The 115,343-nt window shown below is 68.9% G+C and carries 98 protein-coding genes and 5 pseudogenes (1 of these 103 running past the window's edge); 47 read left to right on the top strand and 56 right to left on the bottom strand.

Annotated features, from left to right (window positions below; all coding sequences use genetic code 11):
* The 4 genes and pseudogenes from ACFYYB_RS26485 to ACFYYB_RS26470 form a co-directional block, all read right to left on the bottom strand.
* Positions 1-1,531 carry the 5' portion of a phytoene desaturase family protein gene (locus ACFYYB_RS26485; RefSeq protein ID WP_389438051.1) on the bottom strand. Its footprint begins 59 nt before the window's first position, so only the first 1,531 of its 1,590 coding nucleotides appear in the window; the start codon lies at positions 1,529-1,531; its stop codon lies off the left edge, out of view.
* Positions 1,524-1,976, bottom strand: a complete 453-nt coding sequence (locus tag ACFYYB_RS26480) for an SRPBCC family protein (RefSeq protein WP_389438049.1) — start codon at positions 1,974-1,976, stop codon at positions 1,524-1,526. Before ACFYYB_RS26480 ends, ACFYYB_RS26485 begins: the two co-directional genes overlap by 8 nt.
* Before the next feature lie 48 nt (positions 1,977-2,024).
* On the bottom strand, positions 2,025-2,354 hold the full coding sequence (locus tag ACFYYB_RS26475) for a plasmid stabilization protein (RefSeq protein WP_389438047.1): 330 nt from the start codon (positions 2,352-2,354) through the stop codon (positions 2,025-2,027).
* Between the two features lie 106 nt (positions 2,355-2,460).
* Positions 2,461-3,473, bottom strand: a pseudogene (locus tag ACFYYB_RS26470) (DNA topoisomerase IB).
* 427 nt (positions 3,474-3,900) lie between these two features.
* On the opposite strand from ACFYYB_RS26470, the gene ACFYYB_RS26465 reads away from it, so the two are divergent.
* The 3 genes from ACFYYB_RS26465 (at position 3,901) to ACFYYB_RS26455 (ending at position 9,145) form a co-directional block, all read left to right on the top strand.
* Positions 3,901-5,094, top strand: a complete 1,194-nt coding sequence (locus ACFYYB_RS26465; RefSeq protein ID WP_389438046.1) for a spore photoproduct lyase family protein — start codon at positions 3,901-3,903, stop codon at positions 5,092-5,094.
* Between the two features lie 251 nt (positions 5,095-5,345).
* Positions 5,346-7,127 carry an N-acetylglutaminylglutamine amidotransferase gene (locus tag ACFYYB_RS26460; protein ID WP_389438044.1) on the top strand — a complete coding sequence of 594 codons (1,782 nt, stop codon included), beginning with the start codon at positions 5,346-5,348 and terminating at the stop codon, positions 7,125-7,127.
* A 38-nt stretch (positions 7,128-7,165) separates the two neighbouring features.
* A complete protein-coding gene (locus ACFYYB_RS26455) occupies positions 7,166-9,145 on the top strand; it encodes a S9 family peptidase (RefSeq protein ID WP_389438042.1) in 1,980 nt (659 codons plus the stop codon).
* A 44-nt stretch (positions 9,146-9,189) separates the two neighbouring features.
* Here ACFYYB_RS26455 and ACFYYB_RS26450 read toward each other — a convergent pair whose 3' ends face one another.
* Positions 9,190-10,734, bottom strand: coding sequence for an FAD-dependent oxidoreductase (locus ACFYYB_RS26450; protein ID WP_389438041.1), 1,545 nt, complete (start codon positions 10,732-10,734; stop codon positions 9,190-9,192).
* A gap of 198 nt (positions 10,735-10,932) precedes the next feature.
* Between ACFYYB_RS26450 and ACFYYB_RS26445 the strand changes: the two genes are divergently transcribed.
* Positions 10,933-12,117, top strand: a complete 1,185-nt coding sequence (locus ACFYYB_RS26445; protein WP_389438040.1) for a zinc-dependent alcohol dehydrogenase — start codon at positions 10,933-10,935, stop codon at positions 12,115-12,117.
* A gap of 175 nt (positions 12,118-12,292) precedes the next feature.
* Positions 12,293-14,533, top strand: coding sequence for a catalase (locus tag ACFYYB_RS26440; protein WP_389438038.1), 2,241 nt, complete (start codon positions 12,293-12,295; stop codon positions 14,531-14,533).
* A 111-nt stretch (positions 14,534-14,644) separates the two neighbouring features.
* Here the strand turns inward: ACFYYB_RS26440 and ACFYYB_RS26435 are convergent, their stop codons facing one another.
* Positions 14,645-16,333 (bottom strand): PP2C family protein-serine/threonine phosphatase, encoded by a 1,689-nt coding sequence (locus ACFYYB_RS26435; protein WP_389438037.1) that lies wholly within the window; start codon positions 16,331-16,333, stop codon positions 14,645-14,647.
* Positions 16,334-16,580: 247 nt separating this feature from the next.
* Between ACFYYB_RS26435 and ACFYYB_RS26430 the strand changes: the two are divergent.
* From ACFYYB_RS26430 to ACFYYB_RS26420, 3 genes and pseudogenes are all read left to right on the top strand, one after another.
* Positions 16,581-16,691: pseudogene (locus tag ACFYYB_RS26430) on the top strand (hemerythrin domain-containing protein); the annotation flags it as partial.
* A 425-nt stretch (positions 16,692-17,116) separates the two neighbouring features.
* Positions 17,117-18,214, top strand: a complete 1,098-nt coding sequence (locus tag ACFYYB_RS26425) for a glutamate--cysteine ligase (protein WP_389438035.1) — start codon at positions 17,117-17,119, stop codon at positions 18,212-18,214.
* A 71-nt stretch (positions 18,215-18,285) separates the two neighbouring features.
* On the top strand, positions 18,286-18,726 hold the full coding sequence (locus tag ACFYYB_RS26420) for a penicillin-binding transpeptidase domain-containing protein (protein WP_389438034.1): 441 nt from the start codon (positions 18,286-18,288) through the stop codon (positions 18,724-18,726).
* Between the two features lie 36 nt (positions 18,727-18,762).
* Here the strand turns inward: ACFYYB_RS26420 and ACFYYB_RS26415 are convergent, their stop codons facing one another.
* On the bottom strand, positions 18,763-19,113 hold the full coding sequence (locus tag ACFYYB_RS26415; RefSeq protein WP_389438033.1) for a hypothetical protein: 351 nt from the start codon (positions 19,111-19,113) through the stop codon (positions 18,763-18,765).
* Between the two features lie 367 nt (positions 19,114-19,480).
* Between ACFYYB_RS26415 and ACFYYB_RS26410 the strand changes: the two genes are divergently transcribed.
* Positions 19,481-20,423, top strand: a protein-coding gene (locus ACFYYB_RS26410; RefSeq protein WP_389438032.1) for an IS5 family transposase whose coding sequence is annotated in 2 segments (ribosomal slippage) — positions 19,481-19,876 and positions 19,878-20,423 — 942 coding nt in all. Because the reading frame shifts where the segments join, the coding sequence is not laid out codon by codon here.
* 7 nt (positions 20,424-20,430) lie between these two features.
* Here the strand turns inward: ACFYYB_RS26410 and ACFYYB_RS26405 are convergent.
* Positions 20,431-20,646 (bottom strand): e9imm peptide, encoded by a 216-nt coding sequence (locus ACFYYB_RS26405; RefSeq protein WP_389438031.1) that lies wholly within the window; start codon positions 20,644-20,646, stop codon positions 20,431-20,433.
* Positions 20,647-20,911: 265 nt separating this feature from the next.
* On the opposite strand from ACFYYB_RS26405, the gene ACFYYB_RS26400 reads away from it, so the two are divergent.
* Positions 20,912-21,109, top strand: a complete 198-nt coding sequence (locus ACFYYB_RS26400) for a hypothetical protein (RefSeq protein WP_389438030.1) — start codon at positions 20,912-20,914, stop codon at positions 21,107-21,109.
* A 412-nt stretch (positions 21,110-21,521) separates the two neighbouring features.
* Here the strand turns inward: ACFYYB_RS26400 and ACFYYB_RS26395 are convergent, their stop codons facing one another.
* From ACFYYB_RS26395 to ACFYYB_RS26365, 7 genes are all read right to left on the bottom strand, one after another.
* Positions 21,522-24,638 (bottom strand): tetratricopeptide repeat protein, encoded by a 3,117-nt coding sequence (locus tag ACFYYB_RS26395; RefSeq protein WP_389438029.1) that lies wholly within the window; start codon positions 24,636-24,638, stop codon positions 21,522-21,524.
* Positions 24,635-25,063 carry a hypothetical protein gene (locus tag ACFYYB_RS26390; protein WP_389438028.1) on the bottom strand — a complete coding sequence of 143 codons (429 nt, stop codon included), beginning with the start codon at positions 25,061-25,063 and terminating at the stop codon, positions 24,635-24,637. The genes ACFYYB_RS26395 and ACFYYB_RS26390 overlap by 4 nt, the downstream gene beginning before the upstream one ends.
* Before the next feature lie 254 nt (positions 25,064-25,317).
* Complete coding sequence (locus tag ACFYYB_RS26385; RefSeq protein WP_389438027.1) at positions 25,318-26,370, bottom strand: hypothetical protein; 1,053 nt, start codon at positions 26,368-26,370, stop codon at positions 25,318-25,320.
* A 5-nt stretch (positions 26,371-26,375) separates the two neighbouring features.
* Positions 26,376-29,825 (bottom strand): DNA polymerase III subunit alpha, encoded by a 3,450-nt coding sequence (locus tag ACFYYB_RS26380; RefSeq protein ID WP_389438025.1) that lies wholly within the window; start codon positions 29,823-29,825, stop codon positions 26,376-26,378.
* A gap of 788 nt (positions 29,826-30,613) precedes the next feature.
* Entirely contained in the window at positions 30,614-32,083 is a 1,470-nt protein-coding gene (locus tag ACFYYB_RS26375; RefSeq protein ID WP_389438447.1) for an ISL3 family transposase, read from the bottom strand.
* A gap of 171 nt (positions 32,084-32,254) precedes the next feature.
* Complete coding sequence (locus ACFYYB_RS26370) at positions 32,255-32,533, bottom strand: DUF6959 family protein (RefSeq protein ID WP_389438024.1); 279 nt, start codon at positions 32,531-32,533, stop codon at positions 32,255-32,257.
* Positions 32,534-32,590: 57 nt separating this feature from the next.
* On the bottom strand, positions 32,591-33,181 hold the full coding sequence (locus tag ACFYYB_RS26365; RefSeq protein ID WP_389438022.1) for a hypothetical protein: 591 nt from the start codon (positions 33,179-33,181) through the stop codon (positions 32,591-32,593).
* A 291-nt stretch (positions 33,182-33,472) separates the two neighbouring features.
* Here ACFYYB_RS26365 and ACFYYB_RS26360 point away from each other — a divergent pair, with 291 nt between their 5' ends.
* The gene (locus tag ACFYYB_RS26360) at positions 33,473-34,579 is read left to right on the top strand and encodes a hypothetical protein (RefSeq protein WP_389438021.1); all 1,107 of its coding nucleotides are present in this window, start codon (positions 33,473-33,475) and stop codon (positions 34,577-34,579) included.
* A 247-nt stretch (positions 34,580-34,826) separates the two neighbouring features.
* Here ACFYYB_RS26360 and ACFYYB_RS26355 read toward each other — a convergent pair whose 3' ends face one another.
* On the bottom strand, positions 34,827-35,300 hold the full coding sequence (locus tag ACFYYB_RS26355; protein ID WP_389438446.1) for a GNAT family N-acetyltransferase: 474 nt from the start codon (positions 35,298-35,300) through the stop codon (positions 34,827-34,829).
* A 204-nt stretch (positions 35,301-35,504) separates the two neighbouring features.
* Here ACFYYB_RS26355 and ACFYYB_RS26350 point away from each other — a divergent pair, with 204 nt between their 5' ends.
* Positions 35,505-36,023, top strand: a complete 519-nt coding sequence (locus ACFYYB_RS26350; RefSeq protein ID WP_389438020.1) for a proline dehydrogenase — start codon at positions 35,505-35,507, stop codon at positions 36,021-36,023.
* A gap of 226 nt (positions 36,024-36,249) precedes the next feature.
* Positions 36,250-36,795, top strand: coding sequence for a hypothetical protein (locus ACFYYB_RS26345; protein ID WP_389438019.1), 546 nt, complete (start codon positions 36,250-36,252; stop codon positions 36,793-36,795).
* A 22-nt stretch (positions 36,796-36,817) separates the two neighbouring features.
* Here the strand turns inward: ACFYYB_RS26345 and ACFYYB_RS26340 are convergent, their stop codons facing one another.
* Entirely contained in the window at positions 36,818-37,114 is a 297-nt protein-coding gene (locus ACFYYB_RS26340; protein ID WP_389438018.1) for a hypothetical protein, read from the bottom strand.
* A 193-nt stretch (positions 37,115-37,307) separates the two neighbouring features.
* Between ACFYYB_RS26340 and ACFYYB_RS26335 the strand changes: the two genes are divergently transcribed.
* The 5 genes from ACFYYB_RS26335 (at position 37,308) to ACFYYB_RS26315 (ending at position 46,948) form a co-directional block, all read left to right on the top strand.
* On the top strand, positions 37,308-38,006 hold the full coding sequence (locus ACFYYB_RS26335; protein WP_389438444.1) for an HNH endonuclease family protein: 699 nt from the start codon (positions 37,308-37,310) through the stop codon (positions 38,004-38,006).
* Positions 38,003-38,335 (top strand): hypothetical protein, encoded by a 333-nt coding sequence (locus ACFYYB_RS26330; protein WP_389438016.1) that lies wholly within the window; start codon positions 38,003-38,005, stop codon positions 38,333-38,335. Before ACFYYB_RS26335 ends, ACFYYB_RS26330 begins: the two co-directional genes overlap by 4 nt.
* 95 nt (positions 38,336-38,430) lie before the next feature.
* A complete protein-coding gene (locus ACFYYB_RS26325) occupies positions 38,431-39,039 on the top strand; it encodes a hypothetical protein (RefSeq protein ID WP_389438015.1) in 609 nt (202 codons plus the stop codon).
* 1,007 nt (positions 39,040-40,046) lie between these two features.
* Positions 40,047-46,259: a DNRLRE domain-containing protein gene (locus ACFYYB_RS26320; protein WP_389438014.1), complete on the top strand. Its 6,213-nt coding sequence runs from the start codon at positions 40,047-40,049 to the stop codon at positions 46,257-46,259.
* 167 nt (positions 46,260-46,426) lie between these two features.
* Entirely contained in the window at positions 46,427-46,948 is a 522-nt protein-coding gene (locus tag ACFYYB_RS26315; protein WP_389438013.1) for a hypothetical protein, read from the top strand.
* Between the two features lie 248 nt (positions 46,949-47,196).
* Here the strand turns inward: ACFYYB_RS26315 and ACFYYB_RS26310 are convergent, their stop codons facing one another.
* Positions 47,197-48,027, bottom strand: a complete 831-nt coding sequence (locus tag ACFYYB_RS26310) for a glycoside hydrolase domain-containing protein (RefSeq protein ID WP_389438012.1) — start codon at positions 48,025-48,027, stop codon at positions 47,197-47,199.
* Between the two features lie 446 nt (positions 48,028-48,473).
* On the opposite strand from ACFYYB_RS26310, the gene ACFYYB_RS26305 reads away from it, so the two are divergent.
* The 5 genes from ACFYYB_RS26305 to ACFYYB_RS26285 all read left to right on the top strand — a co-directional run bounded on the left by ACFYYB_RS26305 (position 48,474) and on the right by ACFYYB_RS26285 (position 51,232).
* A complete protein-coding gene (locus ACFYYB_RS26305) occupies positions 48,474-48,737 on the top strand; it encodes a hypothetical protein (RefSeq protein WP_389438011.1) in 264 nt (87 codons plus the stop codon).
* Between the two features lie 221 nt (positions 48,738-48,958).
* On the top strand, positions 48,959-49,276 hold the full coding sequence (locus tag ACFYYB_RS26300; RefSeq protein WP_389438010.1) for an SH3 domain-containing protein: 318 nt from the start codon (positions 48,959-48,961) through the stop codon (positions 49,274-49,276).
* Positions 49,277-49,968: 692 nt separating this feature from the next.
* Complete coding sequence (locus ACFYYB_RS26295) at positions 49,969-50,400, top strand: thermonuclease family protein (protein WP_389438009.1); 432 nt, start codon at positions 49,969-49,971, stop codon at positions 50,398-50,400.
* Complete coding sequence (locus tag ACFYYB_RS26290; protein WP_389438007.1) at positions 50,397-50,633, top strand: hypothetical protein; 237 nt, start codon at positions 50,397-50,399, stop codon at positions 50,631-50,633. Before ACFYYB_RS26295 ends, ACFYYB_RS26290 begins: the two co-directional genes overlap by 4 nt.
* Before the next feature lie 149 nt (positions 50,634-50,782).
* Positions 50,783-51,232 carry an SRPBCC family protein gene (locus ACFYYB_RS26285; RefSeq protein WP_389438005.1) on the top strand — a complete coding sequence of 150 codons (450 nt, stop codon included), beginning with the start codon at positions 50,783-50,785 and terminating at the stop codon, positions 51,230-51,232.
* A gap of 107 nt (positions 51,233-51,339) precedes the next feature.
* Here ACFYYB_RS26285 and ACFYYB_RS26280 read toward each other — a convergent pair whose 3' ends face one another.
* From ACFYYB_RS26280 to ACFYYB_RS26265, 4 genes are all read right to left on the bottom strand, one after another.
* Entirely contained in the window at positions 51,340-51,627 is a 288-nt protein-coding gene (locus ACFYYB_RS26280) for a pantoate--beta-alanine ligase (RefSeq protein WP_389438003.1), read from the bottom strand.
* Entirely contained in the window at positions 51,621-51,851 is a 231-nt protein-coding gene (locus tag ACFYYB_RS26275) for a pantoate--beta-alanine ligase (protein WP_389438002.1), read from the bottom strand. The genes ACFYYB_RS26280 and ACFYYB_RS26275 overlap by 7 nt, the downstream gene beginning before the upstream one ends.
* A 104-nt stretch (positions 51,852-51,955) precedes the next feature.
* The gene (locus ACFYYB_RS26270) at positions 51,956-52,861 is read right to left on the bottom strand and encodes a hypothetical protein (protein WP_389438001.1); all 906 of its coding nucleotides are present in this window, start codon (positions 52,859-52,861) and stop codon (positions 51,956-51,958) included.
* Positions 52,858-53,823, bottom strand: coding sequence for a trypsin-like serine peptidase (locus ACFYYB_RS26265; protein ID WP_389438000.1), 966 nt, complete (start codon positions 53,821-53,823; stop codon positions 52,858-52,860). Before ACFYYB_RS26265 ends, ACFYYB_RS26270 begins: the two co-directional genes overlap by 4 nt.
* A 637-nt stretch (positions 53,824-54,460) precedes the next feature.
* On the opposite strand from ACFYYB_RS26265, the gene ACFYYB_RS26260 reads away from it, so the two are divergent.
* Positions 54,461-54,826: a hypothetical protein gene (locus ACFYYB_RS26260; RefSeq protein ID WP_389437998.1), complete on the top strand. Its 366-nt coding sequence runs from the start codon at positions 54,461-54,463 to the stop codon at positions 54,824-54,826.
* Positions 54,827-55,712: 886 nt separating this feature from the next.
* Here ACFYYB_RS26260 and ACFYYB_RS26255 read toward each other — a convergent pair.
* From ACFYYB_RS26255 to ACFYYB_RS26245, 3 genes and pseudogenes are all read right to left on the bottom strand, one after another.
* Positions 55,713-55,973 carry a methionine adenosyltransferase gene (locus tag ACFYYB_RS26255; RefSeq protein WP_389437997.1) on the bottom strand — a complete coding sequence of 87 codons (261 nt, stop codon included), beginning with the start codon at positions 55,971-55,973 and terminating at the stop codon, positions 55,713-55,715.
* 926 nt (positions 55,974-56,899) lie between these two features.
* Positions 56,900-57,304: pseudogene (locus ACFYYB_RS26250) on the bottom strand (transposase family protein); the annotation flags it as partial.
* A gap of 45 nt (positions 57,305-57,349) precedes the next feature.
* Positions 57,350-57,595 carry a helix-turn-helix domain-containing protein gene (locus tag ACFYYB_RS26245; protein WP_389438443.1) on the bottom strand — a complete coding sequence of 82 codons (246 nt, stop codon included), beginning with the start codon at positions 57,593-57,595 and terminating at the stop codon, positions 57,350-57,352.
* A gap of 1,646 nt (positions 57,596-59,241) precedes the next feature.
* Here ACFYYB_RS26245 and ACFYYB_RS26240 point away from each other — a divergent pair.
* The 4 genes and pseudogenes from ACFYYB_RS26240 to ACFYYB_RS26225 all read left to right on the top strand — a co-directional run bounded on the left by ACFYYB_RS26240 (position 59,242) and on the right by ACFYYB_RS26225 (position 61,495).
* The gene (locus ACFYYB_RS26240) at positions 59,242-59,622 is read left to right on the top strand and encodes a PaaX family transcriptional regulator C-terminal domain-containing protein (protein ID WP_389438442.1); all 381 of its coding nucleotides are present in this window, start codon (positions 59,242-59,244) and stop codon (positions 59,620-59,622) included.
* Between the two features lie 392 nt (positions 59,623-60,014).
* Positions 60,015-60,263: a hypothetical protein gene (locus ACFYYB_RS26235; RefSeq protein ID WP_389437995.1), complete on the top strand. Its 249-nt coding sequence runs from the start codon at positions 60,015-60,017 to the stop codon at positions 60,261-60,263.
* 9 nt (positions 60,264-60,272) lie between these two features.
* A pseudogene (locus tag ACFYYB_RS26230) lies at positions 60,273-60,431 on the top strand (ISL3 family transposase); the annotation flags it as partial.
* Positions 60,432-60,742: 311 nt separating this feature from the next.
* Complete coding sequence (locus ACFYYB_RS26225; RefSeq protein WP_389437994.1) at positions 60,743-61,495, top strand: transposase; 753 nt, start codon at positions 60,743-60,745, stop codon at positions 61,493-61,495.
* A 22-nt stretch (positions 61,496-61,517) separates the two neighbouring features.
* Here the strand turns inward: ACFYYB_RS26225 and ACFYYB_RS26220 are convergent, their stop codons facing one another.
* The 25 genes from ACFYYB_RS26220 to ACFYYB_RS26100 all read right to left on the bottom strand — a co-directional run bounded on the left by ACFYYB_RS26220 (position 61,518) and on the right by ACFYYB_RS26100 (position 89,755).
* Positions 61,518-61,853: a hypothetical protein gene (locus ACFYYB_RS26220; RefSeq protein WP_389437993.1), complete on the bottom strand. Its 336-nt coding sequence runs from the start codon at positions 61,851-61,853 to the stop codon at positions 61,518-61,520.
* A gap of 88 nt (positions 61,854-61,941) precedes the next feature.
* Positions 61,942-63,186, bottom strand: a complete 1,245-nt coding sequence (locus tag ACFYYB_RS26215) for a helix-turn-helix domain-containing protein (RefSeq protein WP_389437991.1) — start codon at positions 63,184-63,186, stop codon at positions 61,942-61,944.
* 492 nt (positions 63,187-63,678) lie between these two features.
* Positions 63,679-66,972 (bottom strand): LysM peptidoglycan-binding domain-containing protein, encoded by a 3,294-nt coding sequence (locus tag ACFYYB_RS26210; RefSeq protein WP_389437989.1) that lies wholly within the window; start codon positions 66,970-66,972, stop codon positions 63,679-63,681.
* 29 nt (positions 66,973-67,001) lie between these two features.
* The gene (locus ACFYYB_RS26205; protein WP_389437988.1) at positions 67,002-67,469 is read right to left on the bottom strand and encodes a hypothetical protein; all 468 of its coding nucleotides are present in this window, start codon (positions 67,467-67,469) and stop codon (positions 67,002-67,004) included.
* 3 nt (positions 67,470-67,472) lie between these two features.
* Complete coding sequence (locus ACFYYB_RS26200) at positions 67,473-67,952, bottom strand: TadE/TadG family type IV pilus assembly protein (protein WP_389437987.1); 480 nt, start codon at positions 67,950-67,952, stop codon at positions 67,473-67,475.
* Positions 67,949-68,392, bottom strand: a complete 444-nt coding sequence (locus tag ACFYYB_RS26195) for a TadE/TadG family type IV pilus assembly protein (RefSeq protein ID WP_389437986.1) — start codon at positions 68,390-68,392, stop codon at positions 67,949-67,951. The genes ACFYYB_RS26200 and ACFYYB_RS26195 overlap by 4 nt, the downstream gene beginning before the upstream one ends.
* A gap of 30 nt (positions 68,393-68,422) precedes the next feature.
* Positions 68,423-68,608, bottom strand: coding sequence for a hypothetical protein (locus ACFYYB_RS26190; protein WP_389437984.1), 186 nt, complete (start codon positions 68,606-68,608; stop codon positions 68,423-68,425).
* Between the two features lie 21 nt (positions 68,609-68,629).
* Positions 68,630-69,511, bottom strand: coding sequence for a type II secretion system F family protein (locus ACFYYB_RS26185; RefSeq protein WP_389437983.1), 882 nt, complete (start codon positions 69,509-69,511; stop codon positions 68,630-68,632).
* Positions 69,508-70,440 carry a type II secretion system F family protein gene (locus ACFYYB_RS26180; RefSeq protein ID WP_389437981.1) on the bottom strand — a complete coding sequence of 311 codons (933 nt, stop codon included), beginning with the start codon at positions 70,438-70,440 and terminating at the stop codon, positions 69,508-69,510. The genes ACFYYB_RS26185 and ACFYYB_RS26180 overlap by 4 nt, the downstream gene beginning before the upstream one ends.
* Entirely contained in the window at positions 70,437-71,987 is a 1,551-nt protein-coding gene (locus tag ACFYYB_RS26175; RefSeq protein WP_389437979.1) for a CpaF family protein, read from the bottom strand. Before ACFYYB_RS26175 ends, ACFYYB_RS26180 begins: the two co-directional genes overlap by 4 nt.
* The gene (locus ACFYYB_RS26170; RefSeq protein WP_389437978.1) at positions 71,977-72,798 is read right to left on the bottom strand and encodes a hypothetical protein; all 822 of its coding nucleotides are present in this window, start codon (positions 72,796-72,798) and stop codon (positions 71,977-71,979) included. Before ACFYYB_RS26170 ends, ACFYYB_RS26175 begins: the two co-directional genes overlap by 11 nt.
* Positions 72,798-73,511, bottom strand: a complete 714-nt coding sequence (locus tag ACFYYB_RS26165; RefSeq protein ID WP_389437976.1) for an SAF domain-containing protein — start codon at positions 73,509-73,511, stop codon at positions 72,798-72,800. The genes ACFYYB_RS26170 and ACFYYB_RS26165 overlap by 1 nt, the downstream gene beginning before the upstream one ends.
* 54 nt (positions 73,512-73,565) lie before the next feature.
* Positions 73,566-73,781 carry a hypothetical protein gene (locus ACFYYB_RS26160; protein WP_389437974.1) on the bottom strand — a complete coding sequence of 72 codons (216 nt, stop codon included), beginning with the start codon at positions 73,779-73,781 and terminating at the stop codon, positions 73,566-73,568.
* Between the two features lie 680 nt (positions 73,782-74,461).
* Entirely contained in the window at positions 74,462-75,370 is a 909-nt protein-coding gene (locus tag ACFYYB_RS26155; RefSeq protein ID WP_389437973.1) for a replication-relaxation family protein, read from the bottom strand.
* Positions 75,367-77,961, bottom strand: coding sequence for an ATP/GTP-binding protein (locus tag ACFYYB_RS26150; RefSeq protein ID WP_389437972.1), 2,595 nt, complete (start codon positions 77,959-77,961; stop codon positions 75,367-75,369). The genes ACFYYB_RS26155 and ACFYYB_RS26150 overlap by 4 nt, the downstream gene beginning before the upstream one ends.
* Positions 77,943-78,305, bottom strand: a complete 363-nt coding sequence (locus ACFYYB_RS26145; protein ID WP_389437971.1) for a hypothetical protein — start codon at positions 78,303-78,305, stop codon at positions 77,943-77,945. Before ACFYYB_RS26145 ends, ACFYYB_RS26150 begins: the two co-directional genes overlap by 19 nt.
* Before the next feature lie 547 nt (positions 78,306-78,852).
* Entirely contained in the window at positions 78,853-79,818 is a 966-nt protein-coding gene (locus tag ACFYYB_RS26140) for an NlpC/P60 family protein (RefSeq protein WP_389437969.1), read from the bottom strand.
* Positions 79,819-79,973: 155 nt separating this feature from the next.
* On the bottom strand, positions 79,974-82,820 hold the full coding sequence (locus ACFYYB_RS26135; RefSeq protein WP_389437968.1) for a hypothetical protein: 2,847 nt from the start codon (positions 82,818-82,820) through the stop codon (positions 79,974-79,976).
* A complete protein-coding gene (locus ACFYYB_RS26130; protein ID WP_389437967.1) occupies positions 82,817-83,155 on the bottom strand; it encodes a hypothetical protein in 339 nt (112 codons plus the stop codon). Before ACFYYB_RS26130 ends, ACFYYB_RS26135 begins: the two co-directional genes overlap by 4 nt.
* Complete coding sequence (locus ACFYYB_RS26125) at positions 83,152-85,719, bottom strand: ATP-binding protein (protein ID WP_389437965.1); 2,568 nt, start codon at positions 85,717-85,719, stop codon at positions 83,152-83,154. Before ACFYYB_RS26125 ends, ACFYYB_RS26130 begins: the two co-directional genes overlap by 4 nt.
* A complete protein-coding gene (locus ACFYYB_RS26120) occupies positions 85,719-86,204 on the bottom strand; it encodes a hypothetical protein (protein WP_389437963.1) in 486 nt (161 codons plus the stop codon). Before ACFYYB_RS26120 ends, ACFYYB_RS26125 begins: the two co-directional genes overlap by 1 nt.
* A 20-nt stretch (positions 86,205-86,224) precedes the next feature.
* On the bottom strand, positions 86,225-86,545 hold the full coding sequence (locus tag ACFYYB_RS26115) for a hypothetical protein (RefSeq protein ID WP_389437962.1): 321 nt from the start codon (positions 86,543-86,545) through the stop codon (positions 86,225-86,227).
* Positions 86,542-87,549: a conjugal transfer protein gene (locus tag ACFYYB_RS26110; RefSeq protein WP_389437961.1), complete on the bottom strand. Its 1,008-nt coding sequence runs from the start codon at positions 87,547-87,549 to the stop codon at positions 86,542-86,544. Before ACFYYB_RS26110 ends, ACFYYB_RS26115 begins: the two co-directional genes overlap by 4 nt.
* Positions 87,550-88,679: 1,130 nt before the next feature.
* Positions 88,680-88,910: a DUF397 domain-containing protein gene (locus ACFYYB_RS26105; protein ID WP_389437960.1), complete on the bottom strand. Its 231-nt coding sequence runs from the start codon at positions 88,908-88,910 to the stop codon at positions 88,680-88,682.
* Positions 88,907-89,755 carry a helix-turn-helix domain-containing protein gene (locus ACFYYB_RS26100; RefSeq protein WP_389437958.1) on the bottom strand — a complete coding sequence of 283 codons (849 nt, stop codon included), beginning with the start codon at positions 89,753-89,755 and terminating at the stop codon, positions 88,907-88,909. Before ACFYYB_RS26100 ends, ACFYYB_RS26105 begins: the two co-directional genes overlap by 4 nt.
* A gap of 528 nt (positions 89,756-90,283) precedes the next feature.
* Here ACFYYB_RS26100 and ACFYYB_RS26095 point away from each other — a divergent pair.
* Together ACFYYB_RS26095 and ACFYYB_RS26090 are read left to right on the top strand one after the other, a co-directional pair.
* Positions 90,284-90,691: an ATP-binding protein gene (locus tag ACFYYB_RS26095; protein ID WP_389437957.1), complete on the top strand. Its 408-nt coding sequence runs from the start codon at positions 90,284-90,286 to the stop codon at positions 90,689-90,691.
* A gap of 497 nt (positions 90,692-91,188) precedes the next feature.
* Positions 91,189-92,085, top strand: a complete 897-nt coding sequence (locus ACFYYB_RS26090; RefSeq protein ID WP_389437956.1) for a TauD/TfdA family dioxygenase — start codon at positions 91,189-91,191, stop codon at positions 92,083-92,085.
* Between the two features lie 134 nt (positions 92,086-92,219).
* Here the strand turns inward: ACFYYB_RS26090 and ACFYYB_RS26085 are convergent, their stop codons facing one another.
* Positions 92,220-92,993, bottom strand: a complete 774-nt coding sequence (locus tag ACFYYB_RS26085; protein WP_389437954.1) for a glycosyltransferase family 2 protein — start codon at positions 92,991-92,993, stop codon at positions 92,220-92,222.
* A 66-nt stretch (positions 92,994-93,059) separates the two neighbouring features.
* Between ACFYYB_RS26085 and ACFYYB_RS26080 the strand changes: the two genes are divergently transcribed.
* The 8 genes from ACFYYB_RS26080 (at position 93,060) to ACFYYB_RS26045 (ending at position 101,553) form a co-directional block, all read left to right on the top strand.
* A complete protein-coding gene (locus tag ACFYYB_RS26080; protein WP_389437952.1) occupies positions 93,060-94,316 on the top strand; it encodes a nucleotide sugar dehydrogenase in 1,257 nt (418 codons plus the stop codon).
* A 114-nt stretch (positions 94,317-94,430) separates the two neighbouring features.
* A complete protein-coding gene (locus ACFYYB_RS26075) occupies positions 94,431-95,750 on the top strand; it encodes a hypothetical protein (protein WP_389437951.1) in 1,320 nt (439 codons plus the stop codon).
* Positions 95,747-96,874: a glycosyltransferase family 4 protein gene (locus ACFYYB_RS26070; RefSeq protein WP_389437950.1), complete on the top strand. Its 1,128-nt coding sequence runs from the start codon at positions 95,747-95,749 to the stop codon at positions 96,872-96,874. Before ACFYYB_RS26075 ends, ACFYYB_RS26070 begins: the two co-directional genes overlap by 4 nt.
* A gap of 276 nt (positions 96,875-97,150) precedes the next feature.
* Positions 97,151-97,387 (top strand): hypothetical protein, encoded by a 237-nt coding sequence (locus ACFYYB_RS26065; protein WP_389437949.1) that lies wholly within the window; start codon positions 97,151-97,153, stop codon positions 97,385-97,387.
* Entirely contained in the window at positions 97,377-97,634 is a 258-nt protein-coding gene (locus ACFYYB_RS26060) for a hypothetical protein (protein ID WP_389437948.1), read from the top strand. The genes ACFYYB_RS26065 and ACFYYB_RS26060 overlap by 11 nt, the downstream gene beginning before the upstream one ends.
* A 272-nt stretch (positions 97,635-97,906) precedes the next feature.
* Complete coding sequence (locus tag ACFYYB_RS26055) at positions 97,907-98,443, top strand: hypothetical protein (protein WP_389437947.1); 537 nt, start codon at positions 97,907-97,909, stop codon at positions 98,441-98,443.
* Between the two features lie 330 nt (positions 98,444-98,773).
* Positions 98,774-99,112, top strand: coding sequence for a hypothetical protein (locus ACFYYB_RS26050; protein ID WP_389437945.1), 339 nt, complete (start codon positions 98,774-98,776; stop codon positions 99,110-99,112).
* 641 nt (positions 99,113-99,753) lie between these two features.
* Positions 99,754-101,553, top strand: coding sequence for a hypothetical protein (locus ACFYYB_RS26045; protein WP_389437943.1), 1,800 nt, complete (start codon positions 99,754-99,756; stop codon positions 101,551-101,553).
* Between the two features lie 262 nt (positions 101,554-101,815).
* Here ACFYYB_RS26045 and ACFYYB_RS26040 read toward each other — a convergent pair whose 3' ends face one another.
* Positions 101,816-102,040 (bottom strand): hypothetical protein, encoded by a 225-nt coding sequence (locus ACFYYB_RS26040; protein WP_389437942.1) that lies wholly within the window; start codon positions 102,038-102,040, stop codon positions 101,816-101,818.
* A 125-nt stretch (positions 102,041-102,165) separates the two neighbouring features.
* Positions 102,166-103,055, bottom strand: a protein-coding gene (locus ACFYYB_RS26035) for an IS5 family transposase (protein ID WP_389437941.1) whose coding sequence is annotated in 2 segments (ribosomal slippage) — positions 102,166-102,701 and positions 102,701-103,055 — 891 coding nt in all. Because the reading frame shifts where the segments join, the coding sequence is not laid out codon by codon here.
* Positions 103,056-103,216: 161 nt separating this feature from the next.
* On the opposite strand from ACFYYB_RS26035, the pseudogene ACFYYB_RS26030 reads away from it, so the two are divergent.
* Positions 103,217-103,541: pseudogene (locus tag ACFYYB_RS26030) on the top strand (IS5/IS1182 family transposase); the annotation flags it as partial.
* A gap of 58 nt (positions 103,542-103,599) precedes the next feature.
* Here the strand turns inward: ACFYYB_RS26030 and ACFYYB_RS26025 are convergent.
* From ACFYYB_RS26025 to ACFYYB_RS26015, 3 genes are all read right to left on the bottom strand, one after another.
* Positions 103,600-104,073, bottom strand: a complete 474-nt coding sequence (locus ACFYYB_RS26025) for a PH domain-containing protein (RefSeq protein ID WP_389437939.1) — start codon at positions 104,071-104,073, stop codon at positions 103,600-103,602.
* 296 nt (positions 104,074-104,369) lie between these two features.
* A complete protein-coding gene (locus ACFYYB_RS26020; RefSeq protein ID WP_389437937.1) occupies positions 104,370-105,299 on the bottom strand; it encodes a hypothetical protein in 930 nt (309 codons plus the stop codon).
* A gap of 201 nt (positions 105,300-105,500) precedes the next feature.
* Positions 105,501-105,773: a hypothetical protein gene (locus ACFYYB_RS26015; RefSeq protein WP_389437936.1), complete on the bottom strand. Its 273-nt coding sequence runs from the start codon at positions 105,771-105,773 to the stop codon at positions 105,501-105,503.
* Positions 105,774-107,028: 1,255 nt separating this feature from the next.
* On the opposite strand from ACFYYB_RS26015, the gene ACFYYB_RS26010 reads away from it, so the two are divergent.
* From ACFYYB_RS26010 to ACFYYB_RS25975, 8 genes are all read left to right on the top strand, one after another.
* Positions 107,029-107,553, top strand: coding sequence for a hypothetical protein (locus ACFYYB_RS26010; RefSeq protein WP_389437935.1), 525 nt, complete (start codon positions 107,029-107,031; stop codon positions 107,551-107,553).
* A complete protein-coding gene (locus ACFYYB_RS26005; protein WP_389437933.1) occupies positions 107,547-108,386 on the top strand; it encodes an ATP/GTP-binding protein in 840 nt (279 codons plus the stop codon). Before ACFYYB_RS26010 ends, ACFYYB_RS26005 begins: the two co-directional genes overlap by 7 nt.
* Positions 108,387-109,556: 1,170 nt before the next feature.
* Positions 109,557-109,727, top strand: a complete 171-nt coding sequence (locus ACFYYB_RS26000; protein ID WP_389437932.1) for a hypothetical protein — start codon at positions 109,557-109,559, stop codon at positions 109,725-109,727.
* A 787-nt stretch (positions 109,728-110,514) separates the two neighbouring features.
* Positions 110,515-111,162: a hypothetical protein gene (locus ACFYYB_RS25995; RefSeq protein ID WP_389437930.1), complete on the top strand. Its 648-nt coding sequence runs from the start codon at positions 110,515-110,517 to the stop codon at positions 111,160-111,162.
* Positions 111,163-111,666: 504 nt separating this feature from the next.
* Entirely contained in the window at positions 111,667-112,074 is a 408-nt protein-coding gene (locus ACFYYB_RS25990; RefSeq protein ID WP_389437928.1) for a hypothetical protein, read from the top strand.
* 113 nt (positions 112,075-112,187) lie between these two features.
* Positions 112,188-112,817 carry a hypothetical protein gene (locus ACFYYB_RS25985; protein WP_389437927.1) on the top strand — a complete coding sequence of 210 codons (630 nt, stop codon included), beginning with the start codon at positions 112,188-112,190 and terminating at the stop codon, positions 112,815-112,817.
* A gap of 103 nt (positions 112,818-112,920) precedes the next feature.
* Positions 112,921-113,925: a DUF932 domain-containing protein gene (locus tag ACFYYB_RS25980; RefSeq protein WP_389437926.1), complete on the top strand. Its 1,005-nt coding sequence runs from the start codon at positions 112,921-112,923 to the stop codon at positions 113,923-113,925.
* A gap of 95 nt (positions 113,926-114,020) precedes the next feature.
* The gene (locus tag ACFYYB_RS25975; RefSeq protein ID WP_389437925.1) at positions 114,021-114,605 is read left to right on the top strand and encodes a hypothetical protein; all 585 of its coding nucleotides are present in this window, start codon (positions 114,021-114,023) and stop codon (positions 114,603-114,605) included.
* The last annotated feature ends 738 nt before the right edge of the window (positions 114,606-115,343 follow it).

The raw sequence follows: 115,343 nt of genomic DNA, 5'->3' as shown, positions 1-115,343 counted from the left end.
GTGCGGCGTTCGCGCCGGGTGCGCCGTGGACCCCTCCGCCGGGGTGGGCGGCCGCGGAGGCCAGGTAGAGGTTCTTCACGGGAGTCTCCGGACGGCCGGTTCCCGGTGTGGGGCGGAAGATCAGCTGTTGGTGGAGGGCTGTGGTGCCGTTGTTGATGGCGCCGTTGTGGAGGTTCTCGTTCATGGACTGGAGGGTGGTGGGGGACAGGATCCGGCGTGCGGCGATCAGGGCACGGAAGCCGGGTGCGAAGCGTTCCACCTGCGCTTCGACGCGGTCGGCCATGGCTTCCTGCTCGCGGGTGTCCCAGGTGCCGGTGATGCCGTCCGGGCCCGCGTCCGCGGTGATGTGCTGCGGGAGATGGGTGTAGGCCCAGGCCGACTCCGTGCCGGCGGGTGAGCGGCTGGGGTCCGCTGTGGTCATCTGGCCGAAGAGGGCGAAGGGCTCGTCGGGGACGTGTCCCGTGGCGATCTGCGAGGCGAAGCGGGTGAGACCGTTCAGGCCGTCGGCCACGTGGACGGTCCCCGCCCCGGCCGCGCCCGGAGCGCTCCAGGGCACGGGCCCGGTCAGGGCCCAGTCGACCTTGAAGGTCGCGAAGTCCCACTGGAAGCGTTCCAGGTCACACAGGAGGCGCGAGGGGAGGTGCTCCTCGCCGACGAGGTCGCGGTACAGCGCCGGTGCCGAGGTGTCGGCCAGTACGGCCCGGTGCGCGCCGACGGTCTCCCCGGTTGCCGTACGGACTCCGACCGCGGTGCCGCCGCGCACGACGACGGACGCGACGCGCTCCCCGCAGCGGAGAACACCTCCGAGACGCTGCAGGCGGCTGACAAGGGCACCGGTCAGGGCGCCGGCGCCGCCGATGGGGACGGGGAAGCCGTGGCTCTGGGCGAGCATCGACATGAGCCAGCCGAAGCCGCCGCTGCCCGCGGCCTCGGGGGCCAGGTCGGCATGGAGGGCGTTGCCGGCCAGTAGCAGCCGGCCTCCTTCCCCGGTGAACTCCTCCTCGCCCAGACGCCGCACCGGCAGGGCCAGTTTCCGTGCCAGTCGCAGCCCTCCAGAGGTGCGGAGCTTCGCGGCCGCCCGGAGCCCTGCCCGGACCGGAGGGAAGGGGGTGAACAGGGCCCCTACGAGATCGGGGCCGATCCGGTCCCAGACGCGGCACATGTCCTGCCAGGATTCGCCGTCGGCGGCCGCGAACTGCGCCAGCCCCGTACTGGTGTCCTCGACCCGGCGCTCCAGGACCGCGCAGCGGCCATCGAGCAGGGGGTGGGCCAGTACGGAGGGGGCGTGGCTCCAGCGCAGGCCCTCGTTGGCGAGGTCGAGGCGGGCCAGGACCGGGGACGCGGCCGCGAGCGGGTAGAAGGCGCTGAAGAGGTCCGACACGTAGTCCGGGTGTACCCCGCGGTCGCTGCGTACGGCGCCTCCGGGCTGCCCCTGTGCTTCGAGGACTTCGACGGTCCATCCGGCGTCGGCGAGCAGGTTCGCGGCGACGAGTCCGTTGGGGCCGGCGCCGATCACCACCGCGTCAGGCACGGAGTACTTCCGCGGGCTGCTTTTCCACGAGCCGGGCCAGGCGGGCCAGCATGCCGCGGTGTCTGAGCTGGAGCGCCGCTTCGCTCACGGGGTTGTGCAGGACCCCTCCCAGGCCGCGCAGGGGGTGCTCGTCACAGACGATGAGGGTTTCCTCGCCCCAGGGCCTGAGCTGGAGGAAGATCCGCGCCGTACCAATGGACTTGAAGGACGCCTCCAGCTCCAGTTCCTTACCCGTCTGCTGGTGGCGGACGGTGGTGATGCCCTCGACGGACCAGGGCCCCAACCGGATCGTGTACCGCAGCCGGGACCCGACCGCGGGCCAGGCGTCGTCGAGCGGCACGGACTCGGACGGGCCCACGACCCACTCCCCGTACAGGGCGGGGTCGGCGAGCACGGCCCAGGTCGTGCGAGGGGAACGATGGATGAGCTGATGACGTACGGCCACGGGAACTCCTCCTGCTGTCGTGATGACGGGGATGGGTTCTCGCCCGGTTCAGTGCCCGAGAGCGTTCCTGAGCTGCTGCTTGGTCATCGTCGAGCGGCCCTCGATGCCGCGCTTCTTCGCCTCCTGATAGAGGTCGTCCTTGGTGCGCTCGGACGAGCTGGCCCCGCCCTTGGACTTCTCGCCGCCTTGCTGCGAAGCGGACTTGCCCCGGGTTGAGCCACGGCTCGCGGTCTTGCTCTCACCCGACCGGGCACGCTCCTTGTTCACGGTCCGGGCCGCCATCTCCGTGGCCCGTTCCTCGGACATTCCGCGCTTCTCGCCGGATTCCTTGATGTGCTCGTACTGGCGCTCGCGCTTGGCGCTGGATCCTCGTGGCATGACATCGCCCTTCTCGGATGATGCACGGATGGGTCTTGATGCGCTTACCCCGATCCAGGCGTTCTCCACGTGAACCTCAGGGACAGAACGGGACATCCACCCCTGCTCACGCCAGGAGATCACGGACAGCGTTCTCCACGACACCCTGGGTGGCGGGCTGGCCGTAGTCCGCGCCCTCGCCCATCTCGTCCAGGACAGCGGCGATGGTCGTGCCGTCCTCGAAGAGTTCCACGACGCGGGGGTTGATGTAGGAGGCACGGCACACCGCGGGTGTGTTGCCCAGATAGCCGGAGACTTCGCGAACGGCGCGCACTTCGGCGCGGTGTCGCTTGGCCTTCGACTCGCCGACCATCTCCGTGGAGACGGCGAGGGCCACGGCGGCCAGGACGGTGGCGTGCCAGGTGCGGAAGTCCTTGGCCGTGAGGTCCGTGCCGGAGCCCCGCTGCAGGTACTCGTTCAACTCGGCCGCCTGGACGTCGTGCCAGACCCTGCCCTCCCGGTAGGCGAGGAGCTGCGGACCGTCGTCGCGAGGCCGCAGAAGCGCCCGGATGATCGCGTAGGCCGCCGGGTCGACCAGCGTGCGGGTCTGGTCCTGACCGGACTTGCCCGGGTAGCTGAAGTGAATCTCGTGGCGGCTGCAGGTGACATGGTCGCGCAGCAGGGTGGTGAGGCCGTACGAATCGTGCGCACGCCGGTACGCCTGGCCGCCGGCCCGGAAGAAGCCGAGGTCCATCAGGCGGGCACCGCAGGCGAGCACGCGGTCGCGGCTCAGGCCGCGCCCCGCGAGGTCCCGCTCGATCTGCGCGCGCAGGCGCGGCAGCTCCGCGGATACCGCGAGCACGTGCTCGTGCTTGGACGCCTCCTGCTGCTCCCGGAAGCGAGGGTGGTACAGGTACTGGCGGCGGCCCGCGGCATCCGTACCGATGGCTTGGACGTGTCCGTTAGGCCAAGGGCAGATCCAGACGGCCTCCCACGCCGGGGAATCACCAGGGCCCGGATCCGAGCCCGCTCGGACTCGTCCGTCAAGGGTGCCCCCGACGCGTCGAGGTAGCGGAATCCCCGGCCGTGCCGGACCCGCCCGAATCCCGGCCGCTCGGGGGTGCTCGTCCGGAGCCGCATGGTCACCCCGCTCCGCGGGATCGGCCCTGTGGCGCGACGATGACCGGTGGTGCTCCGGGGACCCCATGACTCGTCATTGACACAGTGGCCGCCTCAGTCTGCCGATCGTCGCGACCGGATCCCTCCACCGTAGGCCCGGCGACGGTACTCCACCTCTCAGGGCGATCTTGGGGAGGGGCACGGGCCGGCGCCGAGCCGGTCGGACCCCGTAGGTACGTCCGGCGCACGTGCCGGGGCATCGGCCCGGGGGCGTCGGTCCGGGGCCCTTGCAACGGATGGCGACTGGTGAGCCGTCGGCCTGGATGCCGCGACCCGACAGACCTTTCCGGCCACGGCACTACAGTGAGGTGTCACTCGGGAGCACAGCGCCCCGGCCTTCTCCCTCGTGGTACTGGTTTCAGGGGCCGGGACAGCGAAGGAGCCGCGCATGGGCGCCCAGCCCCATCGGGGCCGACCGGACGAGGGACGCGCCGACGCCCTCTTCGGCATCGAGGAGATCGACACGGGTCGGGAAGCACACGTACCGGCGGATGCCGGCCCGCTGTTCCGCGACTCCCCGGCCGCCCGTCGGCTGTTGGCAGTACGGGAGATCCGTGCCGAGCCCGCCGCCGCGGCCTCCCCGCGCGGCCGCCGGATCATCGCCCGCTTCCCGGACGCCGAGATCGTTCCTGTGGATTCGCACTGGGGGATCCCGGACCTGCACGGCAACGCGGGCAACGTCGACCGCTGGGTACGCATCAAGAGCGAGGTCCTGGTGCTGGGGGAGAAGAAGACGCTCACCACACGCCCCAACGGACGCTCCGCGGACTGGATCGCGCCCGGCCCCGCCAACGGCTGCGCGATGGCCTGCGCCTACTGCTACGTACCGCGCCGCAAGGGCTACGCCAACCCGATCACGGTCTTCACGAACATCGAGCGCATCATCGCCCACCTCTCCCGGCACGTCGCACGCCTCGGCCCCAAGACGGAGGCCAACCAGTGCGACCCCACGGCCTGGGTCTACGACATCGGAGAGAACAGCGACTGCTCCGTCGACGCCCTGATCAGCGACAACGTGGCCGACCTGGTGCGGGCATTCGCCCGCTGGCCGTCGGCCAAGGCCTCCTTCGCCACCAAATTCGTCAACCCGGACCTCCTCCTGCTCGACCCGCGCGGCCGGACCCGCGTGCGGTTCTCCGTGATGCCGCCGGAGGACTCCAAGCTGCTGGACATCCGCACCAGCCCGGTGGAGAGCCGTATCGCCGCCGCCGGAGACTTCCTGGAAGCGGGCTACGAGGTCCACTTCAACCTTTCACCCGTCGTGCTGCGTCCCGGGTGGGACACGGACTGGGCCTTGCTCCTGCGGCACATGGACGACGTCCTGCCCGCATCGGTAAAAGGCCAGGCCGCCGCGGAGGTGATCATGCTGACCCACAACCATGACCTGCACGACCTCAACCTCGGCTGGCACCCGCGCGCCGAGGACGTCCTGTGGCGGCCCGACCTCCAGCAACCCAAGCGCTCCCAGAACGGCAGCTGGAACGTCCGCTACCGGGGCGGCGTCAAGGGTGAGGCCGTCGAGACGATGCGCACGCTCGTGGCCACGCACGCCCCGTGGCTACGGATCCGGTATGCCTTCTGAGGCCGGTCAGGCCGGTCAGGCCGGTCAGGCCGGTCAGTCCGGTCAGGCCGGTCAGGCCGGTCAGGCCGGTCAGGCCGGTCAGGCCGGTCAGGCCGGTCAGGCCGGGTACGGCCGCCCGCTTAAGGGCCACCCGGGCGGGCAGGCGCCTCGTATGTCGATCGCCCGTTCGGACCGGCCCGAACCGTGTCGGGTCCGAACCGGCACAGGAGTCCGGGAATGACGTGTGCGACCGGCGCGCCGGTAGGTGTCCCATGTGTGGCTTGAGTGGAGAGGTGCGTTTCGACGGCGGGCGGCCCGATCTCGCCGCGGTCGAGAGGATGACCGATGTGCTGGAGCCGAGGGGGCCCGATGGCAGGGGTGCCTGGTCGCAGGGAGCGGTGGCGCTGGGGCATCGGCGCCTGAAGATCATTGATCTGTCCGAGCGAGGCGCTCAGCCCATGACGGACCCGCATCTGGGCCTGACCGCCGTTTTCAACGGCTGCGTCTACAACTACCGGGAACTGCGGGGCCGTCTCGAAGGACTCGGGCACCGCTTCTTCTCCGACTCGGACACCGAGGTGGTCGTCAAGGCCTATGCCCAGTGGGGGCCGGAGTGCGTCGAATTCCTCATCGGCATGTTCGCCTACGCCGTGGTCGAGCACCACACCGGACGGGTCGTCCTGGCCCGTGACCGGCTCGGCATCAAGCCCCTGTACGTCACCCAGGACGACGACCGTCTCCGCTTCGCCTCTTCCCTGCCGGCCCTGCTGGCGGGCGGAGGGGTCGACACGTCCCTCGACCCGGTGGCCCTCCACCAGTACCTGAGCTGGCACGGCACGGTGCCCGCGCCCAGGACCGTGCTGCGCGGCGTTCGTAAGATTTCCCCGGCGACCGTTCGTGTCATCGAACGGGACGGCACCCACCGTGACCACTGCTACTGGCAGCCCTCGTACACCCGGCACTCCGATCTCGGCGACGCCCCGGGGCTGTGGAAGGAGGCGCTGCACGACGCGCTGCGCACGGCAGTGCGGCGGCGCACGGTCGCGGACGTCCCGGTGGGCGTGCTCCTGTCGGGCGGCCTGGACTCCAGTCTGATCGTGGCGCTACTGGCCGAGCAGGGGCAGGAGGGTCTCGCCACCTTCGCGATGGGCTTCGAGGCCGAGAACGGTGAGGACGGCGACGAGTTCCGCTACTCGGACCTGATCGCCCGGCGGTACGCCACGGACCACCACCAGTTCATGATCACCTCTGATCGGCTCCCGTCCGCGCTGGAAGCCGCGATCGGTGCGATGAGCGAGCCGATGATCAGCCACGACGCAGTGGCCTTCCACATGCTGTCCGAGCAGGTCTCCAAGGAGGTCAAGGTCGTTCTCTGCGGCCAGGGAGCAGATGAGGTCCTCGCGGGCTACCACTGGTATCCGCAGATCGCGGCCGCTCCCCGAGCGGATGCGGACGAGGCGTACGCGACCGCGTACTTCGACCGGACGCATACGGAGCTCACCGCCATGCTGAACCCCGGCTTCGCCGTCGCCCACGACGCCTCGACGGACTTTGTCCGCACGCACATGGCGACCTCTGGCGCCGACAGCGCCCTAGACGCGACGCTGCGCATGGACGTCCACGCGCTCATGCCCGACGATCCGGTCAAGCGGGTCGACAACATGACGATGGCCTGGGGTCTGGAGGCCAGGGTGCCGTTCCTGGATCACGAGCTCGTCGAACTGGCCGCGGCCTGCCCGCCGGAGCTGAAGCTCGCGCAGGGCGGCAAGGGGATACTCAAGGACATCGGCCGTACTGTCTTGCCGAGGGAGATCGTCGACCGGCCGAAGGGATATTTCCCCGTACCGGCCGTGCGGAATATGGCTCCGCCCGTGCTGGCCCGCGTGCGCGAAGCCCTGACGGCTCCGGAAGCCCGCCACCGTGGAATCTTCGACGAGCGCTTCGTGGCGCGATTGCTCGCGGAACCCAATCGCCATCGCACGAAACGCGGGGCGAACACGCTGTGGCAGGTGGCCTCCCTGGAAATATGGCTACAGGCGCACGGTATCCACTGACCGGTCGGGATTCGAAAGAGACTTGGGAGAGGCGGCCCATGCCCCCGCAGCGGACCAATCCCCTGGAGCACGTGTCGGAACCGCCCAGTGGAGCGGGCGGTTCCGTGATGTCGGCGCCCGTGGCGGTCCGGAGGCCGGACCATGGTGCCGCTGCCCCGGCAACCGCGCTCGCCGCCCACGGCTGCTGGTACCCCGCGCCCGATCCGACGGGCGAGCACGTGGCCTTCATCTGCGACCGGGCCGGGGTCCCGCAGTTGTGGGCCGGTCCCGCGCGTGGAGTCGAAGCCCGGCTACTGGACGGCGGGCCCGATCCGGTGACCGAGGTGTCCTGGTCGCCCGACGGCCGCTGGATCGCCTACACCTCGGCGCCCGGCGGCGGCGAGCAGACGCGGGTCATGGCGGTGCGGCCGGACGGCACCGGACGCCAGGTACTCGCGGGCGCGGAAACGGGCAGCTCGGCCCACCTCGGGAGCTGGACGCGTGACGGCGCAGCCCTCGCCGTCACCGTGGCCCAGCCGGCCGGGGCGGCCCCGCTCCAGACCGCGTCGGCTGCGCCCCGCGCCGACGGCGGGCTGGCCGCCTATCTCGTCGACCCCGACGGGGTCGCCTCGCCGGTGCTGATCTTCAGGGAAAAGGGCGCGGCCTCCCTGAGGGTCTGCGACCTGAGCGCGGACGGCCGATTCACACTCCTGCGCCGAGGTCCGCGCGGCCGGCGGCAGGCACTCGTACTCGACACCGCCTCGGGCCGAGTGGTGTCCTCTGTGCCCGTCGCTGACGGGGACCCGTGGATCGGCCGGTTCTCCGCCGACGCGCGCACGCTGTGGCTTCGCAGCGATGCGGAGAGGGAGTTCGCGGCCCTGCTGCGGGTACGGCTGGACGACGACGGCGCCTTCTGCGGCTCGTTGGTCGCCGCCGAGCGGGAGGGATCCGCCCTTGACCTGCTGAGCGTGCCCCACCACGGCCGGTGGGCCGGCCTCGCCTGGAACGCGCAGGGCGCCACGGAGCTGGAGCGCGTTCACCTCGGTCGCCCCCATCCGGCCGGAGCCCCCGGGCCTCCCTACCGGCCGGTCCTGCCCCACGAGGTGGTGACCCGATTGGCGCCCCTGGAGAGCGGCGGACTCTTCGCCGCCCTGTCAGGCTCCCGACGCCGGCCCGGCATCTGGGAAGTGGACGAGGCGTCCGGGCCCGCGCGCACGGGGTGGTCGGCACGGGACGAGGACGCGGTGCCGCCCGGTCGGCCTCCCGTACGCCCGGTTCCGCTGCGCTGCGAGGCCCGCGACGGGCTGGTGCTCGGCGGCTGGTACTACCGGGCACCCGGTGAGGACGCGGGCCGGCCGGCCCCGTGCGTGATCCACCTGCACGGCGGCCCGGAGGAACAGGAACGGCCGGTGTTCAGCCCGCTCTACCACGAGCTCCTGGGCCGGGGCCTGGACGTCTTCGCCCCGGACGTCCGCGGCTCGTCCGGATGGGGCCGTTCCTTCGTGGACGCGGACCTCGGCGCCCGCCGGTTCGCGGCGATCGACGACGTGGCCGACTGTGCGGCCCACGTGGTCTCGCTCGGATACGCGGACCCCCTGCGGCTCGGGGTGATGGGCCGCTCGTACGGCGGCTACCTCACCATGGCCTCCCTGGTGTGGCATCCCGAGCTCTTCCGGGCCGGGGTCGCCGTCTGCGGGATGTCGGACTTCGACACGTTCTTCGCCGGTACGGAGCCGTGGATCGCGCAGTCCGCGGCCGCCAAGTACGGCCACCCCCAGCACGACCGGGAACTCCTGCACGCGCTCTCCCCGATGAGCCGGATCGACCAGCTGCGCGTCCCCGTACTGGCCGTTCACGGGGAACACGACACCAACGTGCCGCCGACGGAATCCGAACAGTTCGTCCGCGCCGCGCGGGACCGGGGCGTACCGGCTCGGCTGCTGACGTTGAAGGACGAGGGCCACGAGTTCCTGCGGGCCGACAACCGGCGTCTGTACCGGCGTGCCGCGGCGGACTGGCTGGAGGAGCACCTGGGCTGAAGTCGGGCCCGACGGCCGGGGGTGGCGGTCGGGCCCGGACGGATTCAGAGCTTTTCCGGGTCCAGCTGTTCCAGGGGTTCGAGAGCCGGTCCTTGGAGGATCGCGCCGTCGATGCCGAAGCGGGAGCCGTGGCAGGGACATTCCCAGGTCCGTTCGGCATTGTTGAAGGCGACGAGGCATCCCAGGTGGGTGCAGACGGCGGACACGGCGTGCAGTCCACCCCTATCGTCGCGGTGCACGGCGCAGGGCTTGCCACCGCCCCTGACCACGGTTCCCTCACCCGGCTGCAGGTGCTCCACGGGGCCGTTGGTGCCGTCGCCGAGCGTGTTCAGGCGGTCCTTGACGAAGTGCTTACCGGTGTCCCACTGGACCTTGAGGAGCTCCGGGGCGGAGCGCAGCGCGGAGCCGAGGCGGGCGGGGTCGTAGAGACCGCCCCACGGCTCCTCATCGCCTCCGATGAGGGAAGCGATGACCGTTCCCGCCAGGACGCCGCCCGTCATGCCCCAACCCGCGAAGCCCGTGGTGACGTAAGCGTTTTCGCCACCGCCGGGCAGCCTGCCGATGAGGGGCAGGGTGTCCGTGACGCTGTTGTCCTGTGCCGCCCACCGGTGGGTGACGGTGAAGCCGGGGAATCGCTGCTCGGTCCAGGCCTGGAGGCGTGCGTACCCGGCCTCGGTGTCTTCCCCCTCGCCGGGGGTGAACGCCTCTCCCGTGACGATCAGTAGACGGCCGCCGTCGTCGAGCGGCGCCGTGCGGACCGACCGCTTGCCGCCCTCCTCGGTGATGTACACGCCCTGGGGATCGAGGCCGGCGGGCAGGGGGCCCGCGATCACGAGGTCGCGGTGCTGGGTCAGTCGAGCGGCCAGTAGGGCATGGTCGAAGACGGGGTGGTGGGTGGCCACCACGACGTGCCGGGCGGAGACTGTGGCACCCGAGTCGGTGGTGAGACGGCACGGATCGCCGGCGTCGAGGGTGGTCACGCGGGTGCCCTCGTGGATGCTGCCGCCGAGCGCGACGATGTCGGCGGCGAGGCCACGCAGGTACTTGAGCGGATGGAACTGCGCCTGGTCCTCCACCCTCACGGCTCCGGCGACCGGGAACGGCAGGCCGGTCACGGTGACGAACGAAGCGTTGAGACCGGCTGCCCGGGCCGCCCCGGCCTCCGCGCGCAAGGCCGCCACGCCCTCGGGATCGCGGCCGTACGTAAAGGCGGGACGTTCCTCCAGTTCGCAGTCGATGCCGAGTTCCGCGGCCACGTCGAAGACGTGGCGCAGCGCGCCGCTCTGGGACGCGGCGTACCGGCGGGCGGCGTCCTCGCCGTGCTCGGTCCGGAGCTTGTCGTACACGGCGGTGTGGAGGGCGGTGAGCTTTCCTGTCGTGTGCCCGGTGACGCCTCCCGCGAGCCGGTCCGCTTCCAACACGACGACTCTCAGCCCCGTGCGGGCGAGCTCCCACGCAGTGCTGAGTCCGACGATGCCGCTGCCGATCACCGCGGCATCCGCCTGCGTCACCCCCGAGAGAGGAGCGAAGGACGGCAGGTCAGCCGTCTGCATCCAATACGAGCGGCCGTCGTTCGAAAGTCGGTTCATACCCGGCGACTGCCCGGTCGAGCGGGGCCGAAGCATGTACGCCTCCCTTGGTGACTCTGTGTCCGACGGTGCGTACCCCGGTGTGGAACTCCGGACAAATCCGGTTGATCGGTACGACCGGGGGCACGCGCACCCTGAGAGCGCACGGGCAACTCGAACAAGGCCTGGCAACGTGATCGCGGTTCGTATGGAGGCGTCATGAGAGCACTCACCTGGCACGGTAAGCGCGACGTACGCGTCGACACCGTGCCCGATCCCACGATCCGCGACCCGGACGACGTGATCGTCAAGATCACCACCACCGGCCTGTGCGGATCGGACCTGCACCTTTACGAGGTGCTCGGGGCGTTCCTGGACCCCGGCGACATCCTGGGGCACGAGCCCATGGGCATCATCGCGGAGGTCGGACCGCAGGTCACCGCCGTCAAGCCGGGGGACCGGGTCGTGATTCCCTTCAACATCTCGTGCGGCTCGTGCTTCATGTGCGACCAAGGCCTCCAGTCCCAGTGCGAGACGACGCAGGTCCATGAACAGGGCAGCGGAGCCTCCCTGTTCGGTTACACCAAGCTCTACGGCCAGGTTCCCGGCGGGCAGGCGGAGTACCTGCGCGTCCCCTTCGGCAACTCCCTCCCGATCCGGATCCCCGAGGGTCCGGCCGATGACCGCTTCATCTACCTGTCCGACGTGCTTCCCACGGCCTGGCAGGCCGTCGAGTACGCGGCCGTGCCGCCGGGCGGGAGCGTCGCCGTCCTGGGCCTTGGGCCGATCGGTGACATGAGCTGCCGGATCGCCGTCCATCGCGGTGCCGGCACGGTCATCGGCATCGACCTAGTGCCCGAACGCCTGGAACGCGCCCAACGGCGCGGCATCCAAACCCTCGACCTGCGGGAATGCGGTGACGGACTGGCCGAAGCCGTCCGGGATCTCACGGGCGGGCGGGGGCCTGATGCCGTCATCGATGCCGTCGGTATGGAAGCCCACGGAAGCCGCACCGCGGCCGTTGCGCAGGGCATGTCCACCCTCCTCCCGGATGCGTTGGCCGCGCCCCTGATGAAGCGCGCCGGCATCGACCGGCTCGCGGCGCTCCACACGGCCATCGACCTCGTCCGCCGCGGCGGCACCGTCTCGGTGTCCGGCGTATACGGAGGCGCGGCCGACCCCATGCCCCTGCTGACCATGTTCGACAAGCAGCTGCAACTGCGCATGGGCCAGGCCAACGTCTGGCGCTGGGTCGACGACATCCTCCCCCTCCTCAGGGACGGGGACCCGCTCGGCGTCGACGACTTCGCCACGCACCGCCTGCCGCTCGAACAGGCGCCGGACGCGTACGAGATGTTCCAGAAGAAGCAGGACGGCGCCGTCAAGGTCCTCTTCACCCCCTGAACCGAGCGGCTACCGCTCGGCGCAGCGAGCCCGTCCGGCAAATGCCGCGAGTCGCAGGACAGGCGAGAAAGCGCGTGCCGGACGGGTGCGAAAGCCGGGGCGTCGTTTGGCCGACGCCATTGGGTCATGGCTAAACCGTCCAGCAGCCCAGCCCACCATTTGACCAGGAGACGCAATGACCACGAAGCACACTCCCGCAACACCGGAGCCGGGCGCGGACGGTCTGCCGGGCAAGCCGGGCCCGGTCTCGCCGCCCCTCGCCGAGCCTACGCAGCCCGCGGAGCCGCTGCCGCCGAAGGCGGATCAGGACGGTCCGGAGACAGTGAGCCCCACCGGGCAGGCCACCGGCGCCGACCAGAGGCGCGTAGCGCAGAGCGGTGCCTATCTGACCACCGCCCAAGGCGCCCGGCTGCCCGACACCGACCATTCACTCAAGGCAGGAGCGCGCGGTCCGGTCCTCCTCCAGGACCACCATCTGCGGGAGAAGATCACCCACTTCGACCACGAGCGGATCCCAGAGCGGGTCGTCCACGCACGCGGCGCCGCTGCCCACGGCGCCTTCAAGGGCTACGGCACGGCCGGTGAGGTGTCCAAAGCCGCGTTCCTGGCGAAGAACGTGGAAACCCCGGTGTTCGTGCGGTTCTCCACCGTCCTGGGCTCGCGCGGCTCCGCCGACACCGTGCGAGACACCCGCGGGTTTGCCACGAAGTTCTACACCGAGGAGGGCACGTTCGACCTGGTCGGGAACAACATCCCCGTCTTCTTCATCCAGGATGCGATCAAGTTCCCCGACATCATCCACGCCGGCAAGCCGCACCCCGACCGGGAGATCCCGCAGGCGCAGTCCGCGCACGACACGTTCTGGGACTTCGTGTCCCTGCACACCGAAGCCACCCACCACACCCTCTGGAACATGTCCGACCGGGGCATCCCGCGGTCCTACCGGATGATGGAGGGCTTCGGGGTCCACACCTTCCGGCTGATCAACGCAGCCGACGAGAGCGTGCTCGTGAAGTTCCACTGGAAGCCGAAGCTCGGCGTGCACTCCCTGGTCTGGGAGGAAGCCCAGCTGATCAACGGCATGGACCCCGACTTCCACCGCCGCGACCTCGCCGACGCGATCGAGTCAGGCGCCTTCCCGCAGTGGGAGCTCGGCATCCAGGTCTTCCCCGACACCGAAGACCAGATGTTCGAGGGCATCGACCTCCTCGACCCCACCAAGCTCGTCCCAGAGGAGCTCGCACCGGTCCAGCCCATCGGGCTCATGACCCTGAACGCCAACCCCACCAACTACTTCGCCGAGACCGAACAGGTCGCCTTCCACCCCGGCCACCTCGTCCCCGGCATCGACGTCACCGACGACCCGCTGCTCGCCGGCCGCCTCTTCTCCTACCTCGACACCCAGATCAGCCGCCTCGGAGGCCCCAACTTCGCCCAGATCCCGATCAACCGGCCGCACGCCCCCGTCAACGACATGCTCCGCGACGGCATGCACCAGACGGCTGTCCACACCGGCGTCGCGCCGTACCACCCCAACAGCCTGGACGGCGGCTGCCCCTTCCTCGCCGGCGCCGACATGAGCGCCTTCATCGACACGCCGGTGAAGGTTCCGGCGGCGAGCAAGGTCCGCGAAGCACCCGCTTCGTTCTCCGACCACTACACCCAACCCCGGCTGTTCTGGCTCAGCATGGCCCCGGCCGAGCGCGAGCACATCATCGCGGCCTACACCTTCGAGCTGAACAAGTGCCACGAGCAGGCCATCAAGGAACGCACCCTGAAGGTCCTGGCCAACATCGACCCGCACCTGTGCGCGGAGGTGGCCACGGGCCTCGGCCTGCCGGCACCCGAAGCCACCGTGCCTCTCGTCGCCGCCGACCCCAGCCCCGCCCTCTCCCAGATGGGAGGCACCTGGCCGATCGACGGCCGCGTGATCGGCATCATCGCCGATCCGGCAGCCGACCTGGACGGCGTACGCACCGCACGGCAGGCCATCCTGGACGCGGGCATGGTGCCCCTCGTCATCGCCCCGACCGGCGGCACCCTCGACCCGGACGGTGACCCGATCGCCATCCAGCGCACCTTCGCCACCGCCCGCTCCGTCGAATTCGACGCCCTCCTCCTGGCCGGAGCTCCCGAAGTGGGTGCAGACGCCTACGGCGCACGCGACGCCAAGGCAGGCACCGCCCAGCCCCCGCAAGCCCCCGACCCGCGCGTCCTGCTGCTCCTCACGGAGGCGTACCGCCACGGCAAAGCCATCGGCGGCTGGAACGGTGCGGACGCGCTCCTCGCCGACGTCGGTATCACCTCGGATGAACCGGGCATCGCGTTGGCCGAGGACAGCGGAGCTGTGGTCGAGAGCCTTGCCGCAGCCCTCGCCGAACACCGGGCCTGGGACAGGTTCCCGTCCGACCTCTGACCTCGGCAGCCGCCGGGAAACGGGTCCACCGTCACCGTGGCGGCGGTGGACCCGTTCCCATGCCCTTACCTCTAAGCCCCCGCTACGTGGTGGTCCCTCGCGACGAGCAAGTCAACGGGGGAGAGCCGAGATACGGACGCCGAGGAGCACGGTGTCGTCCTCGGGGTGGGCGGGGGCCACGGTGCCGGCGAGGTGCCGCAGGACATCCTCCAGGGGGGTTTCGACGCTCGCCGCGGCCAGGCGGCGTGCGGCCGCGCTCGTGGTCGCGTCGAGATCCTGCCCCCGGTGCTCGACGAGACCATCGGTGTAGAGCAGCAACGTGCTGCCCGGAGCCAGGAGCCGGGTGTGGGTGGTGCGCGGACTCGGCGGCAGGGCGGGGTGCAGGAGAACGTCGTGGGCGTCGAGGATTTCGGCTGGTCCGCGTGCGTCCGCGCGGGCGAGAAGCGGGGGAGGATGGCCGGCATTGGTCCAGGAGAGATGCCAGTGCCCGTCGGAGCGCGGAGTGAGGTGAGCGTGGACCAGAGTCCCGCCGGCTGGCAGGCCCAGTGTCTGGCACGCCTGAACGAGCGCCTCGACGGCCTGGTGCGGGGGCCGGCCGGGGTGGTCGATGTCGGCTTGCCGAAGCATGCTGCGGACCTGCCCCATCAGCGTGGCGGCGTGCATGTCGTGGCCGGTGATGTCGCCGACCGTCACGGCCCACGCGCCGTGCGGTCCGGGCAGCGGGTAGAGGTCGTACCAGTCGCCCCCGACCATGTCCTGGCGCGCCGCCGGCCGGTACAGGGCCGCGGTTTCCAGCCCTGGGACCGGTACGAGATCGGTGAGCATGGCCTGCTGCAACCGCAGGGCGATGGAGACGCGCTCGTCCAGGTACGCGGCACGGTCCACGGCTCGGGCGGTGTAGTCGGCCAGTATGGCCAGCACCGCCCGCTCGGGCGGGTCGACCACGTGCGGAGTGTCCCAGCCGAGCGCCAGCACACCGAGGGCCTCGTCCGTCCCTTGCAGCGGTACGCACACCAAGGCGTGCAGTCCCAGGGCGTCGAAGCCCGCCACGGCCTCGGGCGCGTACCCGTCCGTCATGGTGTGGCGGTTGGCGATCACCACGGTCCGCCGCTCCCGTACGGCCCGGGCCGTCGGCCAGTTCGCGTCGATCCTGTAGGTCTCCGCCGGAGCGGTTCTGATCCCCTCGTCCGGGTCGGGCCCCGCCACTTGCCGCAGCAGACCGTCCTCGCCCACCAGGATCAGCCCCACGTAGGAGGGCTTGAGGTCACCACCGGCGAGCTCGCTCACCCGTGCCCAGACCTCCTCCAGCCCACTCGTGTCGCCCAGATCCTCCGCAGCCCGCAGCAGCAGCTGTGCACGGTTGAGGCGGGTTTCCATCCGGTCGGCCTCCGCCTCGGCGAGAGAGGCCGCCTCGCCCGCGGCCTCCCCGGCGCGCTGTGCCTCGTCGGAGCGCAGGCGCAGCCTCATCTGGGCGCTGCACGCCGCGCCCAGATCACTGAGATCGTGCAGGCCTTCCTCGCTCCAGGTGCGCGGGCCGGCATCGGTGACGGCCAGGACCCCGAGCAGCTCGCCTTCGGGACCGACGAGCGGGACGCCCGCGAAGGCCAGGCCGTCGGCAGTATCGGCTGTCACGGTCAGGGGCCCGCCCAGTTCAGCCGCGCGACGGCAGAGCGCCTCGGCTCGGTCGTCTGCGGACCCGACGGGCCAGGTTTCGGCCGCGGCGGAACCGACGCCCGCGACCCACACCAAGGCGCGGGGTGCAGACAGCAGGCGGGTGGCCAGGCGCGCGAACCGGTTCACCGTCCAACCCCTCACGCACGTGTCTGCCCTCCCGGCAGAGCTCTCGCCCCAGTTTATCGACCGGAGCGCGGTAGCTCGCTTGGAGCGTTCCAGGGGAGACCACTGGCTCCTCACGGCGGACGTCCTACGCACGTCCCCGATTCGGGTTGAACATCATTCTTCCCGAGCGCCACAAGGAGCGCAGGGAGTACCCACCCACGGGGAGGCCGACGGCGCCGCCCGATAGGACGAAGCAGAGGAGGCGCTCATGGACGGGACCGTGCTGCTCGGGGAAGACCACAAGACGGTGGAGAAGCTGTTCGGGCAGTTCGAGAAGGCGGGGGATGAAGCGCACGCCGAGAAGCGCAAGATCGCTGACCCGCCCCATTTCCCGGCTCCCCGCACCTGCCGTCCCACGGGCCGGAGCGCCCCTGGGACGCGGGACCGGACGGGCGCGTGATCATCGACCGGATCTGCGCGAGCGCCCGGCCCTGTTGCGCCCAGGCGGCGTGCTGCTCATGGTGCATTCGGGGTCGTGCGGGTGCGGGTGGACCGTGGACCGGCTGGCCCGGGCGGGGCTGACGAGGTGACGCAGCGAGACCACGTGCCCTGGGGCCCGGTCCTCGTCGAGGTGCCGGCTGAGATCGTCCTCGACGACGGCACTATCGCCATGTCCGAACGGTTCACGGTCGCGGTGTGTGCGTGCCGCCGCCGCACGTACCCGTGCCCCCTGTCCCGGCTGCGGGGTAACAATGCAGGACAGAGGGAGGGGGTGATCATGGCGTGTGCGGGTAGCCGCATGACGTGATCACCCTTGGAGTCGAAGAAGAGTATCTGCTGCTGGATCCGGCCACTGCCGAACCGACTCCACTGGTGGAGGAAGTCCGCCGTTCTGCCGGCCTTGGGTTTCTGGCGGAACAGGGCGAGGTACAGGACGAGTTGCTCCAGGCGCAGATTGAGGTGGCGACTCCCGTTTGCTGGACCCTCGACGAAGTCGGCGGCCACCTGCTCCGACTGCGTCATGCCCTGGCGTCGGCAGCCGCGTCCAACGGCTGCAGGATCGGGGCGACGGGTGCGGCGCCAGTGCGCGGGGCGCGGCCCGTACCGGTCACCCGCAAGGCCAGGTACTTGAGGATGGAGGGCGAGGCACGCCAACTGGTGGATGAGCAGCTGATCTGCGGGATGCACGTCCACGTGGGGATCCCCGACGGGGATACGGGCGTAGCCGTGCTGAACCGCATCAGGGTCTGGTTGCCCCTGCTGCTGGCCATGTCGTCGAACTCGCCTTTGTGGGACGGACAGGACACCGGGTTCGCCAGCTGGCGCACCATCGTCTTCAGCCGCTGGCCCGTCAGTGGGCCGCCGCCGCACTTCGATGGGCTCGCAGATTACGAACGCCGCCTGGAGGCGCTGGTGGCATCGGGAGTGATCGCGGACCGGGGGCAGGTCTACTGGCAGGCGCGGCTGTCCGACCGCTACCCGACCATCGAGGTTCGCTGCCCGGACGTCCAACTGAGAGCCGAAGACGCCGTGATGCTCGCCGGCATGATCCGGGCCTTGGTCACCACGGCGATCGCCGAGGAGAAGGCGGGCATGCCGCCCGTGGCGGAGCATGGTACGGAGGTACTCCAGGCCGCGACGTGGCACGCGGCCCGGTACGGGCTCAACGGCACGCTCGTAGGGCCGGACGGGCGGCCTGTAAGTAGCGGCGACGCCCTGTGCGCTCTCATGCGCCACATCACCCCTGCCCTGGAAGACGCCGGTGACCTCCGCGAAGTCAGCGCTCTGTCGCACCGGCTCCTGCGAGAAGGAACGCCTGCAGACCAACAGCGCCGCGCTTTGGCCGACGGCGGTATGCCGGCGCTGACCGGTCTGATCACAGGTGCTGTGCCGTCCGTTTGAGCGGGAGGACATGGCGGTCGTCGCCTTCCGGAGACCCCCGCGCCGAAGCCACTGCCGCGCCCTCTGCGCGCGTGGCTTCCGAGATGGCGATGGTCACGGCCGCGATCGAGAACGGCGACAAGCTCGTGGCCCCGCACGAGGTCTCCGAGGTCACCGACTCCGGCGGCAACGTCCTGGAGAGCTTCAAGGACCCGAAGTCGCAGCAGGTGATGAGCCCGAAGACCGCCTCGATGGTCCATGACGCGATGCGGACCGTTGCCACGGAGGGCGGAGGCAAGGACGTCCAGATCCCCGGCGTCGTGGCGGGAGCCAAGACCGGTACGGCGCAGCGGGGCGTGAGCAACAGCCTGCCGCCGTTGGCCTGGTACACCACCTACGGAAAGGCCGGCGGGAAGCAGATCGCGATCGCTGTGGTCGTCGAGGGATCGAAGACCGATCGCACGGAGATCGGAGGCGGCAGGCTGGCGGCCCCCGTCGCCAAGAAGATGATGGAGGCCTGGCTGAAGAAGTAGCTGAACTGCCCGCACCGACCTCCGCGCCGACCGGGTTCAGCAGCGTCCGACCCGGATTTGGTTCACGACCTTGGTGGCCGACACGTAGCCGACGGCCATGATCGGACGGCCGGTGTAGGGGCTGTAGCCCGCACCCTGGACTCGGAACCAGCGGTTCGTGCCGTTGGACCACACGCTGTCCACCCAGCAATACATCGTGACAGGCGCACCGCTCCAGATTCCTCCAATGAGCTGTGAGGACGGCGTCGGCCCGGCGTAGGCGTTGGTCAGGCTGTTGGTCTTCGGCCCGGCAGCCTCCGCGGGGGAGGCCACGACGACAGTCATCGCGACGCAGGTCGCGGCGACCGCGATCGCACCTGCACGCCTGCCTATCTGAGCTATGGACATGGTTCATCCTCCTTGCGAGGGGCAACGCGGACGGCTGATCAGCTCCGCGGGCGACTGATTCTTCCGTCGACGGGCCCGTGGGGAAGGGGAGGCGACCCGGCGCGCAGATGCACGAGCGGTGGTGTTACCGGCGTGCGGGTGCAGCGAGTACGGCCTGACACGTTCGTGGGTGCGCTGCTGGAGCAGGGCTACGGGCCGTCCGTTGAACAGGGCTTTGACGGCATCTCAGGCAGAAAGCATCAGGTCGTCACGGAAGCCAGCGCCGCCACCGCCATCGACCGAAGCCGCGCCTGTGCCGCGGCTCGTTCACCTAGGAGCTGTCCGGCCGATCATGTGACCGGCTTGGTTGTGGCTCGTTGGTCTGTGTATGGGGCGGGATCGGCGGGGTGATCTGTCAGATGCCGAGTGGGAACGGATGCGGCCGTTCCTGCCGGTGAGCAACGGCCGTTGTGGCCGGTGGCGGGACCATCGTCAGGTGATTGACGGAATCCTCCACCGGGTGCGGACCGGGGTGCAGTGGCGTGACTTGCCGGAGCGGTTCGGGCCGTGGAAGACGGTCTACGAGCGCCACCGGCTCTGGTCGGCGGACGGAACGTGGGAGCACTTGCTACAGCGAGTCCAGGCCGCATCGGACGCCGCCGGTGAGATCGACTGGGAGGTCTCGGTCGACTCGACCAGCGTGCGCGCGCATCAGCACGCGGCCGGCGCCCGGAACGAACCGCCACCCGCGCTACCTGCCTCAAGGGGGGCGAAGCGACGGAACACCAGGCCGAGCCGCCATGGCAGAGCCTCCTCGCCCGCTTGGCGGAGGTGGTGCACGAGGTGAGGGACTGGGCCGCTCGCGGGGCGGCTTCACAAGCAAGATCCACCTGAGCGCCGACGGGCACTGCCGCCCGCTGTCCCTTCTCATCACCGCAGGCCAGCAAGCCGACAGCCCTCAGTTCGAGCCGGTCCTGGAGAAGATCCGCGTCCCCCGCCTCGGGCCGGGCAGGCCCCGCAAGAAACCCGACAGCGTCGCCGCCGACAAGGCATACAGCAACGGCCCCTGCCGTGAATACCTGCGACGTCACGGCATCCCGCACACGATCCCGGAGAAGACCGACAGCCAGGCCGCCCGCCAGCGCAAAGGCTCACGCGGCGGACGACCACCCGGCTTCGACGAGGACCGTTACAAGAAGCGCAACACCGTCGAGCGGGCCATCAACAAGCTCAAGAACCACCGGGCCGTCGCGAGCCGCTACGACAAGCGCGGCTACGTCTTCCTCGGCACGGTCACTGCTGCCGCACTCGTCGTCTGGCTCCGCACCTGAGGCCGTTTCACAACGCGAACGGCTCATAAGCCAGAGCCCGGTCGACCACCATCGCAGCAGTTGCCTCCTGCCCGTCCTCGGGCCAGAAGATCAGACCGGATACGTAGCCAGTGGGGCAGGCGAGAGCCCTGTCGAGCTGGTCCAGCACCCACGTCATCTCGTCCTCGTCGTACTCAACGTCCATGACCTTCTGCACCAGCGTGATCGCCGTCTCGCGAGTCATCGGCAACTGCCCCACCCTTCATGAGCAGCAGCACCCTACTCACTAACATGATCGGCCGGACAGCTCCTAGCCGGCCTTGGCAACGGGGAGGCCGACCTGACCCGGGAGCTCTACACCGACGCCGTACGCACCGCCCGCCCTAGTCATTGACCTCCAGGGCCCCAGGACGGTTCGCGCGCAGAAGCCCGCTCGCGGTGGCATACACACGTGCTCGCGTGGGAGGGTCCAGGCGGAGAACTTCGGGGTAGGTGGGGAGACCGTCGTCATGTGGTGGGTTCAGTCGGCCGGTTCGATGGCGTTCCTCGTGTACTTCATCCTCGCGATGTTTCGGTACATGGATCCCGCCGTGTCCTTTGGCGATGCGTTGACGCCACGGTGGGTGCAGCGCTTGCAGGCCCGGCGGATCCTGGTCCGGGAGGCGGAGGCGTACCTCCGGGTGAAGGCCCCGGGTGGTCGCGAGTGAGACTTCGGGTCTCGTCGGCTGTGACCCAACGGAAGCCCGGTCACACCTTCGCGGCCAGGCCCTCCTGCGCAAATACGCAGGTGCGTGGTGGGTTACTGGCTGCCTGAAGCACTCGCCCCACCCGCAGCGCGATCACCCACCGTGCCGACGGCCAGGCGGAGCGGTTCGAGCTGGCCGACACGCTGCTCCACGACGGCATTTACGCAGCTGAACCCCTCGACCGGTACGTGTAAGGCCGCAGTGAACCGCTATCCGGCCACCTTCTCGCGGCTTGCCTTCGCGACAGCCAGGCACGGAACGCACAAGCTGCTGGCCCCGACCCCATAACGGCAACAGGGCTGGCGGCTTCTCTGCACTAAAGCGCAACAGCGAGTACAGGTGCCCGACTCCTTCTGATCCAGCCCCAGAAGGATCATTCGTGAGAATCAGCTGGGTCAGGGTTGGCCGCGAGCCAGTCCCGGACCGTCTGCGCGTCCTGGAGTCGGCCGAGGCCAATGAGTACTTCGGCCTGTAGGCGCAAAACCGTAAGCAGAGGCAAGCGGAAAATGCTCTGGTTCGATCTCACGGATATAAGGCGCCGGTAGATCTCCACCGTCTCCACAGTGACGGCAAGGGCTTCCGCCCGACGACCTAGCCGCGACAGCTGTGCCCCGAGGTTGTTCAGGGAGCGGGCGAGGCCGGGTTCATGGGCGGCTGGGTAGGCGGCCGCCAGCCGCCGCCGGATCTCCACCGTCTCCTCAGTGATCGCGAGAGCCTCGACCGGCCGGCCTACGTCCGACAGAGAATTCCCGAGGTTGCTCAGGGTGGACGCGAGGTCGCCTTCATGGGCGGCTGGGTTGGCAGCCGCCAGCCGCCGCCACACCTCCACCGCCTCCTCAGTGATCACAAGGCCCTCGGCCGGCCGGCCTCCGTCCGACAGCTGTGCCCCGAGGTTGTTCAGGGAGCGGGCGAGGCCGGGTTCATGGGCGGCTGGGTAGGCGGCCGCCAGCCGCCGCCACACCTCCACCGCCTCCTCAGTGATCGCGAGAGCCTCGACCGGCCGGCCTACGTCCGACAGAGAATTCCCGAGGTTGCTCAGGGTGAACGCGAGGTCGCCTTCATGGGCGGCTGGGTTGGCAGCCGCCAGCCGCCGCCACACCTCCACCGCCTCCTCAGTGATCACAAGGCCCTCGGCCCGCCGGCCCACCGCCGACAGCTGGACCCCGAGGTTGTTAAGGGCGACCGCGAGGTCGGGTTCGTGGGCGGCTGCGTTAGTGGCCGCCAGCCGCCGCCGGATCTCCACCGCCTCCTCGGTCATCGCAAGGCCCTCGGTCCGCCGGCCCACCTCCCAAAGTTGCTTCCCGAGGTTGTTCAGGGAGCTGGCGAGGTCAGGGTCGTGGGCGGCTGGGTTAGTGGCCGCCAGCCGCCGCCACACCTCCACCACCTCCTCAGTGATCACAAGGCCCTCGGCCCGCCGGCCCACCGCCGACAGCTGTGCCCCGAGGTTGTTAAGGGTGACCGCGAGGTCGGGTTCGTGGGCGGCTGCGTTAGTGGCCGCCAGCCGCCGCCGGATCTCCACCGCCTCCTCGGTCATCGCAAGGCCCTCGGCCCGCCGGCCCACCTCCCAAAGATCCCTTCCGAGGTTGGTAAGGGTGACCGCGAGGTCGGGTTCGTGGGCGGCTGCGTTAGTGGCCGCCAGCCGCCGCTGGATCTCCACCGTCTCCTCGGTCATCGCAAGGGCTTCCGGCCGCCGACCTACCGCCGACAGAAGCATCCCGAGGTTGTTCAGGGAGCGGGCCAGGTCGGGTTCGTGGGCAGGGGCGGTGACGGCGAGGTGTTGCCAGGCTTTGCGGGCGTTCTGTGCGGCTGCGAGTGCGTCGTCGTGAAGCCCGGCGTTGGCAAGGCGGACAGCGAGGTCGTGGTTGGTGCGGGCGTGCGTGAGGGGATCTTGTGTGGCGGCGAGGCGGCGGTGTGCCAGGTGCGAGGTGATGGCGGCGATACCGGCGTCGAGGTCGGTATGTCGACCGGTGGGGAAGCGGGACTCGATGGCTTCCAGCGCGCCGATGTCGACGTGGTCGAGGCTGGCGAGGGCCGCGAGGGCTGCGCTGCCGGCGTGTAGCGCGAGCTCCGGGTGGGCGGTGAGCAGGGGGTAGAGCTGGCCGCTGCCGATGTGGGGCCAGCGCCGGGCGGTTTCGATGAGCACGGTCAGGGTGTCGCGGGTCCAGGGTGCGGGTGCGTCGGTGCCGGCGCGGCCGATGGTGAGACGTTGAGGGAGTTGGAGTGCCCAGTCATCAGTATGTGCTCCAGCGATGGGGTGGGCCGTCCGAGTGGAGCCGGGATCGGTAGGGCTAGGTGGGGTCGTTAGTCCGATGAGGTCTTCGCCGAGGCGGTCCGGGTACAGCGGTTCCAGGACCGTATGGCTGCGGGCCGGCGGGTAGCAGTACTGGTGGTCGTCCAAGAGGGTGTTGGCCGCTGTGTCTGTGTCGGCGAGTCCGGCGCGTTGCAGTGCGTTCCAGCCGTGCGGGTCGCGGGCTATGGGACGGGTGAGAGTTGCGGTCAGCATGAGGCGGCGCATGTCGACCGGCCCCGTGGACAGTTTCCGGGCCGGAGCCGTGTGCAGCTCGCTCCAGTACGCGACTTCGCGTGCAAGGAGGTAGGCGGAGGCGCGCGCCGGGTCGGTGGGGGAAGGGGTGTAGCGAAGGCATGCGTCGACGGCGGCCAGGGCAGCAATGTGGATGGTCAGGATCTGGGCATAGTCCTCGTCGGTTTTCAGATCCGGGGGCGGACCGATGTGCAGCGTTTGATCGACGGGCAGGCCGAGGTGGTCGGCGAAGTGGTCCCGGGCCTGCTGGAACAGTTCGGTGCGTGCCTGTGGGTCGGTGGCCAAGGCCAGCAGTTGGTGGGTGCTGGAGTCTGCGTCGAGATGGTCACCGATCCAGGTGTCCAGACTTTGCCACCAGACTCCGGCCGGGCGGGCCAGCAGCAGCACACGGACCGGGACGCCACTGCCATTCCGGACGGCTTCGCCTAACAACATGCGCAGGTCGCTGGAGGGCCAACGTTCGGCGTAATCGGTCACCAGCAGGATTCCGGTCCCGGCTTCGGGAGTCGGGGCGGCGGTGAGAGGGGTGGTGCCGGCCTCGTTGACGGCCGCCTGCCACACCGTCCAGCCCGCCTGGCGGCTGAGTTCGGCGAAGTGGGCGGCCAAGCGGGTCTTGCCCTGCCCACCGGGACCGTGGACCAGCCGGATGGCGTACTGATCGGCTTCGTCATCGCGCCAGCGCACCAGGGCGTCGAGGTCGGTGCGTCGGCCAGTGAAGGGCACCACCTGATGCCCCGCCCGCAGCAGCCGGGAAGGCCGTGCGATCAGTTCCCGGGCTCGCACGGGACGGGGTAGGGCGGGGAAGCTCTCGATCCGGTAAGCAGGTTTCCCGGGGTGGACGAACTGGACGTGCTGGGTGTTGTGATCACCCACCTGTATGGCGGTCGGTCCGTGGAAGATCCCGCCGGGCACGCCGACCTCGGCGCCGCCAAGGTCGGCATCCGTCACGCTTCGGTACCGAACCGGACGTCCTGCCGGTTGAAGTTCCCGGCCTGAAACGCAGTCGGTCCACTGAACCTGTTACCCGACACCAGCCCACCGTTGACAGCCGACCCCGTCCCCACCTGCTCCAACAACTCCCGCAACTCGTCGGCGGCCCGGAGTCGCTGCTCCTCGTCCAGGTCTTCCAACAGGCTCTCGATCCGAGTCCGCCATACGGTCTCGTGGCGCACCCGAACCAGCTCCGCTGCCGGGTCGGCGGCGGCGGCGGAGAGTTCAACCGCGCTGCCATCCAGCCGCTCGGCCTCGCGGCGCTCCCTTTCAGGGTTTCCACGGCCGAACCATCGAGCCACCCCGGCGCGCAGGCTGTTCCACCCGTCGGTTCCCGCAGCCTGTACCACCGCGGTGCCCCCCGCAGCTGCCAGCACCGTCATCGCCTCATTCAACATTCGACCCCCGGTGCTACTCAGTGACTGCCTACCTATGGATTCCGGACTTGCGACCATAGTCACCCGGCACAAGTCGTACAGCTTCTTTACCCAAGAGATCTGCGACCGAGACCGCCAGATTGCCTCCGCGACTGCACGCATCTACGAGCGGGTGCAGTCAACAAGCCACCTCGCGCACGGGCCGATCTGGGCGGGTGCGCAGGTCAGCACGGGCTGTCTCACGGGCGGCTGGGGCGTGGTCATGATGTTGTTTCCTTCGGGTCAGGTCTACCGGGCAGGAGCATCGTCCTGCCCGGAGGGGGGCCGGTACCCGCCCTGGCGAGGGTGGCGGGGCGGATGGTGCCGGGCCCGTACCGGGCTCGCGCGCGGTCGGTGACGGCCTCGACGGCCAGGGCGCGGTCGTTGGTGGGGTCCAGGCTGAGCTGCTCGGCAGCTTCCGCTGCCGGGCGGAGGTCTTGTGCGCGCAGGTTGATGGTGCGGACGCGGGCCCGCTGGAGGCCCAGGAGGTCGTAGAGCTCGTAGGCGGCGCCGGCGAGTGGGCGGGTATGGGCGGTGGGTTCAGGCAGCGTACGGCTACGGCTGCTGGTGGAGCGGTCGGCGTACTGGATGGTGAGCGCGAGTTGCCCGGCGATCTGCTGCTCGTCGCGGAGCCGGCCGCCGAGTTCCTCGGCGACGGCGAGGAGGGCCCGGCGGTGCTCGACGGGGTCGAGGACGTCGTGATCGAAGTCCCGCTCCGTGCTCATGGACTTCGCGATGGGCTGGGGCTGGACGGTGCGCAGGTCGTGGCCGTGGGCGTGGGCGTGGAGGGAGCGGCCGGTGGCGGCGCCGAAGATCCTGGTGAGGGCGGGCAGGGGTGCGTCGGCGAGGTCGCCGATCGTGTGCAGTCCGTAGGAGCGGAGTTTGGTGGCGGTGGCGGGGCCTACCCCGTGGAGGGCCGCGACGGGGCGCGGCCGCAGCCACGCTTGCACGTTGCCGGCCTCGATGACGGTGGTGCCGCCGGGCGGCGTCGTGGCGGCCGCCATCGTGGCGAGCATGCGGGTGGGGGCGATCGCGCAGGTGGTCTGCACGCCGTGAAGGGCGAGGGTCCGCATGCGCAGGAGCGCGGCGATGCCTTCGGGGTCGCGGTCGAAGTAGCGGAGCGCGCCTGTGATGTCGAGGTGCGCGGCATCGGGCGGGATGGCCTGGACGCGCGGGGTGAGGCCATCGGCGAGCGCGAGGAGCTGCTGGTACAGGTCCGGCCGGGCGCCCGTAGGCATGTGGAAGAAGGCGTGGACGATGAGGCCCGAACTCATGGCGCTCACCCCGCCGAGCCGGGGCTGGTGTAGCCGAGGGATTTGAGATCGGCGGCGCGCGTGCCCGCGGGCTGGAGGTCCGCGTACGGATGCAGCCGAGAACCGCTCAGCCCGTTCGGCAGGGTCCGCGATGGTGCTTGCGCCGGAGTGCGGGCGGGCTCGCTCCGGCCGAGGAGGGCGAGGAGCGCTTCCGGGCCGTGATCGCGACGCGCGGCGGCGAGCTCGTCGAGGTTCCAGACGGCCTGTCCGACGACGGTGCGGCGCGGCCCCCGGGCCTCCACCGTGCCGCGGACCAGGAGGAGCCCGCAGTGGAAGACGGTATGGGCGACGGCGTCGTGGCTGTCGTCGAAAAAGGCGATGTCGCACAAGCCGAGGCCGTCCTCCAGGGTTACGAAGATGACCCTCTTCCCCGAGGGGATCGGCGGAGTCTGGGTGGAGGCGCGGACGCCGGCCACGAGGACCTGCTGCCCGGGGTGCATCGCCTTGAGGTGGGCGGAGTCGGTGGCGCCGATCTCGCGGAGCAGCCGGTGGTGGTGCTCCATCAGGTGCTGGGAGACATCGATCCGCAGCACGCTGAGCTCGGCGTCCAGGGTCTCGCGGCTGGTCATCTCGGGCAGCCCGGACGGCTCGGCGGTTACCAGGTGTCCGTCGAGAGGGAGCTGGCCGTCGGCGGGCCGGGCGGCGGTGTGCCGGTGGAGCTCGGCGGTCTGCAGGAGGAGGTCGCGGCGCGTGAGCGGGCCGCGAAGGCTGTCGAGCGCGCCGATCTGCACGAGGCGCTCGGCGGTGGGCAGCGCGGGCCGCCCGCGCTGCCAGAGATCTTGCAGCCCGTTGTAGGGCTGGCCGGCGGCGATCCGAGCCACCTGCTCCTCGCTGATCCCCTTCACCGTGGACAGCGAGAGCCGTACCGCCCAGGTACCGTCCGCCGTCCGCTCGACGCGGTGGTCGGCCGCGGAGGCGTTGATGTCCACCGGGAGCACGGGCACGCCGTGGCGACGGGCGTCAGAGACGATCACGCGGGCGGGCCACATGCCCGGGTCGTGCTCCAGCAGCCCGGCGTACAGGGCCGCGGGGTGGTGGGCCTTGAGCCACGCGGACTGGAGGGCGGGCACAGCGAAAGCCACGGCATGGGCCCTGCAAAATCCGTACGCCCCGAAGGACTTCACGGTCTCCCACACCTCATCCAGGACGGCGGGGAAGTATCCGCGGGCGCCGGCCTCGCGACGGAACCAGCCCTCCACCCGGAGGAGCCGGTCGGGGTCGGCGAGAGCACGGCGCGCGACTTCGCCGAGCGCGCGGTCGCAGCCGGTCATCACCGCGAAGATGTCGATGATCTGCTCGTGCCAGATGGTCACGCCGTACGTGGAAGCGAGGACGGGTTCCAAATCGGGGTGGGGGAAATGGGGGGCGGCGCCGTGGCGGGCGGCGATGTAGAGGGCGGGCATGCCGCCTTTGACCGGGCCCGGCCTGAAGAGCGAGATGTCGGCGATGACGTCCTGGACGCCGCGCGGCTGGAGCCGGCCGACGAGGTCCTGCTGCCCGGGGCTCTCCAGCTGGAACATCCCAACGGTGTCGCTGGCGCAGATCAGCGCGAAGGCGCCCCGGTCATCCAGCGGCACGTGGTCGGGGTTGTCGAGGTCGAGCTGGCGGCCGGTGGTGCGGCGGATCTCGGCGACGGCGTGCGCCATCGCCGACTGCATCCGCACTCCAAGCACGTCGAGCTTGAGCAAGCCGAGATCTTCGACGTCATGCTTGTCGGCCTGGACCATGGCGTACTGCCCGCCCGGCGTCGGCTGGACCGGCAGCCGGCCCAGCAGCGAGACGTTGGAGATGATCACTCCGCACGGGTGCATGGCGTAGCCGCGCGGCAGCGCGTCCAGCCCCTCGGCGAGCTCCCACAGCGGGCCGTACGACGCGGCCTCGGCGGCGAGGTCCCTGAGCTCGGGGAGCTCGGCGAGGGCGCCGCGGATGTCGCAGGCCCGGATGTGCGGAAAGCTCTTGGCGATCCGGTCCACCGTCTGAGGGGGCAAGCCGAGGGCGAGGCCGGTATCCCGGAGGGCGTGGCGGGCCCGGTAGGTCTCCGGCATCCCGGTCACGGCGGTCCGCTCCGTGCCGAACCGCTCGATGATCCGGTCGTAGACCTCCAGCCGGCGCGCGGACTCCACGTCGAGGTCGATGTCCGGCATCGAAGACCTGCGCACGCTGAGGAACCGCTCGAAGAGCAAGTCGTGTTGAAGGGGGTTGGCCGTCGCGATGAACAGCGAAAAGTTGACCATGCTGCCGGCGCCGGATCCTCGGGCGGCGACCCGGACGCCCATGGCCCGGATGTCCGTGACGACCTGCGCGACCGCCAAAAAGTAGGACTCGTAGCCGAGCTTCCCGATCACGCCGAGCTCGTACTCCAGCTGCCCGAGCGCCCGCTCGTCGCGGTCGAGGCCGCGGGCGAACATCCCGTCGGCGGTGCGGCGGCGCAGCAGCTCCATTGCGCCGCCTGGGCCAGGCCGCGCGCCGACGACGTCCTGCTCGGGGAAGTACGGGCGGCCGCCGATCCCGAGATCGGCCCGCGGGTCCACGACGCAGGCCTCTGCGGTCCGGGTGGTTTCGGCGAGGAGCGCGGCAGCGCGGCCCGCTCCCGCACCGGAAGCCTCGGCGATCCGGTCGGCGGCCTCACCCATCTCCGCGGATCCCTTCAGCCAGCGCTGGCCGCAGTCGAGCCGGCGACGGTCGATGGGACGGAGCAGCCGGGCCGAGTCCAGGACGTCGGCGAGCCTGTGCTGGCCGGGGTCGGCGTAGCGGACCGCGTTGGTCAGGACCGCTGGGACGCCGAGCTGGTCGGCGAGGCCGAGGGTGCGCGCGGCGAGCCGCAGCGAGCCCGGACCCGTACCGGACAGCCCCCACCACACCGCCTCCAGCCGCAGGCCCCCGCAGGCGACCTCGCGCCACGGCGCGATCAGCTGCTCGGCCAGGTCCGGCCGCCCGGCCGACAGCGCCCGCACCGGCTCCGATGACGGCCCCAGCATCACTACCAGGCCCTCGTCCGCGTACTGGCCCAGGGTCTCCCAGGACACCACCGGCGGCCCACCGGCCGCGCCCGCGTGCGTAGCGGAGACCAGGCGGCACAGCCGTGCCCACCCCGCCGCGTGCTGCGCCAGCAAGGTCACCCGCAGCCTCGGCTCCACGACGTGCACGCCACCGCGATCCGGGGTCCGGCGGCGGGCGGCGGCCGGGTGGGGCGGTGTCCAGGGGGCGACTGCGACATCGACGCCGAAGACCGGCCGGATGCCAGCGGCTGCGGCGGCCTTCGCGAAGCGGACGGCGCCGGCGACGGTGTCCCGGTCGGTGAGCGCGAGCGTGCCAATCTCGCGCTCGGCTGCGCGTTGCACCAGCTCAGTGGGGTGCGAGGTGCCGTAGCGGGCTGAGTAGCCGCTAGCGACGTGCAGGTGGACGCCACAGCTCACAGTCCACCTCCAGCCATCGCCTGTTTCAGCCGATCTGGCCGAATCACTCTCGTCTCTCTAACAACGTACCGAACATTTATTCGAACAGACCAGCCGGTTACTCCATCCGCAGCGAGCCGGAGGTGAGTGTGACTGAGCGCGCTACCTGGTTCTGACCGTTGTTCCGTGAGGACACCGCTCAGGTATGTACTTGCGGCCGTGGCGACGTCGTATCTGCTGCGTAGGGGCATCGCTCCCTGGAGAAGGGGCCTGAGATAGTCGGGGTATGGATCCCATGGCACCGGAGTCGGCTGATGAAGCGTTTCTGACGGCTGGGGAGTACGAGGCGGTGCATGCGGCTGTCCGCACCGTGGCTGGGGCCAGGGGATCTGGCTAGCCCCGGACACTCAACGCGCTTCTTGAGCAGTGGAACGAGTTGGTGCACGAGGTGGAGGAAGGTTACGGATGGTCGGCTCCAGAACTCTCAAACGATCTGTGGTGTCGCACGGCGTTGGCCCAGATCTGGCCTCTGCTGCCGCCACGAGTCCGTGCCATCCGTCAGCCTGAGCTTGATGAGATCGACCGCAGGTTCCATGCCACCACCGTGGGCTGGCCGGGTCGGGATGGCCAAGAGGGACAGTGGTGGCTGCGGCGTGTGCCACGGCACCTTGAAGCCGAGACCGCTCAGCGCAGTAGGCACGGCTGGCCCATGGGGTGGGATGTCATGGCCTTCCCAAAGCCGGAAGCGGTAGAGGTCACCGACTGAAACGCGGCAGAGCTCAGCGCATCTATCTCACCGGGTATGCAGGCTACGGCTGAGAGAGGATGCGGGCTCTGAGCAGGGTGAATGAGGCTCTGCCGTACATTTGACGCTTGATCGTTTTGATTCTGTTGACGTGGCCTTCGACGATGCCGGAGCTGTAGGGCAGTGTGAGGCCGGCGGTAACGGCGTGGAGGTCTTGGCGGATGGAGTCGGCGAAGATGCCGATGGCGTCGGGGCCGCTCAGCTCGGCCTTCTGAATCCAGTCCCGAAGCAGGTGCCCGCGGCGTTGGCGGACCATGTCGGTGAACTCCCGCGCGAGGTCGCAGGCCAGGGCGATCTCCGGGCAGGCAATCCGCACAGCGTCGAGTTGGGCAACATCGGCGGTGTTGAGTGACTCCTGAGGGCGCATGATCCATGAGGTGATGTCGCGAGGACGGGGAGTGATCGAGCGGGCGGGGACCGCGATGCCCTTCCGGATGGTCACTACGTAGCGGTGCACGACGTGGTATCCGCCGGTGTAGCCGAGGGCGAGCACCTCGCGATAGAGCTGCATCGAGCTGGTGCAGCCCGCGTGGAAGCGGCGCTGCACATACTCCATGAACGGGTCGAGGACACCGTGACCTCGGTCTTGAGCCGAGGCGAGAAGATCTACAAGATCCTTGTTCCGGTAGCGCCGGACCGTCTTGCGATCCAGCCGCAGTCGGCGGCCGATGGCGTTGAGTGGCAGGCCAGTGGCGGCGAGCTCGTTCACCTCCGCGTGGCGCTGTCGGATCCGGTCCAGGAGCGGAGTCTGCGGTGTGGCCAACGGCGGGCCCGCCTCTGGTTCGGCTGGCCGTCGGAGGCAGTCACGGTGTCGTCGGCAGGTCTTCTCGACTGCCGTGGAGAGGTTCTGGAGGAGATGCCAGCGATCTGCCACCTCCAGCGCGTCCGGGGCGGCCTGTTCGATGGCCTTGGTGAATGCCATCAGGCGGTCTCGGCAGATGATCTCGGCGCCGGGGTGCTCCTGGAGCCATGCGGCGACCGTGCCGGTTTCACGATCGGGCAATACGTCCACCGGCCTGGAGGACTCGACGTCGACGAGGACGGTGCCGTAGGTCCGGCCCTTGCGGAAAGCGAACTCGTCGATGCCGAGGATCCGGGGAGCTCGCGCTGGTGCAGGCGGAGCGGTTAGCTCGCCCAGGATGGATGTCCGTCGGCCGTAGAGCCGCAGCTTTGCGCAGAGGCGCGCGCCTGGGCGGCCGCCGAGCTCCACCGCGACTGACCGTATCGCCGACCGTGCCGCCGTCGAAGAGCGGCGTCGCGGCTCGGTCAGGCCAGCCACCTGTTCCACGAAAGTCCTGCGTGGGCATCGAGGCTGATCGCAGAAGAATCGGCGGACACGGAGACGGACGATCAACCGGCGGCCGCTGACAGGCAGCCCGGCTATGTGCCGCCAGTACCTGCTGTGAACGCGTGCGGCGGGATGCTGACACGCGGGACATGCTCCTGGCGGCCCGCAGCCAGCCGCGTCGATCATCATGCGGTCACCCGCGACAACGACCTGCCTCACGACCAGGGCCAGGCCGGGAAAGAGAACGTCCTCGACAGTCTCCAGCTCCATGACCGCGTGATCCCCTGGCGGAACGATCCTGCAATCTCTCCACCTTGCAGCGCATCCCGCCAATCGCGAGGTGTTGCAAGTGTGCGATCAAGGGGCCTGGTAGAAGGGGATGGGAATGTCGTGTGCCTTCAGGGCCGCCGTGTAGCGAGCCAGCAGCTCGTCGGGGTTGGAGAGGCGGAAGGCAGCCTCCTCCCGGGCTTCATCGACATCACCCTGGTCACAGGCCTTTACGATCCCAGCAACGTCGTCACGGATGCTCGAAAGGGAATCGCCCTGGATCAACACGCCCGGAAACCTTCGCGGGGGCAGACGGACTACCGCATCGTTACTCGCGTCCGTGAACAGCTCAACCTCTATACGTTCCATCCGGCCATCCAACCGCATGGCGACAGCTGGCCACGGTGCGCCTGTCTACCGCCTCGCTCACCTGCCGGCCACAGAGTCCCCAAGGACCTCCGTGCCGACCTGCCGCGCCAGCCACTCCGCCCGGGGGAGGTTCCCAAGGTTGGATAGGTGCACGAACACCGTGTGCTCGTCTGCGGGTAGCTCCCAGTCGATATCGAGGCTGTTGAAAGCGACTTCGACTGCCTCGTGCTTCACGTTCGCCAGGAGATCGAGCTCCGGTACGTCCGGCCAGCTGCCGCCCCAGTAGATCGAGGCGGGGCCACCGCCCAGGGCTTGAACGAAGAGATCCTCTAGCTCGTCGTCCACCGGCGTGTCGACGTCCACGCGGAACGGCAGCAACGGCACGAGCCCGTATGAATCCCTGGGCAACGTGTCCGCCCGGTACTCATGAGTCCACTGGTGCGAGTCGAATGGCACGCCCTGTGCGTTGGAGACAGCCTTCGGCAAGGCCTCCACCATCCTCCACATGTCTTCGGCCGTCTGCAGGTCAGCGGTCAGCTCGACAACCGAACCCCGCCTCTCCATCAGCGAGCACAGACGCCGTGCCAGCGCGAGCGTGTCCACTGCGCTGGCACTCCTGAAGAGGGGATAAGCCCTGGAGTCACCCATGAGCACCACGGTGCCACACCCGCCACCATCGCACCCAAGCGCATGGTGCAGAGCTCCGAATCTCGGCACGCTCTGACACCACGGAGCTTCGGTACCTGGGAACGCTCGCCGACTGGCACCATCCCGCGGGTGACGTAGACATCACGGAAGAGCGGTCAGAACCAAGTGGAACGCTCAGTCACACATGTCCTGTGACACGCAAGGCTGAGCGCGTGCCATCGAATGTGAGTGGTCTAGGCCACTCTTCCGTGTGCCGTCGCGGGAGGGCGGGTTCGGGCATCCTTGAGCTGCATGATCACCCGGAATGTCCCCACCGCCCCACCGAGCCCGCGGAGGCTGCTGTACTCCCTGCCTGCGATGGTCTTGGGGGTGGCGGCGATCCTGATCGGGGTCTGGCTGCTCCTCGTCCCCGTGCGCCAGGACCGGGCCGACGCCCGCGCCTACGACGCCGCCACCAACTGCGTGGCCGGAAGCCCGAGAGAGCGGGCGGGCGACTGCCTGAGCGCGGTGCCAGCCGTCCTGGAAGAAATCCGCAGCGAGGGCACCCGCAACCCGAGGATCTACCTGGAGGTCCGGCGGGAGGACGGTAGCCGGCAAGAGATCCGGCTGTCCCGCTCCACCAGTTCCTCCTTCGCACCCGCCGGCACCGCGCTGCGGCTGGTCAGCTGGCGGGGCGAGATCCGGCACGTCAACTACGGCACCGGAGAGGCCGCCAGGACCGTCTTCACCGAGCACAACCCGCGCACCGCCCACGAGACCCCGCTCGGCTGGGCCCTGGGCCTGGGGCCCGCGGGCGCCGCCCTGCTGTGGGGCGGGGCGTGGTTCACCTGGTTCTCCTCGCACTCCCGGCGGACCACCCCCTGGCAGTTCAACGTGCCGGTCTTGGGGCTCCTCCTCCTGGCCGTCATCCTGGGGACCTCCCCGATCATGTACGACAGCGTGCGCGAGACGCTGCGCTGGTCCGGGTTCCTCCTGGCGGGCGGGGTGGTCGCCATAGCCGCCAGCTGCCTCCACCAGATGAGGGCGAACACCGACACGATCCGGGTCCGCCCGCGCACGAGGAATCGAGACCGGACCTTCCCGGCCCTCCTGATCGGCGACACCGGCGGCCCCGGGGGCACCCCGCGCCACAGCCACATCGTCGTGGGCCCGGGCGTCCTCGCGTGGACCAACGACCCGAGCGGCCGTTCAGGGCGCACGCCGCTGCCACCCGGCCTGGTGCTGGAGCGGGTCCGACACCCGTACGCCACAGACCCCGGTCCCGCGCCGCGGGGCAACAAGTGGCAGTTCTTCCACGTGGCCCAGTGCCGGGACGGCGACACCGAGGTGCTCATCGCGGTCGAGCGGCGCGCCATGCCGTGGCTGGTCGGCGCGCTGGCGGCGCCGGGGGCCGCGTAGCCTCGCGGCTGCAGGGCGGCAAGCACCCGCACGTGCGGGCGTCCAGTACCTCCTCGATGACGGTGACGGGCACGGCTTCCGCCCGCACCAGCCCAAGCACGGCAACGTGACGGCCTACCCCTGGGCGCTGGCGCTCGACACCCTGGACAAACTCCGGGCGTCCTGACTGGCGAACGCGTGGGTTTGTTCACGGGACCGGGTTCTGGCTCAAGTTCTGTGGTCGATCAGGTTGCGCATCGCCCGCGTCTCATGCAATCCGAGGATGCTGCACGAGACCGCGCGCCATACGCACGTTGGGCAACCTGTCTCGCCACAGCTCACGCTCACCCGTGAGCTGGAATCCGTGGCGCTCGTAAAACCGGATCGCTCTCCTGTTGTACTCAGTCACCCACAGGTGCAGGGGAGCACCGTCCGCCCATAGGAAGAACTCACCCATCAGCTGACCGCCGATGCCCTGGCCTTGGGCTTCGTCCAGCAGATACATCGGTCCGAGGGACACCAATTCGTCCCGGCGGCCACAGAGGACACCAGTGATCTCAGCCCCGGATCGGACGACACGGCAGAAAAGCCGGTCAGGGTGGCGTGTGGCCTCGTCAATGAACTCTCGCCACTGCACAATGCCCTCGGTGGTGACAGCGGACCCTCGCTGCTCGCGGATCCACGTCTCATCAATGCCGGCGTCTTCGTTGGGGTAGGTCTGGAGCCAGGCCGTGAGCTGCATACGGCCCACGGATGCAGCATCGTCGGGACTGGGCGCTTCGATTAGGTGGACCATGGGCACCATTCTCAGAGGTGCAACTGACCTGCCGCATGCGGTTATGCCGCTGCTGGCCTGTCGATACCCAGAGGCGGCCAATGTTTGTCGGCGATCGGGGACGAAGCCCCGGCGAACTGGATGAACAGCGGGAACGGCAGACTAGGGCCTATGGACTCAGGACTTGCCGCGCTGCTGGGCGCCGCCGTCGGCTCCGCCACCACTCTCGGGGCCGCAATCGTCAACGGCCGTGCGCAGGCACGGTCCCAGCACGCCCAATGGAGCCGCCAGCATCGCCGCGACGCCTACGCCGGCTACCTGAGCGCTCTCCATGACCGCGACATCGCCATGGACGCCGTCCTCGACGCGCTGCGTTCAGAACAACCCGACCTCCCCGACATCGACGAGAAGATAGGCCGCTTCATCAGTCTGGCCCGCGAGGTCCACCGCGCCTGCGAAATCGTCATCCTCGAAGGGCCGGCACCCGTCGCGGAAGTAGCGGAGCGCGTCACCGTCGCCTCCAGCGACCTGTCACACGTCATGCGGCGGATGGCCGAGAGCGCCCACGCGGGCAACACCACCCGCAAGGCCGAAGACATCGCCCTTGCCGCCGAACGAGAGCGGACCCTCTACAAAGCCGTCAAGGACTTCCGCCTCGCGGCCCGCAACACCATCGGCAAAACCAACTGATCCAGGAACTCCGAGCCCGTCCCCCAGACCGTTGGGCGATTGAGGCGCTGTTCAGCCTGAACGTTAGACGTCAGGCACAGAACCTGTGCCGGAACCCGGGACCGGGCGCCAGATGTTCAGCGTTCCCGTGAACGAAGCCAAACGCGTTTCCCGGGGAGGCGACGGTACGGGGGCCGGCCTTCCACTGCGGCGTGCCCGGACAGTCACGCCCGGAGTTAGTCCGGGCATGAAGATCCAGTTCCTGACGGTGGCAGCCCTCGCCGCGGCCTTGCTGCCCATAGCCCTGGCCGGACCCGCCGGTGCCGCCGCGCCCACCATCAAGACCAAGACCGGGCAGGGACTCAAAGCCTGCCCAGCCGAGACCCTGTGCGTGTACGAGAACGAGGAGTACAACGCCTCCAAGCCCGCACGCATCTGGCTCCTCAACCGCGACCCCCTCACCTCCGAGCAGCCGCAGTGGAACCTCAAGAGCCACGAGGCCAAGAAGGGCCGCTCCGCCTACAACCACCAGCAGGAGTGGATGGCCACGCTGCACCAGGGCCACACGCTCGCCGAGTCCACCGAGGTCGTCATGATGCCCCGGGGCGCGAAGCTGCCCAGCCTCAACAACATCGACGGCGCGCACGGCGGCCGCAAGGTCACGTACAAGCAGGTCGGCGGCTCCGGCGGAAGGGTCCACTACGAGTTCACGGACGCAACCGTCAACCTGAACGGTCGCGTCGGCTCGGTCGAGATGATCCCTTCGGTCACGACATCGGGCGCGGCTCGCTGACAGGCAGAGCCCGTGAAGGGGTTCAGCCCGACGTGGTCGGCCGGTCGCCGTAGTTGAAGGCGGGTTCGGACGCAGGGGAGTACCACGGATCCCAGCTGGGGGTACTCACCTGTTCGGCGCCTCCATCGTCGTAGCCGCCTTCCCCGGGACTCCGGTGAACGTTCGCGTAGACGAGAACCTCTACGTCCGGCTCGCCGGGGGTTCGCCGGAGCCGGCAGGGGCCGGTCGACAGGAAGAGTTCCGAGATACGGCGAGAGGCTTCAAGCGCCGCCTCCTCAGGGCCCCGGATCTCGATCGTGATCACGCTCTCGTCACTCATGCTCCAGGAACCCGCCAACGGCGGAGCCGGTTCCGCTGTGCCGCCAGGTCCACTCCATCGAGTTCGGCGTCAAGGCGCTGGCTGTGCCAGGACTTCCTTCGAGGCGGGCTCGGGTGGTCTTCGCGGGGTAGGCGCGGTGGGTAAGGTCGCGGTGGAGTTTTCGAGAGGGTTTGGGGTGGTTATGCCTCGTCAGATGCGGGTGGGTGTCCGTACGGTGACGGCTGTTCTGCTGGCGGTTGGTCTCGCGGGCTGCAACCCGGGGGTGTCGGCCGGCGGTGACGCCAAGCCGTCCCTGCCTGGGCAAGGCAAGGGCGGAGCACAAGGCGCCCAAGGGGCTCCGGCGCTTCCGGGGCTATCGACGGCGGCGGTCGCCCGCAGCCAGCTCGGCGGGTTGAAGATGGCCGGCCAGCAGGCGATGACCGGCTACAGCCGGGAGAAGTTCACGCACTGGAGCAGCCAGGGCGACAGTTGTGACACCCGTGAAGTCGTCCTGGAGCGCTCGGGTAAGGGCGTGAAGCGCGATGCCGCGTGCAAGGCCGTCTCCGGCACCTGGGTATCGGTCTACGACGGGATCACCGTCACCGACGCGGGGAAGCTCGACATCGACCACATGGTCCCCCTAGCCAATGCCTGGCGTTCGGGCGCCGGGGCGTGGACGGCGGAGCGGCGTAAGGATTTCGCCAACGACCTGACCCGCCCCCAGCTTCTCGCGGTGTCCGCGGCGACGAACCGCGGCAAGGGCGACCAAGGGCCCGAGGACTGGCAGCCCCCGGCCAAGGGCTACTGGTGCACGTACGCGACGGCGTGGACGAACGTGAAGAGCACCTACCAGCTCACGGTGACCGAGGCGGAGAAGAAGAAGCTGACCGAGATGCTGGAGACGTGCTCATGACCGACCACCAGCCCGACACCACCCCCCAGCCTGACGGCGGCGCCGTCCCGGAGGGGTCGGTCCCGTTGACCGACCACGTGAAGGCGGGGCCGGGCGGGGCGATGACGGATGAGGTGGGCGTCATCACCGGTGACGTCACCCTGACGACCGAGGCGGGCCCGGACGGTAGGGCCTCAGTACGGGTCCAGTACACCGGTGCGGAGGAGTGGTACACCCTCACCGGCAGCCCTGCCCGGCTGTCACCCGGCGGCCTTGCCGCGTTCCACAAGCAGGTCGTCGAGGCCGTGAAGGCCGGAGGCGCAGCCGAGGTCCCCGCCACCACTTCGTGAAAACCCGCCTGCCCGGCGGCACGGCTGCGGCATCGTCGTGTTCAGGCAGCCCCGCACCGCGGGCCGCCTGAACACGGGGCAAAAGGGGGCGGGCCATGGTGAGTAGGCGCGAGACCTGGACGACGGAGGAGTTCGGCACCTCCCACACGGGCGCGGTCGAGGCCGTCCTCGCTGATGGCACCGTCCCGGCCCCGGTGTACTTCGACAGCGGCTCGGGTGGGGGAGGGGACCCGGTCTCGCAGTGGAGCGTCTACGACGGCCACTGGCCCCACACACCGAAAGCAGCCGCACTGCGCGCGGTGTGCTCCTGCGACTGGACCGGCCCCGAACACCACCTGGACTGGGAGGCGATCGGTGACCAGGACCTGGCCGAGGGCGGGAGCGAGCAGGCAGACGCGAGCGAACGCGACTGGGACGGCCACACCGCCCAGGTCGAGACGACGACCGTGCCATTGCCGGAGACGATCACCCTGCTGCTGGAGCGGTTGGAGGAGGAGATCGACAAGCTGACGAAGACCTCCCCGGTCGCGGGCGTGCGGGCGGCCCGCCGCCTGGAAGTCGTTGCCGAGCGGGTCGGGTACTGGGCGGCCCGGCACACCGCGGCGGATCTGGACACCGCGCAGGCCGCCGTGCACTTGGGCCTCAACGAGGATGCGGCACGCAAGCTGATGGCCCGCTTCGGACGCTGGAGCCCGTACCGCTGACCAAGACGGCCCGGCCGGGTTGTCGGCCCGCCTCGAACGGCGTGCGGGGTAGCCGGGTACGCCCCACCCGCCACCCTGCCGGGGCTGCGCCCGCGGACACGGCGGGCACGCGGTTCACGGGCGCGCCTGCCGTGTCCCAACTTCTTGAACTTGGAGGCCTACGGCGCGGTCTCGTAGACGACGGTCGTCGTCGGGCAGTCCTCCGCGAGCCCCAGGAGCGCCTGGACGCGCCGCCGAACACCCTCACAGCCAAAACGTTCCCCGCGCCCGGTGCCAGGTGATCACCGGTGAGCTCCGTCTCGGCGTGGCCTCACATGCTGGTGGTCCCCCGGCAACCACAAGCAGCCCCCGGGCGCCGCGGTCACCACAGGATGAAGCGCCCTCTTAGCCCAAGCGCTCAGGGACCCTCGGGAATGTACTACCGCCGCCGCATGCTCTGACAGATTGCGTCGCGGAGATGTGGCTACGGCCCGGCATGCCGGAAGGCGCTCGTCATGCTGCAGGATGACCGAGGCGCTCCGCTCCTGGCGCCGTTCGCCACCGGGAGCGGATCTTCTTTCGCGCAGCAGATCGCTGAGCGCAGTCAGGGTGGCCGTGGGCATAGCGATGTCCACGGGCCGATACCTCAGGTGAATGGCAAATGAGCAAGGTCAGCGCTCGTCGGCTGGGGTTAGCTGGTGGATCAGCTTGCGGAGCTTCGTGCTGGACACGTGGATCTCCGAGTAGCGTCCTTTTGATCACAAAGGAGGTCTGCTCCTTCTTTGGTCAGGTTGCTCTCTGTTTCATAACACTTGATCATCTTCCTGTGTAGCGTGGGTGGTTGTGTACCCATTTGCGGGCGAAGCGGGTCGCTACGGTTCCTCTCGGTGTCGCGTTCCTTGCGACCGTGAGCATTAAGGATTCGAGTGGCTATTCGTAGAAGACCGGGCATGCCGTTGTGGCGTGCCCGCGCGTTGGCAGGTACTCCGGGACGGGCCGGTGTAACGGCGGTCGGCCTGGCGTTGGTGATGGCCGTTTCGGCGCTCCAGGGTTCTGAGACCGCGCTGGCCGCCCCCCAGCCGGCGCCTGCCGGGACGCCGGAGTCGGCAGCCGCCACTTCCGCCGCGGACATACCCTCGGCCCGTGTGGCCGCCCGCCTGTCGGGCAAGCGGGTGGAGGCCTTGTCGGAGCGGACTGAGACGTCGACGACGTGGGTGAACAAAGACGGTTCGCTGACGTCTGAGGTGACGGCAGGCCCGATCCGCTTCAAGGACGCCACCACCGGCCAGTGGCGTGACGTGGACGTCAACCTCACCGCGGCCCCCGATGGTTCGGTGGCGTCGAAGGCGCATCCGCAGGGGCTGCGGCTGTCCGGGAAGAAGGGGACAAAGGCCCAGTCACTGGCCGCGGCCCAGTCGACAGGCGGCACCGACCTGGTGACCCTGGGCCAGGGAGACGAGGCGATCACGCTGCAGTGGCGCGGGGGCCTGCCCGCCCCGCAGCTGGACGGCACGCGGGCGACGTACGCGGACGCGGTGCCGGGTGCGGACGTGGTCGTCGAGGCGACCCGTACCGGGTTTGAGCAGTTCGTCGAGGTCAAGGCGAAGCCGGCGGCCGGTTTCGCCTACACGCTGCCGCTGAAGACCAAGGGCTTGAAGGTCGAGCAGCAGGCAGACGGCAGCGTGCTGTTCACCGACAAGAAGTCGAAGAAGACGGCGACGATGCCCGCCCCCGTCATGTGGGATGCGACCGTCGATCCGGCCTCCGGTGAACACACCCGCCGGGCGAAGGTCGCACTGAAGGTCGTCAAGACCAAGGACGGCGTCGACCTCGTCATCACGCCGGACGCGGGATTCCTCGCGGACCCGGCGACGAAGTACCCGGTCACGGTCGACCCGTCGACCTCGTCTCTGGGTAGCGTCTTCGACACCTACGTTCAGCAGGGCGAGACCGTCGACTGGTCCAACGACACCGAGCTGGACCTCGGCAACCCCGGCACGAAGAATGCCGACGGCACGTGGCGCACGGCCCGTTCCTTCATCACCTGGAACACCTCGCCGATCGTGGACGCGCTGGTTTCCGACGCGAAGCTGTCGCTGTTCGACTTCCACTCCGGGAACACCGACTGCTCCGCCCAGCCCTGGGAGGTGTGGACCTCCAACACCCCCACCACCGCCTCGCGCTGGACAAACCAGCCGGCGATGGTGACCAAGATGGCCACCTCCACCGAGACCAAGGGCAACCCGGGCTGCGCCTCGCAGCCGGACGGCTGGATCAACGCGGACATCACGAGCCTGGTCCAGCAGTGGGCCAGCAATAAGTCGACGTCCTCCAGCATGGGGCTGCGGGCCACCGACGAGAACAATGCCAAGCAGTGGAAGCGGGTCAACTCTGCCAACGCCTCGGCCAACGTCCCCAAGCTCACCGTCACCTACAACTACCGGCCCCGTACTGGTACGAAGCAGGAGGCCGGCGCGCCGTTCTTCTCCTACGGCGGCGCCTACGTGGTCAACTCGGCCACGCCCGTGCTCAGGGACACCTTCGTGGACGCGAACGGTGACAAGGTCAACGGCACCTTCCAGATCTTCGACTCTGCCACCGACACCCAGGTCGGCAACGTGCTGGTCTCCCCGTACGTTCCTTCGGGGCAGGTCGCCTCGGTGACTGTCCCCGCAGGTGTGCTGACCAACGGCAAGACATACAAGTTCCGGACTTCTCCGTACGACGGCACGCACTACAACGCAGGCTGGTCAGCGTGGAAGACCTTCACGGTCGACACCTCCGCCCCGTCCGCCCCATCCGCTGTCACCTCGACCGACTACCCGTCGAACGGCTGGGTCAAGGGCGCCGGCCAGCCCGGAACCTTCAGCGTCACCCCGCCCGCGGCCGACCACAATTGGCTGGAATGGTCCCTGGACGGTGAGACCTGGACCAAGGTCCCCACCAGCGGCACCTCCGGCGCCAAGGCCATCTCCGTGACCCCGCCCAAGGACGGCACCCACACCTTCGAGGTCCGGTCCGTCGACAAGGCGGACAACAAGTCCGAGTCGGTGGCGTACACCTTCCACGCGGGTCCGGGCGGGTTCGTCCAGCCCGGCGCCGGTGACCGTACCGCCCGCCGGCTGCCGCTGCTCGCCGAGGCGGACGGCGCCAAGTATGACAAGGCGTCCTTCTCCTGGCGGCGTTCCGAGGCCGACGCGTGGACGCAGATCCCTCCGGGCCACGTCACGGCCGGCGGCACCTCCCTCACGGCCTGGCCCGTACCGCTCGCGGGTGGCAAGACCGCGGGGCTGGTGTGGAACGCCACCGACACTGTGGATCCCGACGGTAGCGTCCAGATCAAGGCCGACTTCACCGGCCCCAACGCGGTCACCGGGGCGACGGAGCCGCTGACGGTGGTCGTGGACCGCAACGCCTCCGGCGCGACGTCCTCCGAGGCCGGACCCGGCTCGGTGAATCTGCTCACCGGCAACTTCGGCCTTTCCGCTGATGACGCCTCAGCCTTCGGTCTCTCCGTCTCCCGCACGGCTTCCTCCCGCACCCCGGACAAGGGCGCCACGCAGGAGGGCCAGGCGCCCATCTTCGGTAAGGAGTGGGTGGCCGGCACGGTCGCCGAGATCGGCACCGCCGATTACTCGCACCTGCGGCGGATCTCCGACACCTCGGTCGCCGTGATCGACGTCAAGGGCGACAAACTGCACTTCACCGCCAACGCGGCGAAGAACGGCTGGATCCCCGAGCCGGGCGCGGAGGGCCTGGTGCTCACGGGCAGTGTCACCGGGACCTTCACCCTGTCCGACAGCCAGGGCACGGTAACCGCCTTCACCAAGCCCGACCCCGCCGTGCCGACCTGGCAGGTGTCCTCGACCCTGCGGGACGGACTGACGAATACCGAGACCAAGATCGTCTCAGGCAAGACCACCTACCAGGGCAAGGCCGTCGCCTTCCCGCAGTGGGTCATCGCGCCCACCTCCGCAGCTCAGGCCGCAACCTGCGCTGCAACCCCGGCCACCAAGGGCTGCCGGATGCTGGAGTTCGTCTACCCCGCCTCCACCACCGCCACCACCTTCACCCTCGGCGACATCCTCGGGCAGGTGAAGAGCGTCCGCCTGTGGGCCACCGCGCCCGGAGCCAGCGCGTCCACCGCCCAAGAGGTCGCCGCCTACGCCTACGACAGCGCCGGCCGCCTCCGCGCAGCATGGAACCCGCAGATCTCTCCGGCGCTGAAGACCGCCTACGAGTACGATTCAGCGGGCCGTGTGACCCGGCTGACCCCGCCCGGTGAACTGCCGTGGACCTTCACCTACGGAAAGGCCGGCAACGCCTCCACCGCCGGAGACGGAATGCTCCTCAAGGCTGCCCGGTCCGGCCTGAAGCAGGCCACCGCCGACGTTGAGGAAGGCACCGCGGCCACCACCGTGGTCTACGACGTACCGCTGACCGGCACCGCCGCGCCCTACGGCATGGGTACCGCCGACGTACAGGCCTGGGGGCAGCACGACGCCCCGACCGACGCCACCGCGGTCTTCCCCGCCGACGCCGTCCCGGCGTCCAACGACGGCGCCTCCCTGACGGCTGCCGCCTACAAGCGGGCCACCGTGCACTACATGGGAGTCTCCGGCCGCGAGTCCAACCTCGCCGCCCCCGGCGGCCACATCTCCACCACCGACTACGACCGCTTCGGCAACCCGACCCGCGAACTCACCGCCGGCAACCGGGCCATCGCGCTCGGCAGCGACTCCACGGCACAGGCCACTCGCGCCGACCTCGGCATCGAACGGCTCACCACCGCTGAGCGGGCCGACCTGCTGGCAAACCGCACGGTCTACAACGACGCCGGGACCCGCCAGCTGGAGGAGTTCGGTCCGCTGCGCCGGATCGACCTGACCGCCGACCTCAAGTCGGGCACCACCGTCCTCGTCCCCATCGGCACCTCGGTGACCGCGCGCTCCTGGACCGTCACCGAGTACGACGCGGGCCGGCCCACGAACGGCACCGCCAAGGTCAGCGACCAGGTCACCAAGGTCACCACCGGTGCGCAGGTGCGCGAGCACCCCACCGTCCAGGGCGAGAAGCGCGCGGTGCAGACCGTGTACGACTGGGCCAAGGGCCTGCCCACCCAGACAGTCAAGGACCCGGGCGGGCTCGCGATCACCGAGACCACGGAGTACGACGCCCAGGGCCGGGTCGTCAAGCAACTCCTGCCCGGTGCCACCGGCACGGACGCCGCGACCCGCGTGACCGCCTACTGGTCCGCCACCGGCACCGGCACCTGCCAGGGCCGCCCCGAGTGGGCCGACCAAGTGTGCTTCACCGGACCGGCCGGCACCGTGACGGGCGGCGGCTCCCAGCCCTCCCAGCTACCGACTACGACCACCGAGTACGACTGGTACGGCAACCCGGCCAAGACCATCGACACGGCGAACGGCTCCACCCGGACCTCGACCACCACCTTCGACGGCGCCGGCCGCGCGACCAAGGTCGCCCTCACCGGCGGGGTCGGCCAAGCGGTCCCGGACATCACCACCGAGTACGACCCGGTCACCGGCCGGGCCGTGAAGACCACCTCCGCGACCGGCGGGACGCTCACCAAGGCGTTCGACAAGCTCGGCCGACTCATCTCCTACACCGACGCCGACGGCGGCGTCACCACCACCGAGTACGACCTGCTCAACCGGCCGATCAAGGTCGCCGACAGCGCACCCTCGACCGTCACTTACACCTACGACCACACCACCGAGCCCCGCGGCCTGCCGACGTCGGTCTCCGACTCCGTCGCCGGCACCTTCCAGGCCGTCTACGGACCGAACGGCTCCATAGCCAGCGAGAAACTGCCCGGCGGGTACACCGCCACGGTCAGGCAGGACCCGACCGGGACAGCCGTGGCCCGCACCTATACCCGTGACAGCGACGGAACCGCCGTCTACTCCGACACGGCGACCGAGACGGTCCACGGCCAGGCCGCGTCTCACGCGGGCTGGTCCACCCAGGACTTCCGCTACGACAACATCGGCCGCCTGACCGGAGTCGACGACACCTCCAACACCCTGTGCACGCGCCGCGGATACACCTTCGACGCACGTGCCAACCGCAAGTCCCTGACCACCGCCACCGGGGCCCCCGGCGCGGACTGTCCTGCCACCGCAGGCACCACCACCAACAACACCCACGACAGCGCCGACCGGCTGGCCGACACCGGCTACACCTACGACGCGTTCGGCCGCACCACGGCTCTGCCCGGCAGCACGCTCGGCTACTACACCAACGACCTCGCCTACCAGCAGACGGTGAACAACACGCGTCAGACCTGGGCGCTCGATCCCGCGCTGCGGTTCCGCTCCTGGACGGCGGAGACGAGCAACGGCTCGACGTGGACGCAGACCGCCTCCAAGCTCAACCACTACTCCGCAGACGGCGACAACCCCCGGTGGATCGTGGAGAACGCCTCCACCGGCACCCTGACCCGCAACGTCAACGGCATCGCCGGAGGGCTCGCGGCCACCACGAGCAAGACCGGAAGCACCGTCCTGCAGCTGACCAACGTCCACGGAGACGTAGCCCTGCAGCTGCCCCTGGACGCGGCCCAGGCCCCCGTCGCCCTCGACCACGACGAGTACGGCAACGCCCGGCCCGACCAGGCGGCCACCCGCTACGGCTGGCTGGGCGCCAACCAGCGCTCCACCGAGACGCCCGGCGGACTCACCCTCATGGGCGTCCGGCTCTACAGCCCCGCCCTCGGCCGCTTCCTGTCGATCGACCCGATCGCGGGCGGCAGCTGCAACCGGTACGAGTACGCCTGCGCCGACCCGCGCAACAAGTACGACCTGGACGGCACCTACCTCATGGAGCGCGTCCAGACGGACTGCAACTCCTATAACTGCGTCCGCATGCGCCGCATCTGTGAGAGCTCGTCGCACAAGTGCTCGCTGCAGTGGGACATGTGGTTCCGCAGGGCCTGGAGCGGCGCCTACATCGAAGCCGGCTGGCGCTACGAACTGTCGGTCAGCGGACACAGGGTCACCTCCGGCAGCTACAGCCACGGCGAACTGGGATGGTACAACTTCCACGGGTACTGGTACGGCAACGGAGCCCGAGGCAAGCACAGCTGCTATGGCTTCACCTGCTGGAACGACCCGGGCGACTCCGTGCAGTTCCACGCACAGGGCATCGCCCGGTTCGGATACACCAGGTACTGGTGGGACCGGTTCCAGAATTTCGGTGGCGGAGGCAGCTACCGCTGACCCAAGCGCACTGAAATGCACTGACCCCGCTGAGCCGTCCCTGACGGCTCAGCGGGAGCACCTCACACACTGATCGCCCGGATCAACGCGCGACATCGCATCAAATCGGCTGACCCGGCCTGCCAGGCCGGGTCAGCCGACTCATTTGCCATCCAGAGGAGGCACATATGGACGCAAGCGAGCTCGAGCTTCGCTACGAGCAGCTCCTTGCGCAGTGGCTGGAGCGTGTCGAGGGCGAGCTGGGTTTCCAGGTCACCCAAGGCCCGCCGGCCGACTGGATCCGCGACGTCTACCGCGACCACGGGGAGCTGCCCGCAGATCGGTTCGCGCAGATCGCCTTCGAGCGGAAGCTCCGTTTGGTCCTGGACGCGTTTCCAGCGGTGGCCGCGTCCGCCGAGCGGGACACGGGCCTCCGTGTCGAACTTCGGCCGGACGCGACTCATCCTTCGCCCGACTTTCCCGCGGGGACCGTCATGGTGGCCGAGTTGGCCATCCAGTCGTTCGAGCCCGCCGGGGTACGCGCGGAAGTCGCCGACGCCGTCCAGACGTACCTCGCCGACCGCTATGGACGGCTCTGGCCGCTCTGTCAGGAACACGATAGAGGCCTGCACGCCGTCACGTACGAAAACGAAGCGCTCTGGTGGTGCAGGGCGCAAGACCATCCGGCCAGCCGGATCCCGCTCGAATAGGTGGCCCACCTGATCACCGGGAGCACTGGTCTGCCCGCAGCCTTGGACCGAAGTCCTTAGCACAGGGCAGCCCAGCCATCCGGTCCCGTTGCGGACCGCGCTGCCGTCGACCGGCCGCCTTCACGGTGAGGAGGGCTATCGATCAGCGCCCGCGCCAGGTCCCTCGTCCCCGAGATCCAGAAGGTCTGCCGCAGGCCGCTCGTGAAGCAGGCGGCACGCCCGCGTGAGCCGCTGATGGTGGCACGCGGTCAGCCGATGATGGCGACGGGGGCGTCCCAGGCGTTGCGGTCGACGTTGATGGTGTAGCCGTTGCGGGTTTCCTTGCTGTTGGCTTTGTACTGGTGGCCTCGGCTGTGGTTGGTGTAGAGCTTCGGATCCCAGGGCCAGTCGTTCGTGGTGGTTTCCTGGCCGTTCCACAGGGCGTACCAGAGGTTGCCCGGCAGGTCGGTGCGGTCCTTGGTGGTGGCGATCGCTTTGGCGCTCGAGCTGCTGAAGCCGTAGAGCCCGGCGCGGTAGGTCTTGGCGCGCAGTGTTTTGGTGAAGGACCGTACGTAGGCAAGGGTGGCGTCGTTGCATGCCTTGTCGGCGATGTCGTACGGCTCCATGTTGAGGTAGATCGGGCTGCCGGCCTTGATGCCGAGGGCCGAGGCTTGGGCGATCGCGTCGTTGGCGTTGCCGGCTCCGACCGAGGCCGCGGTGGCCGCGGTGAACCTCTCCTTGTTCCCGCTCGTCTGGCAGGGTGGCTGGGCGCCGACGTAGAGGGGGATGATCCGCCAGCCGAGGGTGTCGACCGACTTCACCCAGGGCTTGGTGAGGCTGGGCTGGGCGCAGCCGCGGTTCTTGCCGCCGATGTAGACGGCTGCGCCACCGTAGTAGGCGTCCTTCTTCCATGCCTGCATCGCCGGGAGCGAGGGGGCCGTGCAGGCATCGAATGCCCGACCCGTGTAGGTCCTCTGCGCAGGCCACGCCGTGGTCGCCGTGGCGGTCTGTGCCGCTATGCCGGCACCGGCCACGACAGCGACGCCGGTCATCGACATGGCGATGTAGCGGCCCTTTTTGGACAGCCGATGCTTCGGCATACCCCACCCCGTCCGTTCTCCGGCCCCGGGCTTCCGGGGCTGGCACACACTATCCGGGCTGCTGCTGACGAGGCGATGTCCGTGATCGTCTGGCATGGCTCGGCCTGGCGAGCGGTCTGCTCGTCATCGTGATCGGCATCCGGCTCCTGTACTGCGCTCTCCGCAGCCGAACCCCACATCACGACCACCACCACGGGCACGGGCACCACCACGGGCACGAGCACTCGCACAGCCATGAGCCGCCGCCCGGACTGCCGAACTCCCGCCGCGCACCGGACAGCACGACGGCCGACGGCACCACGGTGGTCTTGACCCAACCAGCCCCAGCAGCCCCGCACCACCATCACCACGACGCATCCGCTCACACTCACGCCCCTGCCCGGCACGGACGCTGGGCCCTGGTCGGCGTCGGTATCGCAGGCGGCCTCGTCCCCAGCCCGTCCGCAGTGATCGTCCTCCTTGGCGCCGTCGCCCTCGGCCGCACCGCCCTCTGCGTGCTCCTCGTGATCGGCTACGGGCTGGGCATGGCGGCCACGCTCACCCTCGCCGGCCTCCTCCTCGTGCGGCTACGTGACCGCATCTCGGCCCGGGCCGCCGGGCGGGCCTCGGCAAAGCAGAAGACGCTGGGGCGCATGGGCCCCGCCGCCACCGCGGCACTCGTACTCCTCGTGGGTATTGGCCTGGCGGCGCGCGCCGCCACCGGCGTGTAGGCAAGACAGCAGCGGCCGGGCAGACCTGCGTGCGGGTCGAGGTCCGCACCAGGGTCTGGGCGAACCGCGAGGCCCCCCTTGGGTAATGCTAATTCGTACCAATCCGGTCGGCTCCTGTCTTCGAATCACGGGTTGGAGGCGTAAGCCGGTGGCTTACGGCGCTGGAACCCACGAGGTCCTGGGCGCGGAGGACGCAGGGGTGAGCGAGAGGGAGTGCACTGATGGGCGCACGAACGATCGGGCGCGGCGTTGCCGCGATAGCACTGGCTGCCGGCTTCGGTGTGGCCGGGATAGGAGCCGCGGGAGCGACTCCGCAGTCACACCATCGTGATCACGGCGTCTCGGGAACGGTGACGTCAAGGATCGAGCTCAATGTCCGCCAGCACCCGTGGACGCATTCACACGTCGTGTGGAGCCTTTCCCCGGGCAGCCATGTGAAGCTGGCCTGCCAGCAGAACGGCTGGTACCACCTGGCCGACGGTGCCGGTTGGGTCGATTCCCGCTACGTCCACGCCCACGAGTGGGTTCAGTACTGCTGACCACGGTGGGTGACCGGGAAGGCCGCGCGCTGTCGTGGTTGCCCCGGTCGGTTCCGCCGAGTTGAGCAGCGCCAGCGGCGCTGCCCAACTTGACGGGATGCGGTGACCCTGCGGGAGGCGGATGGCGCCGAGCTTGTTCGCCACCGAGCCGACGGCCCGGCCGGTGGACAGGACCAGCTCAACCGCGTCCCGCTTAAAAGACTCCACCGATTACCAGGCGAAACTCACCAGAGCGCATCCCCTGAAACCCGCGGTTCGATCTTCCAGAGATCAGCACAAATCGTGGCACACTCAGCGCACGTTCTATCCCTGGAGGGAGCCATGTGCCCCTCTCTGCCACCCAACGCGAACGCCTGGCGCGGTCAACCCTGGCGACCCCGCCGACTGAACCCGCGCGGTTCCTGGAGACCCAAACGTCCCAAGCACCCCTGGATTGTCGTGGTCCTGGTGCTTCTCGGTCTTCTCGTGGGCCTGGGCAGCCTAGGGGCGCTGCTCGATAAGGGTCAGAACCGTACCTCCGGCGCGGCTGCGCCGACGGCGACCTCCGCGCCTCAGCCGCCCACCCACTCATCGGCCCAACCGCCCGAAAAGCCTCGCCACCATTCATCCGCACCCACGACGAAGCCGCCTGCCGGACCCTCCGCCAGCCCTGCGCCCCGAAGCCGAAGCCGCCCTCGCCAGTTCTGTCTGCCGTGACCGTGATCCGCGTCATCGACGGTGACACCCTGGAGTTGCGCGGCGACGGCCGGGTCCTATCGAAGGACAAGGTGGCCCGGGTGCGGCTTCTGGAGATCGACACGCCGGAGCGCGGCGCCTGTTTCGCCGACGACGCCACTGCCCGCACTACCGCGCTGCTGCCAACGGGCAGCCGTGTCCGCATCGAACGCGACACTCAGCTCTACGACCGCTACGACCGGTACCTGCTGTGTGTGTGGAACGAGCGAGGCGCCCTCGTTAACGAGTCCCTCGTCCGCAGTGGTCACGCCAAGGCCGTCCTATACCCACCCAACGCCAAGTACTGGACCAGGATCTCTGAAGCCGGGGACGCAGCCCAACGGAGCGGCGCTGGACTGTGGACCGCCTGCCCCGAGCAACCAGGGGTCGTGGTGGCATCGGTGGAATGAAGGATCCATTCAGCTGTGATGAGCCGGCGCTCCAGGCCCGGGCGGGGATTGTGGGCCGGGCTGCCGCCCGCCGCGCCGTCGCCTCCAGGGCCGTCGGAACCGCCGACCTCAACGTTCTGCTGGACATCCTCGGCTTGCTGCCCGAGGACGACCCCCGGGAAGAAGGCCGGCAGTGCCCCAGCGGGTTCTGGCGCCGGGGCGAGGGGGCCCGGTGCTCCTCCGTGGAGTGGTGAGGGGGGCCGATTGCGGGGGACACGCCGGTGCAGCTGCTCTCGGGCGGGTGGTGTGGCCGTGGTGCCGTTGGGCAGGCGCGGAGGGGAGGGTAGGGATTCTTCCGGCTGGCGACCGCAGGCCCTAACCCAAGTGATGGAAGGCTTCTCCGATGTCGCAGGTGAGAGAATCGATCGTGGTTGATGTGCCGGTCGCGACGGCCTACAACCAGTGGACGCAGTTTGAGTCGTTCCCACAGTTCATGAGTGGCGTGGAGCGGATCGAGCAGCGCACGGACACGCTGACGCACTGGGTGACGAAAGTCGCCGGGGTGGAGCGGGAATTCGACGCGGAGATCACGGAGCAGGTCCCAGACCAGAAGGTCGCCTGGGTGACGGTGGGCGGGGAGGCCGAGCAATCGGGGCTGGTCACGTTCCGGCCGATCGACCAGGTGCACACGGAGGTGACGCTGATGATGGACTTCGATCCCGAGGGGATGGCGGAGAACATCGGCGACAAGCTCGGCTTCGTGGACCGGCAGGTCAAGGGCGACCTGAAGCGGTTCAAGCACTTCATCGAGGACCGCGGAACCGCGACGGGCTCTTGGCGGGGCAGCGTCTGACCGGTCCGCGGCACCCGCCTGGACGGCAGGTTCCGGTTCCGATCAAGGCGGCCGCCGCAGAGCATGCGCGGCGGCCGCTGGTGCACTCGGCTGCGGGCGCTGGCGCCTCAGCCAGCCAGGGCGACGAGTCTTCGGTACCCGAGCTGGTCGACCCGCCGGGCGGTGAGGTGGACGTGAACGTCGGCGAGGTACCCCTTCAGGGCGCTGTACCCGGCCGTGTACGCCTCCTCCTGCTCACTGGCGTCCGGAGGCATCCAGAAGTACACCTCGGCCGTGTCGGGCATGTAGAGAACGTCGGCGTCCTCCTCGCGGCACAGTCGGCCGTCCTCGTCCGGTGTCCGCGGACAGACGGCGGGGTCCTCGTACTGCAGCGGGTTCACGTACACCGTCACCACGACATGATCGTGAAGGTGCGGTCCGCCCGGGTCAACGTCGCGTGACCGGCGTGCAGGGCTCCCATCGTGATCACTAGGCCCACCGACCCCGACCATGCGTCACGCTCGCCGTCTACGGCCACGATCCTGCCCTCCCGTTCAGGCCCGTTGTCGACGAGGCGACGGCGGCCGTGCCGCGCTCGAGATACGGAACGCAGAAGCTGGTCTGCGAGACCGTTCGGCATCACTGCTTCACCCGCCCGCGCTGGGACGGGAGGGCGACCCGTGACCATCTACAGCAGTGCAAGTGGGGCGTTTGTGTTCGGTACTGGGGCTCGTCGCGGCGGAGTCACCGGGAGGGGCCCAGCCCCAGCGCGTCGGCGATTTCGGCGGCTACCTCGGAGTGGGCCAGGTAGCGCTCGATGGCATGGGGCTCTTCCTTATTGTCGACCTTGATCTCTGTGATCGGCTGTCCCCAGCGGAGTGTCAGGGGACGGCCGGTGGCGACGACGTCGTTGACGTCGAAGGTGTCCACCCAGGAGACCTCCGGATGCTTCTGCTCGTCGTCCGGGAGGTTCCTGACGACGGTATCCAGGCCAAGCGGCGAGCCCGCAGTGATCCAGAGCTTCGTACGGGCACGAAGGCTGGCGTCGGCGAGGAGGTCTCGTGCGACGACCGTGCCGAGACTGTGCGATACGAGGACCACCGGTCCCGTCTTCGGGACGGACTTGCGTACCTCTTCCAACACCTCTTCGCGGGCATGTGTCAGGTAGACGGCGACGTCGCGCAGGAAAAGTTCGATGATCCCCGAGTCAAGTCTGGTGCTGTCGGCGAACCAGCGCAGGACCCGGCGGGCGCCGCGCCACGAGAGCAGGTCCTCTAGGCTTTCGTTTTGAGTCTCCTTCTGTACGAGGGTGGCACCTTCGTTGCTACTCCCGGACGCCAGGTCCTGCAAGAGCTGGCGCTCTACTCGCCCCACCTTGGTACCGAGTTCCGGGTGAAACGGGTCGGCGCCGTCCCTACGGTCGCGGTGCAGGCTTTCGAGGTTGATGTCCGTGTCGCTCAATGCCAGTTCGTGCTCAAGCTGCTTCAAGACATCGCCGTAGAAGGGGAACGCGACCGGCACGTTGTTGGCGGGCTGACGCTCGGCCAGGACAAGGCCCGCGGCCAGCCCGGCCAACCACTTGCGTTGCAGCTTGTCGGGATCCTTGCCGTGCTGGCTGCGGCCGTGCACGAACAGCAAGGTCGGCGTCATGAGTTGCCTCCGTGGTTCTTCTTGAGCGCCTCGTCGAGGAGGGCGCGCATGTCAGGGCCGAGACCGGCCATCGCCTCCTTGAGGCGCTTGACGATGCAGCTGACTCTCAAACCCTCGTTGGCCGTGTAGTGGATGGCTTCCTCACCCATGTCGGCGGTCCAGATCTCGCCGGTCCGGGTGAGATACTTATCGCCCTGCATCGCCGCGAAGCCTCGGCGGTGCAGGGCGACCATTTCCCATTGGTCATTGAAGACCGGTGATCCCGAGGAGCCGTTGCGGGTGTCGCTCGTGTAGCGCAGCCACTGGACGTCCTTCCGGGATACCACCCAGTTCTCGCGGATACTTACGCGCTTGCGATCGCCGTCGGGGTGGTGGATGACGTTGACCGCTTCGCCGTTGAGGACTTTGCCCTTTTGGCCGATCAGTCGTACCCAGCCCTGCTTTTCGCCGGGCGGCGCACCATCGAGGTCCTTGAGGGCGACTAGGGAGAAGTCCAGCTCCTCGTCGGTCAACCAGAACTTCCGGCGGTCGAACGGGACGCTTGTGAACGGTTTGGGCTCACCGTCGTCGCTGTGCTCATAGTCGAACTCCGCCACGCCTTGCGATGGGGGGAAGTGGTTGGGTGTGACATGGTTACACGTCAAGAACAGGCGGGGCGAGACCAGCACTCCGGACCCGTATGCGAAAGCCACCTCACCCGGCTCCTTGTGCACCACACGCCCCACCGCCCGGGAGGCGGCGAGGCCGCGGCTGAGGAATGTGACCCAAAGAGAGTCATCTGGACCGATCTGAGCCTCGTCGCTGGGGTCGTTCGCATTGCGACGCCTCCGCCTGCGATCGACATCGCTCTTGTTGTTGGCGCGAGTGGGGTCGTTGGTGGCGATGGCCGCGTAGGACTTGGAGATCTGGATCTTATCGGCCGCCCACCGCGCCGCAGCGGCACCGCCGGGATCGTCGGGCATATCTCTCCCTAAGCCCAAGATTAGGACTAGGTTGCATCAGAAACGTCGTCACCCACGGAGAGGCGCGCGCGTGCGAACAGGTGATGCATCCGCTCCGGCTGTTCGTGCTAGGCCTACGTACATCGAACGCCGCCAAGGAAGCGCCGTGGCCACTCCGGATCACAAGCCGCGTATGCATGTGCGAGGGAAACACCTGCGGGGGTGGCGTCTGCCGTGCAGAGGTGTTGTCGGCGGCGTCGGTGGCGGTGTACGTCACCGGGACGCCGTTCGTCGTGATGGCCACAGCGGCGGCCGCGCCGGGAACGTCGGTGGAAGCGGCCGGCTGGGCACCGCTCGCATCGTAGGTGGTCTTCACAATGCCGGAGCCGCAGGACCCGTCAAGTGCGCCGATGCTGACAAGTGCGGAGCAGGTGGTGTTCCAGCCAGCGCCGTTCGGCGTCGGCGGGGTGGTCGCGAAAATTGTCGGTGGGGGCGTCCGATCATAGGTGAACCGGCCGGCTGGGGTGACCGGGCTGGTGCCGTTGGCGTTTGCCACAGTGAGGTCCACGGTGCCCCGCACCTGCTGGGGCACGTCCAGTCAGTTCCTCAGTCCCGATGACGTCCAAGCCATTCGAGAAGGAACTTGCCGAGCAGGCACATGGCCTTTATCGACGCGATGGGCCACGGCCTGAACGCCGCCGCGATGGCGATCGGCGCCTACCGGCCTGCCCGGCGTGTGTTCGTCAGTCCGGCCGAGAAGTACACGCACATGGGCGACTCGATCTCCCGGCAGTTCGGTCCCGACCAAGACGGCAGAGAAGGGTTGGACAACCTCCTCCAGAAGCTCGAGCTTCTCGTGGTGCTTACCAACCGCGGCCTGCTCGAGGTTGAATACGTTGCAGCCCTGTTCCCCTGGATCCCTACGACCTTCACATTGGTACGTCCCTATGTTGGCCTGCACCGCAGTGAACGGCCGGGCTATGCCACTCAGACAGAGAAGCTGGTAGGTCGGTACTGCCACTAACGAGCTCGGCTCACCCTGCCGGGCGGCGGGTTCGCATCGGGGCCTGAGCAGCTTTTCGGTCTCTGACCGGTCTTTCTGCTTCCTGTTCGGCGCGGCGACCGGGTTTGCAGCACGGGCCGCTGGTCCACTGAGGCACGTGGAGGAACTCGATCCGTTCACGGCGCTGCTTCAAGGAGTACTTGATGGCAGTATCGGGTTGAACGAAGGGCGCCGGGCCATCCCGGACATGGCTCGCACAGGAGTGATCGAATTCGCTGATGCCCTGGCGCTCTGTGCTATGGCCCGCTCGGAGGCTTATCAAGACGCAGCATGGCGGAAATGCCTGCTAGCAGCCGAGCTTTGTTACGAAGCGACGCGGGTGCTGAGCAAGTCCCAAGATGAAGCCATGGAGGCTTGGCAGTGGTGCGGAGTCTTCATGATCGACATCATGCACATCGGTCTGCTGGAACACGGTGACCTACGCCTTTATCTGCGGGCCTCGAAGGTCGAGCAGGAGACGACACAGCAACGCACCAACAGTCTTCGCCCCCTCCGGGCCGCCCTGTCGTTGGCATGGGGCACCCTCCTTGTGGACTCTTACACCTCCAACCGCACCCCTAGCAATTACCACAACGAGCACGCGATGTGGTTGGAGCGGGCCCTCCACCGCGACGATCCGGAACTGGCGTATCTGCCCGACTCGCCGGCCGGGGCCGCATGGCCTCAACCCCTCGACGGTCTCCGGATGGCTGCGGACCACCTTGAACTGGCCCTATCGGCGCTCTCCGATCATGAGTACATGGTCGCTCTCAAGGCTCTGGTGCAGGCCGTCGAATGGCAGGGCTACATCGGCGGAGTGATGGACACCGACCGGCTGCGCGACTTGGCCGTGCGGGCGTTGCGGGTACTACCTGACGATTTCGTGACCGAGCGGGCCGGCATGGCGGCGCTCCTGCAACACCTCGGCGAGGAGCAGGCCAGCGAGGAGCCCGCTGCGCAGATACGGCTTATCGAGGAGATCGAGAGGGACTGGGCCGGATTCAGCGCCCGGCACACCCCCAACATGTCCTGGGAGGTCCTCGGCCGCCTTGCCCCACTCGTTGGCCACCGCATCGGCAATGGTATCCGGGTGGCCTGTCCCTTTGCGCTCCACTAATTCTACGTCCATGCGCCCCCCATTCCTGCTGCACCGCGAAGCGATAACCTGTCACCGCCTCGGGAAGAATTCCATGGGATATCAACCGGCAGTCGGGAACAACGGGCTGCGCTTCCTCGGAGGCATACTGCACCCCTGAACTCGCTCCGGTCAACAATGTTCACGTCTTTGCTCAGGCTGCAAGCCCTTTCCTCTCGCCCGGCCCCACGGTTCCCAACTGCCCCATAAATTGGCCGTGCCGCCCTCTTGTCACATCCGACACCATAGATACACCGAGGGATGCCGAGCTAATGATCTTCTCGCCTGCTCGGGAATCTTGGGCCGGATCTTCTGGCCGGCGAAACAGGGAGAAACACCAATCTGCGGTCGCTGAAGGTGCCGCCTGGGCCCGCGTGCCGTCGGGCAGGATCAGCCGGACGACGTGCCACCGCGCATGGGCAAGGCATCCGGGAAACCTGACGCCCGGCCACGACAGGGCCTCCGCACGGTCGGGGCAGCGCAATCCGGAAGCCGGCCGCGGCGAGGACTCGGTCCGGTCCGCTGTCACTGCAGCGCGAGGTCGGGAGATCGGCGGAGCGGGGCTGCCCCAGGAACGGCTCGTCCGGAGCGCTTGTGGAGGCCGCTGCGCGGGCCGTCGTTGACTGCGGTGTCCGGACTGGTACTGGTGCGCCCGGTCACACGGTCCCCGGGCGAGCGGCGATCTCGGCAGAGGGGTTCGGGCACATGGTCCTGGTCAGGGGAGCCCGCCATGTCTGGCTGGAGCACACGACCGTGCGCTTGGCGCAGCCAGGCACCTGGGACGGCGACCAGTGAGCTGTCTGGGTTGGATCACGGCGGGCTAGCGATGCCGGCGGCTCACGGGTGGACCCTGATGTGATCCGACCTGAAACCGACGCACCAAGAGCGCCCCGCGGCGGCCGCTCGATGAGTGAGCTTCTTCAGCGCTGCCGCTCCAGCGTGAGGATGGCCTTGGCGATTGACGTCATGCGGTTGGGGCTGCACCGAGACCTGCGGAAGATCCGCCAGGACTTCAGGCTCGCGACACCGCGTTCAACGGGCGCTCGTGCTGCGGCCAGCGCCCGGGTGAGGGTCCTTTCGGTGGGAGTGAGTTCCTGGAGCGGCTTGCGTTTGATGCCGGTCGTCAGCCGCTGTCCGCCGCCTTGGTAGGCGAGATCGGCCAGGATGGGAACGCCCTGACGCTCGCAGATCCGGATGATCCGGTGGGTGCGGGCGGCGGTCAGGTCGTGTGCGCGGTCCGGCAGGGCGGGCGAGAGCCACAGCAGCCAGCCGCAGGGGTCGGTGACGACCTGCACGTTCGCGCCGTGGCGCCGATGCTTGTGGGCCCCGGTCTCCTATCTCTGACCCACAGTGCAAAGTAGCCGCGGGGGCTACTTGCTGGTCTCCCATTGCCGGGGATTGCGGGAGGTCCGCAGTTCCTTGAGGTCCGGGATGTGGTTGTAGAGCGTGCCGACGGAGACGCCGAGGATCTTGGCGATGGTGGTGACGCTGTTCTCGGGGTTGGGCAGCATGTCGCGGGCTGCGCGGATGAGGTCCTCGTTGACGACCGTGGGGCGTCCGCCGACCTTGCCGCGGGCTCGGGCGGCTGCGAGGCCCTCGTGGGTGCCGGCGACGATGAGTTCGCGGATGAACTCGGCGAGCGCGGCGAAGACGAGGGCCGGGCATCACAGCCAGCGCCACGGACCGCATCGACGCGACAACCCGCTCACCGGAGGGAGGCGACAAGTTTCCATTCCATCCTTCTCTCCAGAGCCGAATGGGTCGAGACCTATTTGCGGATACATGCACATGAGGAGGAGCATGGAGGAAAACGTTCCGTCCACTCAATCCTGGGTCGGTCGCTGTAATTTGTCACCGTTTCAACAAGAGCCCCACGGGCATACGTATCGCATCAGGCGCACGACTACGCACATGGACATCCCATGACTATCAGCGTCCGGCGGAGAATTCCCCGGTTGATCTGCGCTTCTGGCATTAGCGCCATACTCCTGGTTTCCGCAGGAGCTACCACAGTCATAGCAGCCTCACAGTCACCCTCGGATACCTCGGTCCGGGTGGTGCCCCAGATGAGAAGTTCGGATCCATCGGGTGATGATCAAGAGACGACGGATTCGGAGGGATCGGGAATTTCCACCGACACTGGAGGAGTTGACACCGGCACCACGAACGAGGACGCCAGCCACCCGCGCACGGACACCGGCACCACGAACGAGGACGCCAGCCACCCGCGCACGGACACCGGCACCACGAACGAGGACGCCAGCCACCCGCGCACGGACACCGGCAACAAGGTCCCGTTCCACAAGCTCGGTGGCGATCAAGATCAATCCCAAGAAACGTCAAAGTATCAGCAAGAGAATTCAACGAACCCAGAAGAATCCCAGCGTCGGGTTCTCTACTTTGGGTTTGCGGCCGTATGTATAGCCGCTATTGTTACAGCTCCCGCCGGCAATGTAGGTGCTGTCGTTTCGGGTTCCGCTGCATGCGGAAGTTGTTCCAAGAGGCCGGTAACCAAGCTGGTGCACTGTCGGCCTGCTTTGGGAAGTACGGTGGGCTTTCTCCCAGTGGCCTGGAAAGCGGCCTGAAAACCTGTGTACTCAATTTCGCACCCTAATCGGTCTTGAGTATAGAGGTCGATTGAGGCGCGGTCTCTGTGATCTGTTACGAGCGGATCAACTTGCCCGCGTGTTGGAGTCGCCTACGGGCAGCCCGGGGTGCCCGTTCCTGCACACCCCAGACTTCCTGAACGCCCTTTGTGGATACTCGAAATGGTCTCGGCGAGGTATCCCGGTCGTGTTGCGGTGGTGTGCGCAGGTTACTTGGACCTGGCGGGGGGACTGAGGCGCATCGCCGCGCCTTCCAGTCCCCGCCGCAAGTCACGACCTGTGGTCTCAGCGGCCACTTGCCGGCCCCCCCTGCGGGCTTCGGCGTCAGTCGCGGCTCTTTGAGCTGTCCTTCTCAGCTTGGATTACTACATCCGCTTTCTCCTTGATTTTCCCGTGCTCGTCGAAGATGCCTAGATCCACTAGGCGATTGAACGTCTTGCCGCCGGCTCGGATCTTGGAACCGGTGATCGGGTTCGTGGTGAGGAGATGTTTAGGGACGCTGTTCCTCTGCATGGGAGAGGCTCGCGGTGACTCCGAGTGAGATATATGCGATGAGCTTAAAATGTGGGTACTCCTGAACGGGCGTTTTCCAGGACTCGCCCGAAGGTGGTCCCGCCGGTACTGATCTTCACGTCGGCTTCCGCCGTCCTACCGACCTGCGAAAGGGCGACACGCAAGAGCCTGTCGAGCTCGCCCGCCGGCTGTGGTCCCTGCCGGAGATCGCCGACCGCTACCACCGCCTCAGCCGCATTGCCCGGCCTCGCCTCGACCGGCTCACCGGCCCTGCCGGACTCTCCCGGTCCGCACTCCTCACCACCGCGGTCGAGCTCGCCGCCGAACTCAGCGTGGCCATGGAGCCCGACCCGCTGTTGCCGGCTCAGCTCCTGCCCCAGCCCTGGCCCGGCACCCAGGCCCGGGAACTCATCGCCCGGTGCTGGGCGGCCCTGCACGAACGAGAAGGCGCCGAATCCCGCCCAGCCCTCTTCCGCCTCTACGCCGACATCACCCGAGAAGCTGCAGACCGGACCGCGCGCTGAAGACGAGACAGAGGACGTGCACCTTGATGCGTACCGACCGGTGCATGTTCGGGGCTCTGGCAAGATTTTCGTAGGCGGAGATCTCTTGAGGACGCGATCGGATAGGGCACATGGCGGGCAGCCTCTGACTGTGCCCTGTTGAACTGGTTAGTCTGTTACCGCAGTTGTCTGATGTGCTTGTGGTCTCGGTCGAGGTCTCTGATGCTGTGGTGGCGGTCCGGGCCCGCACGAGATCCGGTGTTCCTGCGGGATGTACGGGATGCGGACAGCTCAGCACGTGGTGCCATAGTCGCTATGCACGGCGTCTTTTCGACGTCACGCTCGCGGGCCGGCCTCTATTCATCGACTTGTCCGTACGCCGTCTGTACTGCGAGAACACGACGTGTCCGAAGGTGACCTTCGCGGAGCAAGTGCCGGGGCTGACCGTGCGCTACCAGCGGCGGACGCCACGGCTGCAAGGCCTGGTGGAGGACGTCGGTGTGGTGCTGGCCGGCCGGGGCGGTTCCCGGATGCTTCGGATCTTGAATATCAGGCTTTCGCGGGTCGCGGTACTGTCCCAGCTGATGAGGGTGTCGTTGCCGCCACTGGTCACGCCCAAGGTGCTGGGGGTGGATGACTTCGCTCTCTACGGCGACACCTAAGGAACGCTCCTGGTCGACGCCACCACCCGGCTTCCGCTCACCCTCCGGGAAGGACGCGACGCGGAACGGCTCGGCCGCTGGCTTCGAGATCACCCAGGAGTTGAGGTCGCCTGCCGCGACGGGTCCCTCGCCTACGGGCAGGGACTCACCGCAGGCGCCCCGGATTCCGTGCAGGTCAGCGACCGCTTTCACCTCTGGCAGGGCCTCTCCCGCCGAGTCCAGGACATCGCCTGGACCCACCGCGGCTGCCTGCCCGCAGCACTGCCTGCGATCGGCAATGGAGCTTCCGCACAGGTCGAGGAAGCCGTCGAGAACACCACGGCGGACACCCGGGCCGAGCTCCACGCCCGAAGGCTTTTCGAAGCCGTTCAGGCCTCGACCCGTTCTGGCCGGAGCCACAGCTCCGTGGCCCGCGAGCTCGGCCTGAACCGCCGAACCGTCAACAAGTACGCCCGAGCACACACTTGGCAGGAGGTCGTGTGGCGCCCTCACGCAAGGCCTCCACCCTGCATCCCTACCTCGACTACCTGCAGCAACGCTGGGACGAGGGACAGCACAGCGCGAAGATCCTGCACGAAGAACTGCAGATCAAGGGCTACCTCGGCCACTACCAGCGAGTGAAAATGGCCGTCGCACCCCTCAGGCAGGGCCTGCCCATCGACGAGCCACGCGAGCGACCGCCCTCACCACGCGAAACCGCCCGATGGATCACCACCCACCCGCACCGGCGCAGCCCGCACATCAACGACCGCCTGCACCGTCTCCTCGACCACTGCCCTGAACTCAAGACCGCCCACGACCTGGTCCGGCGGTTCGCAGCAATGGTCGACAACCGCGACGCGACCGACCTGCCAGAGTGGCTGAACGACCTCGCGAACACCGGACTCGCACCGCTAACCGGCCTGGCCAGAGCCCTCCACGAAGATCGACATGCCGTCGCACAAGGCATCACCACCCCTTATAACTCCGGGGTCAACGAAGGCCGCATCACCGACGTCAAGCTGCAGAAACGCATCATGGTCGGACGCGCTGGCGTCCTCCTTCTCCGCCAACGGGTCGTCCTGATCGCCCACCTCCGCCGCCGCTATGCGGACCGACCGACCGACCGTGTCCTCGAGATGATCTCCGCCTACGAAAATCTTGCCAGAGCCATGTTCGGATGTACGCCGACGGGGGGTCAGCGGGTGCCGATGACGATGACGGTGAGGAGTCCGAGCGCGATGAGGACGTAGAGGGCCTGGCCGAGGAGATGCCTCATAGGGTGCTCGCCGGGCTGTAGGCGGCGAGGGCCCTTATGAGGTTCTGGATTACGCGGGCCAAGCCCCGGGCGTGGTTCCAGTGGGCAGGGTCCCCTGTCCCGCGAGGGCCAGCCGCGGAGGCGTAGTCCCAGTCGGCGAGAGCACCGATTGCGCGATATGTACGGTCCGTCTTGGGGATCGCGGAGACCTGCCGGTGCAGGTCCGACCCGCAGGTGATCAGGTCGTTGATCAGTCGGGCGAGACCGATCGTGTCCGGCCTCGACGAGTACGGGCCGAGGGCCTCAGCGATCAAGCTCTCGGTCGTAGTCTCGGCCCCGCTCAGGTTGGTCATGCCGGTGCTCCCTACCGTCGTCAGCGGGTGGTAGGACGACGGTAGGGGCGTTTCTGTAGTGGCAGGGGCACAGATTGTGCCACCTCGTTCAGGCCGTCAGGAGACCCAGTCGGGATGCCAGTTCGGACGCGCGGCGGCGCCGTGCGGGGCTCTTCGCCTCGGCCTCTTCCAGGATGATCCGGCGCGCGTACCCGCTGTACTGGACGGTCTCGGGGGCAGCTTCGTGGGCCTGCGCGAGCGTCGCCAGGGCGACGTCCGGCTGGGCGTCAAGGTGGTAAGCGCGGGCTTGCTCGATCCGGTGCCGGGCCCGACGCGGGCGTGAGGGGATCGCCTCGGCCTCCGCGCGGGCGGCTTGCCGCGCACCTTCCCCGCCGGCGTGCAGCTCGACGGCGACGGTGACTGCGTGCGCGCCAATGACGGCGCGGGAGAAGGAGGTTACCGGGTGAAAGTAGCCGCCGGGCAGCGACTCGGCGAGGGCCCTGGCCTCGTCCCAGTAACGCCACGCGGTGCCCGTCTCGCCGCGGCGTGCGGCGGTCAGCCCGGCCTCGACGGTCAGGGCGCCCACGACCGCGCGGACGTCCGTGCCCGCCTCGGGCAGCAGCGGCTTCAGGTAGCGGAGCGTCTCCAGCGTGACGGCGTCCGCGGCGTCGAGGTGCGCGCTTTCGCGGTGGGCCTGCGTCGTCAGCCACGCTGCGAGGCCGATGGCGTGCGGGTCCTCGGAGTCCTGCGCGGCCATCATGCCGCGCTCGGCAACACGCCAGACCAGCGGCGCATCAGGCTGGTAGGCGCAGAAGAACTGGCTCAGGAAGTAGACCTCGGCGAGCCGGGCCTGCGCCGCCTTCCGGTCGGCGACCGTCTCGGCCGCACGGACCGAGGCCTGCGCGTCCCGGATCAGGTCCGGCAGCAGCGAGCCGATGACGTCGCGGTGGTTGGGCGCGGAGTGGCGGGCCTGCCACGCTCGCGACAGGCGGGCGGACAGGTGTGCCACCGGAGGTGCTTCCTGGCCGGTGCCGAGCCGGAGTGCGTTCAGTGCCTCGCGGACCGCGGCGAACCGCGGGTGGCCGGGGCCGGCGAACAGAGCGGTGTGCATGGACTGGTCCCCCGTGAGGTCGGACAGGTCCCGGACGCGGAGTACCTCGGCGATCCGCAGGATCATCGGCAGCGCTGGGGTCTTCAGCCTGCCGGTCTCCACGGCCTTGACCCACGATCCGGACCGGCCGATGAGGCCGCCGAATTGGTCGCGGGTGAGGCCGCGGCGGGTGCGGAGGATCTGCATTCTCTGGCCGAACACCAGCGGGTCGCGGTACGGGTCCGGGGTAGCATCGGTAGACATGGTGGCCTTGCCCCTCTCCTTGCAGCTTCGACACCTGCCAGCGTAGGGGGCAAGGCCTTTCTCGTGTGCCCCTGGACGCACGAAAGCGCCCCCTCCCGCCCGTAGGCGGACGGGGGCGTTGTGCGGTGCCGGTCGGGAGGGCGCACCACTGGGAACCCCAGCTGGTGGTGATTGTGCTCGTTCCCTGACCGGATAGCGTCAGGCTCGACGGTAGTGAGGTCTGCCCGGTGAGGATCGTGCTGAGGCGGAGGCTCGGCGCGACGAGGCCCCGTGTTGGCAGAGATGCCGTTCCGGCGGCCTTGAAGGTCAGGGAGTTGGTGGTCCACGCGGACCCGTTGCCGAGGAGCATGGCGATGAAGTAGTTCCCGGGGCCTCTATAAACGGTGCCGTGTCGACCCCGCGCCTGCGGGGACCGTCCGCGCTCGGCGAACTGGCCTCGCCGAGCGCTCAGGTCGCCCCCGTGCCTGTGGGGTTGGCGTGTTCTAGGGACGGTCATCTGGTGGTGACGGGTGCGGGTTGGCTGGATAGGGCGAGGTTGATGGTGTCTTCGGTGAGGGTGTCGAGGGTGATGTCGTAGGTCCGGGCCATCTGTTGGAGTCGGGCGATTGTGCGGTGGAGGGCGGCGGTGTTGTCGGCGGCCCGATAGATTTGCAGAAGGTCCTTGTAGAGGAGTTCGGAAGTCTCCTCAATTTCGAGGGCTTGTTGGATGGCTCGGCGGGCGGCGTCGAGGTCGGGGTCGGGGCCGTCGGTGTGCCAGAGGGCGAGGGTGTGTGCGGTGTCGGTGATCCGCGACTGCATCTCCTGGATCACGGGTTCGGCCCAGGTCAGGTTCCGTCCGTCGAATGGTTTGCCTCTTACCAGTGCCATCGCGCTTTCCAGGTCGGCGATGCCGTTTTTGGGTCCGGCGGCGAGTCCGCGGGATGCCAGCTTTCGGAATAGTTCCCAGTCCGAGGTGACGGAGCGGTGAAAGGTGTACCCGCGGCCGTCCTTCGGCCGGGGCAGGAGGGGGAGTCCGTCATGGGTGGTGCCGACTTCGCTGCGGAGTTCGGCGAGTCGTGAGTGCAGGGTGCGGGTCTTCCACGGGTTGGCGGGGTCCATCGCCTTGCACAGGTATTCGGTGCTGCGTCCGGGGCGCAGGTGGACGAGGGCTGCGAGAGCGGTGGTTCGCGTGGTGTGGGCGTGGGTGGAGCCGGTGCCGCCCGTGATGTGGAGCGGGCCGAGCATGTCGATCCGTACACGCGGGGGCTCGCTGGGCTCCGGCGTCGCAAGCCCCTTGGGAGGTGCAGGTTGTCGGGCGGCGGGCTGGTGGGGGAGGGCGGCCGGTTCGTCGAGAGGTTGGGCCGGGTTCTGCGAGGTGCGGGCAGCCTGTTGATCCGTTGTGGGCTGCGGAGCCGGGGCGGGGCTGAGGCCGGCGAGGAGTGCGGGGAAGGGGTTGCCGGGGTCTTGGGCATCGGCGCTGGTGATACGTACGGTCAGAGGCTGCCCGCTGGCGGCCGGCTGTTCGTGGCTCTCGGCGAATTCCCACGCGCCGGTGGCGGGGACGGGGTCCTGGGCGGACACGGTGAGGGCGTGGACGTACTCCCGGTACTGCTCGTCGGTGACGCGTTGCAGCGTCACTGGCAGGTCGAGCGGGTCGAGGCGGCTTTCCTGGTTGCGGGTCGTGTCGAGGATTTCGGCGTGGGGGAAGACGCGGCGGGCGGTGGGGGTGTCGGGTAGGACGACGGCGGTTTGTAGGGTGCGGGCGGCGGCGAGGGCTTCAGCGAGTTGGGTGACGTGTTCCTCGTCGTGGTCGCCGGCTCCGATCAGTAGCCAGGGCAGGATCTGTTCGCCGCTCTGGTGGGCTTCGAGGAGGAGTTCACCGAGGTCGGCTGCGACAGCCGGGAGGTGGGGCATGGTGCGGAGTCGGCCCTGGGGCAGCAGGCCGGCCAGGCGGGTGCCGAGTCCGGTGGTCAGGATTTCGCTGTAGTCGGTCCATTTGCAGGTCGCCAGCTCGAGAGCCAGGGCGCGGGCGACTTCCAGGATTTCGTCGGGGGTTCCGTCCAAGAGCAGGACGCGGCAGGTCATGAGGTCGGCCAGGAGCAGGCCGTCGTCGGTGGCGCCCAGGGTGACGAGCCCCGGGTAGGGGGCCTCGACATCCTGGAGATCTGTGGCGGGCGGCAAGACCGCCTGGTTGTCCAGGATCCAGGTGAGAGCGTCGGGGCCGGCGGCGAACGGGGCGATGGGCTCGGCGGGCTCGTCGAGCAGCAGCGTGATGACATTGGCTGTGAGGTGCGCGCCGCGCAGCGCGGGCAGGATGCGGCCGTCCGCGGCGGCCTGGTGGGCCAGGGTGCGCAGGAGCCGGTCGAGGAGTTCGGCGTCCGCCAGAGTGCCGGTGGCTCCGAGGAGTTGTTCGAGGGTGGTGGGCTCTTCGTCTTGGGCGATGGTTTGTCCGGCTCGGCGTCGGCGCTGCTGCAGGATCCTGCGCAGGCCGAGGGCTCCGGCGAGGGAGGCGGCGAGGAGTGTGCCGATCCCGGCGGTCATCGTCCAGTTGACGCTGTTGCCGGTGGCGGCACTCTGCGGGGCGGCTGTTGCGGGGGCATCGGACGGGCTCGGCGCGGGAATGGGTGCGGCCTGGCGGGGGAGTGGGGTGGTTGATGTCGGGGTGGTCGGAGCGGGAGTCTGCTCGGAAGGCTTGGACGTTGCTGGGGTCGGAGTGGGGGAGGCCTGTGTACCGTCACCGGTCGGCGGTGTGGCGGCGGGCGGGGACGGGGGTGCGGCCGGCTCCTTCGGCGGGGGTTCTGTTGGGGCGGGTGCGGCCGGGGCTGGTTCGGATGGGGTGGCGCCCACCGGGGGGAGGGTCAGGTGTTGTCCGGGGTAGATGAGGTCGGGGTCAGTGAAGGAACCGCGGCCGGGAAGTGGCTTGCCCTGGTTGAGGTCGAAGATTTCTTGATTTCGCGTGGGGTCACCGAGCTGTTCGCCCGCGATCAGGGTGAGGCTGTCGCCTTCCCGTACCTGGTACACGCGCTGCCCGGCCACGACTGCGGGCCTTTGACCGTCCTGGGCCTGGGATCCCGCAGAGGTGACGGGGGTGGCGTCGGCGGGGAGGGCGAGGGTCCACCCGGGCTGGATGGGCCGATCGGCGCGGAAGATACTCCCGTCCGCCATGGTGCGGTCTTCGTTGAGGGCAGCAATCTCCGTCCAGCGTTCACCGTCGCCCAGGGTCTGCTCGGCGATCGACCACAGGCTCTCGGCCGGGCGGACGTCGCGCACGGTATGCGTCACCGTGCCGGTCCCGGCGTCACCGGCCGCCCCGACGCCGGTGCTGCTTTCGGCCGCTGCTCCGGGCATGGCCGCCGCGCTCACGCTCACCGCCTGCGCGACGGAGGGGGCGGCGGTGGCCGGTGTGGCGAGGGCGGGTCCGGCGGGCAGTGCAAGCAGGACGGCGCCGACGAGGGCGGCGGCCGCCCGCTGCCCGACGAGTCCACGGATCTGCGGGGCGGCGCGGCCGCGGAGCTGTGCGGGGATTTCCAGCAGGACCGCGCAGGCGAACAGCGCCCATCCTGCCCAGCCGGCGACGGCGAGGGCGAGGAGGAACACCTGCCCGGAGTCGTCGGTCGACAGCAGGCTGGACAGGGCGGCGAGTCCGGGCGGTCCCACCTGTGTGGTGGCCCACCACAGCAGCAGGGGAAGTCCGCCGAGCAGCGCGAGCAGGACCGTCAGGCTGAGCAGGCCGCGCAGCAGGGCGGCCGCGGTATGTGCTCCGCTTGTCCGGCGGGGGCCGGGAGGCTTGGTGGTGGGCTTGGGCATGGAATGGGGCCCCTTCTTGTACTGGTCAGCTATTCGGGCTGGGTGACGCCGTGGAGCAGGCGGGCGCTGCCGTGCCCGGTGACTTCCATCGAGCCGATCCCCACGATCGGCAGGAACTTCGTCGTGTACGTACCGCGGACGGTCACGGTGAGCTGGGTGCGGTCCGTGGACAGGGTGGTGGAGCCCTGGCTGCCGGCCCGCGCGAGGTAGGCCTGGGCGGCGACCGCCGCGGCCTCAGGGTCGACGCGGATGCCTGTGCCTTTGATGGCGGAGGCGGGGTCGATGGCTTGTCCGGCGGCGCGTGCGGCTTCCATCGCGACGGCGTCCGCGCGTTCGGTGGCACGGAGTTTGCCACCGCCGTCGATGGCCAGCCCGACGATGGCCAGCAGCGCGATGGTGACGATCGCGGTGTAGACCGAGATCCCTCCCCTGTCGCCCTCCAGTCTCCTCTGAGGCGATGACGGCGTCGGTGCGGGTGTGGATGCGGGTTTGGGCATGGGTCATCCCTCCCGGGATCGGAAGGCGTCGACAACGGACGTGAACTGGCTGGTCAGCGTCCTGGACCCGGGAACGCCGGGGAGGAGCAGGTCGGACAGCGGTACCGTGCACAAGATCGTCACGGTGACGGTGCCGACCTGGCCGAGCGGGACGGCGAGCCCGGCCGTGTTGACGGAGATGCTGGTGGAGGCGCAACGGATGCCCTGGTCGTTCAGGGTCCGGGCCGCGGCTTCGGACGCTTCGGTCTGGGCGCTGGCGGCAGTGCGGGAGATAGACGCGGCACGGGCGCCGTCTTCGGCGGCGGCGTCGATTTTCGCTCCGGAGGTGACGATGCGGCCGCCGGCGATGGCCGTGCAGAGCAGCATCAGCATCACCGGGGTGATGATGGCGGCCTCGATCGACGCGCTGCCCCGGTCATCGCGCATCCGCCCACGCCAGCCCTGGCGGATCCCATTGCGCTTCACGGGGTGTTGGGTGGTCATGGTGCCTGTACCCACCGCTCGCGGGGCGCTCCGGCGGACTGCGACACGCTCAGCCCGGCAATGCCGGGGATCAGCGACGGGGCGAGACCGGTAACCGTCACCCGTACCTGGGCTGCACTGCTCCCGGAGGTGCTCACCGCGCTCTGGGTCAGGCTGCTGCCGGCGATGCGTCCCAGGGTTTCCCGGGCGCGGGCCGCGCCCGCGCCTTCGGGGGCCTGGTAGGTGCGGGCGGCAGCGACGCCTTCCCGGGCCGCGGTGAGGGCGATGTTGCGGGCGTAGATCCACATCGAGGCCTGCACCACGGCGACGGTGACCAGGACGACGAACGGGAAGACGATCGCGGTGGAGAGGGACGCCTCTCCCCGGTCGCCCCGGAACCGGTCCGTACCCGTGCTGTTGGGCACGGCTGGGGCCGGTCCGGGCTTGTCCTGCTGCGGCACGCTTTCCCGCTTCCTGTCGTTTCTGGCGGGTCAGACGCCGGTGAGGGCGGTGTTGTACCGGCTGAAGACGACCGCGAGGGTGCCTGCGATGAGGAGTGCGCCGGCCACCAGGGCGACGATGATGATGACGGTGGTGATCGAGGTTTCGCCTCGGTCGCTGGCCTGTTCGCGGCGGTTCTTGAGCCACTGGGTCACCCGGATGGCGGTCTTGATCATGATGGACTCCTTGCTGGTGGGTTAGGTGTTGAGCATGCGGATGATGGCGGGGAAGGCGATCAGGGCCATCACCAGGACCGCGAGGAGTGCACCAGGGGCGGTCATCTTCTCGCTGTTGGCGTTGGCTTCGGCCGCCTGATCGGCCAGGAGCTCGGTGCGCAGGTTCTTGGCGCGCGAGCGGAGGGTGGAGTAGACGGAGGCGCCGTCGTCGGAGGACTGCCGCATGATGGCGGCGAGGTCGTCCAGGACGGGCAGGTCGAGTTCGGCGGTGAGGCGGGCCAGCGACTCCCAGTGCGCCACCTTGTCGACGTGGCTGCGGGCCAGCGCCCCCTGGATCCGGAGGAACGCCCACCCTTCACCGACTTGCGCGGCCTGTTCCATGGCCTGTTCGGCGGACACGTTGCCGGCCCGGCGCAGCGCGACGAGATCGAGGTATGCGGCCATCGCGTGGGCGAACTCCGCGCGGGCCCGCTTGGCCTTGTCCCGCAGGGCGAGATCGGGGGCGAACCACAGGACGACCGCGGCCAGGATCCCTACGATCGCCGGCAGATACAGGGGCAGTCCCAGCAACAGAAGCGGCACCGTGGACAGCGGCGGCAGCAGCAGACCGGCCCCGGCGAGCGCCACCTTCATCAGGAGGAACCGGGCCGGGGTGGCTCCGGTCAGCGCGAGGTCCTTGTACGGGATCCGCACGCCGGGTACGTCGGCGAGGCGTTCAAGGAGCCACTGGCCCCACCTCTCGTCCCGGTCCGCGCTCTCGATCTCGGAGCGTGCGGGGGATGGTCGGTTGAGGCGGTCCAGGGCCGGGCCGAGCGCGGGCGCCGGCCGCAGGACTTCACTGACCAGGAGCGCGGTGCCGGCGCCGATGGCGGCGCCCGACATGATCGCGGCGAGGGGCATCATGCCGTCACCTCCACGTTCTCGTGACCGGCCGCGCCCTCAAGGGGGATGGGGGTGACCGCGCTGCGGGGGTCTGCGATCAGGAACCGCGGTACCGGTTTCGTGTCGGCGATCTGCCGCATCAGGGCCAGGACGCCAATGAAGCCGGCGGAGAGGACGCCGAGTACGAGCTGTCCCAGGAGAGTTCCGTAGGGGGCGCTGTAGGAGGGCACGAGGAAGCCGGCTCCGACGACGCCAAGGGTGATGATCGTCATCCACCGCATCGTGGTCCGCGGCTTGGCCCGGTCCGCCTCGATCGCCCGCCGTCGGGCAACCTCCTCGTGAACCGACTCCGCGAGGTCATCCAGGGCCTGCGCGAGGCCGGGGCCTCGGTCGGAGGCCGACAGCACCAACGCCGCGACGACCTTGTCGGCGGTCACATCGTTGAGCGCGTTGCCGAACTGGCGCAGCGCGTCGGCAAGCCGCCAGCCGACCTGGAGCCGGTCCACGAGGTCGCCGACCTCGGCTGCGACATCCTCCGGGCAGCCCTTGCGGGAGATCTGCAGGGCTTCGTCGAGGCCGCGGCCCAGTCGCAGGGTGCCGGCCAGGCGCTGCGTCCAGTCCCCGAGGGCCTCCAGCTTCCCGATCCGTACGGTCGCCGCTTTCGTTGGCGTGAGCAGCCAGGGCACCCCGACCACGCTCAGAAAGATCAGCACCCCCGCAACGAACACCCCGCTCAGCAGCCACACCAGCACGCCGGTAACGGCCCCGAAGGTCAGCCGAGTCCGCCTAGCCATCCGGGCATCACGGCTGGCGGCACCGCGCCCGGCGCGCAGCCGCGCGGCCAGGTCCGGTCCCTTCGGGGCGGTGGTGCCCACGATCCCGTAGGCCAGGCCGACCAGACCGCCCGCGACGGCGAGTCCGGCCAAGACCCACAGCAGCAGTACGGTCACGGCCCGCCCTCCTTGACCAGCAGGGGCAGCGCGGCTGTCCAGGCTCCGCTGGGGTCCATGAGGAGGGAGCCGTCGAAACCGACGCGCCGCAGGTCGGTGATGCAGCGGGGCTGCATGAGCGGGACCGCCCGGTGCTCACCCCACTCCGGGCGCGGCCCGAAGATCGCATTGGTCTCGGGCCGTCCGCCTTCCCCGATGCCGGTGACCTCCAGGACGTGGGAGACGAACCGGTGGCGGTGCCCACTGATCTTCGTCTCGTCGATCGAGGTCACGAATACGATGAAGTGCAGCCCGTTCGCGGCCTGCCGGTACGCGAGCGTCTCGCTCATGTTGGCCTGCGCGAGGAGGTAGAGCTCCGCGATCCGGTCGAAGACCACGGACGGGTGGATGGCGTGCAGGGTGCACAGATTGCCGCCCGCGCCGTTCGTCATTGCCTGGAGCATGGCCACGATCTCAGGGCCGCGGACCTCCCCAACGACGATCCGCGTCAGCGTCATGCGCAGGGCCCGGTACATCAGGTCCATGAGCGTGATCTCACCGGCCGCCTGGCCGGCGACGATCTCACCGTTGGACTCCCGTGCCTCCATCGGCACGACCTGGCGGTGATGCCCGTTCTCATGCGCGAAGAGCTCGTACTCGGTCTCCAGCGTTGCGAACCGCTCGTCCGGGTCGATCTCCTTCAGCAGGGCGCGCAGCAGTGTCGTCTTTCCGGCGGCCTGACCGCCCACGATCATGACGTTCTTCTCCGCACGGACACAGGCCCGCAGGAACTGCTCCAGGGTGCTGTCGAGCATGCCCCGGCCTACGAGGTCGGGGAGGTTGGCGTGACGCATGCTGTGCCGGCGGATCGTCACGTACGTGCCCGGAGTAACGCCCGTGACCGCCTGGAGACGGGACCCGTCCACCAGCCGCAGAGCCAAGAACGGGTCCGCGGTCGACAGGCTCCGCTCACTCTGGCCCGTGGTCCGCCGCGCCAGGTCGTGCAGGAGCTCACGCAGCTCCTCATCGGAGTCGGCCACCGGCGCCACCTGCACACGGCGGCCGTCGGTGAAGTCCAGCCAGGTATCCGCGAAGCCGTTGATGAAGATGTTCTCCACCAGCGCGTTGTCCAAGTGCTGCTGGAGCCGGCCAGCACGGAACTGAAGGTCGAACACGGCCTGCGTGATCGCCGCGTCCTCACCGGGTCCAGTAGCGGTCCCTCGCTTGATCGCCTCGGCGTCCGACCACACCGCCACCTGCTCGTTGATCAGATGCCGGCCCTGCTGCTCCTGCGCCGCCAAGCTCATGCCTGGGCGTGTGCGGAGCAGGTCGCTGAGCCGCTCCCCGACCTCCTTCTTGATCAGGCGCACAGCCGCGTAATCCACCACCGCTCCCCTCACAGGTGCCGAGGAAGTGAGCGACTGTGGGCTCGGAGGCGTACTGCGAGGATCAGCAGGCCCCGCTCCACTCGACGCCTGGCGCGATGGCACAGCGCGGGGGCCGGCCAGGCGGGCGTGCAGCGAACCAGGGGCAAGCTGGGGATCGTTGTGGAGCGGGTTAGCGCGCACCGTTCACCGCCCGGCCACCGCCGGAAGGCGGGGGAGGGGGTGCCAGGCGGGAGCGACGGATCGCCACCATCTCCTGCAGGCGCACTGCAGCCGACCGCGCGGAGCGCATCAGGGGAGCGGCATCGAACCGACGCGGCTGCTCAGCCCCGTCGGAGAGCACTGCAGCCTCCTTCGGCCGCCACGGTAGGACTGCAGTGACCGTCACCTGAAGTTTCTTGCGGACCTCCTCCTTGACGAACGGTCCCTCGTCTAGCAGCAGCAGTCCGATGTCAGCGGCGGCGCCGAGCTGTTCACGCACGGCGGCGAGCCGGACCTCGGCCTGGGTCAGGCTCCGCAGGGTGTTGCGGGCGACGACGACCACGACGTCGGCCTGGCGCGCGAGCACCGCCGAGGCACCCACTGCGCCCCGGCGCCCCAGATCCACAATCACGTCATGCCGGTGCGCTTCGATCCCCGCGAACAACGAGGCGAGCGGCTTCCACACCGGCTCCATCGCGGAGGCGTGCGCCGGATCGTAAAGCCCGGGCAGGACCAGCCGGTCCTGGCTGCCTGCATCGGTTACGTCCACGAGCTGCCGCCAGAACGCCTCCCCCAGCTGACCCTGGCGGGCGGCCAGCGCCAGATTCCGCAACCCGTGCGTGTTGCCCAAGGTTCCCTGGAGGGCGCCAGACAGGACTGCCCCGCCATCGGGATCAGCCTCCACCAAGACAATCCGGTGCCTTTCCGGGAGGGGCCACGCCATGAGCAACGCCATCGCCGTGGTCGTCACTCCCGGAGCACCCAGTCCGCCAACCAGCGCGATGACCGCCATCAGCTGCGCTCCTGCGGAGCCAGGATCAGCGCGACCGAACCGGTAGCCACCCGCGCGGCCAACCCCGGGCCCTGGGCGGCAGGCACCGCAACATCAACCACCACGATCCCGGTGGCCGGCGCGGGCAGCCCCACCGCCACCACCGTCGCCTCCACCGTCTTCGGCACGGCAGGCTCAACCGCCTTGCCGCCGGCCGCTGCGCCCGCGTTGGGGTCCGGAGTCGACACGATGAGCACCCTCTGCCCCGGCGCCAGCCGGCTCGCCGGAAGCTGCGACGGCTTCAGCGCCACCCCCACCAACTGCTCACCCGCCTTGATCAAGGACACCCTGGTGACCTGCTCAGGCGACAGCAACGCCCCCGCCTTCAAGCCGACCGCAGCCCGCTGTCCGACCAGACCCGCTTTCCTCTTGACGGGAACCGCCTTAACGGCCGGATCCAACGCGAGGGATGCGGGCGCGAGGTCGGCGTCGGTGATTGCCGCACCCACCGCAACATCCCGGGCCACCACCAGGACGGGAGTGCGCTGCCCGGACGCGGTGAACAGCAACGCCCCCGACAGGCCGCCGGCAGCGATCAACGCGACGGACAGCGCGATCAGTCCCGGCCTGCGCCGACGCTGGCGCACCAGACGCGGCGCGGCCGCTGGCTGTGCTCCCGGGCCGCTCGGGCCGGGAACGAAGCGGCCCGGCGCGGGCGTGGTGGTGGTGCTCACGTGCTGTGCCTCCAGAAGAGGAAGAAGGGACGAACCGAGTGCTGTGGGGAGCTGCTACTGGCCGACGACTTGCAGCTCGCCGATGCGAACCGAGGTGTGGGAGGTGCTGGTGGTCGTCAAGTCGCCCTGCTGGCTGCCGCCGACCGGGTGCACCGACCACGTCGTCGTTGCGGTCACCGTGTACTCACCGACTCGGGAGTACCCCGCGGTGGCTGCCGGGAGCAGTCGGTGGCGGTCAGCGCGGGTGTCGTGCTGTCGTGCTGTCGTCACGTTGAACTCCCCGGTGGTCCCATCGTGGGGCGGGTGGCTATAAGCTCCCGTCCGCCGATTCATCGCTGATGCAACGTGCTAGTGCCGTCACAGTGCGTTGTGCAGCGCGCCCTATGACGTCAACGACATGGGTCCGATGACGTTCTGGGGCAGAGGCAAGCAGAAAGCCTGCGTGCCCTGAAACGCCTTCACCCGGGCATGAATTGCTCGAAGGGTCGCCGAGTTCCCCCCTTGCCCGGCGGAGCAGCTCAGTCGGTGAAGAGTCTCGGTGGATCCTGGCCGGAACTGGCAGTCATGGCTGGTTCTTTGCTGCTGGTAACCCTCTTTGGAGCTGATCGCCGAGCCTCTCCGCTGGCTTGTCGGCCGTCACGATCAGGGCGGGCTATTCACCACCGGGTGTCTGCGCGTCCGGCCATGTGAATGAGTACTCGCCGTAGGAATCGATCAGCCCGCTCTCGATCTGAGCCACTCGGTAGGCGACTTGGTCGATCAGTTCGGCGTGGTCGTCCTGAGCCTCCCGGTAGTTCGGCCCTTCCATGCAGGGAGGGCCGCGGGGCGGCAGGGGTAGCGGAGTCATCTGGTGGCTCCGAGGTGAGTGACACGTCCGACAAGGTCGGCTGCTGCCTGTAGGGCGACATGCGGCGGGCGTCCGTGATCGCCTTCGCGCGGGGGGAGTGGGGTTAGAACTGGGTCCAGCCGCGAGGGTCGGCGGTACCGGCGAGGGGCGTCCACACCCTGGCCCGGGGACCGTGGGCTTCGAGGTCTTCGAGGACGGCGGCGCCGAGCGGGACATGGGCGGCGAAGCGAGTGACGAGTTCGTGGTCTGCAGTCATCTGTCGCAGGTCCTCGATGCGCCGGGTGAGGGTGGGGCGGGCGGCGCCGGTGAGGATGAACAGGACCCGGGGAAAGCGGGGGTAGAACCGCTGCCAGGCGAGCATGGCTCCCTGGTCGGCGATGTTTCCACGCCGGCCTGCGGGCTGGGGGATGTAGCTGTGGAAGCGGGCGTAGGAGATGAGCTTGCGGGCCAGTCGCTCGCTACTCATCGTCGTGCGGTCGATCTCTACGAAGGCCCGGTACTGCAGGCGGCGAGGGCTGGCGACGGTGTAGTGGAGGACGGCGTCCGCGATGAGCCGGTCTTCCCCGATGGTGTCCGGTAGGCGGTGGGTGACCTCGGGTACCCAGTCCAGGGGCTCGTACTCGTCCCCATGGGCGCGCGCGTCGGCGAGGAAGGTGAGGTGGGCGCGGACACCGGTGAGGGTATGTGCGGCGCGCAGGGAGGCCGCGACGGGGCTGTGGATGGTGGTGGGGGTTCGGCCGCGGAGTTCGGGCCAGTCGGTGACTGTCTGGGCGCCGGCCGGGGTGAGGAAGTAGGCGTGCATCCCGTGTTTCCCGCCCAGGGTGGTGTGCGTGATCAGGCCGTCCTCGCGCAGCGGCGCGAGGACGTTGTGGATCTTCCGGGGTGGGGTGTGGGGGGTGAGCATCTGGTGGAGCTGGGTGCTCGTGAGGAGCCGGTACTGGGAGATCAGGGCTAGGGCCCGCCGTGCGTGGGTGTCGCCGGTGGGGGGCTGGAGCGTGGGAGCTGGGCTCATCGGTACTGGTCCTTTGCGTCGTCGGCCAGGGTGGCGGGTGTGGTGCGCTTCTGGCTGAGGAAGGCGCGGACCTTCGTCTCCTGGGTGAGCGCCTCCTCGGTGAGCTCCGACAGGGGACGGGCGCCGACGTTGCGGTGCGCTGCCTCGTACAGCGCAGCCGTCTCCTTGCGGCGGGCCAGATCGCCGAAGACTTCTTCGAGCTCGGGGCCGCGGATACGCAGGGGCCCGATGCGCTCGCCGGCGACGGTGAACGACGCGTAGTGCCACCACCGGTGGAGGCCGGCGACGTCGCTGGGGGTGACGGTGGCGCCGGGCCACTGGTTGGTGATCTGGGTGATGGCCTCGATGGAGCCTGCCGTGGTGGAGAGGCAGGAGGCGTTCTGCAGCAGGGCGGCGCGCGTGGTGGGGGAGAGCCGGGTCATGAGCTGGGTCATGCCGTGCAGTCGGGCGCCGAACTTGCGCAGCTGCTCGGTGATCTCGGCGAGGACGGTGTCGGATCCCTGGTCGAGGGAAATCAGCTCGTCGAGGTAGAGGCGGAAGGGGCGCCGCTTCTTCTCGGGGAGGTCGCGTCGGGACAGGCCGGCGCGCAGGAAGTCCCTCACGATCAGGGAGATCAGCAGCCGGTCGGTGGGCCCGGTTCCCGGCGGGCAAATCCACAGGACGTGGCCCTCGTCCATGGCGCGACGGATGTCGTATCCGCTGACGGGGCAGCCGAAGAAGGCCCGGATGACGGGGTTCGCGCCCAGGCGCTCCAGGGGGTTGAGGACAGTGGGCAGCGCTTCCTTGGGGAGGTCGGGGAAGATGCTCGTCCACCACTTGCGGCTCTCCTCGTCCAGAACGGCCACTGCCAGACTCCTGAAGGAGGGGTCGGTCAGCAGCGGCCGGATCTGGAACACGGTCGCCTGCCGCTCGGGGACACGGTCAGAAATGGCGGCTGCGTTGACGGCTACGAGCGCTTCGACGGCCTTCGTCATGACGGTGAGAGCGCGCGGTGTGCTCGCGTCGTCCCATCCCAGAGCCGTCGCGAACGCCTCGACCACCGCGGCGGTCACCTCGTGCGGCGGCTGCCCGCGGGTCATGTCGAGGAGGTTCCAGCTGCCCAGCAGGTCGTCGGGGTGGCTCACGGTGAGGTCGAACAGAGCGATCCGCGCCATGATCTCGTCGTGGGCGAGGTAGCGGGCCGCGTCGGCGAGGGAGTCGCCGTGGGGGTCGACGAACCCGAGGCCGCGGCCGTTGTGGGCGCTGGCGACTGCATGGACCAGGGCGCGCATCGTCTTGCCCCAGCCGGCCTTGCCGGACTGGACTTCGAAGAGGGTGTCGTCCTCGTGGGTGGCCAGCAGTCGCTCCCTGCCGTCCGGGCCCCGGTGCCAGCCCTGCGGCAGGAGGTCCTTGCCCCGCTCGAAAGTGGGCATGTCGCTCTCCAGCAGCGGCACCTGCGCCTGGCGGGTGGGCGGCTTGAGGAGCCCGGCGAGCTCCTCGATGTGCGCCCACCCGGACCGGGCCGGCCGCATCAGCCCGCTGGCCCACTGTGCGTCGAAGCGCTCCCGCCAAGGCCACCGGTCGGGCCCGATCCGTACCGGACCCAGTGACCAGCCCTGGGAGGCAAGCCGGGAGGCGCCCGCGTATACGTCCATGGCCGCGCCGATCCGCACCAGGCGTGCCTCCGCGCGTCCGGCCGTGTCGGAGGCGCAGCGCACCAGGATCTGCACCCGCACCAGCCCGGGGGTGTGAGCGAGTTTGCCGAGTACGGTGTCCCGGTCGAGGCGGCGGGGCTGGGGGGACATCACCATCTGGCCGTGGCGGGTCCCGCGCCATTGTGTCGGGTCCAGGAGCCGCCCCAGAGCCACGGATGCGCTGTCGGTGGAGTCCTGGGTGAGCATACGTGCCTCGCGACGGGCTTCACGGCGGGCGTCGTTGCGGGCCTGCTGCATCGTGCGGAGGCGATGGGCAGCCAGCTGCCAGCGGGAGGCGGGGGAGAGGTCGACGCACACCTCGGCCAGATCACCGAGCTCGGCGTTCAGGCCGGCGACGGCATCGATCAAAGGCTGCAGCGGATCCGGGTCCAACGGGACGTCACGCAGGCGCGACCCGGGCTTCCCGTGCAGGGTCAGCACTGCGCGCACCGTGTGCTCGCGGCGCTTGTCGGCTACCGGATTGGCCGGTTTCACCTGAACGTGGTCGCCGTAGGGGGTCTGGGCCAACAGTCCGTGTGCCGAGGCGGGCGCCTTCATCCGGTAGTTGAGGGGTCGGAGGCCGTCTGCGCGGAACCGCAGCCGCAGCGCCCGGGCCCGCCGGGGCGTCCACCATGGTCCGGAGCCGGCGGCACGGATCAGCTGCATCCCTTGGCGCCAGATCTGTTCTGCGCTCGGATCGAACTCGCCGGTGGGCACCAGCTCCACATGCAGATGCCTGGTCAGGGCCTCGGCAGCGAGGCGCCTTTGCAGGAACTCCCAGGCGGCCCAGATGGCGGCCGCGGCCAGCACCAGCCACCAGGCGTTCTCCGCCGCGCAGTCGACGACGGCCTCGAAGGCGGTGAAGGCCTCTGCGGCCGTTCGCAGGAGCCCGGCCGCCTTCACAGGGTGTGGCTCCATGATCCATTTCCGTTCTGGGTGAAGCGGACGGTTGCGGTGCGGCCGTCGAGGAAAGTTCCGGCCGGGTCGGCTCCGGCCCACACCAGCCGCACCACCACCCGCATGGCACTCAGTCCAGCGCCGGTTGGGGCCGGGGTGTCGCGGCGTGCGGTCGCGGCCTGGATCCGCACCTGCGTGTAGCCGTTGGTCTCGGCCAGCCAGGCAGTGCGGGCGAGAGCGAGAACCTGCTGCTCGACCGCAGGAGACAGGTCCGCCGCGCTGGCCTGGTCCAGCGCCTGCTGGATGAGGGGGTCGGCGGCCGGTCCCGAGCCGGGCGGCGGGAGTTCGGCTGGCCCTGACGGCAAGGAGAGGCGAGCGGTGTGGCCGGTGGCGGACGGCGACGAAGTCCGGCCGGGTGTGTGGTCGCGGAGGACGTGCGGTTGGGTGGTGGAGCGCGCCAGCTCAGTCGGCTGGCCTACGGACGAGGAAGCCGGCTTCGGCGCGGGGAGTTCGGCCTGCGAGGAGGGTGCTGGTTGGGGTCGCTGCCCTCCGCTGGCCACCGCCTTGCCTTTGTCGCTGAGTCCGGAGTGGAGGAGGAAGGTTCCGGCCGCGGTGAGGAGGGCGGCGGCTGCGAGGAGCCGGCCTCCTGGCCAACGGGTGCGGGTGCTGTGTGCAGAGGCTGGTGCCCGAGCGGCCATGAAGAGGCCTTTCGCGAAGGGGTTTGGGTCTGTCCCACAAAACGACGGCGTCCTCACCGGTCTGCTCACCGCGGTGACCCTTGTGGCATCACAGGTGAGAAACACTCGCGGCGGGGACTCACCAGGCGCCTCACCAGGAACTCCCCATCGCAGGTCAACGGCGCGAAGACTCGGTGAGCTGGACGGCCGGACGTCGCGTTCCCATTCGGGAACTTCAAAGGGGCCGGGCCCCGCCTGCGTAGTCGGGCATGGCCGTGACCGGGTCGATGCGTACCGGCTTACCGGGCCGGGGCGCGTTGATCATTTTTCCTTCGCCGAGGTAGATGCCGACGTGGTGGATGGTGGAGTCCGCGGTGGGGCTGTAGCCGTAGAAGACGAGGTCGCCGGGCTGCAGGGCCCCAACGCCCGCCGACGCCGGGATGCGCTGGCCCGCGCCGGTTTGCGCGGCCGCGGTACGCGGCAGCTCTATCCCGGCCTTCGCGTAGGCGTACTGGGTCAGGCCCGAGCAGTCGAAGCCGGTGACCGTACGCCCGTCCTGCCCGCCGGGGGAGCAGCAGATCCCGGTGCTCGGGCCGCTGGGGCCGCCGCCGCCCCAGGAGTACGGGATGCCTTGCTGGGCGAGCGCGGCCTGGATGACCGCGGAGGCGCTGCCCGACGGCGGCAAGGTGGGCACGTTGCCGAGGGCGTCGTAGCGGTCGATGCCCGACAGCACGTCGTCGACGTATGCCCAGGACTGGTTGTAGGTGTGCAGGGCGGCGCGCAGCTGCTCGCGGTCGGATAGGTCGCGCCCGTTGCCGCATAGGTAGACGGCCGCGGATGCGGCGGCGTCGTCGGCGTTGTGCGGGCTGGTTGTTCCGTCGCCGTTGCCGTCCTTGCCGTAGCTGCGAAAGGTGGCGGGCAGGAACTGGAAGGGGCCTACGGCTCGTTCGTATGTGGTGTCACCGTCCCATAGGCCGTCGTCGGTATCTGGGATGGCAGTGGTGTTGCCTCCGGCCCCGGAGCCGTCCAGGCGCGGTCCCAGGATGGGCGGCGTGATGTCCCCGACCGCGCCAACTGTGCGGCCGGCGGCGTGGTTGGACTCCACCCGCGCAACACCAGCCAGGATCTGCCAGCGCATGCCCATGCAGTGACTCACGTGTGCGTTGACCTGGGCAGCTCCGGTGAGGTAGGCGGCGAACAAGCGCTCAGGGATTCCGGCCGCGGCTGCGCCCCCGGCCTCGCCCCCCGTCCCCCCGGCGCGGATTCCGGCGGCTGCGGACAACAGGACCGGTCCGGTACAGCACAGGGCCGCCACCATGATCAGCAGGCCAAGGCACCCTAGCTTCCTCCACCGCTTCACTCCGAACCCCCGTCTTGGCGGCGCCGCTCGTTCTCCCGCTCCTGCTCCCGCCGCCGGCGGATCTCTTCCAGAAGGCTCTGTGCCGGCGGTGGTCCGTCCGCTGGGCCGGTTTCCGGCGAGCGGGGGCGACGCCCTGGCGGTGGGGGAGGTGTTCGGCGGCTGAGGGGTCGTTCCTCTTGGGGGAGGATTGGCCCTGGGGCGGGGCGGACAGCCGGCCGAGAAGTCGCTTCCCTGTCGGATCCCGTAGAGGCCCTGGGGCTGCCTCCCTCGATCCCCTCCCCCGCGGAGCCGGATCCCGCCCGGCGCATCGGGGCGGGCGTCGGCGACGTCGGGCCCCCGCCGGATCGATCGCCAGCAAGGGGGTCTGTACGGGGGACCGGGCGTACCGCCGGCCCAGAGGTTACGCGGGTTACCGAAGGGTCCCTGGGGTAGCTGATGCCGCTCGTGTTGTCGTCCGTAGCCGAGGAGGGCGCGGCAGGTCGTTCCCACAGCGCGTCCCCTACGATGCGGCCACCGTTACGGATCCCAGACCCAACCGCCCGCCCGGCCCGCAGAACCGGCCGGCCCACGGGGGCCCAGCCGCCGAGGTCATTGCCAACGTAGCTGCCTGCGACTCGAAGCTGCGTCGCGGCATCCTGGGTGAACTCCGACACCGACCTCCTCGCGTGCCACAGGGTGCGGGGCAGGCCTATGGTCGCTCCGTAGGCGACGCGGGCGGTACCGGCTCCAGCCCGGTAGCTGCGCAGCCGTGATGCACGGGCGTGGATCCGGGATCCGAGCAGGGGCCGGTCGGTTGCGGGGTCGTGCAGGACTTCCCCGGTCTGCTGGTCGACCTGCATTTCTCCCGCCGGGTGCTGGCCGCTGGCGGCCTGGTGGAGGGCTGTGGCCGCAGGGTGGCGGGCGGGCGGGGGACCGACGAGCAGGGCGTGCGCGCCGCGCAGGGCCAGCGCGAGGGGGGCGATGCCACGGCGGCCCTCAGCGAGCGCGTCCCCGACTAGCCGGCCGGGAGCGAACGGCAGGCCGACGGGGTCGGTGAGGGCGGAGAGGCTGCCCAGCGAACGCAGCCGTGCCCCGAACGCGTTGTGCGCGGATGAGGGACCGCCCCCCAAGCCAAAGGCTCCCGCGCCCGGGCGGGGACCGTGGACAGCGAGGGCTGCACCGAACTCGCTCTTGTCGCCGGAGAGGTGGCTGCCGCCGATCTTCGAGAACTGCATCCGGGTGGTCATGCGTTGCCCGAAGCCGGCGGTCGCGGCCAGGATCCGCCGGTGCATGGCCAGGAAAGCGACGGCGAAGGCGTCGACCAGCAGGAGCCGTTCCACGATCTGGTCCGGCCCGGCGTCGTTCAGTAGCGCGTCGACAGCGATCCCGAAAAAGGGAAGGGCCATCGCGGCCATGAAGGAGACGAGCGCGGACACGATGAAGACGCCCAACCACCGCCACAGCACCATCCGGGACGGGCCCGGAAGCATCGCCCACACCCACACGATGGGGCCCGCCGCAGCGGCCGCCGCGTCCGCGCCCTGCGAGCCGAGCATCACCACTGCCATCGATACGACCATGAGGGCGACGACGATGACCGCGATAAGGAGGAAGATCACCGACCACACGCGGTCCCAGCTCGGCGTGATCGCGTACGCGGCGCAGGCCTTGCCGACGGGTCCGGCCTTCTCCAGATCCTTCAGGAGCACGGAAAACGCCTGTTCCCGCGAGCCGTCTCCTAGTTCGCAGTAGTCCTTGGCGATCCCGTCGAATGCGTCGCACGGATTCTTCCCGGGCCGACCGGGGCCTCCAACCCCCCTGCAGTAGTCCTCCGCTGGTCCAATCCCGTCACAAACGTCAGGCTGTGTGGCTGCCTCACAGGATTCCTTGATCGGCCCGAAGACCCCCTCGCACTTCGAGTTGTCGCTACCGTCCTTGCCCTTCCCCCCGCTCCTTCCACCGCTCTTGATCCATTTCGCGTGGGCCCTGTACGCGGCGGCTTCGTCCGGGTTCTTGGGGTCGAGGACGCGGCCGTACTGGAGGAGCATGTAGGGCTTGACGATCAAGGCGTCGGTCAGCGCGTTCTGGATGGGGGTGGACACCGTTTTGGCATCAGCCTCCTCGTTCACACAGGCCTCGTGCGCTGGTCCGACCAGGCTGCTGCAGGGGCGTCCTCCTCGGCCCGGGTCGTCGAAGTACGAACTGGTGGTGATAGACGCGACCTCGATGGCGGCCTGGTGGGTCTGGGCAAGGGGGCCGTCCTTGCCCAAGAGGTAGTCGGGCCGGATGAAGGCGCTGGCGGCGAGTGCGGTGATGACCAGCGTCATCGTGATCTCCCCGAGGCCGGTGCCGACCTTGCCTCGCACGAAAAGGATCAGCCCGAAGACGAAGGCCCAGCTCAGCAGGAGGCCTTGGAGGCCCAGAGCCCCCACGACGTGCTGCTGGTAGGCGTCGGCGAGGCGCTGTGCTGGTCCGGTCAACAACGTCAGGAGCGGGAACTTGAACACGAAGCCGATGAGCCAGCAGGACAGGCCGACCAGCAGGCGCACCAGGGTGAACAGACCGCTCATCACGAGGCGCTGGGTGTGCCCGATCACGTCGATGTCCGGCACACCACCGTTCTCGATCATGCCGACCGCCGGGATGCCCTTGGGCGGGGCCACCACGGCGTCCAACTGGTAGCCGCTAAGGGGTGCCCCTTCACGGGTGAGGATGTCCAAGGGACCCAGCAGACCGGCGCCGGTTGCGGATGCGGTGCCGTCGGCGGCCGCGGCGACCGCGGTGTTCGTGACGAGGAACACCACGGTGAGCAGCACGACGAACCCGGCCGTACGCAGCGTCCCCCGGTCGAGGCGGGCGGTCACAGACGCCGCCCGGCGGTGGACACGAGCCCGATGGCGGCCGCGACGGTGACGGCGGAGAACAACAGCAGGCCGGAACGCGCATCGAATGTGCCCCCACGCAAGGCCGCCTGCTCCGCCACGGCCACCGGCCAGCGGGTGGTCCGCGTGCAGTAGTCGCGGGCCGGACCGAGGATCCGTCCGCAGGGGCCATGTACGGCCTCCGCGGAAATGGCCGCCGGGCCAGAAGTGGCGTTCGTGTGGGTACGGGGCAGGGCCCAGGCGGCGACGGTGCAGGTGAGCAGGAGCAGGGTGACGGCCGTGACGAGCAGCAGCCGCGCTCCGCTTGTTCGGGTCATCGGTTCCCCCGCGAGGCCTCGGGCCGCGTGGTGCGGCCGGGCGTGGTGTAGATGGATTCCTTGATGCGGGGTACCGGGGGCACGACGACCTTGATCCGGCCGACCTGCATGCGTGGATCGCGCAGCAGCATTTCGCCCTCCCGGCCGACCTGCCCGACGGGAGAGAGCGCGGTGGTGACCAGGCGGAGCAAGTCTTTGTCTTCGCCATCCAGGCCCAGGAAGCGCAGGCCTTTGGCTGCGCGGGCGGTGTCGGTGGTGCGGGCCAGGAACCGGTAGGCGATCAGGGCGGAGTCCTTGCCGAGCTCTTCTTCGTCGTGGGCGCCGAGGAAGGCGCCGGCGCCGTGCTTGCGGCCGTCGTGGAGGATCTCGTGGACCAGGGCGGAGCCTTCCGCCGAGGAGGTCAGCCAGTAGGACTCGTCCATTGCGACGAGGCAGAACCGCTCAGGGTCGGTAAAAGCTGCCTGACGGGCGATCGCCGCGATCAGATACAACACGGCTCGTCCGATCAGCGCTTCGAGCGGTTGCTGGCGCAGCACCTCGATGTCGGAGAACGCTTCGCGTGGGGGGAGGGTCAGTCCGGTGGTGGTGACGACCACCAAGTCGGCGCCCAGGTCCCCGTGCAGCGTGACGGGAGGGAGCTCTGGGTCGAACACCATCGCGGCGAGGGGGTTGCCGCGGACGATCCGCAGCAGGTCTGCCATGGTCGCCGCGGCTTCCCCGCGCGCGGTTCCGCCGCCGAGTTCGGCGAGGGAGGCCAGGGCGTCCAGGACCTTGCCCATGGACGGATCCGGGCAGCCGGATACCTCTTCGACTGCGTGGTGGAGGACGGCGCCGCCAGCCGTCATCGCCCCTACCCCCAGCTGCAGAGTCAGGTAGGACAGGGCGTAGTGGGCACCGACGGGCCCGCCGAACACACGGAGCGGGTCGATGGAGATCTGTGCCCGGGCGGCATCGATGACCTGGCAGCGATCACCCATCGCGCCCTGCCCGAACGCCGCCCATTCACGGATCGGTGTCCGGTCGATGACGATCGCCCGCCCGCCCCGGTCCACCACCGTGCCGGCGACGAGCTTCTCCAGGACGCTCTTTCCGCTTCCCAGGTCACCGACGACCGCGCAGGACGCGGACGCGTTGACTTGCGGCGCATCGGCAGGGTTCAGCAGGACGGGGCGGATCGTGCCGCAGTCCAGGTCGTGGCCGATCATCATCCCCGCCGGATCCCCCACCCGCGACAGCGTGAAGGCGCCGCTGGCGGCCCAGTCCTCGGAGAGCTGATGCTGGGTGAACTGACCCAGCTTCGGCGCCCGCACCGCGCCCGGAATCCCGAGAGCGAAAAGTTCCTCCTGCATGCCGTACGGGCGCTCCACGCGGTAGTCGCCGCCAGAAAGGGCCGCCGACAGTTCCCGCGCCCGCGCGTCGCAGGTCGCCGAGTCCGGGCCCCACACGCTGAGCACCGTCACCGACTGCACCTCGACCTCGACCGAGGTCCGGGCCATCCGAGCGTCCTGCTCGGCCAGATCCCCGGCAGCATCCGGAAGCGAGTGAGGCATCCCCGTGGGCTGCGCCCCGTACTGCCCAGCCTGGTCCAGCAGTTCACGCTTTTTGCGCTGGACCTGGGCGCGGGCCTTCCTCGCCGGGACCACCTGCAGGTCCACGGTCACGTCCACGGGGAACGGCATCGCCTCAAGCTGGGCAAGGACATCGGCGTGCTGGACCGACACCGCCGGCGGGAGCTCGGCCAAGACCAGGTGGGCCTGGTAGCCGGTACCGGCCTCGGACTCCACCTGCAGCCAACGCCGCCCCAGCGGCGAAGCCGCTCCGGCCGAACGCCACCACGGCCTCCCAGAGCTCTTGGCCTCCGTGCCGGTCTCCCGCCCGCCTTCGGCCAGCCTGATCCGGCCCAAGTCCGCGTAAGACGGCGAGCGGAGCTGTCCCTCACGGACCTGGCTGCCGTACAGAGGGCTGTACTCGGCATCCGAGAGCAGCGGCTCCTGGTCGAGACCGCGGTGAACGGCGTGCTGAAGCATCCAAACGATCTCCGCCGGCGACGCCGGTCGAAGGCCCAAGCCGCCACCGAGCGAGGTCTGAATCCGGCTGGCCTCCTCGAACGCGGCCTCAACCTCAGCCTCCGCCACCGGCACCGGCGCAAGGTCCAGTGCCGCAGACAGCTCGGCGTACAGGCTGCTCAGAGAAGCCGTAGCGGCACCGCCCTTGCCCGGCAACGGCACGGCGAGCCACAGGGACCGCTCGTGCATCTCCTGCCCAGTGAGTAGATCCACCGTCGCCGCACACGTCTCCGCCCAGGCCGGAAGACGCTGCCAGTCCAGCCCAGAAGTCATCCGCTCGGCGATCTCGCCCGGGTCGATGCGCGCGGCGAGCACGAGCAGACGCGGGTCCATCCCGGGCATCGACCGCACCAACGAAGCAATCCGGTCCAGCAGCTCTTGGTGCTGCTCGGCTGGCAGGTAGCCGCCCGGCAGGGCAGTCACCCGCCACACCGCCCAAACCCGCGAAGACGTCGACCACAGGAGGTGTCCGGCGACATGCCGCAACGGAGTCCGCATCACGCCGTCCTCTCTGCAGTCCCGGCTGCATCAGCAACCAGCCGGGACAGACCCGAGCCCGCAGCCGCACGGGTTCGGGCCGCCGCGGCCACCGCCGTGGCCACCCGCAGAGCAGGCGACAACTCGGGTGCGGGCTCGATGACAAGCAAGCCCCGCAGGTAAGACGGCTGCCTGTCACGGGCAACACGGCCGCCAATACGCCCAGCGGGATGCTGCATCAACAGCGTGACCACCCCAAGCAGCGCAGTGAACGGGTTCTGCCCAGCGATCTGCGCACCGCGCACCGCCCACACCAGTCCTACCCACAGCAGGACCGGGACGGGGCCCGCCCACGACCACCAGGCGTACGTCTTGATGAGCGTGAACGCGCCACCGCCCAGTACGACCAGCTGCGCCGGCGTGTAGGGGCCGAAGGGGACTGTCCAGTCGCCGAGCTTGCCCAGAACCCACGGGTGCCGGCGCGCGCTGGTGTAGACCCGCGCCACCCGCGGCTGCCCCGCCGAGCTCACAGGACCTCTCCGCCCGCCGTGCCGTCGGGGGCAACGACGAGGGTGACCGATCCAGCTCCGATGGCAGGGTGCTTGACCTCGTCGGTGAACATGTTGGAAAGGTCATTGCGGGAGTTGTAGAGGCCCAGCGCGATGATCATCGCGATCAGGGCGCCGATGCCGGCCTTGAGGGAGAAGTTGCGGACGATCGCGACGAGGACCACCACCGTCAGAGCGACCTTCAGGCCCGTGTCGCTCCAGTCGCCCAGCGTCCCCAGCAGGGAGTCGCCCAGTGCGTCGAGCTGGCCCGCCAGCATCACCGAGTTCGGCGGATTCATCGGGCACCGCCCGCGGTGGCCGCAGGGGAGGAGGACGCCGAGCCCGTCAGCGGCGCGGTGACGCCGGCCTCCAGCGCGCTGACTTCCCAGCGTCCGGCCCGGGCGATCACCTCCAGCCGGTAGGCCAGCGGCCACCGCACCCCCGCCCGGTCCTCACCGATCACCCGGACCCGTACCCGCGCCCGAGCCCCGTCCGCCGGTACCGCAGCCCCGACGGCGGACTCGGCGTTCGCGGTTACGTCCTCGATGTCCACCCGTACGTACGGAGCGGCCTTGGGCGCGGACACCTCCAGCCCCGGCGACAAGTACCGCTCCAGCCCCGTCCCCTGACCGCCCAGGTAGGCGCGGACGAATTCGCCCAGCGAGCTCGCCAACGCTCCCGAAGACGGGACGCGGTGGCTGAACCCGGATTCAGCCACCGCCACCACGTCCGGCGCGGCGACCTCCGCAGGGGAACCGCTGATCGTGACCGAGCCCCCGTCCCTCCCGCTGGTCCCGGACACCGCGAAGTACCGCACCAGCGGAGCCTCCGCTACGGGGCTTCCCGGCGCGGCGGGCACGGCCTGGTCGCGGCCACCGAGCGCCGCGACCACTACCGTCCACCCACCTCCGGGCCCCCTCAACGTCCGCACCGCGACCGCACGGCCCGTCGACGCCGGGGTGCCGGCCTCGGAGCCGGGCCGCTTCGGGAGTTCCGTCTGCGGGGCCAGCGCCCGCAGGGCCGCCGCCACGCTGCTGTCAGGAGCAGCGGCGTCGGAACGCAGCCACAGCTCCACGAACATCTCCGCCACCCCGCCCGGTTCGGCCGGGGGCCGGACGCCGTCCGAGACGCGCGCGGTGGGCGCGGCTTGGGCCACCGTCGTCTCCGGCGAGGCCAAGGCGACGGCCAAGGCCAGGGGACCGGCTGCGAGCGCGGTCCAGATCCCGATCCAGGCGAACCGGGGCCCGCGGGAGACCGGGCGGCAGCCCGGGACGGTCTCGGGACGAGCCTGTCGCAGAGCCACAGCCGACGAGGCGAGTGTCCGCCGGGCCGTACGTTCACGGCGTAGTGGAGTGGAACTCATGGTCATGCCTTCCGTGGGAGGGGAGGTGCTCTGCCCCACGAAACGGCGGCGTCCTCACCGGGACGCTCCCCACGACAATCCCTCCGACATCACAGGTGAGCTACAGTCGGAATGGTGACTCACCACGCCCCCCCACCGCAGGTCACAGCCCTACAGGCCCGCTACTCTCCAGGTGACTGGTGACATCACCGGCGAGCCCCTTGGGTTCTCCGTCGACTCACCGGCTCCATTGGACGGACGGACCGGTGACCGGGGCGTCAAAGGGGGTGGTCGGGGTGGGCGGCCCGGCCACGTCGGTGCGCGGACACCGCTTGGGCCGTGGACCGCGACTCCACCGGTCCCTCGCGGTTCCGGGTGAGCCGGGGCGCGGGGATCGAGACGCTGGCGGCATGAGCACGGGCCCCGACCGCGTCCCCATCTCCGGCACACTGTGCGTCCCGTGCCCACGGAATCGGTGAGACGGCGAGGTCGGCTTGCTCTGCTGGTTCAGGTGCGTCCCGCCACGGCGGGAATCGACGGACAACCGTGACCAGGACCTTGGGATGGGGGCTGTCCTCCCGTACGCGAGGGAATCGACGGACCATCACGTCGCTGGAGCTGGCCGTATCCATGCCCACTCTGATGCGGGAATCGACGGCTCGCTTACTTGCTTGCTGAGACCATCGAGACGACGGTCCCGTAAGTACAGAAATTGACGGGGGGCGTACACACATCACCTGATCTACGAGCTCGACGGCCGTCCCGTTCGCGCGGAATCTACGGTTCGAAGGCCAGACTGAGGATCTGACCACTGGGCGTGGCCGTATCCCCCCGCCTAAGGGCCGCGCTCTGTCCCTGGAGTGTGCCCTGCAGCACGATGGCGGAGGCTGTCCGTACCGGCCTGGAGCACCTGGACCACAGCTGTCATCGTGGGTTTATCTCGCAGCTTCACTGCGGTGTGCTGTGCATGGTCACCGCGCGGCGGAGGCCGTGTGGGGTGTGGGCCTGAACGGGTATGGCCATTCAGGTAAGGCCCGGATCCCCCCGCTGCAGGCTGGGGGAATCCGGGCCTTGACCGCTCTGTGGGTTGGTCAGGCCGTTTGGGTATGGCCGTGTACGGCGTGCGGCAGGAAAGCAGTGAACGCGGACTCGGTAAAGGCGAGTGCCGGGCCCGTGGGCCTCTTCGAGTCGCGGATGGCAATGAAGCCGTGGGTGGGCCGGGTGTCGGCGATCTCGACGCACTGTTCGCCGCCGTCGCTGAACGACGACTTGCGCCACGGAGCCTGGGGCAGGTCGGTGGCGTACAGCCTGTTCGTGTTCATGACTTCTCCATGATGGTCTTGATCTTCTCCCGCGAGTCGTTGACGGGGAGTGCTTCGGCCACGATCCGCTCGAATGCGGCTTCGTAGACCTTCACGTCGTCGGTGCCTTCTGCGAAGGTCCCGCCGCGGATGGTCTCCACACTGACCACGGTGGGCCAGGGGTGGGGGAACCGGACGATGTGGAACGGGCCCACCATCCCGGGGTGCGGGTTGGCGAGTATGGGCATCACCTGGATGGTGATGTTGCGCAGCTCGGACATGTCGAGCAGGTGGCGCAGTTGCTCGCGCATCAGCGTGGGCTGGGTCGCTGAGCGGTAGTGCAGTGTCGCCTCGTGGATCACGGCCCACAGGTGGAGGGGGCCGCCGAGCCGGTTGGTGTCGGTGAGGATGGCCTGGCGTTTCTTGCGCATCTCTACAAGGGCGGAGACTTCGTCGCTGTCCCGGGTGATTGCGGTCGCGGTGATGATCTCGCGGGAGTACTGGGGGATCTGGAGGAGGCCGGGGATCAGGCCGGGCAGGTAGATCCGGGTCGACTCCGCATCCTCTTCCAGGCCGATGTAGTCCTTGTAGTTGGTCTCGGGTAGGTCGCCGTAGTTGCTCCACCAGCCGACTTTGTTGGCGTCCCGGGCCAGCTCTTCCATGGCGGTGACCACGGTCTCGTCGGTGACCCCGTACGTCTTCAGCAGCGGCTTGACGTCCTTGATCGGCAGGTGGGCTTTGGCATTCTCGATCCGGTTGATCTTGCTGCCATCCCAGCCGACCGCCTGCGCGGCGCTGTCGTAGGTGTCGAAGCCGGCGTTCTTTCTGAAGGTTCGCAGCGCGCTGCCGAGACGGCGTCTGCGCACGGTCTGCACAAGCGGCGGTGTGGGCACGGGGAGTTGGACCTCTCTGCGGGTTTGCCGGTCGGTGCGGGGGTGGGATCTTCCCCTTCCGGGGTGGAGCGTCCTCGTTCCGGGTCAGTCTGCCCGGCTAGGGGATAGGAAGTCGATCGAACATCCCCACAATCGTTGAGAGTTTGGCTGCAATGGTTGCAGGGATCGTGTCATCGGGTGCATTCTTCCAATGTGACGCCGTAACCATGTGTCATCAGATGATCACGTTAAGGTTAGGTTGTCACTTTCTGTGATCAGCCGGCCCAGAGCATGGCCCGGCAGAACAACCTCGTGACCACGCCCATTGAGGACACGAGGCAGCGTCCCAACACCCGCTCCCGACTTGTCGAGGTCACCCATGAGCCAGAGCGCCACCAATCGCACTCCTTGTAGGCGACGCCCGGCGTCTAACCCGCACTGCCTTACCAAACTCATTGCAGACGTCATGCAGCAGTCCGATACCGCCAGGGCTGGCTGGTGAACGGCGCACCGGCGGAAGACGTGGACGCAGCACCCATCGGCCTCCAGCGCTACAGCGACGGCTACTTGGCCCGCGACAGTGCACCCACCCGTGCCCGACGCGACGTAACCCTCTACCTTCACACCTGGGGCCTTGACCACTTGGTCGACGACGCACAGCTGATCGTGTCCGAGCTCGTCACCAACGCGATCCGGCACACTCGCACCGACCGAGTCGGTGTCTCGGTCACGCGCCACCCGGACTGCGTACGGATCGTCGTTACCGACACCAGCCGCACCATACCCTCGCCCGTCCTCGTGGACCCCGACGCCGAGGTTGGCCGCGGTCTCCATCTCATCGACCAGCTCGCCACCGGCTGGGGCAGCGACCTGCTCGGGACCGGCAAGCGGGTCTGGGCCGAGCTCACCACCAACAAGGGGCCGTCGTAAACGACGGTGACAGGGGCCGAATTACACGGCCCCAGCTGTTTCAGCCCGAGCCGGAAACGCCGACACGCCAGCCCGGACAGCAACGTGATCGCAAGACTCCTGCTGACTTCCTCGATCACCGTCCCGGAGCGAGTAGCCGCCGAAGCACAGCCGTCCTGCGGGCCGGCCAACGACACGGCGGACAGAACCACTTACACCTCCGAAGCTTCAGAACCCGCCACACGCCAGCGGTCCTGCCGCTGTGGCTCCCGCACCCGCCCCGGCTTCTGAAGTCCGGTGGTAGCGCGGCGCCGCCGCGACCCACGCCGTCACCGGTCAGAAGGACCGGCCCCGTACTCCGAGGACTGAACCGCCGGACTGGGCGCCATCCCGACGACATACGCACTCCCGATAGCCCACGGCCCGACGAGACCCGCCCGCTTCCGAACCGCCTTCGGGGCCCGAACGACAGCAGCACCCGAACGCCACCAGAGATCCCCAAGAGAAGGAAGCCCAACGTGTTCATCGACCTTCCTAGCGAACTCGAAGCCGATTTGGTTGGCCACTCCCTCCCGCCCTGGCGACTGGACGGTCCGTTCCTGGCGAAGTCCACCATGGATGAGTACCGGATCGAGCTGACGGCCACTCCGTGGTTCGAGGAAGTCGCCGCGACCCTGCACCACAGCCTGAACGGAGAGAACGGCGGATACGCCGTGCTGCGCCTGGGCAGTCTCGCGAAGGCCTTGGGGGCCGACGACCGGTTTCTACGGCTGGTAACGGCCTTCGCCGCGGAGGTTGCCGTTCCCTTCTCGCCCTTCCCTCGGTGGCCCCTGTGGAAGGACATCGGGGTCAAGGTAGGCAAGGACCCCGGGAAGTCCAGCGGCATTGGGTACAACGCCCTCCACATGGACTTGGTGAACGGGAGCCTGCCCCCGGACTACACCACGCTCCTGTGCGTCCGCCCGGACCCGCTTGGTGGCGGCCCGAGCATCCTCTCCGACCCCCACGCGGCGGTGGCCCGGCTTTCGGAGAACAGCCGCGCGCTCTTGGCCGAGCCGGCCTACCACTACGGGACCTTTTTCGACCTGCACGGCGTCGGCGCGGAGTACAAGCCGTTCCCGGTCCTGGACGGCATTGACCCGGGCGGGTTCGTCCGGTTTACCGCGAAGATGTTGGAGCGGTCCCCGCTCGGCCGCGCGCACGCCGACGCCGCCCGGGAGCTTGCCGATGAGCTCGTCCGCGGGCAGGTCTCCTTCATGCTCCAGCCCGGTGACTACCTCATCGTGAACCAGCGCCGCTTCCTGCACGGCCGGGAGGCGCTCCACATCGGTCAGGAGACCGTTCCGGTTGCCGACCGGCGGCTGCTCCTCCAAGTGTTCTTGCGCGCGGGGGCCGCCTCCGGCCCGGCCGCGTAGGGGGCGAGCACACCGGTGACCTACCGCAGACCGCTACCGTGTCCAGCCCCCACAGAGTGCGGCACGCTCAGGGGGCCGGGTTGGCACCACCCGGAACAAGTCGCGCGCCAGGGTTTCCGGGCCTGTGCGCGGAGCTAGATGCGCGAATTGCGCAGCGACTGCCACACGGCGCCGGCCAGTGCCCGCGTCGACTGCGGGACAGACAGGTGTTCGTGCTGGCGGTACAGCTCCCAGTTGTACGGGACCAGCGAGAGCTTGTTGGAGGACAGGGAGCCCGCCTGGTGGGCCCTGTACACCGCGAGCGGCTCAGCCAGACCTCGGGCGTCAGCGCCATCCCGCATGATCGACAGCCACAGGGCGTAGTCCTGGCGCTTGCGCATCGTCGGCATGAGCCGTGTGCCCAGCACTGTGCGGGAGTACATGGCGGTGAGGGCGCCGATGTGGTCTTGGACCAGCATCGCGCGGTAGTCCACGTGCGACCGTGCCCGGACCACCCGCCCGTTGGGGATCCAGTCGGTGCTCTCGCCGTCGTAGTCGGCGTCCATCTTGAAGTACGAGGTGAACGTCAGCGGCGCATCGCCTTCGGCGGCGAAGGCGAGCTGCTTCTCGGTCTTCTCTGGAAGCCACATGTCGTCGCTGTCGAGGAAGGCGATGTACTCCCCGCGGGCCCGCTCGATGGCGAGGTTGCGGGCACGGCCCGCACCGCCCCGCTCGGGTGCCACCCGTGGCAGGACGCGTTCGTCCTGCTCGGCGAGCTCACGGAGTAGATCGAGGGAGCCATCGGAGGACCGGTCGTCGGTGACCAGCAGCTCCAGGTCGCTGTGGGTCTGCGAGAGGACCGAGCGGACAGCTGCGCCGAGGGTGGACGCCGAGTTGTACACGGGCATCACGACGGACACCAAAGGCACAGCGATCTCCTTGCCAGACCAGGAATGAAAGTCCCATTCAAACACCGCAACCGAGTAGGAGCTGCCATGCAGATCGTTATCGCTGGTCAGGGCTACGTTGGACTTCCCCTGGCCGTACGCGCCGCTGAGGTAGGTCACCGAGTCGTCGGTTACGACGTGGACCCTCACTGCGTGCAGCAGCTAGCCGCTGGCCACTCCTACGTGGAGGACGTGACCTCCACGCGACTTCGCGCAGTCCTGGACAGCGGCGCCTACTCCGCGACCACCGACACCACCACGCTGGCTGGCTTCGACATCGCGGTGATCACCGTGCCGACCCCGCTGCGGGATGACGTGCCTGACCTGACCTACATCGAGTCCTGCGCCCGGACCCTGGGCGAGTACCTGCGCCCCGGCGCGGCTGTGGTCTTGGAATCCACGACGTATCCCGGCACCACCGAAGAGCTGCTGGTGCCGGTCCTGGAGAGGGTCTCGGGCCTCAAGGGAGGGGTGGACTTCCTGGCTGGCTTCAGCCCCGAGCGCATCGCGCCGGGGAACCCGCGCTGGTCGTTCGAGGGGACCCCGAAATTGGTGTCCGGTATCACCGATAAATCACTCGAAGTGATCACGGCCTTCTACGACGGCATCTTCCAGAGGACCGTGCCTGTGTCAGGGACCAGGGTCGCCGAGATGGCCAAGCTGATCGAGAACACCTTCCGGTTCGTCAACATCTCCCTGGTCAACGAGCTGGCGATGCTGGCCAAGCCGCTCGGTGTGGACATCTGGGAGGCGATCGACGCCGCCGCGACCAAGCCCTTCGGTTTCACACGGTTCACCCCGGGGCCGGGGGTCGGCGGACACTGTCTGCCCGTCGACCCGCTCTTCCTCTCCTGGAAGGTCCAGCAGGAGCTCGGTATCCCTTCCCGGTTCGTGGAGCTCGCCGCCGACGTGAACCGTCACATGCCCAGCTACGTCGTCCAGCGGCTCGTCGAGGGACTCGAAGAGCGCGGTATGCCCATCCACGGCTCCCGGGTCCTTCTGCTCGGCATGACCTACAAGATCAACGCCACCGACCTCCGCGAGTCGGCCTCGGCACGTGTCGCCGAACTACTGATCAACCTCGGCGCCGACGTCCGCGGCGCCGAGCCCAACCTCCGGTACGGCGACGACACCTACCTGAACGTGCCCCTGGTGGACGCGACCGCGCAGGAGATCGCTGCTTCCGACGCCGTGGTGCTTCTCATGGACCACGCACGATTCGACCTTGCGATGATCCAGCAGAACGCTCCCTACGTCCTCGACTGCCGTAACCGCCTGTCAGGACCCAACGTCGAAGTTCTCTAGCTGCTCGCCATCGCCCGATCGGCTGTCAACTCTCCTGGAGATCTCGTGCGCGACGAATGGGAACAGGCTCACACGGACTACACCAGGCCCCCGCAGCGTCGGTCTCCTGCTTCGTTGGCGGAGAGCGAGAGTGACTGGCGCCAGTACCTGCACTGCTCGACCCCCAACGGGTCGCTGTTACTGCGAAATGCGATGACCGAAGCGCTCGTCAGCGGAAAGCCTCTGCACCTGTTGCACGTCACCAGGGACATCGACGCCATCCGCATCAGCCGGCAGGTGCACGTCTCCACCGGATGCCTGGTCGGGGCCCTGTACTGCTCGCCTCTCACCAGCCAGCGCGAGGGGCTGCGCCCACACAACCTCGGCGCCTACCTGATGCGGACGAAGCCCTCCACCAAGGCCCTGGTCTTCGAGGTTACCCCGGACGCTCCGGTCCCGCCCAAGGGCATCGACTACCTGCATCTCGGTGCCATCCACCTGCGTACTTACCAGCGGTACCAGAGCTTCCTCACCCCCGCGGAGAATGACCAGCTCAACCGCGCCGTACTGACCGGGCTGCGTGCAGGCGCCCCGTTCCTCGACCTTGCGCTGCGCAACGCCGTCGGTCAGCGCAGTGCAGCACCCGAGTTCATCGACCAGCTGGCTGACGCCGTGGCCCACGTGCCGTTCCTCGGCTACCTGTACTTCGAGGTCCTGTCCGAGTACCTGATGCTCCACTCCGCCACTTCGGAGACCAAGACGTTCGCCCAGATTGGAGAACTGAACAACTCGCTCTACAAGAGGCTGGCTTTCGCCGCTGTGGATGGGATGGATCGGTTGTTCGACCTGGCCCGTTTCAATCCGCGCCACCACCGGCTCATTCAGCTCATCGGAGGCATTGAGCCGGCTCTCGGCCCGGGAGTCGCCGAGTACGTCCGGCGACGGCTCTCCCACCTCTTCGCCCAAATCGCGCTGCACCCATCTCAAGACGCCGCCGCCGTCACCTTCCAGAGCGCCGATTTCAGCACCCTCCAGAAGGCCGCGCCCGGACTGATCGGCCAGATGATCTTCCGTGAGATCCGGTACATGTCCCGTTACCAGCACCTGTATCACTGCTTCGAGAAAGCCAAGGCGCTGGAGGCGTGGGACTACTGGAACTGCGAAGGAATCCCCACACCCTTCAACGGCGTCATCCCCAAGGGAGAAATTGGGATCAATCCAGCCTATCCCCGATCGGCAGTTCGAGTATGGACGGCACGACCAGACCGCAAGGGCTACCTGCACCCGGACGAGGAGATCACGGCCGTCCTCACCCCGCACCTAGCGTCGTGGTGGGCACCGCCACGACAGCGCGAGACGCACGACGCCGCCGACGTATCACGCGTCGAGCTGACCCCGGTAGCTCGATCACCGATCCCCACCCGACGGTCGCCCATGAACGAGGTACCCGCATGACCACCAGGCTCCTGAACATCCTGACCGGCATCAACCGCATCTCCGAACCTTCGTCAGGGAGCACGATCCTCGTCCACGATCTCTACGGCGCGATGCCTGACAGCCACACGACCTTCCTGGGTAGGGCCCCGGTCGATCAGGCTTGGAAGGCAGCGTTCGATCAGATGATCACCCTCTCCACGACCAAACGACCTCAAGGCCCGGACTTCGGCCCTTACGTAGACGAGCTGACCCGTGAAGTCGGCGCGCTCATCGAGAGAACGCGGCCGGACGCCATCCACGCCCAGTACCTCGGGTTCGCTCTCAGCCTGGCTTTCACTCGGACCGCCGACAGCATTCCGATCATCACCATCGCGCACGGCCCCGAACTGATGGCTGCCGAGCGCAGCGCACCGGAACGCGAGGTCATGAATGAAGTCGCTGCTGCAAGCGCCGCGATCGTCGCTCCGACCTCCTACCTCGCCGACCGCATCGACCATCTCACTGGACGCAGATTCACCGATCGACTCACCGTCATCCCGTGGGGCATCCCTTTGAGTAATGCGCAGGTACGCGATCAACCGCCTACCGGAACCGGACCCCTGTCTCTGGTACATGCCGGCCGTCTCGACGACAACAAATCCACGATCACCGCCGTCGAAGCCCTCACCCTCACCGATCAGCCGCACCACTTGACCGTGATCGGCGAAGGAAGCCTGCGCGAGCATCTGGAACAGCAAGCCATCGAACTCGGGCTCCGGGACCGGGTCCACTTCGACCCGTTCCTACCCCGCACCGAACTGTGGCACCGCCTGCCGAACTTCGACGCCTTCGTCTTCACGACCAAGGGCCTGGAGGCCTTCGGGCTCGTCCTGATCGAGGCGCAGGCACACGGACTCCCGGTTGCCTACTCCGATCTGCCCGGTGTGAGGGAACTCCTCGGGAACGCTGGTGCTCCCTACACTCCCGGCGACCCGTGCTCGCTGGCCCTGGTCCTAGACGGGCTGGGAAGGGACTTCCCCCGGCGCAAGGGCCTGATCAAGGCGGCCATCAACAACGCGCACCGATACGACATCAGCACTACCGGCCGCCGCCTTCGCGAACTGACGCTCCGCGTTATCTCCCGGCACCCGACCGCAACTTGATGATGGAGCGCAGGGCAACTGACAGGCTGAGTCATAGCGTCGACACGAGGGCATGGAGCGGCCGGGCCCCTGAGAACGTGAGGAGCCGGGCACGGTCGACATCCGTGTCAACAGGAAGCAAGCGTGTTGTTGACCGCTCACCTTTCCCGGCGAGGACTCGGCCGGCTACTCGGCGGCCTCGTGGTCGCCCATGGGACGTTTGTCCGTAGCCGGTATCCCGGTCACACAGCAGCGATATCGTGGGGGCACACGCCAGAAGACAGCCCAGGAGTCTGGATGAGCCAGCAGCCGGCCACCGTACCCACACCCGACCGTCAGCCCCTCGACGAGCACGCCGCCGCGTCTGTCCTCGCGTACGCGGCCGACCAACGCGCGAAGGCCGACGCCCTAGCCTCCGTCCTGGAGGACATTGCCACGCACGGCTACCCCTCGCCGGAGACTGGACTTCCGTGGGAGACGGCTCGCGACGCCCACCTCGCACGTCTGGCCGACGAGCAGCCCCGTGTCGCCTGAGCATGGCGCGCGCCGTTCGCGCGTCATCATGGTAGAGCCTGCGCTCACTCAGCTCGCCAAGCTCACTGCCAACGAGACGCACCGTTTGGACCGTGCGATCGTCGCCATCAGCGTCAACCCTGAACTCGGCACCGAAGTGCCAGAGACCTTGCTACGGGACTACGTGGACGAGATCGATGGGGTCCGGGTCATCTACTTCGTCACCGCGCTACGGACTATCACGATCGTGGCGTACGTCGAAGCCTGAACACAGCAGTAGTGTCCCGGCCCTCATTAGGGCCGGGACACTACTGCTCCTGGACGAGGACCCGCAGGCCGTCCTCGTCCCTGGCGGACATGCTGGCCCTTCGGGGTGGACGCGCATCGTCGCGAGGTCCTCCTCACCCGGGCCGGGGCCGCCTCTGTGCTCGCTGGGTACGGCGGCCGCCGGCCCGGATATCCGTTGGAGAGCTGTACCTCCTTGGGGGTGGTTTCAGGTCCGGGCCGTGTCACCTCGGCGCTCGGGGGGCTTGAGCGGGCATGAAGCTATTCACGCGCCCAGGTCTGGCGGCGGCCGCGCTGGTTATCGCTGTCGGGGCCGCCCCCGCCACCGCGTCCGAGACTGCCCCCGCGCCGCGCTACAAGTGCGCCAGCAGCAATAAGTCGATCGATGACGCCGGCTACTCCGGTCCGTGGCCGGACAACTGGGAGGTGAGGGTGCAGGTGTGCGCGGTGCGTTCGGGCGCGACGGTGTTCGCGTACGCGGCCGTCCGGTGGGACGGCCCGGGGTTTTACTCCACCACCGACGCGACGATCTTCGACGGTGCCAAGGTCCGGGTGCAGATCAAGCAGGCACGGGAAGGTACCGATCCTGTGGTGGTGGAGAAGGACTTCTCGCTGAAGGGGCGGATGGAGGCGGCGACGTCGGGCGGGGACCGCAACGGGAGCTACCGGACCCCGACGATCAGCCACCAGGCCGGCCCCGACGCCCTCGGCGACGCGGTTCTGTTCGTGGACTGGCACAAGGACGGTCACGGCTACCGGGGCTACGACTACACCGGATCCCCGACCGTCTGAGGAATCGTCGGGCCCGCGGCTTTCGCCGTCCCGCCCACGGGCACTGTGCGCTCTGTCACGATGCGTGCTGCGATGGAGACTTGCGCTGCAAGTTGCTGGCGTTGTCCTGTTGGGGACAGCCGTAGCGGCGGTGGTTAGCGAGCCGGGCACGGAAGGGCGAGCCGCCAGACTTGCTAGTCGGCCAGGGCGCTGGCCCCGTAGGCCTCCACTGTGGCGTCCTACGGCTTCTAGCCGACCAGCGCCGCGTCATCGGACCGCGATCACCCGTGGGATCCACCGGCGTACGACGTCCTGGACTGGGCACCGGCGCTGCTGAAACGCGTCGGCGAGGTGGCCGGACTCGAAGAGGTCCATCTCGAGGCTCTGAGGCGGGCCATCGACGCCGACACTGCTCTTGACCTGGACTTCCTCAGAACTCACCCACACGCCAAAGTCCCCTACGGGGCCGCTCCGACCGCCCTGGGCGTCTCCGAACTGCTCGGCGAGATCGACATGCCCGTCCTTCTCGCTGCCCTGCCGGCGGACGAGCGTGACGCCTTGATCGGCCTGATGGGCGGCCCCATCATCGGCGGTCTGAGGGCGTACCTGTTGGAGCACTTCAACGCCATGCGTACCTTCTACCTCGACGCGGCCAAGCGCCGCCTGCTCGTCGTGTTCTGGTGGGACTGACACGCGACCCTCCAGACGTCCCCACCGCGAGGACCTGGTGAATTGCGTGACCGTCCACATCCAAGCCGCGTATCCGAGCTTGTTACCCACAGACCCGGCATACGCGAGCCCCCCCCAGTGAATAGGAGGGGTGTAGGGCTGTGCCCTGTGCTGGGGAGGGTGGTGAGTCGCTGCTCTGGCTGTATCTGACCTGTGATGTCGGAGGGATTGCTGTGGGGAGCGTTCTGGTGAGGACGCCGTCGTTGCGTGGGGCAGAGCATGCCCGTTCCCACGGAAGGCGTCACTATGAATGCCAGCTTCTGCTGCCGTGCCTGTTCGGTCCGGCGGGCACTCGCCTCGACGTCTGTGTGGCCGGGGTGGGCCTGTCGCGAGATTGTCCCGGTCGGCGGGCTGGTCTCGTACGGGTGCCGGTTTGCTCGGTTCGGGATCTGGACTGCGTTCGCGGCCGGTTCGCTGGCGTTGGCCGTCATCTTGGCTTTGCCGGAGTCAATGGTGGCCCAGGCCATCCCCGCCATGCGATCGGCTGCTGCGGTGTTGCACCGACACGCAGATGCCGTTGAGACCAAGGCGAGGGCCAAGACCGGCCGTGCGCGCCGCATCCAGGCCCGCATGTGTGCCGCTATTCAGGCGGAGGTTGCCAGGTGAGCAGGCGCCCGTCGAACACGCATCGCCCCGGTGTCTCCCGCGCTGCCGGTTCCGGCCTGCGTTTCGGGATGTTCGCGGTGTGCGTGTCCGCGGATCCGGACCCGCTCCTGAATGCTGGGCAGGCGGTCCCGCTCTATGTCCGCCTGATCGGTTTCGCGGAGGTCGGGTCCCGGATGACAGGTCAGGGGTACCCGTACCGGTCCAGGTTGGCCAAGGCTATGTCTTGCTCGAAGCAGACTGTGGACCGGGCGACCAACGTGTTGGAGTGCGAGATCGGTCTGGTGTCCGTCAAACGGCAGAAGCTCGATGGACAGACGGATGAGAACGACGCGAACCTCTACACCCTTCACGACGGCTGGTTGATCCATGCCGTGCCGGCCCCGCCGAAGACCCCGCCGCAGCTGGTGGCCCGCTACGGGCACACCGTTCCTGGCTTCGACGTGGATGCGTGGCTGGCCGAGCACGCCCCTGACTTCGACCGGGCAGCCTGGCAGGCCGCATACGACGGCCGACTGGCCGAGCAGGAAGCGAAGGAGACGGAGCAGCGCCGTAGGGAGCGGGCCCGCCGGAAGCCGAAGAAGCAGGATCAGCCCCAGCTCTCAGGCCAGGAGGAGCTGTCCTCGGAAGGGGGTGGCGTCATGGGTGATGCTACGGGGGGCGTCACGGGTGACGCGTCGGGTGGCGTCATGGGTGACGCGCTTCTTTCAAGAGCCGCTGTTCAAGAGCCAACTACAGGAACCACAGCGCCGTCGGCGCGTAGCGCCACTGACGCCCGTAGGGCTGGTGCGGGTAGTAGCGCGCGCGGACGCGAGAGCGGCTTCGCCGCGGCCGATGGCGCCAAGGCGCTGAACCAGGCAGCACGGTCCGGAAGGAGTGCCGGGATCCGGGGTGCCCAGTTACCGAAGGAGCAGGCCATGGCGGTTGCCGCAGTGGAGGCTGCCTGGCCCGAGGCCCTGGCTGTGTTGCTGCCGAAGTTCCGCCCTGTGGAGATCACGAAGGCGATCTTGGCCGCGCTGGACGGCGGCCGGACGGCCGAGCAGCTGGCGGAGCGGGTTCGGCGCCGGTGGTGGGAACACGGCTACGCCGTGGACGCCGCCGAGGGCGGCAAGGGCATCGGCTCGGCGGTCGGTGTTGCGGTCGGGCTGGTGCGCCCGCCGACGGACTGCCCGGACCCGATGTGCGAGGACGGCGCCCGGATCCACGTGGGCCCCCGCGACGTCTGCCCGAAGTGCGAGGAACGCAGGGCGCAGCGTAGGGCGGGCCGGCGGCAGGGTCTCGTGCCCGGCCCACACCGCGAGGCGGAGCCGACCCCGGTGTGGTGGGACTGCGCGGGCGCACGCTGCACCGCGACGGGGAAAGGAACCCGGCCCGGGGACGGCCTGTGTTGGGCCTGCCACGACCGGGCCGAAGCCGAGGAGATCGAGCGGGCCATGGCCGGCCTGCGCGCCGAGCGGGACGCCGAGTACTGCGCCCAGGCCGAGCGGGCGAAAGCGGCGGCGAAGTGGGCGCTGCTGCTGGATGACGCCTACACCGAGTACGATGAGCGTGAAACGGCCACTGACGCGGTGCTGAGGGCTCGACGAGCGGCCGAGGTGGAGGAGACCCGCCGGATCCGTGAGCAGTTAGTCCGCGACCACCCCGAGCTGGCCGTCTATGCGGAGCACCCCGACGAGCTAGCTGCCAGCGCCCCACCCCAAGGCCCTGTGCACGGTTCTGGGCGCCTTGCAGATGTAACCCGCACCTCGGGAGTGGCAAGCCAACTGAAAGCCGATCAGGGCGGCCTCTGGGGTCTGTGATGGGAGGAAGGGCAGAAGTGGCAGCGGTTCAGGGTGTGATGGAGGATCCTCACTTGTCGCCCCTTGGCTCACCCCCTAGCTGGCCATGCTGCCAGCCGCACGGACACCACGGGCTTGGGCCGCGCGGAGCATTTGAAGACGGTCCTTCCGGTGCTGGGGGCCGGCGGAGAGACGGCGCGGCCGCCGGGCCCAAGGCGGCGCGCCCGGTACGAGCTCGCCGAGCGACTGTGGCGCGGACTGACACGGTGCCGGGACGCGCGGTTCAACACCCGTGCTCGTCGAGCACCGTCCGGGTCGCCGGGTCGAGCGGGCGCAGCGGATGCGTACTGCCGTTCTCGGCCAGGCCCAGGCGCAGCGTCCTCCCGCCGTGCACAGGTGTCACGGTCAGCACGCCGGCGTCGGCCATGGACTGGACCGAGTCGCGCCGGTAGGGGCTGGAGGCGAGGCACCCGTCGGCGTACTCCCGCTCGTAGCGTTCGCATTGCACCGCAACCCAACCCGGTCCTCACCACGTTGCAATATCTTGCAACCTCGACGAACCCACCGGCCGCCGATGTTGCCCAGCCATCCCGTCGGGGCACCGCAAGCCCGCTAGAGCCTGTCTGACAAAGATCATCTGGTTGGTTCGCGGAGCCAGAGGATCAGTGATGCAAGGACGATTCCGGCTCGGTAGCGGTCAGCGAGCTTGTCGAACCTGGTCGAGATCGCACGGAATTGCTTGAGGCGTGCGAAGCATCGTTCGACCACGTTGCGGTCGCGGTAGACGTCCTTGTCGAAGGCCGGGGGACGGCCACCGAGGCGCCCCCGGCGCTGGCGGTTGGTCTTCTGGTCGCGGCGTTCGGGGATCGTGACGGCGATCCCGCGGCGCCGCAGGAGGTGCCGGATCGCCCGGCTGGAGTAGGCCTTGTCGCCCAGGACTCGGGCCGGTGTCGTGCGCGGACGGCCCGCGGCGGCTCGCGGAACGCGGATCCCGTCGAGGACCTGGCCGAACGCGGTCGCGTCGTTGACGTTGCCGGGCGTGAGGACGATGGACAGGGGCAGGCCTCGGCCGTCGACCGCGAGGTGGACCTTGGTGGTCAGCCCGCCTCGGGACCGGCCGAGGGCCTGGCGAGTCTGCGAGCCGCCCGGATCTTCCAGTTCGTCCCCGTCTGCGTCCCCTTTTTGCGGGCGCCAGCGGCATGCTGGTGGGCCCGGTTGACCGTGAAGTCGACGGCGACGGTCCACTCCACCCGGCCTACCGCGTCGTCGCGGACCTGCGCATGTTCCAGCAACCGGGCCCACGTGCCGTCCGCCTCCCAGCGGGCGAACCTCTCGTAGACGGTCTGCCACGGCCCGTACCGCTCGGGCAGGTCACGCCAAGGCGCCCCGGTACGCAGCAGCCACAACACACCGTTGACCACCTGCCGGTGATCACGCCACGGACGGCCACGCCCATCTACCTGCGGCAACAAGGGCTCTATCCGCCCCCACGCCGCGTCCGTCAACTCACCCCGACCTGCCACAAGATCAATTATCAGACAGGCTCTAGGGCTGAGGAGCTGCCGACCTTCGCGTATGCGTGGACAGACTGATGTCCGTTAAGCGGGTCCGTCCGGAGCGTAAGGAAGAACCACGGCCAGTCAAAGGCGCTTTGCGAGCGTCGCTGGGGAGAGGAGACAGCGCCAAACCCCTGAACCTGGCCGTGAAGACCGTCAGCCGGCCGAAGAACGCGGTCGGGTTCGTCGTCCTGCCCCGCCGCTGGGTGGTCGAGAGGTCGCTGGCCTGGGTCATGCACGCCCGCAGGCACGCCCGCGACTACGAGCGGCTCGTCCAGCACTCCGAATCGTTGATCACCTGGGCCGCGATCACCCTCATGACCAGGCGCAGCACCCGCCGGCAGTCCCACCGGGCCAGCCAGCCGGCCTCTCGCGAACACACACGGGACTGACCACGGTCACCACCGCGACCGCCAACCACGCTTACCACCGAGCCGCACAGCTCGTCAGCCGCTCCGGCACACACGTGACGACGCCGAATGCAGGCGAGTCGACGACCCCGCCCCCGCAGTCACGCGCAATTCGTGCAGTCGGTGACGTGGCTGGCATGCGCGGATTTGATCAGGGCGAAGTCGGCCTCGACCACTCGGCTGGAATACGAGGCGAGGGCGCCGAGTCCTACCCGCTCACCGTTCTTGAAGACTAGTCCTGGATCCTGCGCCGGGGCCAGGCCGGGGCCGTCACCGGTGCTGACCGCGCCGATCACACACCACGGAACGACTTTCGATCGCCCCAGGCCGCGTTCGGTCAGGCCAGTGGGGTCGATCCTCACTCCCATGACGCAGCTGCGGAACACAATCCAGAGACCGCCCGCGCCAATGACGGCATAGAGCACCAAGCCAAAAGGATCTCCGGCGACCGACCCGCTGATCAGCATCCCAGCGGCCAACAGCGCAAACAGACCCCCGACCATGAACAGGACTACCTGCTGCCCTGGCCTGTTGAGGATCCGGGTGGGTATCGGGCTCGGTGACGTGGGCTCCATGAGCACGACCCTAAGCCGCCGTACACCGCGTAGCTCAGATCGCAGGATCGGCGACGGAGCCCACCGACGTGCGCGCCAGCAGAGGAGCATCTCAAAGGATATGGATCAGGTACTAACAGCGGTCCAGGTGTGCGTCGAGCTTGGCGTCGGCAAGCGCCTGGACGGACTCGCTGTGCGTCATGCCCCGGGCGCGACGCCGGACCGAGCACCGGCCGATCGATAGGCGCGGCCGCTGCAAGCTATCGGTCGTGATCATCAGCCCTCTCTCGTGGAGGGGCCTAGGATTCCCCTGCCGATCAGGCGGTCTTCAGCGCAACGGTCGGCAAAGCGATGACGGCGGCTTGCTTGGCGGATTCGAGGGCGGCGCCGAAGCTCGCGGCGACGGCTGCTGCTTCACCGATCAGGCCTTCGATCTCGGCGACGGCGAGGCCATCGCGGGCCGTCCGGGCAAGGAGGTCGAGGACGTCGCCGCTGCCATCTGTGAGCTGCTGAATCTGCTTCAGTTCCTTGAGCCGGCGATCCGCCTCCGCGACTTGGCTGGCGTATGCCTCCAGGGCGGCGACCCGGCCTTCGAGGCTGGCCAGGCTCAGGTCCAGGGCCCGCCGCCGGGCTTCGAGGAGGTCGACGGCCTTCTCTCCTTGTGCGTCCTTCGATGACCTCCTCATGAGGCGGCTGTACTCGCGCAGCGACTCGGCGACTTCCCACTCCTGCAGCGGCAGCGAGACCTCGTTTCGCTGCCGGTCGATCAGCCCCTGCTGGCTGACGGCGGACTTGAGGACATCGCTGGCTGCCGTGCTGGCCCGGGACAGGAGAGCGCGGCACTCCACAGTCAATGCTTCCCAGAGCATGTACTGATCGCGGATGGCGTGCAGTCGATCATGTCGGGCATGCCTGCTCTTGCGGTGTACCACTGAGCCCACCGCCCAGCCGACCACTGCGGTCGCGCCGATGATCAGTGACCCCCACAGGTAGGGCTCGAAAGCCGCAGGCTTTGGCGTCAGCCACAGGCCGGTCCAGAGGGATGCGGCCATGGCGGAATCGGTTCGAGCTGGAGCAAGGAGCCCCCACCAGGCGCTCCGGCCGCGGTGAGCCTTCGGGTTCCGAAGCACCCTCGCCTCACTGGCCAATAGGAGCCTTCGCATGTCGTCCGGCACGTCTGGGCTGATGATCAGCTCAGGGGTCGTGACGACGCTGCCGCCCAGCGGCCGGCTGGTGTTCTCGTTCAACGTCGGTTCCCTTCGCGAGCTGGGTTCGGTGTGCGACCACGTTCTCACGCACCGACTACAACGAGAGGGCCCTCCCCAGCCAGCCCCGCATCAGTCCCGTGCAGCGTTTGTTACACCTTGAGTGATACAAACGCTGCACCTCACTTGATCATTTGGAACTTTCGCTGCACGCGTAGCAGACAAGTAGCCGCCCTACGCAGCTCAGCGTGCTCCAGTCACACGGAGCTTCCTCACGTCGCCGACCCCATTGCAGCTGGTTTTACCCTCCTTGTAGAGCTCCTTGATGGCTGTGCGGACGCGCTTCTCCCGGGCTTCGCCGAGTACCTCGGCCAGGATCTCGCGCTGGTAGTCACCAACGACGAAGCTGCCGTGCTCGTGGAGGAGGTCTTCTAGGTTCGCGCGGATCTTCTTGATCCATCCGAGTCGGCGGACCTCATCCTCCTCGTCGAAGGTGTCCGCCGGATTGAAGAGCATGTCGGGGGCCGTCCTGGGGGAGGCATGCACGGCGCTATTCCACCTGAGCGAGGCTGGCTGCTTCGCCGAAGAGCCACAGGCCATCTCGGTGACGGCTGAAGTGGACCAGGTTGTAGGCGACCTGGAGGTCTGCACGGTTGCGTACCCCGACGATCCAGGAGCCAGCATTGACGGCTTGGCCGAGCCGTCGGGCGAAGCCTCTGGCGATGCGACGGACGGCCTCCGGGCTGTCAGCGGAGTCCAGGAGCTGCTCGCTGCTCGACGAGGAGGGCAAGAACCGACACCGACCAGGTCGATGATCGTGTTCCCGGTCTGCTCGGGGATGTATGACTCGTACAGACGGTGCACGGTGCGCTCGCCGTGGAGGCTGGCCTGCCATGCCGCGGCCTGCTGGATGACAGCAGCAAGGGGAGGGGTGGAGGGAGTGTTGCGCATTCGCTCCAGGTCGGCGTCCCAGGGAACGCCCCCCCGCGCCGGTCTCCGGCCTGTGCGCCCTATACGTTGCGGAACCACGGCCAGACGTGGGCGACTGTCAGCCGTCGGGGCGGACATCGGTCGGCGAGGTGCGCACGCAGTAGCTTGCGCGCGCTTCGTAGGTAGTCGGTCCCGGGGACGTACGCGATTGCCTTCGCGGTCACGCGCTCCGTGCCCGGAGCGTTGTCGACCCGCTGGGCGGCCGCCCGGGCGGCGTTTCCCTGGGCGCTCAGTTCGGCGATCGCCCTGTTCCAACTGCCGCCACCGGCCGGCCCTCTTTCTGCCAGTTGTGGATTCGCCCGCAGGCTCCCAGGGGTCCGACACGGTACTCGTCGCGGCGAGGACTGTGGAGCTCGTAGCCCAAGGGCGGGCTGTCACCACGGTGTGAGAGCTGGCCCGCTCGTTCCCCCTCCTCGTCACCGTCTCGGTGGACTCGCCGCCCAGGCCGCGCCCGGCGTTTCTCCGCTGGCTTCGGGCACGCTCTCCACCGCGAGGGAGCCTGTCCTGCCCTGACCTGCGCTGGGGAGTTCCTTGGGGAGGTTCCGGGCACCGGGTGTATTCAGAGGAGCCCGAGGCGGTTGTCAGGACCATTGCGGGCCTGTGACCGGCGATGGGGATGTTTGTGGGGAGGTTCTCTGGCGGGGTGTTGCCGGAGCAGCGTGGTTGGCCGGATTCTCTAGTGATCGTCGTGTAGGCCGCTACGGTGTCGTGATCATTGGTAGATCGGGGAGGCACGGTGCGCGCTCGGATTACGGTAGGCACGGCTGTCGGGGTGGTGGGCTTGGCCCTGCTGCTCGTCGGATGCGGGGGCGGCAGCGACGGCAAGGCGGCGACGGACCCGCCAGCGGTGGCCACGTCGTCGCCGCCGACGGCATCGGTCGATCCGCAGGCGGCGGAGAAGACTGCGGTGCTAGCGGCGTACAACGCGATGTCGGCGGAGCAGGCGAAGGCGTACCGCGTGGCGGACGCGAAGGGCACCGACCTGGAGAAGTACGCGACGGCGGAGGCCCTCGGGCAGATCCGCAACGACCTCGCCCGGATGCAGGAGGCCGGGACGGTTGTGCGCGGCGAGATCGGTCACGACGCGAAGGTCACCGCCCTCGACATGACCCCCACCACGCCGAAGGCGACGCTGTCGGACTGCGTCGACCTGTCGAAGTACGAGCGCTACAGCACGAAGCGCAAGGAGGTCATCCCCCTGCCCACGCAGCAGCCCCTGCGGTACGTCATGACCGTGACGGCGGAGCGGTGGGAGGGGCGGTGGATGGTGACGGTCATCAACACCCAGGGCGGTCCGACGTGCTGAGACGCGCGGCGACGGCCGCGTTACTCCTGGCCGGCACCCTCGTACCAGTTGCGTACGCGGACGGCCCGGGCGGCGGCGTCTGCGAGGGTGCGGACATGTTCGTCCAGGTCTGCGCGCAGGAAGGCAGCACCCTGCCCGGCGGGAGCAGCACCAGCCCCGGTGGTACTGGTTCCGGTGGCGGGGGTGACTCGGGGCCGAAGTGCACGTACACGCGGCTGCACCCGCAGCCGCCGCCGGACAACGCGGCCTGGCAGGGGCACCAGTACACGGGCGAGAAGGGCGCCGTGTACGGCGTGCACTGCCCCGGCCGGGATGGCGCCTACATGGTGTGGATCGCGGACGGACAGGCGCCGATCGCCCCCAGCATCGACCCCGAACTCCTGGCGCGACAGGCGGTCGACGCCATGAAGCTCGTGGGCCCGGCAGTGGCCAGCCCCAGGGCGGCCGGCACGTACGTCGTCGGCATGCCGATATGGCTGTGGGTGGACCGGTCCCCGACGACGTTCGGGCCGAACACGGCGTCGGCCACCGCGGGCGGCGTCACAGTCACCGCGACGGCCACCGTGACCTCCATCGCCTGGGCGATGGGCGACGGCACCACCGTCACCTGCGCCGGCCCCGGCACTCACTACACCGCCGAACAGGGCAAGACCCCCTCGCCCGACTGCGGCCACCTCTACAAGACCGCGTCGAAGCATGGCGGGACAGCGACCTCGACGTGGACCGTTCAGTGGCGGGCCGACGTCCTCGGAGACGCGGGGACGTTCAACGAGGTGCGGCAGAGCCCGTTCACGGTCAACGTCCATGAGGTCCAGATCCTCAACGTCCCGTGAGAGCTTCCTGGGGAGGTTCGGCCGCGGGGCGTAGTCGGAAGCAGCCGAGGCAGTCGTCAGGAGCCGGTGCGGCTCCGTGACCTGCGATGGGGAGGCTTCTGGTGAAGTTTACTGCCGGGGTATGACCGTGCGTGATGAACTCGGTGTGGGCTGACGTGCCGACGGCTCGGACCCGGCCGCTTCGGCCGCCGGACGTGGTAGATGAGAGGAACCATCCCGGCCCTCCTTAGGCGCGGGCGGCGCCGCCCGCGCCGAGCGCCCGCCTCTGGGGCTGCAGGACAGCCTCGGGCGCCCGTTCCCCGTCGCGGGGCACCACAGAGTCGGGGGCGGCGAGTTCGGTCGCCAGACGGCCGCGACGTGGCGGCCCGTCCAGGGCGAGGGCCAAACGGGGTCCAGAGCCCAACGGGCGGCGCTGCTCACTCATCCGCACATTCTCCCGCCACACCTGGCGCTCCGGAGCAGCGGTTCCTGCCGAGCCCCCAGGTGGTCCGCCGGCCGCTTGCTCGCCGCCCTGGACGCGGGAACCATCGGGCCGTTCGGTCAGTGCTTCCGTACGCCCTGGTCGGGCCCCGCCGGCGCGGGGGACGATGGTGGGCATGGGCGATCAAGACCAAGCCGAGGACGACGTCGCCGAACTGGAGCGGCCACCGCTGACCGGCGCGCAGGCCCGCGCGGTGACGGCGGGGCTGCGGGAGGCGATGGACGACGTCCGGCGTACGGTCGCGGTGCTCGCGGCCCGGGTCCGTGACGCGCACGCCGTCCGCGTCTGGCTCGCGCTCTCGCACCCCTCGTGGGAGGCGTACTGCGCGGGTGAGTTCGGGATCAGCCGCGCGCAGGCCTACCGGCTCCTCGATGTCGCCCGCGGCCTGGGGGCCATTCAGGCCGGGGTCGCCGTCGGCACTCCCGTGTCCCGCACGCGAGACAGCACCCCGGTTGCTGCAGCCGCGCTGGACTACGGGCTCTCCCAGCGGGCCCTGATCGCCGTCGCCGCCCGCCGCGGCGACATCACGGAACTGATCACGGGCCGCCTCGCCGCGCTCACCCGCGACGGCGCCCAGGACCTCGACGCGGCCACGGTGCGCTCCGTGGTCCACCAGGCCGTCCGCGACGTGCGCGCCACTCCACCCGAACCGCCGGGTTGTCGACGACCTGGCGGACAGCGCACTCACGATGGGCGAGCTGTTCCTCGAAGTCGCCCCGGCTTACCTCTCGGACGGCGCCGCCGCCGACGTCCTGGGGCCGCTGTGCGACGCGATCGGCGAGGACCTCGACACGGGCCTCGCCACCCGCCGCTACGCCCTCACCGGAGACCGCCGCGCCTTGCACGGCACCGTCCTTTGACCGGAAACATGGGGGGAAGGATGGGGGGAAGTATCGGGGGAGGTATGGGGGGAAGTATCCGGGGAGGTATGGGGGGAAGGTGCACAGGCGACGGGTTTGCATTTTGCCTGCTGAGGGGCCGTTTTCCGGCTGGTGAGTGCGCGGACTTTCTTGTGTGGGTGTAGGTGGTTGGTTCGGGCGCGGGTGGCTGGGTCTGCGGGGGCGCAGGCCTGGGCGGCGAGCTGGCTGTACGTGGCTCTCGGCGCGTGGGGGCATTCGTCGGGGCAGTCGGGGCTGCTGCCGCGGGCGGGCTCTTGGGCGGGGCCACGGCTTGACTGGTGGGGCTGCGTGTCTTTGAACGAGGTGCGGGGTCGGGCTTCGGTGGACGGACCCTGTGGGGATTGGCGCTGCGCGATGCGGGGCCCTGTGTGGTCCTGCGGATCGCTCAGTTGGGACTCGGGGCGGGAGCCGGCATGGTTCGGGCGGTCGTTGAGATCCAGCGGTAGCCGGGCCCTGCAGCGGAAGGCCATCGCGTCGGCACGTTGATATGCATGTGGCCGGCGCCCACTTCCGCGTGAGCGGGTGGCAAGGGCGCCGGCCGACCGAAGAACACACCGCGGGAGAACCCACATGCGTCTCGGGACCGAGCATAGCGTTCCGCGGGTCTGGGGACACCCTGGGTGGGCTCGAAGTGCGGTACATTTTTCAATCTCGGTGCCGGAGTTCGTCGGCGCCCCCCTTTCATCAGGAGGCTGGGATTGTGATCCGCGCTGGACGTACGGCTGTGGGGCGGGAGGAGCTCGCCGGTGTGCTGGGGATGAAGTGGGCTGCGTTCCGCCGGGCTAAGCCATACGCCGAGGGCGGGTTTCCCGCGCCCGTCAGCTCCGAGGGAGCGCGGATCCTTTTGTGGGACCTGGAGCAGGTGGAGGCCTACCGGGACGGGCGTCCGCAGCCGTCCATCCCGACGGGCGACCATGAGCAGGACCTGCTCGACCGGCGCGAATCGGCAGTACTCCTCGGGGTGAAGCCGCGGAGCGTGGACAGCTACAAGACCGATGCAGGCCTCGCCGAGCACGTTGTGGTCGTCGGCGGCGCCGAGCACTGGCCGCGAGCCGTCCTGCTCGGCTACTCGGCCGGCCGCGGTGTCATGAGCTCCCCGAGTGGCCGGCCGAAGGGTTCGGGCGACACGGTTCCCCGTGACCTGCTCCCCGGCCGCATCGCCGAACTCCTCGACGCCGAGCCCGCGGTGACGACGGCCCGCCTAGTCGAGGTCCTCGGCATCTCAGTGCCTACGGCACAGCGTCATCTGGTGCAGGAACGTGCCGCGCGCATCGTTGCGTTGATGCGTACGGAGTCGGACCTCGACGCCGAAGCGGCGGCGCAGCGGCTGGGCTACCCGGCAGCAGTCCGGAGGGGGGCCGTGAAGGCTGCTCAAGAGCTTGTTGAGGCCCCGTAGCGCCAAGCCCTGCCGAAATATCCCTTGAGGGGGCCGCAGCCGTCCGGCTGTTGGCCCCCTCAAGGCATTTCAGCCCCGCGTCGGGCGGGCCTGGCGGGCCCGCCGCCGGCGGGCCGCGGGCTGCTGGGGGTTGCCCCGACTCCGCTTCGCTGCGCCGGGGCAACCCCCAGCAGCCCGCGCTGCGGCCTGGGGTGGCAGGCGCAAAACGCAGGGGTCGCGCGCTGCGCGCGCAGAATACCCCTGCGTTTTGCGCCTGCCACCCCAGGCCTTGCCCTCCGCGCTTCGCGCTCCGGGGCCCGCCGGCACCGGCCCCGCCGTGCCCGCCCGACGCGGGGCTGTACACCCCTTGCGACCTGCGAATACATCACTCTTTCGTGTTGCGGCGGAGTGGCTGTCCCTCTACAGAATGCGCTCCTACTGCGGTAGAATTCTTTTATCGGTGAGGGGATGTGGCAAGACCCCACCGGGACCGAAGAACCCCGCATTTCAACCCCAGGGAGAGCTGTGCCCACCTCGGACTCGATGCCCTTTGCGCTGATCGTGCAGACCGCCGGCCAGTTCGTCCTCACAGACTGGACGCCGACCACCGAGCCCCACGAACTTCTGCGCAGCGAAGGCATCCACGCAACGGGCTACATGCGCCCCAGGCAGGTCCATCACGCGCTGACCGTCTGGGCCGACGATGACGCCCTGTGGCGGGACGTGCCCGTCAACCACACCGCCGAGCGAGTGCTCGCGATCCCTCACACGCTCTGCGGCCCGGTCGTCCTCACCGGCGCGATCCCGGACAGCGCCGCCATCAACGCGGACGGCCTCACGCACGGCCAGGCGCTCCACCTCATCGAGCGACTGCTCATCGGCAAGCGCGTCCTCACCAACAGCCTGCATATCCCCGAACAGCGCACCCGCTGACAGCCCGTTCCCGCCGCACGACATCCCGGCGGGCCGCGCCCGAGCAAGGGCGACCCCGGGGCCGGGGGAGTGGCACCCCCGGCCCCGACCGAAGAACAAGAAGAGGAGCCAGCATGGGTTACGACATGTACGTCGCGGACGGTCCGGACGAGACCGAGCGGGCAGCGGTGAAGGCCGCCGAAGCCCGGCGGGCCGACCTTGCAGCCCGTCTCCGCGCAGCTACGAGCCCGGACGAGGTGGCGAGCCTCAGGGACGACATGGACCAGGCTTACGACGACATCCAGACCGCGCGACGGTCGTACTTCCGCCTGAACATCTGGGGCATGGGCGCGGCACGTGAGTACATGGGCGCTTTCGGGATGCTCACCAGCGAGAACATGCCGCAGTGGCCGCACCCGGAGGCCTACGGGCTGGAAGAGAGCCCCGACGACCCGCAGTGGTTTGAGGAAGGTCCGGACCGAGAGAAGGCGGAGAACGCGCTCACCGTCGCTGGAAGCCGGTTCCTGACCGACCAGAAGGCCGTCATCGAAGCCGACCACGGCGGTTCGGGGATCCCCCACTACAAGTTCACCACCAACGACGGGTGGTTGGTGACGCCCCGGGAGATCGAGGCCGCACTTATGCAGTACGAGAACGCGGACCCGGAACACAAGGCGGCAGCGATCCAGGAGGGGCCGTGGTGGCCCTCCTGGATCACCTTCCTGACCTACGCCCAGCAGCGTGGCGGGATCCGAGTCCACTGACCAACCCGGGGCCGTCCCCTTGCGGGATGGCCCTCCCCAGGGCCGGGGGAGTGGCACCCCCGGCCCGACCGAAACGCACACCGGACACACTCAAGGAGAGTTCATGGCACACGAGATCGAGCAGTTCACCGACGGCACGGCTGCGTTCGTGAGTGCCCGCAAGAGCGCGTGGCACAAGCTGGGAACCGTCACCACGGAAGCCCTGACCGCCGAGGACGCGATGCGCTTGGCTGCCCTGGATCAGTGGGACGTGCGGCTCATCGGTCTGAGCGCAACCGAGCTGACGCCGGAAGGCGCGACGCTGCTGGACGTGCCCAACCACCGGGCGAGCGTCCGCACCCACCCCAAGACCGGACGCCCCGAGACCCTTGGAGTGGTCGGCACCGACTACACCCCCGTACAGAACGAGGAGCACGCCGAGTTCCTGAACTTCCTCGTGGACGAGTCCGGCGCGCACTTCGAGACGGCAGGGTCCCTCCGGGACGGCCGCCAGGTCTTCATGACCATGAAGCTTCCGCAGACCATGACCATCGGCACCAACGACAAGGTCGACCTGTACATCGCCGCGTTCAACAGCCATGACGGCAGCAGCGCGTTCCGGATCGTCGTTACGCCCGTCCGAGTGGTGTGCGCGAACACCCTGCGGGCCTCGCTGAGGGACGCGAAGAGCAGCTACACCGTCCGCCACACCTCCGGGGCGCGCGGTCGGATCGCTCAGGCCCGCCAGGCACTGGGGCTGACGTTCAAGTACGCCGAGGAGTTCGAGAAGGCGGCACAGCGGATGCTGGACGTCGAGATGTCGACGCCCGCCCTGCGCTCCGTGGTCAACGAGTTGTGGCCGGTCTCCGGCGCCGACAGCAGCCGGAAGAAGACGAACCAGGACGTCAGGTGGGGCACGATCCGCAAGCTCTTCGAGCAGGCGGACACGCAGGCCGGCATCCGGGGAACTGCCTGGGCGGGCTACAACGCGATCACCGAGTACGCCAACCACGTCGCTCCGGCACGCGGGGCGAGTCCGGAGCTGAAGAACGCCGCCCGCGCTGAGCGCGTGATCACGGGAACCGCCGATGACGTCATGGAACGTGCCTTCCGCCTCATGACTGTCTGATGTCCCCCCGCCGGTCTCCTGCTCTGAGAAACGGGAAGCCCCGCTCTCCTTGAGCAGGGGACCGGCCTCACCGACAACGGAAACGGAAGGGCCCCATGAACACGTTCGTAGTCGACTACCACGGAAGCATCAAAGAGCACCACGGCCGGTACCGTGCCCGGCCGGAGGAGGAATGCCCGCACGGCCGAGACCACGATGCCTACCTGGGGATCCCCGACGAGCGGCTGATCCTCAGCGACCCGGAATCGGGTATCGACGTGCTGTACTGCGTGAGGCGCGGCTCCACCACGGAGATTGCCCCGGACGGACAGCCCTTGCACATCCCGGCAGTCGACGGCGACCTCGTGCAGCTCAGCACCAAAGGGCCGCTCGACATCTTCGCGGGCCAGGAGCGGGCCTACCGCTACGGATCCGACCCATACGACCAGATCCAGTACTACGCTTGCTCAGGTGGCCGTTGGTACATCCACACCGTGCTTCTATGGCTCCACGGTGCCCCGATTACCCGTGCCCGCTACACCTCCCCCGAAGACCGCAGGCGGCGCCTGCTGAGGCTCGACCAGGAGGACCACATCACCTACTTGAGGGACCTGCGAGAGCGGCCGTCCGACCCGGCATATGAGTCCGAAGCAGACGAGCTTGAGCGCGTCACGCAGGAACTCGAAGCACTTGCTGCGTGACACCTGAGAAGCCTCAGAAGGCGCCATTCCGGCTGATTTCCCGAGCCTAGCCGCGCTAGAGATTGAACCAGCCAGACCCCACGAGTGCCCGGACCACCAGTGAAGCACCCACCGAAAGGAACTGTTCTGTGAATGCTTGGACCTGTGTCTGCTGCGGGATCTCCAACATCGACCGAGCGAGCTGTGAAGCATGTGGCACACCCAGCCCGACCGCTACGGTCGCCGACCTCGCCGCCACTGCTCTGAAGGATGCGGCTGCTGCTCGTAAGGTCCAGGTTGAGGAAGCTCTGCGCGGAAACGCTCAGTTGGCTGATCACCTTGGGCGCATGGTTGATGTGCATCTGGACGAGGCACTCGCCCGGAGGGCAGACCAGGCCCCGCAGACGGACCAGGTCTGCCCCCTCTGACCCCTCCGCTGCTGCTGGCAGGCCTCGCGTCAGCGGGGCCTTTTGGCCTGGAGGCGGAGCCGGAAGGACCTTGGGTGGGGGAGCGGAGCGGACCCGCCCAACGGGCCGGAGGCCCGGACCCCGTGAAACGGGGTCACTTCCCGCGCGGAGCGCGGGACTCTCAGGGCCCGCGTAGCGGGCAGGTCCGGAGCGAAGCGCAGGACCTCCGGCCCAAAGGGCCGGCCATGGCTCGGAGCGAAGCGCAGAGCCCAGGGCCCGAAGGGCCCTCCGGCCGAGCGCAGCGAGGCCGTTCAGTCCTGAGCGCGCAGCGCTCAGGTACCCGCTCCGCGGG

Source organism: Streptomyces sp. NPDC002886 (assembly GCF_042888445.1).
Lineage (GTDB): Bacteria > Actinomycetota > Actinomycetes > Streptomycetales > Streptomycetaceae > Streptomyces.
This window is presented reverse-complemented; position numbering and strand designations above follow the sequence as displayed.

Coding starts and splice junctions, on each gene's coding strand:
- ACFYYB_RS26465 (WP_389438046.1), top strand. CDS start 3,901: ATGGGCGCCCAGCCCCATCGGGGCCGACCGGACGAGGGACGCGCCGAC.
- ACFYYB_RS26200 (WP_389437987.1), bottom strand. CDS start 67,952: ATGACCACCCAACACCCCGTGAAGCGCAATGGGATCCGCCAGGGCTGG.
- ACFYYB_RS26025 (WP_389437939.1), bottom strand. CDS start 104,073: ATGGAGCCCACGTCACCGAGCCCGATACCCACCCGGATCCTCAACAGG.
- ACFYYB_RS26080 (WP_389437952.1), top strand. CDS start 93,060: ATGCAGATCGTTATCGCTGGTCAGGGCTACGTTGGACTTCCCCTGGCC.
- ACFYYB_RS26365 (WP_389438022.1), bottom strand. CDS start 33,181: ATGGGTGACTCCAGGGCTTATCCCCTCTTCAGGAGTGCCAGCGCAGTG.
- ACFYYB_RS26325 (WP_389438015.1), top strand. CDS start 38,431: ATGGTGAGTAGGCGCGAGACCTGGACGACGGAGGAGTTCGGCACCTCC.
- ACFYYB_RS26260 (WP_389437998.1), top strand. CDS start 54,461: ATGGCCTTTATCGACGCGATGGGCCACGGCCTGAACGCCGCCGCGATG.
- ACFYYB_RS26115 (WP_389437962.1), bottom strand. CDS start 86,545: ATGAATCCGCCGAACTCGGTGATGCTGGCGGGCCAGCTCGACGCACTG.
- ACFYYB_RS26315 (WP_389438013.1), top strand. CDS start 46,427: ATGGACGCAAGCGAGCTCGAGCTTCGCTACGAGCAGCTCCTTGCGCAG.
- ACFYYB_RS26390 (WP_389438028.1), bottom strand. CDS start 25,063: ATGACGGTGCTGGCAGCTGCGGGGGGCACCGCGGTGGTACAGGCTGCG.
- ACFYYB_RS25980 (WP_389437926.1), top strand. CDS start 112,921: ATGGCACACGAGATCGAGCAGTTCACCGACGGCACGGCTGCGTTCGTG.
- ACFYYB_RS26415 (WP_389438033.1), bottom strand. CDS start 19,113: ATGTCCATAGCTCAGATAGGCAGGCGTGCAGGTGCGATCGCGGTCGCC.
- ACFYYB_RS26290 (WP_389438007.1), top strand. CDS start 50,397: ATGAAGGATCCATTCAGCTGTGATGAGCCGGCGCTCCAGGCCCGGGCG.
- ACFYYB_RS26300 (WP_389438010.1), top strand. CDS start 48,959: ATGGGCGCACGAACGATCGGGCGCGGCGTTGCCGCGATAGCACTGGCT.
- ACFYYB_RS26065 (WP_389437949.1), top strand. CDS start 97,151: ATGAGCCAGCAGCCGGCCACCGTACCCACACCCGACCGTCAGCCCCTC.
- ACFYYB_RS26215 (WP_389437991.1), bottom strand. CDS start 63,186: ATGTCTACCGATGCTACCCCGGACCCGTACCGCGACCCGCTGGTGTTC.
- ACFYYB_RS25975 (WP_389437925.1), top strand. CDS start 114,021: ATGAACACGTTCGTAGTCGACTACCACGGAAGCATCAAAGAGCACCAC.
- ACFYYB_RS26105 (WP_389437960.1), bottom strand. CDS start 88,910: ATGAACACGAACAGGCTGTACGCCACCGACCTGCCCCAGGCTCCGTGG.
- ACFYYB_RS26405 (WP_389438031.1), bottom strand. CDS start 20,646: ATGACTCGCGAGACGGCGATCACGCTGGTGCAGAAGGTCATGGACGTT.
- ACFYYB_RS26460 (WP_389438044.1), top strand. CDS start 5,346: ATGTGTGGCTTGAGTGGAGAGGTGCGTTTCGACGGCGGGCGGCCCGAT.
- ACFYYB_RS26370 (WP_389438024.1), bottom strand. CDS start 32,533: ATGGAACGTATAGAGGTTGAGCTGTTCACGGACGCGAGTAACGATGCG.
- ACFYYB_RS25985 (WP_389437927.1), top strand. CDS start 112,188: ATGGGTTACGACATGTACGTCGCGGACGGTCCGGACGAGACCGAGCGG.
- ACFYYB_RS26125 (WP_389437965.1), bottom strand. CDS start 85,719: ATGCGGACTCCGTTGCGGCATGTCGCCGGACACCTCCTGTGGTCGACG.
- ACFYYB_RS26450 (WP_389438041.1), bottom strand. CDS start 10,734: ATGAACCGACTTTCGAACGACGGCCGCTCGTATTGGATGCAGACGGCT.
- ACFYYB_RS26055 (WP_389437947.1), top strand. CDS start 97,907: ATGAAGCTATTCACGCGCCCAGGTCTGGCGGCGGCCGCGCTGGTTATC.
- ACFYYB_RS26335 (WP_389438444.1), top strand. CDS start 37,308: ATGCGGGTGGGTGTCCGTACGGTGACGGCTGTTCTGCTGGCGGTTGGT.
- ACFYYB_RS26350 (WP_389438020.1), top strand. CDS start 35,505: ATGGACTCAGGACTTGCCGCGCTGCTGGGCGCCGCCGTCGGCTCCGCC.
- ACFYYB_RS26455 (WP_389438042.1), top strand. CDS start 7,166: ATGCCCCCGCAGCGGACCAATCCCCTGGAGCACGTGTCGGAACCGCCC.
- ACFYYB_RS26440 (WP_389438038.1), top strand. CDS start 12,293: ATGACCACGAAGCACACTCCCGCAACACCGGAGCCGGGCGCGGACGGT.
- ACFYYB_RS26205 (WP_389437988.1), bottom strand. CDS start 67,469: ATGCCCAAACCCGCATCCACACCCGCACCGACGCCGTCATCGCCTCAG.
- ACFYYB_RS26320 (WP_389438014.1), top strand. CDS start 40,047: ATGGCCGTTTCGGCGCTCCAGGGTTCTGAGACCGCGCTGGCCGCCCCC.
- ACFYYB_RS26385 (WP_389438027.1), bottom strand. CDS start 26,370: ATGAGTTCGGGCCTCATCGTCCACGCCTTCTTCCACATGCCTACGGGC.
- ACFYYB_RS26375 (WP_389438447.1), bottom strand. CDS start 32,083: ATGATCGACGCGGCTGGCTGCGGGCCGCCAGGAGCATGTCCCGCGTGT.
- ACFYYB_RS26310 (WP_389438012.1), bottom strand. CDS start 48,027: ATGCCGAAGCATCGGCTGTCCAAAAAGGGCCGCTACATCGCCATGTCG.
- ACFYYB_RS26475 (WP_389438047.1), bottom strand. CDS start 2,354: ATGCCACGAGGATCCAGCGCCAAGCGCGAGCGCCAGTACGAGCACATC.
- ACFYYB_RS26445 (WP_389438040.1), top strand. CDS start 10,933: ATGAGAGCACTCACCTGGCACGGTAAGCGCGACGTACGCGTCGACACC.
- ACFYYB_RS26000 (WP_389437932.1), top strand. CDS start 109,557: ATGGGCGAGCTGTTCCTCGAAGTCGCCCCGGCTTACCTCTCGGACGGC.
- ACFYYB_RS26255 (WP_389437997.1), bottom strand. CDS start 55,973: ATGGACGTAGAATTAGTGGAGCGCAAAGGGACAGGCCACCCGGATACC.
- ACFYYB_RS26330 (WP_389438016.1), top strand. CDS start 38,003: ATGACCGACCACCAGCCCGACACCACCCCCCAGCCTGACGGCGGCGCC.
- ACFYYB_RS26015 (WP_389437936.1), bottom strand. CDS start 105,773: ATGCTCTTCAATCCGGCGGACACCTTCGACGAGGAGGATGAGGTCCGC.
- ACFYYB_RS26190 (WP_389437984.1), bottom strand. CDS start 68,608: ATGATCAAGACCGCCATCCGGGTGACCCAGTGGCTCAAGAACCGCCGC.
- ACFYYB_RS26340 (WP_389438018.1), bottom strand. CDS start 37,114: ATGAGTGACGAGAGCGTGATCACGATCGAGATCCGGGGCCCTGAGGAG.
- ACFYYB_RS26210 (WP_389437989.1), bottom strand. CDS start 66,972: ATGCCCAAGCCCACCACCAAGCCTCCCGGCCCCCGCCGGACAAGCGGA.
- ACFYYB_RS26270 (WP_389438001.1), bottom strand. CDS start 52,861: ATGACGCCGACCTTGCTGTTCGTGCACGGCCGCAGCCAGCACGGCAAG.
- ACFYYB_RS26275 (WP_389438002.1), bottom strand. CDS start 51,851: ATGCCGAACGGTCTCGCAGACCAGCTTCTGCGTTCCGTATCTCGAGCG.
- ACFYYB_RS26355 (WP_389438446.1), bottom strand. CDS start 35,300: ATGCAGCTCACGGCCTGGCTCCAGACCTACCCCAACGAAGACGCCGGC.
- ACFYYB_RS26345 (WP_389438019.1), top strand. CDS start 36,250: ATGAAGATCCAGTTCCTGACGGTGGCAGCCCTCGCCGCGGCCTTGCTG.
- ACFYYB_RS26400 (WP_389438030.1), top strand. CDS start 20,912: ATGTGGTGGGTTCAGTCGGCCGGTTCGATGGCGTTCCTCGTGTACTTC.
- ACFYYB_RS26155 (WP_389437973.1), bottom strand. CDS start 75,370: ATGAGCCCAGCTCCCACGCTCCAGCCCCCCACCGGCGACACCCACGCA.
- ACFYYB_RS26265 (WP_389438000.1), bottom strand. CDS start 53,823: ATGCCCGACGATCCCGGCGGTGCCGCTGCGGCGCGGTGGGCGGCCGAT.
- ACFYYB_RS26070 (WP_389437950.1), top strand. CDS start 95,747: ATGACCACCAGGCTCCTGAACATCCTGACCGGCATCAACCGCATCTCC.
- ACFYYB_RS26185 (WP_389437983.1), bottom strand. CDS start 69,511: ATGATGCCCCTCGCCGCGATCATGTCGGGCGCCGCCATCGGCGCCGGC.
- ACFYYB_RS26285 (WP_389438005.1), top strand. CDS start 50,783: ATGTCGCAGGTGAGAGAATCGATCGTGGTTGATGTGCCGGTCGCGACG.
- ACFYYB_RS26130 (WP_389437967.1), bottom strand. CDS start 83,155: ATGACCCGAACAAGCGGAGCGCGGCTGCTGCTCGTCACGGCCGTCACC.
- ACFYYB_RS26150 (WP_389437972.1), bottom strand. CDS start 77,961: ATGGAGCCACACCCTGTGAAGGCGGCCGGGCTCCTGCGAACGGCCGCA.
- ACFYYB_RS26170 (WP_389437978.1), bottom strand. CDS start 72,798: ATGGCGGTCATCGCGCTGGTTGGCGGACTGGGTGCTCCGGGAGTGACG.
- ACFYYB_RS26360 (WP_389438021.1), top strand. CDS start 33,473: ATGATCACCCGGAATGTCCCCACCGCCCCACCGAGCCCGCGGAGGCTG.
- ACFYYB_RS26220 (WP_389437993.1), bottom strand. CDS start 61,853: ATGACCAACCTGAGCGGGGCCGAGACTACGACCGAGAGCTTGATCGCT.